Here is a 115343-nt window from a genome sequence, read left to right as displayed (position 1 = left end):
GCAGCAGGTCCAGGCTGGTGGACTTCCCGGCGCCGTTCGGCCCGAGCAGGGCGACGGTCTCACCCGGCCTCAGCACGAGGTCCAGTCCGTCCACGGCGCGCACCCGCCCGTAGCTCTTGCCCACGCCGCGGAAGGCGGCCACCTCGGTAACCATCGCCCTGTTCCTCTCCCCTGACGGTGTCGTGTCCGGTGCTGTTCGCACCACCTCAGAGTCCCGTGCGGGCGGGTCGTGGCGGCAGTGCCCGCCGTCGTGCCTTCGGCATGACGGATGTCATGCCGAAGGCCGGTACCCGGGTCACGACGGTGATCCGGGTACCGGCCGCGGAAGGGCTGGTCAGGGGGCGGGCGGGAGGGTCCGCGCGGGGCTCACACGCCCAGCGAGCGCTTCACGAAGTCGACCTGGAGCAGCAGCAGGTTCTCCGCGACCTCCTCCTGCGGGGTCATGTGGGTGACGCCGGACAGCGGCAGCACGGTGTGCGGGCGCCCGGCGGCGAGCAGCGCCGAGGACAGCCGCAGGGTGTGCGCGGCCACCACGTTGTCGTCCGCCAGCCCGTGGATGATCATCAGCGGGCGCTCCAGCCCGGCCGCGTACCCGTTCAGCGAGTTGGCGGCGTACACCTCGGGCCGCTCGGCCGGGTCGCCCAGGTAGCGCTCGGTGTAGTGGGTGTCGTAGAGCTCCCAGTCGGTCACCGGCGCCCCGGCCACCGCCGCGTGGAAGACGTCCGGGCGGCGCAGCACCGCGAGTGCGGAGAGGTAGCCGCCGTACGACCAGCCGCGGATGGCGACCCTGTCGAGGTCCAGCGGGAACTCCCCGGCGAGCGCCCGCAGCGCCTCCACCTGGTCGTCCAGGGTGGCCCCGGCGAAGTCGAAGGCGATCGACTTCTCCCAGGCCGGCCCGCGCCCGGGGGTGCCGCGCCCGTCGGCGACGATCACGGCGAAGCCCTGGTCGGCGAACCACTGCGACTGCAGGTGCGGGTTGTGCGCCTGGTAGACGCGCTGGCCGCCGGGGCCGCCGTACGGGTCCATCAGGACGGGCAGCAGGCCGTCCCGCTCGCGGTCGTAGCCGGTGGGAAGGAAGACGGCGGCCGGGATGCGGCGCTCGCCCGCGAAGCGGAAGACCGGCCGGGCGGTGATGACCGGGGTCTCGGCGTACGAGGCGACGGTGGCGACGTCGTCGACCGCCAGGCCCTCGGGCAGGTCCCGGGCGACCTGGACCAGGGTGCCGGGCAGGTCGGGCTCGGCGGTGGCCCGGACGGTGATCCCGCCGCCGTGCACCGCGGTGGTGACGGAGGTGAACGGCCGTCCGTTGGCGGACTCCCAGCCCAGCCGCTCGCCGTCGTGGCTGATCCGGCCGACGCCGATCCAGCCCGGCTCGGGGTCGGTCTCCTCGGCGCCGCCGGCGGCGCTGAAGAACACCTCCTCCTCGGTGACCGCGACGACCGACCGGACGTGCAGGTCGGCCCCGGTCACGGCGCGGTCGCCGATCACCAGCGCCCGGATCCCTCCCTCGTCCGAGATCCGCACCAGCTTGCCGTCCGGGGTCCAGGCCGGCGCGCCCGGGAACAGCTCCAGCCAGACGCCGTCCTTCTCCTCGTGCAGCACCTCGGTGGCGCCGGTGGCCACGTCCAGGCCGAGGATCCGCTGGCCGCGCTGGTCGCGGGTCTGGACCAGGAGCAGCGGCACGCCGCCCTTCGACCAGTGGACCCGGCCCAGGTAGGGGTGGGCCTCGCGGTCCCAGACCACCTCGGTGCGCCCGCCGTGCAGGTCGAACAGCCAGAGCCCGACCTCCGCGTTGGCGCTGCCGGCGGCCGGGTAGGCGACCTCGGCGGGCTCGCGGTCCGGGTTCGCCGGGTCGGCGATCCACCAGCGGCGCACCGGGCTGTCGTCGGCCCGCTCGACCAGCAGTCGGTCACCCTCCGGGGACCACCAGAAGCCGCGGTCGCGGTCCATCTCCTCCTGGGCGATGAACTCGGCCTGCCCCCAGGTGACGTTCGGGCCGTCCGGCGCGACGAGCACCCGGTCGCCGCTGCCGTCGGTGCGGGTCAGCCGCAGCTCGCCGGCGGTGTTGGCGTACGCGACGTGGGCGCCGTCCGGGGACGGTCGCGGGTCCAACAGCGGTCCCTCGGCGGGCAGTTCGACGGTGGTGCCGGTGGTCAGGTCGGCGGTGAACAGCCGGCCGGAGAGGGCGAAGGCGGCCAGGGTGCCGGCCGCGTCCAGGGCGTAGCCGACGATGCCGGCCGAGCCTTCGCGGCTGCGCTCGCGGCGGGCCTTCTCGGCCGGCGAGAGGTCCTCCTCGCCGCCGCCGAGCAGCGCGGCCGGGTCGGCGGCGACCCGCTCCTCGCCGGTGGCGGTGTCGAGGGTCCAGAGCAGGTTGGCCCGGTCGCGGCCCGAGCCCGAACGCAGGAAGACGACCCGCGAGCCGTCCGGCGCGACCGAGAAGGAACGGGGCGCGCCGACGGTGTAGCGCAGGGTCCGCGCGTACTGCCGCGGGAAGGTGTCGGCAGAGGTGTGGGAGGTCATGGCACCAGACCTTATGACGCCGGACCACCGCCCCCGGATGCGCGTTGATCACTCGTTCGGAGCATCCTCCCCAAGTACGCCCCAAAGAGGTCCAAACCGCCTCCGACCGGCCTATGCGCCCCCCGGACGCCACGATGCCCCGGCGCCCGCGGACTCACCGAGTGTAATGACCCCCTTACCCATCGGGTATGACTTGTCCGGCGAGTGATCGTCGGACCCCGTCCCGGACCACGGCCACCCGCAGCCCCCAGTCCCGCACTGTCCCTCGCCGCCCTCCCCGGGGGCGGCGTGCCCGAGAAGGGGTGAGAGCCGACATGGCCATGAACATCTCCGCCGCCGTGCTGATGCTGGTCATCGTGGTGATCCTGATCCGCCGGTCCGGCCTGAAGCTGGCGCACGCGATCATCTGCGCGCTGCTCGGCTTCTACCTGGCCTCCAGCTCGATCGCTCCGTCGATCAGCCAGGTCACCAGCAACCTCGCCGGAATGATCAACGGCCTGAAGCTCTGACCCCGTCGCCGCGGTCCCGGGGCCTGCCGCCGGGCTCCCGTCCGCGGGAGCCCGGCGGCAGGCCCTAGGCTTCCTCCCATGACCGCGACTACCGGCCGCCGCCTCCTCCTGGTACACGCGCACCCCGACGACGAGTCGATCGGCAACGGCGCCACCATGGCCCGGTACGCCGCCGAGGGCGCCCGGGTCACGCTGGTGACCTGCACCCTCGGCGAAGGCGGCGAGGTGATCCCCCCGGAGCTGACCCACCTGACCGCCGACCGGGACGACACCCTCGGCGCGTACCGGATCGGCGAGCTGACCGACGCGATGCGCGCCCTCGGTGTGACCGACTTCCGCTTCCTCGGCGGCCCGGGGCGCTACCGGGACTCCGGGATGATGGGCGTGCCCGAGAACGACGTGCCCGGCTGCTTCTGGCAGGCGGACGTCGAGGAGGCGGCGGGCCACCTGGTCGCGGTGATCCGCGAGGTGCGCCCGCAGGTGCTGGTCACGTACGACGCGAACGGCGGCTACGGGCACCCGGACCACATCCAGGCGCACCGGGTCGCGATGCGCGCGTACGAGCTGGCCGCCGACCCGGCGCACCGGCCGGAGCTGGGCCCGGCCTGGCGGACCGCCAAGGTGTACTGGAACCGGATGCCCCGTTCGGTGATCGAGGCCGGACTCGCCGAGGCCGCCGCCAAGGCGTCCTTCCCGGGCGTCGCGCAGCCCGCCGACATCCCCGGCGTGGTCGACGACGAGGCGGTCACCACCGTGCTGGACGGCTCCGCGTACGCGGGGCGCAAGGCCGCCGCGATGGCCGCGCACGCCACTCAGATCACCGTGGACGGCGCCTTCTTCGCGCTCTCCAACGACCTCGCCCAGCCACTGTTCGCCACCGAGTACTACCAGTTGGTGCACGGCCAGGCCGGGCCCGGCGAGCCGGAGGACGACCTGTTCGCCGGCCTCGCGCTCGACGCCGCGCACGCCGAGGAGGACGCCCGATGAGCAAGCCCGCCGCCCGGACGCCGCGCCGTCCGCTGGCCGCCGTCGTCCTCGGCACCCGCGAGGAGCGGCTGGCCGAGCCCCAGCCCCCGCGCGCCGCCCGGATCGGGGCCTATGCCCTGTTCTTCCTGCTCGGCGTCGCGGTGTCGATCTGCGGATCCTTCGTGCAGGCCTTGTGGCCGCCGGCGGGAGTCCTGTTGGCGCTCGCCGCGACCGCCGCCACGTTCTACGGCGGCCTGCGGGTCACCGGCACCCGGCTCGGCGCGGGCATGCCCGTGGCCGGCTGGTTCCTGGCGATGCTGCTGCTGATCGTGCCCCGGCCCGAGGGCGACACCGTGCTGTGGTCCAACGCCACCTCGCTGGCCTGGCTGTTCGCCGGCTCGGTACTGGGCGTGATCTGCGCCACTCTGCCCACCCGCACCAGCTGGTTCCCCGGGGTGCCCGGCCCCCCGCGCTGACCTGGGTCGTGCACGGCGTACGGTACCGCGTACGACGAGCAGTCAGGAGCGTACGGCCTTACTCTCATACCGGAGGAACCGGACGTATCAGGATCTGTCCGAAGCCGTTCGCCGCTCAGTTCTTCCCAGTATGGTGGTCCCGCAGAACGCCGTACCCGACCGCCGCCCGCCCCTGTCAAGGCCCGGCGACCACGAACCGCGGTCACGCCGCACGGCCCCCCGCGAACCCGGAGCAGAGCAGCATTGAGCAGCCGCGAATCTGACAACGCCCACCCGACGCCTCGGCGCACGGGTCCGGACGCCTATCCGTCGGGCACCCCGCCCTACGGCACGCCGGGGCTCCCCGGCGGCGACCGGGCCGACGCCGGACCGGGCACCGCGTCGGGCGGCGAGGATGACGGTCCGAAGACCGAGACCACCCTGACCACCCGGGTCCGGATCAACATCCCCGGCTCGCGTCCGATCCCGCCGGTCGTCGTCCGCAGCACCGTCAAGAACGAGGACGGCCCGGGCGATGACGCCCCGGCCGCCGCCGAGCCGGGCGGCCCGCGACACCGCTCCGCGCCGGCCTCGCCCGTCCTCGGCGTGATGGACGACGGCGGCCGCCAGGCCACCGCGCCGGCCCTGCCGCCGGAGTGGCAGATCCCGCCGATCCCGCCGGCCACCTCCGAATCGGAGTCCACCGGCGCCTGGTTCCGGCCTCGCCAGAAGAAGGCACCCGCCGCCGAGCCCGCCCCGGCCGCCGGTGCCAACGGTGCCCCGAACGGCCGTCCGGTGGCGGCCCAGGGCAAGCAGCCGAACCCGGCCGCGCCCGCCGCGCCGTACCGCGCCGAGGCCCCGGCGGAGGAGCCCGGCGTGTACGAGGCCGCCGCCCCCTTCGCGCCGGTCACCGACCCGTTCGCCACCACCGTTCCGGAGGCCGGCGCGCACGGCGGCCGCCCCCGGCGCGACGGCGGGCAGCAGGCCGGGCAGCAGAACCGTCAGCAGCGCAACGGCCGACCGCGCGGCCCGCAGGCCGGGCCGGCCGCCGAGCCGAGCCCGGAGGACACCTCGGTCGACGGCTTCAAGCCGATCCGCGACAACACCCCGCCGCCCGCCGCGATATCCGGCCCGCCCCTGAACGGCGCCCCGCGCGGCGCCGGCGGCCATCCGCAGCCGGGCCTGTTCGCCTCGGCCCCGACCGGCACCGACCCGTTCGCCACCCAGCGCCCGACCGCCCCCGGCCAGGACGTCCCCGCCACCCCGGCGGGCCCCGGCGCACTCTTCCCGGGCACGCCGGGCACCGCCCCGCAGCCCGGCGGCGACCCGGAGGCCACCGCGGTCACCCCGCTGCCGTCCCCGGCCCCCGACCCCCGGCCCGAAGGCGCCGAGGCCGCCAAGGGCGCCAAGGCCGCCCCCGCGCCGGCCCCCGCCAAGGCGAAGGCCGAGCCCGCCGCCCCCGCCAAGGCCAAGCGCGGAGGAGCCGGCAAGAAGCTGGTCAAGCTGGGCGTCTACGGCGTCGGCGCGGTGTTCTTCCTCGGCGCCGCCGCGTACGGCACCGGCCTGATGCTCAACCAGTCCGACGTCCCCAAGGGCACCGTGGTGCTCGGCGCCGAGATCGGCGGCAACAGCCGCGACCAGGCGATCCACCAGCTGGACGAGTCGGTCGGCAAGGCCGGCCAGCAGCCGCTCAAGCTGAAGATCGGCGACCAGACCGTGGACCTCGACCCGACGGTCGCCGGGCTGAGCTTCGACACCACCGCCACCGTGGACGGCCTGGCCCAGCACAGCTACAACCCGGTCGACGTCATCAAGTCGCTCAAGGGCGGCACCAAGGCCGTCGCCCCGGAGGTCAAGGTCGACAAGGCCAAGCTCAGGGCCGCCCTCGACGGCCTCGCGGCCGGCCCCGGCCAGGGCCTCCAGGAGGGCTACGTCAAGTTCGGCGACCCCAACGGCGAGCCGATCGTCGTCCCCGGCCGGGCCGGCCAGGCGGTGGACTCGGCGAGCGCCCTGGAGGTGATCGAGCAGGCCTACCGCGACCGCGCCGACGGCAAGCCCGACCAGCCGATCGCCCTCACCGTCACGGCCGCCCAGCCGAAGATCTCCACCCAGGCCCTCCAGGCGGCCGCCGACAGCCTCGGCAAGCAGGTGGCCGCCGGCAAGGTCCACGTCGTGGCCGGCGCCAAGTCCTGGGACTTCGGCCCGAAGACCGCCTCCAAGGCGCTCACGCTCGTCCCGGACGCCTCCGGCAAGATCGTGCCCAAGTGGGACCTCGACGCGCTCGCCGCCCAACTGGGCACCGCGTTCGACAAGGTGAAGGTCAAGAAGAACGGCCAGGTCGCCACGATCACCCCGCAGGACGTCGCCGACGGCATCACCTCGGTGCTGGACAAGACCAGCGACAAGGACCGCACCTTCAAGTTCGTGGTCTGACACGCTCGTGGTCTGACCCGTTCGCGGTCCGACCCGTTCGCGGTCCGACCGACCCGCGCCCGCGAGGGGCGGGCCCACCATCCGGGCCCGCCCCTCGACAACGCCCCCTCCCGGTCAGCAAGATGTGACGCCACACCATCCGCCACATCCACCCCGGGGAGCACGCCGATGCGCCGCCGCCTCCAGCACCACGGGACGGCCCTGCTCGCCGGTCTCACCGCCGTCACGCTCTCGCTGGCGCTCTGCTCCTGCACCGCCGGACAGGGCGGCGCCGGCGCCCTGCCGTCCGCCCCCGCGTCGCCCAAGCTCACCTCGATCGACATCAACCCGCACGACCGGGCCCAATTGCGCCAGGGCGGCACCCTGAACCTGGCGATCGCCCAGTTCTCCCGCCAGTGGTCGCCGATCCACACCGACGGCAGCGAGTCCTCGACCGTCACGGTCAGCAAACCGCTGCTGCCGACCTTCTTCCGCTCGGACGCGGCCGGCACCCAGACCCCCAACCCGGCCTACCTGCAGGAGGCTCACGCCGACCTCAAGGACGGCCGGCAGGTGGTCACCTGGACCCTCAACCCGAAGGCCCACTGGTCCGACGGCACCCCGATCACCTGGCGCGACATCGAGGCCAACTGGCGCGCCCTGAACGGGAAGGACCCGGCCTACAAGTCCTCCAGCAGCACCGGCTTCGAGCTGGTCTCCGCGGTCGAGCGCGGCAAGGACGACTTCCAGGCCGTGATGACCTTCGACCACCCGTTCTCCGAATGGCAGTCGATGTTCAACAGCGCCGGCAACGCCCCGCTGATGCCCGCCGGCCGGATCTCCACCCCGGACCTGTTCAACACCTCCTACCTCGACGCCATCCCGGTCACCGCCGGCCCGTTCAAGGTCGAGCAGCTGGACCGCGCCACCCAGACCGTCACGCTGGTCGCCGACCCCTCCTGGTGGGGCGACAAGCCGATGCTGGACCGGATCGTCTTCCACGCGATGCTGCCCGACGCGATGCCCGCCGCCTTCGCCAGGGGCGAGCTCGACCTCGTCAACAACGGTCCGGACGTGGCCGGTTACCAGGTCATCAAGAACACCAAGGGTGCGGTGGTGCGCCGGGCCGGCGGGCCGGACTTCCGTCAGTTCACCCTGAACGCCCGCACCCCCGCGCTCAGCGACGCAACCGTGCGCCAGGCCGTCTTCCAGGCGATCAACCGGGACGTGGTGATCCGCGGCGACCTCGGCGGCCTGGACTGGCCCGCCGTCCCGCTCAACAACCACCTGCTGGTCACCAACCAGAACGGCTACCGCGACAACTCCCTGGGCCTGGCCCGCTACGACCCCGCCGAGGCCGCCCGCAAGCTGGACTCGGCCGGCTGGAAGCTGGAGGGCGACGTGCGGAAGAAGGACGGCCGCGAGCTGAACCTGCGGATGGTCGTCCCGGCCGGCGTCACCCCGGCCCAGGCCGAGGCCGCCAACACCACCAGGATGCTCAAGGACGTCGGCATCAAGGTCACCACGGTGACCGCCCCCGCCAACGAGTTCTTCGACAAGTACGTCAACCGCAATGACTTCGACATCGCCGCCTACTCGCTGTTCGGCACCCCCTTCCCGGCCAGCGGCAACCGCGCCAACTTCGTCCAGAGCGGCGGCACCAACCACGTCGGCGCGGGCAGCCCGGCGGTGGACACCGCGCTCGACCGGGCCGCCGCCGCGACCGACGCGGCCACCGCCTCCGAGGCGATCAACCAGGCCGACGGCGAGCTCTGGAAGGTGGCCGGCGTCCTGCCGCTCTACCAGCGCCCGCAGCTGTTCGGGGCCCGCGCCGACCTCGCCAACATCGGCGCGCAGGGCCTGTCCGACATCGTCTGGGAGAACGTCGGTTTCGTGAAGTAGCCGCCGGCCCGGTGGGGCCTCAGCCGTGCAGCGTCTCGCGCCAGTAGTGGCAGGCGCTGCGCCGGCCCACCAGCTCCGCCCCGTCCTCGCTGGTCACCGGTGCCAGCGGCGGGAGTTCGGTGCGGCAGCGGTCCTGCGCGCGAGGGCAGCGCGGGTTGAAGGCGCAGCCCTCCGGGATCCGCAGCAGGCTCGGCGGCAGGCCCTTGATGGCGTGCAGGCCCTGGCCCTTCTGGTCCAGCCGGGGGATCGAGTCCAGCAGGCCCCGGGTGTACGGGTGGGCCGGGCGCGCGTACAGCTCGTGCACCGGGGCGGTCTCGACGATCCGGCCCGCGTACATCACGGCGATCTTGTCCGCGACGTCGGCGACCACGCCGAGGTCGTGGGTGATCAGGATCAGGCCCATGTTGTACTCGGCCTGGAGCTCGGCGAGCAGGTCCATCACCTGCGCCTGGACGGTGACGTCCAGAGCGGTGGTGGGCTCGTCGGCGATGATCAGGTCCGGCTCCATGGAGAGCGCCATCGCGATCATGATCCGCTGGCGCATACCGCCCGAGAACTGGTGCGGGAAGTCGCCCGCACGCTGCCGGGCGGCCGGGATGCGCACCCGCTCCATCAGCTCGATCGCCTTCTCCCGGGCCTCCTTGCGGGAGGCACCGCGGTGCACCCGGAACATCTCCCCCAGCTGGTGTCCCACGCTGAGCACCGGGTTCAGTGCGGACAGCGAGTCCTGGAAGATCATCGCGATGTGGTCGCCCCGGATCGACCGCCGGGCGTTGTCGCTCATGGTCAGCAGGTCCTCGCCGCGGAACAGGATCCGGCCCGAGGTGATCCGCCCCGGCGGCATGTCCAGGATGCCCATCACCGCCTGCGCCGTCACCGACTTGCCCGACCCGGACTCCCCCAGCACTGCCAGCGTCTCCCCGGCCGCGACGGAGTAGCTCACCCCGTTGACGGCCCTGGCGACGCCGTCCCGGGTGTGGAACTCCACGTGCAGGTCGTCGACCTCCAGCAGCGGCGTCCCGGGCTCCAGGCTCCCCCGACCACCGCCGATCACCTCCACCGCGTCCATCAGAGCAGCCCTCCTCGGCACCACGGCGTCCACTGCTGGGCGCAGAGCAACTATCAAGGAGCGGGCGGCACTTGGCGAGCCCACGGCAGATCTCTTTTCCGTCACGGGAAAGGGCGCGCCCCCGCCTGCGAGGACGCGCCCGGGTAGTGACCCCTCAGCCGGCGCCCGGCCCGTCGCTCCCGTCCCTCCCGTCCCTCCCGTCGCTCCCATCGCCCTGGTCGACCTCGCGCTCCGCGGCGCCCTGCTCGACCTCGCGCTCCGCCGCGCTCTGCTCGATCTCGCGCTCCGCCGCGCTCTGCTCGACCTCGCGCTCCGCCGCGAAGTGACACGCCGAGTCGTGCCGCGCCGCCCCGTCCAGCCAGGACGGCGCCGCCAGCAGCGGCACCTCGACCGCACACCGCTGCTGCGCCTTCCAGCAGCGGGTGCGGAAGCGGCAGCCGGACGGCGGGCTGGCCGGCGAGGGCACGTCGCCGGTGAGCACGATCCGGTCCCGGGTCTCCCGCGCCGTCGGGTCCGGCACCGGCACCGCGGAGAGCAGTGCCTGGGTGTACGGGTGGGTCGCGTGGTCGTAGATCTCCGCGTCGCTGCCGATCTCGACCAGCTTCCCCAGGTACATCACCCCGACCCGGTCCGAGATGTGCCGGACGATCGAGAGGTCGTGCGCGATGAACATGTACGACAGGTTGAACTCGCTCTGCAACTGCTCCAGCAGGTTGATCACCTGCGCCTGCACCGAGACGTCCAGCGCCGACACCGGCTCGTCGCAGATGATGACCTCCGGCTTGAGCGCCAGCCCCCGGGCGATGCCGATGCGCTGGCGCTGACCGCCGGAGAACTGGTGCGGATAGCGGTTGATGTACTCCGGGTTGAGCCCCACCACGTCCAGCAGGTCCTGGACGGCCCTGCGGCGGTCGCCCTTGGGTGCCACCCCGGGGTGGATCTCGAAGGGCTCACCGACGATGTCGCCGACCGTCATGCGCGGGTTGAGCGAGGTGTACGGGTCCTGGAACACCATCTGGATGTTCCGGCGGACGGCCTTCAGCGCCGAGCCGGAGAGCCGGGAGATCTCCTCCCCCTTGTAGCGGACCGAGCCCCTGGTGGCCGGTTCCAGGTTCATCAGCACCTTGGCCAGCGTGGACTTCCCGCAGCCGGACTCGCCGACGATGCCGAGCGTCTCGCCCTGCATCAGGTCGAAGCTGACCCCGTCGACGGCCTTGACCGCGCCGACCTGCTTCTTGAACAGGACGCCCTGGGTCAACGGGAAGTGCTTGACCAGGTCCCGGACTTCGAGGATCGGCTCGCCGCGCGGCACCTCCTGCTCGAAGGCGACCTCCTCCGGCACCACCGCGCCCAGTGCGCCGGCCCCGTCAACGGTCATGGAGGGTCTCCTTCCAGAAGAAGCAGGCGCTGCCGCGCCCCTCCAGCGGTGCCCCGTCGTCCTCGGTGACCGGGAAGAGCTCCGGCACCTCGGCCCGGCAGACGTCCTGCGCGCGAGGGCAGCGCGGGTTGAAGGCGCAGCCCTTGGGGATCCGCAGCAGGTTGGGCGGCAGGCCCTTGATCGCGTAGAGCTCCCGGCCCTTCTGGTCGAGCCGGGGAATGGAGTCCAGCAGGCCCCGGGTGTACGGGTGGGCCGGGCGCGCGTACAGCTCGTGCACCGGGGCCGTCTCGACGATCCGGCCCGCGTACATCACCGCGATCTTGTCCGCGACGTCGGCGACCACGCCCAGGTCATGGGTGATCAGGATCAGCCCCATGTGGAACTCGGCCTGGAGCTCGGCGAGCAGGTCCATCACCTGGGCCTGCACGGTCACGTCCAGCGCGGTGGTGGGCTCGTCCGCGATGATCAGGTCCGGCTCCAGGGCCAGCGCCATCGCGATCATGATCCGCTGGCGCATGCCGCCGGAGAACTGGTGCGGGTAGTCGTTCACCCGGTCCTTGGCCGCCGGGATGCGCACCCGCTCCATCAGCTCGACGGCCTTCGCCTTGGCCTCCGCGCGGGAGGCCCCCCGGTGGGAACGGAACATCTCGCCGAGCTGGAAGCCCACCGGCAGCACCGGGTTCAGCGCGGACAGCGCGTCCTGGAAGATCATCGCGATCCGCCCGCCGCGGATCCTCCGCCGCTCCTCCTTGCTCATCTTGAGCATGTCCCGGCCCCGGAAGCGGATCTCGCCGCGCGGGATCCGGGCCGGCGGCATGTCCAGGATGCCCATGATCGCCTGGGCGGTCACCGACTTGCCGGAACCTGACTCGCCCAGCACCGCCAGCGTCTCGCCGGCCGCGACGGAGTAGTCGACCCCGTTCACGGCCCTGGCGACGCCATCCCGGGTGACGAACTCGACGTGCAGGTCCCGCACGTCGAGCAGCGGCCCCTCGTACGGTGTCCCCCGCTCGCGCTCGACGGTGCCCGCCGCTGTACTCACGATGTGCTCCCCTCGCTCAGCGAAGCTTCGGATCGAGGGCGTCGCGCACCGCGTCGCCCATCATGATGAAGGCCAGCACGGTGATGGAGAGTGCCGCAGCCGGGAAGAACATCACGTACGGCGCGATCCGGATCACCTTCTGGGCGGAGGAGATGTCGATTCCCCAGGAGATGGTCGGCTCCTGCAGGCCGATGCCGAGGAAGCTCAGCGTGGCCTCGGTCGCGATGTAGCCGCCGAGCGCGATGGTCGCCACCACGATCACCGGCGCGACCGCGTTCGGCAGGATGTGCCGGAACATCAGCCGTCCGGTCCCGGCTCCCAGCGCCCGGCCCGCCACCACGTAGTCGGACTGCTTGACCGTCAGCACCGCGCCGCGCATGACGCGGGCGATCTGCGTCCAGCCGAGGACGGCCAGGGCGACCACCACGGTCCACACCGTGCGGATGGTGAAGGCGTTCAGCAGCACCAGGGCGCCGAGCAGCAGCGGGATGCCGAAGAAGATGTCGACGATCCGGGAGAGCACCGCGTCGACGGCCCCGCCGTAGTACCCGGCGACCATTCCGGTCAGCCCGCCGAGCAGGGTGACCGCGGCGGTCACGAAGATGCCGACGGTGATCGAGGCCCGGGCGCCGTAGACCACCCGGGCGTAGATGGAGCGGCCCTGCGCGTCGTAGCCGAACCAGCCGGCGCCGAAGAAGTCCGTCCAGTCCGGCCGCTTGAGGTAGTCGTGCACCAGGTCGGCCCTGCGCGGGTTGGCGTCGGTGAACGCCCAGGGGAAGATCGCCATGACCACCAGCAGCACGATCAGCACGATCGAGAGCAGGAAGATCGGCCGTCGGCGCAGGTCCCGCCAGGCGTCGCCCCAGAGGCTGCGGGCCTCCTCCCGCTTCTCCACGTCGGGTTCGACCAGGGTCTCCTGCTCCACCGCCATGCCCTGCTCCCCCGCGTAGTCGAGACGGGAGACGCCCGGCTTGGGGCGCGGTTCGTACGAGTCCTCGTCGTGGATGTCAGGCATAGCGGATCCTCGGGTCCAGGACCGCGTAGAGCAGGTCGACGAGCAGGCTGGCGACCAGGTAGATGATCACCAGGACGGTCACGATGCCGACCACGGTCGGGCCTTCCTTCTGGTTGATCGCCCGGTACAGGACGTTGCCGATGCCCTGCACGTTGAAGATGCCCTCGGTGACGATCGCCCCGCCCATCAGCGCGCCGAGGTCGGTGCCGAGGAAGGTGATCACCGGGATGAGCGAGTTGCGCAACAGGTGGCGGGAGATGATGGTCCGTCGGGGCAGCCCCTTGGCGGTCGCGGTCCGGATGTAGTCGGCCCGCAGGTTCTCGCCGATGGAGGTCCGGGTGAGCCGGGCGACGTACGCGAGCGAGAGCGAGCCCAGGACGATCGCCGGCAGGATCAGCTGGGAGAGGTCGTAGCTGTCCTGCACCGTCGGCGTGACCCAGCCCAGGTTGGTGGCGAACACGGTCTGCGCGATGTAGGCCAGCACGAAGACCGGGATCGAGATCACCACCAGGGTCAGGATCAGCACCAGGGTGTCCGCGACGCTGCCGCGCTTCAGCCCGGAGAGCACGCCGAGGGCGAGGCCCACGACCATCTCGAAGAGGAAGGCCAGCAGCGCCAGCCGGATGGTGACCGGGAAGGCGTCCGCCATGATGTCGGAGACCGGGCGACCGGTGAAGCTGGTGCCGAAGTCCCCCTGGAAGAGGTTCCCCATGTAGTGCAGGTACTGCTTCCAGAGCGGCTGGTCCAGGTAGTACGTGTGCTTGATGCTCGCGACCACGGACGGGTCGGCGGCCTTCTCGCCGAACAGCGCGACCACCGGGTCACCCGGCAGCGTGTAGACCATCACGAAGATCAGCAGCGTGGTGCCGAAGAACACCGGGATCATCTGCAGCACCCGCCGCAGCACGTAACTGCCCATCCGAGCCTCCTTCCTAGGTGCCCTGCCGGCCGGGCCGGCAGGCCGGGAGACCGCGCCCCGCTCTCCGCGCGGGGGAGAGCGGGGAGAGCGGGGCCGGCCGAGGGGATCAGAGCCCGGGGATTCAGCTCTTGACCTCGACCTGCGTCCAGGCCGGGTTGCCGAAGGAGTCGAACTTCACGTTCTGCACCTTGGTCGAGTAGCCCGAGTTGGTGCGGTAGTACCAGAGCGGGATGGCCGGCATGCCGCTCGGCAGCACCGCCTCGGCCTGCTGGTAGCCGGTCACCGTGTCGGCGACGCTGGGGGCCTCGTCGGCCCGGGTCGCCGCCTGGTCGAACTGCGGGCTGCTGTACCCGGTGTCGTTGGACGCGGCACCGGTGCGGTACACGTCGGCCAGGAAGTTGGCGTTCAGCGGGTAGTCCTGCACCCAGCCGGTCCGGAAGGCGCCGTTGAGCTGGTGCGCGGTGATGGCCTGCCGGGCGGTCTTGAAGTCGGGCTTCGGGTCGCCCAGGCAGTCGACGCCGGTGGTCTGCCGGATCGAGTTGCAGACCGCGTCGACCCACTCCTTGTGGCCGCCGTCCGCGTTGTAGGTGATCAGCACCTTGTTGCCCGGGACGCCGCCGCCCTGCTGGATCAGCTGCTTGGCCTTGGCGGGGTCGAAGTTGCAGAAGTCCCCGCAGGTGCCCGCCTTGTAGCCCTCGACGCCCTCGGCCACCCAGGCGCTGGCCGGCGCCCGGGAGCCCTGCAGCACCGTCTTGGTGATGGTCGGCCGGTCGATCGCCATCGACAGGCCCTGGCGCACCTGGGCCTTCTCCGGCGCGGCCCAGTCGGCCTGGTAGAGCGTGAAGCCGACGTTCTGGATGGCGCCCTGCGGGGCGTCCACCGCCCGGTCGCCGAGGTCGCTCTTGTACGTCGCCAGCGCGGACGGCGGCACCTGGTCCATCACGTCCAGGTTGTTGGACAGGAGGTCGGCGTAGGCGGCCTCGGACGTGGTGTACATCTTGAAGACGATGCCGCCGTTCTTCGGCTTGTCCACGCCCTGGTAGTCCGGGAAGGCCTTGGTGACCACCTGGGTGTTGTGCGACCAGCTGACGAACTGGTACGGGCCGTTGCCCACCGGCTTCTGCCCGTACCCGGCCGGGTCCTTGAAGAAGCCCTCGGGCAGCGGCGAGAAGGCGATGTAGCCGAGCTTGTACTCGAAGTACGAGACCTTGTGGTTCAGCTTGACGGTGAAGTGCAGGTCGTCGGTGACGGTCAGCCCGGACATCTTGTCCGTGGTGGGCTGGCCGGAGGCCGGGTGGACGTCCTGGTAGCCCGCGATGTCGGCGAACCAGGAGCTGTTGATCTGGTTGTTGGCGGGGTTGGCGCCCCAGTTCCAGGCGTCGACGAAGTTCTGGGCGTGCACCGGGGTGCCGTCGTGGAACTTCCAGCCGTCCTTCAGCGTGACGGTGTAGGTCTGGGAGTCGCTGGTGTCGATCTTGTCGGCGACCTGCATCCGGATCTTGGCGTTGCTCGGGTCGTAGTCGACCAGGCCCTTGAAGAGGTTCTGGATGATGCGACCGCCACCGACCTCGTTCGCGTTGGCGGGCTGCAGCGGGTTCTGCGGCTCGTTGCTCTGGTAGCTGAAGGTCTTGCCGGCGTCCGACGGGCTGCCGCCTCCTCCGCCGCTGTTGCTGCACCCGGTGGCCACCAGGGCCACGGACGTCGCAACGGCGAGGACCCAACGAGCACGGGCGACTACGGGCATGGAGGTCCCTCCTCATGGTGTGTGTCGCATCACACCCCATGAGAAGCGCGCTCCGACGACGGCGCGAGCCAGGTGCACCCGGACGTGTGCCGTGACCCCCTGCGGAGTTGACGCAGCGCCGGATCGGCCGAATGCCGGAAGGGCCCGCGGCGCGAACGCCACGGGCCCTTCCTGGGACCAGCAGGGGTCAGGCCGCGGCCTGCTCCCGGACCTCGGGGAAGTGGCAGGCCGACTCGTGCGCGGCCGGGCCCTCCAGCAGCGAGGGGACCGCGAGCAGCGGGACCTCCTCGGCGCACCGCTCCTCCGCCTTCCAGCAGCGGGTGCGGAAGCGGCAGCCGGACGGCGGGTTGGCCGGCGAGGGGATGTCCCCGTTGAGGATGATCCGCTCGCGGGTCTCGCGCGCCGTCGGGTCCGGCACCGGCACCGCGGAGAGCAGCGCCTGGGTGTACGGGTGCGTCGCGTTCTCGTAGATCTCCTCGTCCGAGCCGATCTCGATCATCTTGCCGAGGTACATCACGCCGACGCGGTCGGAGATGTGCCGGACGATGGAGAGGTCGTGCGCGATGAACATGTAGGAGAGGCCGAACTCGCCCTGCAGCTGCTCCAGCAGGTTGATCACCTGCGCCTGGACGGACACGTCCAGTGCGGAGACCGGCTCGTCGCAGATGATGATCTCGGGCTTGAGCGCGAGACCGCGGGCGATGCCGATGCGCTGGCGCTGACCGCCGGAGAACTGGTGCGGGTACCGGTTGATGTACTCCGGGTTCAGACCCACGACGTCCAGCAGGTCCTGGACGGCCTTGCGGCGGTCGCCCTTGGGCGCCACCTCCGGGTGGATCTCGAACGGCTCACCGATGATGTCGCCGACCGTCATGCGCGGGTTGAGCGAGGTGTAGGGGTCCTGGAACACCATCTGGATGTTCCGGCGGACGGCCTTGAGGGCCGCACCCTGCAGCTTGGAGATGTCCTCGCCCTTGAACAGCACCTGACCGGAGGTGGCCCGCTCCAGGTTCATCAGCACCTTGGCCAGCGTGGACTTGCCACAGCCGGACTCGCCGACGATGCCGAGCGTCTCCCCCTTCTTCAGCTCGAAGGAGATGCCGTCGACCGCCTTGACCGCGCCGACCTGCTTCTTGAAGAGGATGCCCTGGGTCAGCGGGTAGTGCTTGACCAGGTCCTTGACCTCCAGGATGTTCTCAGCCATGGAGGGTCTCCTTCCAGAGGTGGCACGCGCTGCGGCGGCCGGTGAGCTCCTTGCCGTCCTTGTCCGTCACGTGGTGCAGCGTCGGGATCTCGGTGCGGCACAGGTCGGTGGCGACATCGCAGCGGGGGTTGAACGCGCAGCCGGCCGGAACCTTCAGCAGGTTCGGGGGCAGGCCCTTGATCGCGTACAGCTCCTGGCCCTTCTGGTCCAGGCGCGGGATGGAGCGGAGCAGGCCCTTGGTGTACGGGTGCGCGGGGTTCGCGTACAGCTCGTGCACCGGGGCGGTCTCGACGATCCGGCCCGCGTACATCACGGCGATCTTGTCCGCGACGTCGGCGACCACGCCGAGGTCGTGGGTGATCAGGATCAGGCCCATGTTGTACTCGGCCTGGAGCTCGGCGAGCAGGTCCATCACCTGCGCCTGGACGGTGACGTCCAGGGCGGTGGTGGGCTCGTCGGCGATGATCAGGTCCGGCTCCATGGAGAGCGCCATGGCGATCATGATGCGCTGGCGCATACCGCCGGAGAACTGGTGCGGGTAGTCGCCCACACGCTGCCGGGCGGCCGGGATGCGCACCCGCTCCATCAGCTCGATCGCCTTGTCCCGGGCCTCCTTGCGGGAGGCACCGCGGTGCACCCGGAACATCTCGCCGAGCTGGGCGCCGACGGTCATCACCGGGTTCAGCGAGGAGAGCGCGTCCTGGAAGATCATGGCGATCTTCTGGCCGCGGATCTGCCGGCGCTGCTCCTCCTTCATGGCGAGCATGTCCTCGCCGCGGTAGAGGATCTGGCCCTGGCTGATCTTGCCGGGGGGCATGTCGAGGATGCCCATGATGGTCTGGGCGGTCACCGACTTGCCGGAGCCGGACTCGCCGAGCACCGCCAGGGTCTCACCGGCGGCGACGGAGTAGTTGACGCCGTTCACGGCCTTGGCGACGCCGTCCCGGGTGTGGAACTCCACGTGGAGGTCACGGACCTCCAGCAGCGGAGTGCCCACCTCGAGGCGAGTCTTCTGGTTCTTCTCGATCACGGTGGTCATCGGGTCGTCACCTCTTCTCTCAGCGGAGCTTCGGGTCGAGGGCGTCGCGCACCGCGTCGCCGAGCATGATGAACGCCAGCACCGTGACGCTCAGCACGGCGGCCGGGAAGAGCAGCACGTGCGGCGCGTTCAGGAAGCGGGGCTGGGCGTCGCTGATCATCAGACCCCAGGAGATCTCCGGGGACTGCACGCCGATGCCCAGGTAGGACAGGGCCGCCTCGGCGCCGATGTAGACACCCAGGCTGATCGCCGCGACGACGATGACCGGCGCGATGGCGTTCGGCAGGATGTGCCGGAAGGTGATCCGGCCGCTTCCGGCGCCCAGCGCGCGGGCAGCCATCACGTAGTCGTTGTTCTTGTTGGCCAGCACCGAGGCGCGCATGATGCGGAAGATCTGCGGCCAGCCGAGCACGGCCATCACCGCCGAGACGGTCCAGGCGTTGCCGACCTTGAGCATCGACATGATCAGCATGCCGCCGAGCAGCAGCGGGATCGAGAAGAAGATCTCGGTGAAGCGCGACAGGATGCTGTCGATGATGCCGCCCTTCCACCCGGCCACCAGGCCGAGCAGGGAGCCGACGAGGGTGACCAGCGTGGTGGTCAGGATGCCGACGATGATCGAGTTGCGGGCGCCCCACACCGTCCGGGTGTAGACGTCGCAGCCCTGGACGTCGAAGCCGAACCAGTGGTCCCCGTCCGGACGCTTCAGCGAGTCGGACAGCTGGCAGAAGCCGGCCGAGTTCGGGTTGGTGTCGGTGAACAGCTGCGGCACGGCCGCCACGATCATCAGGAAGACCACCAGCGCGGCACCGATGATGAAGACCGGGTTGCGGCGCAGGTCGGCCAGCGCGTCGGACCAGAGGCTGCGGACGCGCTCCGGCTTCTCCTTCGCGCCCGGCGCGGCCGCGGTGTCCTTGGCAATGGTGTCAGGCATAACGGATCCTCGGGTCGAGCACGGCGTAGAGCATGTCCACGAGCAGGGTGGTGACCAGGTAGATCAGCACCAGCAGCGTGACGACGCCGACGATGATCGTGCCCTGCTTCTGGTACACGGACGAGGCGAGCAGACCGCCGATGCCGTGGATGTTGAAGATCCTCTCGGTGATCACCGCACCGCCCATCAGGCCACCGAGGTCGGCGCCGAGGAAGGTGACGATCGGGATCAGCGCGTTGCGCAGGGCGTGCCGGCCGATCACCCGACGACGCTTCAGCCCCTTGGCGACCGCGGTGCGGACGTAGTCCGCGCGCATGGTCTCCATCAGGCTGGTGCGGGTCAGGCGGGCGACGTACGCCAGCGACATCGAGGCCAGCACGAAGGCCGGCAGCAGGTACGCGCGCAGCCCGTCGTCCTCGTTGAAGGAGACCGAGAAGAAGTCGATTCCGTAGTCGTTCTTCAGCTTGACGCCGAGGACCAGCTGCAACACGAAGCCGGTGACGAAGACCGGGATCGAGATGACGAACAGCGTGCTGATGAGCACCAGCTGGTCCAGGAACTTGCCCTTGCGCAGGGCCGCCATCACGCCGGCCAGCACACCGATGACCGCCTCGATGACGAAGGCGACGAGGGCGAGGTTCACGGTGTACGGGAAGGCGTCGCCGATCATGTCGCTCACCGAGCGACCGGTCAGGCTCTCACCGAGGTTGCCCTTGAACACACCCGTGATGTAGTTCCAGTACTGGAGCAGGAACGGGTCGTTCAGGTGGTACTTCTGACGGAGCATCTCCGCCACGATCGGGTCGGCGCGCTTCTCGCCGGCCAGCGCCTGCACCGGGTCGCCGGGCAGTTTGAAGACCAGCCAGTAGATCAGGAACGTCGCACCGATGAGGACAGGGATCGCCTGTAGCAGTCGGCGGATGACATAGCGGCCCATCAGACCTCCATACTTTCGGACAAGGAAGGGAGGCGGGAGGACTCGGACTGTGGTCCGGTCCACCCGCCCCCTGTCGTCTGATTACAGATCAGGCCAGCTCGACCTCGGCCAGGTTCATGTGCCCCTGAGCGTCGGTGTCGAAGTTCTTGATCTTCTTGCTGTAGGCGGCGGAGGACATGTAGGTGTACACCGGGATGTACGGCAGGTCCTGGACCAGGACGTCATCCGCCTGCTGGTAGAGCTTCAGGCCTTCCTCGGGGGTCTTGGCCTGGTCGGCCTGCGACAGCAGGGACTCGAACTGCTCGTTGACGTAACCGCCGTAGTTCGAGCCGCTGTCGATGGCGACCTTCGAGAAGATCGGGCGCAGGTAGTTCTCGATCGACGGGTAGTCCATCGACCACGCCATGCGGAAGGCGCCCGAGTACTCCTTCTTGCCCAGCGCGTCGAGGATCTTGCCGAACTTCTCGAACGGCTTGAAGGTGACCTCGACACCGAGGTTGGCCTTCAGCTGGTTGCCGACGGCCTCGATCCACTCCTTGTGGCCACCGTCGGCGTTGTAGCCCAGCTCGATGGTGTTGTTCGGGACACCGCCGGCCTGGTTGAAGAGCTCCTTGGCCTTGGCCGGGTCGTACTTGGCGGCGTCGCCCAGGGCGCCCTTGCGGTAGCCCTCGACCAGCGGGCTGACGAAGTCGTCGGCCGGGACGCGGGTGCCCGAGAAGATGGTCTTGGTGATGGCCTCGCGGTCGATCGCCATCGAGATCGCCTTGCGGATCTCCGGCTTGCCGTAGGCGGCCGGGTTGGTGGCGATCGGGAAGCCGATGTAGCCGACGCCGGACTCCGGCTTGTAGATGTAGCGGTCGCCGAACTCCTGGGCGACGGTGGACATCGCCGAGATCGGCAGCTTGTCGGTGGCCTGGATGTTGTCGGCGCGCAGGTCGTTGTACGCGGTGTCCAGGTTGTCGTAGATCTTGAAGGTCACACCCGCGAGCTTCGCCTTGGTGTCGAAGCTCGGGAAGTTCTCGTAGCGCTTGACCTTGATCTGCTTGTTGTGCTCCCAGGCGCCGTCCATCTCGAACGGGCCGTTGCCGATCGGCTTCTCGCCGAAGGCCTTCGGGTCGTTGAAGAACGCCTTCGGCAGCGGGTAGAAGGCGTTGTAGCCCAGCATGGTCTTGAACTGGGAGAACGGCGCGCTCAGGGTGACGGTGAAGGTCTTGTCGTCGACGACCTTCAGGCCCTTGAGCTCCTTGGCGGTCGGCTTCTTGTCCTTGCCCGGGGCCAGCTCGTCGGAGCCCTCGATCTTGTTGAAGAACGGCATGCCCTCGGCGGCGTTGTCCTGGTTGGCACCCCAGTTCCAGGCGTCGACGAAGGACTGGGCGGTGACCTTCTCACCGTTGTGGAAGGTGTAGCCGTCCTTGAGCTTGATCGTCCAGACCTTGCTGTCCGGGGACTCGATCGACTCGGCCACGCGCAGCTTCGGCGCGTTGGTCTTGCGGTCGTAGTCGACCAGGCCGGCGAAGACCGCGTTCAGGACCTCGGAACCCTCGGACTCCGCGGTGTTCTGCCCCACCAGGCCGTGCTGCGGCTCGCCGAGCTCGACGGAGATGGTGCCGCCGCCGGAAGCGGCCTTGCTGTCGCCGCTCTTCGAGCTGGTGCTGCACGCGGTCGCCGCGAGGGCGATCGCGGTAGCCGCAACGAGCCACTTGGTCTGGGTTGCACCACGCATGGGGGATGCCTCCTGAAATCGACTATCCAACGAGGAGAGCACGACAGGCGGTCGAGACCGTTCCCGCTGTGCCGTCCGCGCTCGTGGTTTCGGCGCGCACCCCTGCGCGTTCACCCTTGACCCGAGCCTGACTGCACCCACTATCCGTCACGCACGGACACGAAAGTGACCAGCCGCGATCTCAATTAGGTCACATGAACAGTCGGTAAGTTTCGAAAACCGGACATTTGAGACATAGCCAGACAGGCACCAAACGGACAGTCGTCACGGATGACGAACTGTCGCGTCCGCTCATCGGACACCCGGGTGTGATGAGCGCTATTCCGTTAATAGCGGCCCCGACAACTTGGAGTAGTTGAAAAAGTTCGCCCCCCTTCCCATGGGAAAGGGGGGCGAATCATTCCGGCCAATGGCCGTTCAGTGCGTCCGGATCACGCCTTCTTGGCGCGCGAGGCGGTGCGTCCGCGGTCCTTCTGGTCAAGGACGACCTTACGGATGCGAACCGTCTCCGGGGTCACCTCGATGCACTCGTCCTCGCGGCAGAACTCCAGCGACTGCTCCAGCGAGAGCTTGCGCGGCGGGACGATCGACTCGGCCACGTCGGCGGTCGAGGACCGCATGTTGGTGAGCTTCTTCTCCTTGGTGATGTTCACGTCCATGTCGTCGGAACGCGAGTTCTCACCGACGATCATGCCCTCGTACACCTCGGTGCCCGGCTCGCAGAAGAGCACGCCGCGCTCCTGGAGGTTGGTCATCGCGAAGGCGGTCACCACACCGGCCCGGTCGGCGACCAGCGAGCCGTTGTTGCGGGTGGTCAGGGTGCCGAACCACGGCTCGTGGCCCTCGTGGATCGAGTGGGCGATGCCGGTGCCGCGGGTGTTGGTGAGGAACTCGGTCCGGAAGCCGATCAGACCGCGGGACGGCACGACGAACTCCATCCGGACCCAGCCCGAACCGTGGTTGGACATGTTGTCCATCCGGCCCTTGCGGATGCCCATGAGCTGCGTGACCGCGCCCATGTGCTCCTCGGGCACGTCCACCGTGAGGCGCTCGACCGGCTCGTGGGTCTTGCCGTTGACCTCCTTGGTGACCACCTGCGGCTTGCCGACCGTCAGCTCGAAGCCCTCGCGGCGCATGGTCTCGATCAGGATGGCCAGCGCCAGCTCACCACGGCCCTGCACCTCCCAGGCGTCCGGGCGCTCGGTGTCCAGCACGCGCAGCGAGACGTTACCGATCAGCTCGCGGTCCAGGCGGTCCTTCACCTGGCGGGCGGTGACCTTGCGGTCCACCTTGGCGCCGGACTTGGCGTCCGCGCCCTTGCCGGAGCCGCCACGGCCGACCAGCGGCGAGGTGTTGGTGCCGATGGTCATCGAGATGGCCGGCTCGTCCACCGTGATCAGCGGCAGCGCGACCGGGTTCTCCGGGTCGGCCAGGGTCTCACCGATCATGATGTCGGAGATGCCGGCGACGGCGCAGATGTCACCGGGGCCCGCCACCTCGGCCGGCTTGCGGGTGAGCGCCTCGGTCATCAGCAGCTCGGAGATGCGGACGTTCGAGATGCTGCCGTCGCGCTTGATCCAGGCCACGGTCTGGCCCTTGCGCAGCTCGCCCTGCTCGACGCGCAGCAGCGCGATGCGGCCGAGGAAGTTGTCGGCGTCCAGGTTGGTGACGTGGGCCTGGAGCGGGGCGTCCTCGTCGTAGCTGGGGGCCGGGACGTGCTCCAGCAGGGTGGAGAAGAACGGCTCCAGGTTGGTGCTGTCGGCCGGGACGGTGCCGTTCTCCGGCTTGGTCAGCGAGGCGACGCCGTCACGGGCGCAGGCGTAGACGATCGGGAACTCGATCTGGTCCTCGTCCGCGTCCAGGTCCAGGAACAGGTCGTAGGTCTCGTTGATGACCTCGTCGATCCGGGAGTCCGGACGGTCGGTCTTGTTGATGCAGAGGATGACGGGCAGACGGGCCGACAGCGCCTTGCGGAGCACGAAGCGGGTCTGCGGCAGCGGACCCTCGGAGGCGTCGACCAGCAGGACGACCGCGTCCACCATCGACAGACCACGCTCGACCTCGCCACCGAAGTCGGCGTGGCCCGGGGTGTCGATGATGTTGATGGTGATCGGCGCGCCGCCGTCCTTGGGGTGGTACTTGACCGCGGTGTTCTTCGCGAGAATGGTGATGCCCTTCTCGCGCTCCAGGTCGTTGGAGTCCATCATCCGGTCGTCGAGCTGCTGGTGGGCGGCGAAGGCGCCGGCCTGCTTGAGCATGGCGTCGACCAGCGTGGTCTTGCCGTGGTCGACGTGGGCGACGATGGCGACGTTACGGATGTCGTTGCGCGTGGGCATGCCTTGCGGATTCTCCCGGAATCGTGGGTTGCGGCGCCCGGCTGCGTGACGCGCACTTGCGATCCCTGTCGATCGCCGCCGCCCGTTCCGCCTGCTACTACCGGTCCACCCGCCGGGCACATGGCCATGCCGCGGCTTCCTCCTATCGTACGGGGAAGGGCCGAGGTGGGCGGAAACGAGCCGGTCCGGCGGGATCAAGATCACAGGTGGGTCACACCCACTTCACCCGGCGGCCGGGTTCCGACACCCTTCCGTTCGTGATCCGACACGTCTGCTCCCGCCGGCCGGCCCTGGCCGGCCGTTCGCCCGCCGCCACCCTCATGTCCGACGGGCGCCCGGCCCGGGCCCGCGAGGAATGCCCCGAGCCGGCCAGGACCGCCGGCGCCGGACGCCTGCCGGAGCCGGTGCCCGCGGCGGTGGCCCGGTGAGCGTGCCGATCGTCCTGGTGCACGGCACCCGGTTCAGTGCGGGGCAGTGGAGCCCGCAGCTGGCCGCGCTGCGGGAGGAGTTCCCGGTGGTGGCCGTCGACCTGCCCGGGCACGGCGCCAGGCGCGGCGAACCGTGGAGCCTGACGGCCGCCTGCGCGGCCGTCGCGGCGGGGGTCGAGGAGCTGGACGGCGGGCCCGCCCTGGTGGTCGGGCACTCGCTGGGCGGGTACGTCGCACTGGAGTTCGCCCTCCGCATGCCCGAGCGGCTGCGCGGGCTGGTCCTCGCGGGCGCGAGCGCCGACACCCGGGGGCGCTGGGCGGTCCCCTACCGGGCGGTCGGCGCGCTGGTGCCGCGCGTCCCGGCCGAGCGGCTGTCCCGGTGGAACGACGGGCTGCTGCGCCGGCTCTACCCGCCGGAGGTGGTCGCGGCGACGATCCGCACCGGGTACGGCTTCGAGGCCCTGCCCGCCGCCTGGGCCTCGGTGCTCGGCCGCTTCGAACCGGTCGTCCTGCGCCGGGTCGAGGCCCCGGTGCTGATCCTGAACGGGGAGAAGGACACCGCCTTCCGCTCCGGAGAGCGGGCCTTCGCCGCCGCCCACCCGCACGGGCGGGCCCGGATCGAGCTGGTTCCCCGGGCCCGGCACCTCGCCAACTTCGACGCCCCGGAGGCCTTCACCGACGCCGTGCGCCGCTTCGCCCGGGAGCTCTAGCCGCTCCAGCCCACGTCCTGGAAGCGCGGCCACCCGAACCCGTACGCGCCCGCGCCGACCAACCCGGTCCGGACCCCGACCAGCTCCGGCCGCTGGTAGAGCGGCACCGAGTGCCCGAGCTGCCAGATCCGTACGTCCGCCTCCTGGAGCATGTCCAGCCGGGCCGCCGGGTCGAGCTCGGCGGACGCCCGGTCGAACAGCCGGTCGATCTCCTCGGTACCGCTGCGGCCGTAGTTGGTGCCGGGGTTGACGGTGCCGTCGGCGTTCGGCCGGGGCTTGGCGTACGCGGGACGCTGCTCGGACGCCGAGCCGGGGCTGGCCGGCCAGGAGAAGAGCGCGAGGTCGAAGTCCCCCGCCGCGAGGTGGTCCTTGACGAAGGTCTCGGCGGACGCGGTCACCGTCTGCACCGCGACGCCCTGCTCGGCGAGGTTCGCGGTGAGCGCGTCGGCGGTGCGCTTGGCGGTCGCGGAGCCGGCCGGGACCAGCAGACTCAGCGCCAGTTCCTTCCCCTCCTTCGCCCGGGTGCCGCCGCCGGCGGGCCGCTTCCAGCCGGCGTCGTCGAACAGCCCGGCGGCATCGGCGGGGCCGACGGACCCGCTGTTGTCGCGGTACCCGTCCTGGTCCCCGGCGAGCAGGTGGCTGCCGAGCGGGGCGGGCACGAGGCCGAGCGGGGTGAGGGCGGCGTCGGCGATCCGCCGCCGGTCGACGGCCCGGCCGAGCGCGAGCCGCAGCGCCGGGTCGGAGAGCGGGCCCCGCGCGGCGTTCACCGTGAGCTGGGTGAGCGAGGGCGCGGCAGCCCGGTGCACGGTGACGTTCGGCAGCGACTCGGCCCGCTTCAGGGCGAGCGCCGCCACCTCGGGCGCGGCGGCGGGCGGTGCCGCTGCCGCGGACGGGCTGCCGGACGGTGCGGAGGGGCTGCCGGACGGCGCGGCCTGCACCGCCTGGTCCACCGCCGCGGTGAGCGGGGCGATGTCCAGCTGGTCCTGGTCGAGGTCGTCGAGCCGCTGCTCGGGCGGCGTCGCGAGGAAGTCGATCCGGTCGATCTTCGGCCGGTCACCCCACCAGCGCGGGTTGCGTCCGACCGTCACCCGCCCGCCCTCGTCGTTGTACTGGGACACCGTGTACGGCCCCGCGGTCAGGTGCGCCCCGCCGACCAGCGGCTGGTTGAACGAGGCGGCCGTGGCGGTCTCGGCGGCCGGGTAGAGCGGCCCGAACAGGGACTGCCACTCGGCGTACGGCCGCCGGAAGGTGACCCGGATCTCGCGCGGGTCGGCGCCCTCGGCGATCGTGTCGATGGCGTCGTACCCGGCCGGGTGCTCGCCCCCGTAGGCCCGGTCCCGGCCGGCGAGGGCGGTCCGCTGGGCGGTGAAGTCGGCGACGGAGAGCGGGGTGCCGTCGCTCCAGACGGCTTGCGGGTTGAGCCGGTAGGTCACCACCTGCGGCTCCTGCCCGGGCGGGGTGGACTCCGCGCCGACCAGGTAGTCCGGGTCGGGGACGGGCCGCCCGCGCTCGTCGCGACGGAACAGCGACGGGTAGAGGGCGTGCGCGAGCAGTGCCGAATCGGCCGTCGCGGCGGGCTGATAGACGTTGAGCGTGGCGGGCACCCGGTCGACGGCCCACCGCAGCACCCCGCCGTCCTCGACGGCGTCACGGTCGGCGGGCTGGACGTCCCCGGTGGTGCTGGTGGGGTCGGCCGAGGCCGGTACGGGCTCTGGGGTACGGGCCGGGGCCGGGCTGTCGGAGCAGCCGCCGAGACCGGCGACGAGCAGCAGCACGGAGGCTGCGGCGGTGAGCTGGCGGACGCGCATGGCGGCCATCGAACGCCGCCGTGGGCACCCGGCACGGGCCGACACGGCGGGCGGCCGGGTGACTGCACCCGACCGGCCCACTGCGGAACGGCTACAGCGCCAGCTCGAACCAGACGATCTTGCCCTTGGGCGTGCGCCGACTGCCCCAGCGTTCGGCCAGCAGACTGACCAGTTGCAGGCCGCGCCCGCCCTCGTCGGTCTCCTGGGCGCGCCTCTGCCGGGGCTGCGCGTAGCCGTCGTCCCAGACCTCGCAGACCAGGCTGCGTTCGCGCAGCAGCCGCAGCCGGATCTCGCCCCGCCCGTGCTTGAGCGCGTTGGTGACCAGCTCGCTGACCAGCAGCTCGGTGGTGTCGACCAGCTCCTCCAGCCCTCGGGAGAGCAGCCAGCTGCACGCCAGCTCGCGGGCCTTGGCCACCGAGGTGGGCTCGGGCGGCAGGAACCAGTTGCCGACGGCGTCGTCGGGGAAGGCGTGCACCTTGGCCATCAGCAGGGCGATGTCGTCCTCGCCGTGGTGCGGGTTGAGCTCGCCGAGCACGTGGTCGCAGAGGTCCTCCAGCCCCTTGCCCCCGTCGGAGAGCGCGGAGCGGAAGGCCCGCAGGCCCTCGTCCAGCTGGTGCTTGCGGCTCTCCACCAGGCCATCGGTGTAGAGGGCGAGCACGGCGCCGTCCGGGAGGTCCATCTCGACCTCCTCGAAGGGCTCGCCGCCGACGCCGAGCGGCAGGCCGGGCGGCACGTCGAGCATCCGGGCGCCCTCGCCGGGGCTGAGCAGAACGGGTGGCAGGTGGCCGGCGTTGGCGAAGATGCAGCGGCGGGTGACGGCGTCGTAGACCGCGTAGACGCAGGTGGCCAGGTAGACCTCCCGGGCCTCCTCGTCGGCCGTCGAGGTGAGCCGCCCGTACGGGGTGGGCGGGCCGGCCGGCACCGAGTCGTCGCCGAGGCCGCGGGCGATCTCGTCCAGGGCGCCGAGCACCTCGGCGGGGTCGAGGTCGAGCATCGCCAGGGTGCGGACGGCGGTCCGCAGCTGGCCCATGGCGACGGCGGCGCGCAGGCCGCGGCCCATCACGTCGCCGATGACCAGCGCGGTGCGGTTGCCGGGCAGCGGGATGACGTCGAACCAGTCGCCGCCGACCTCGGTGTTGTTGTTGCTGGGCAGGTAGCGGCAGGCGATCTCCAGACCGCTGGCGGCCGGGTTGCCCGGGGGCAGCAGGCTGCGCTGGAGGATCAGCGCCCGCTCGTGCTCGCGCCGGTAGAGCCGGGCGTTGTCGATGCAGACGGCGGCGCGGGCGACCAGTTCCTCGGCGATCGCGACGTCGCGGGCGTCGAAGGGCTCGCTGCCGATCGCCCGGGAGAGCTGGACGAGGCCGAGCACCTGGTCGCGGGCGACCAGCGGGACGATCAGGGTGGAGCGCAGCAGTGGGTCGGGCCCGGGATCGGGAACGACGCTGCGGCCGGTGCGCAGCGCCCGGGCGTGCGGGGAGCGGCGCGGGTAGCAGAGGGTGCCGCCGGCCTCGGCGATCGGCAGGCCGGTGACCGAGCCGAGCACCGAGGAGGCGCCGCCGACCACGCTGGAGACGGCGACCCGGCGCAGTTCGCCGCTGCCGTCGGTGAGCACGGTGTCGCCGAGCCGGCCGGCGCTGGGCACGGTCTCGCCGGAGAGCAGCGCGGTGTAGAGGTCGACGGTGGCGAGGTCGCAGAACGGCGGGACGACGACGTCCAGCAGTTCCTTGGCGGTGGTCTCCAGGTCGAGCGTGGAGCCGATGTGCGCGCTGGCCTCGTTGAGCAGGGCCAGGTTGCGGCGCACGCCGTCGGCCTCGCGCTCGGCGACGTGCCGGCTGGTGACGTCGGAGACCTGCCCGGCCACGCCCATGGTCTGCCCGGCGGAGCCGTTCAGGCGGTACAGCGAGACGGCCCAGAGCCGGTTGCCCTCGCGGGTCGGTACGGCGCCGTGGAAGCGCAGGTCGAAGACGGGCTCGCCGGTGGCCAGGACCTTGCGCAGGGCGGCGGTGAGCCGGTCGGCCTCGGACGGCGGGAAGAGGTCGTACGGGGTGAGGCCCTCCAGGTCGGTGGGGACCAGGCCCATGCCGGAGGCGAAGGCGTCGTTGACCCGCTGCAGCCGCAGCCGGTCGTCGAACAGCACGAAGCCGGTGGGCGTCTGCCCGAACACGGCCTCGGAGGCGGCCAGGTCGGTCTCGATCCGGCGCAGCCGCCCGAGGTCGACGGCCAGGCAGGTGGCGCCCGCGGTGGGCAGGGCGCTGTCGGGCATCAGGTAGAGCTCGGCGAGGCCCTCGCCGCCGTCGGCGGCCCGGTACGGGGTGGTGCCGACCCACTCCTCGCCGGCCAGGGTGCGCTCCAGCCGGGCCCGGCCGCGCCGCCAGAGCTCGCGGGGGACGAAGGTGGTGATCGGGTCGGCGCCGACCGCCTCGGCGGCCGGGACGCCGAAGAACCCGGCGGCGCGCTCGCTCCACTGGCTGATCCGCCCGTCGGGGCCGATCGCGAAGGTGGCGACCCGGATGTAGTCGTAGATCGAGCCGGGGTCGCCGGCGCCCCACGCCCGGTCCCCGGGAACGGGGCGGTGGCCGCGGCCGGTGACCGCCCCGTCCGGTACGGGCGGGTGCACGGAGCCGGCCTGCCCGGGTACAGCGGCATGACGGCTGCTGCTCGGCGACGCGCTCCGCGCCGGAGTGCTGTTCAACGGACCGACCCCTCCAACCCGCGACCGTCCGGATGTCGAGAAGACCGAGTATTCATCATCGAGGGGTGCGTTCACACGCCCTCAACATCACAACATCAGATCGGGCGAAGGTTTTTGTCCTACCGCCCGCGCAACCACAATGCCACGCTCGCGCCCCCTTCCGGAGCGCGCGCTCCCCCTGAGCTCCCGATGGCACAGGCGGCACCGCTCCCCTGCTGTTCGCTCCGCTCACGATCCGTCGGGCTCACTACCCGGCAGAGCCTGCTCGAACCAGACCACCTTGCCGATGCCCTCGGCCCGGGCACCCCAGTGCAGTGCCAGCAGGTGGACCAGCTCCAGACCGCGCCCGCCCTCGTCGGCCTCGGCCGCGTGCCGCTCCCGGGGCGGGTCGGGCAGCGGGTCGGAGATCTCGACCAGCAGCGTCTCACCAAGCGTCAGCCGCACCCCGATGGGGGCGCTGGCGTACCGGACGGCGTTCGTGACCAGCTCGCTGACCAGCAGCTCGGCGGTGTCGGTGAGCTCCTCGACGCCCCACTCGACGAGCGTGGCGCGGACCAGCCGGCGGGCCCGGGAGACCGCGGTGGGCTCGGCCGGCAGGGTCCAGCCCGCCGTCGGGGTGCCGGCCTGGCCGTGGCCGAGCCGGGCCAGCAGCAGCGCGACGTCGTCCGGTTCCCGGCCCTGCTCCATGGTGTCCAGCACCGCCTCGCAGGCGGCCTGGATGGAGGCGTACGGCTCCTGGAGCACGGTGATCAGCCGGCCGAGGCCGACGTCCAGGTCCTTGTCCCGGGACTCGACCAGGCCGTCGGTGCACAGCGCCAGCAGGCTGCCCTCGGGGATCTTCAGTTCGACCGATTCGAACGGAACTCCGCCGACGCCGAGCGGGGCGCCGGAGGGCAGGTCGAGGATGCGGCCGGCGCCGCCGGGCAGCGGGCCGCCGTTGTGGGTCGGCTCCGCGACGTCCTCTCCCGGCACCACCAGCACCGGCGGGATGTGCCCGGCCTTGGCGACGGTGAGCCGGGCCGTCGCCGGGTCGAAGACCGCGTAGACGCAGGTGGCCAGCAACGCCTCGTCCGGGCCTTGGGCGAGGTCGTCGGCCAGCTCGTGGACGTGCCGCAGCAGGACGTCCGGCGGCAGGTCGAGGGCGGCCAGCACCCGGACGGCGGTGCGCAGCCGTCCCATGGTGGCGGCGGCCCGCAGGCCGTGGCCCATCACGTCGCCGACCACCAGCGCAGTGCGGTCGCCGGGCAGCGGGATGACGTCGAACCAGTCGCCGCCGACCTCGGTGCCGCTGCTGCCGGGCACGTACCGGTAGGCGACCTCGACGCCGGTGGGCTGCGGGACCTGCTGCGGGAGCAGGGTGCGCTGGAGGGTGAGCGCGGCGGTGCGCTCCCGGGCGTAGAGGCGGGCGTTGTCCAGCGAGCTGCCGGCCCGGTCGGCGAGCTCGACGGTGAAGGCCAGGTCGTCCCGGTCGAAGCCCTCGCGGTAGCCGGCCCGGCTGACCAGCAGCAGGCCGATCACGATGCCGCGGGCGCGCAGCGGCACGACCAGCATCGAGTGCACGCCGAGGTCCCGGGCGGCCTGCGTCTTCGGGTCACCGGGGTAGGTGACGTCGTCCAGCTGTTCGGCGCCGGACAGCAGCTCGGGCACGCCGGTGCGCAGCACCCGGCCGCAGACGGAGTCCTCGGCGAAGGTGATCCGGGCGCCGCGGCGCAGCATCACCTCCACCTCGGGGCCGTCCTGCACGGAGGCGGTGCCGAGCTGGAGCAGCGAGGTGCGCCGGTCGTGGCCGTGCCGGGGCAGGTCGTCGCCGTGCGCGACGGCCTGGAGCAGGATCACCGCCGAGTGGTCGGACAGCCGGGGGACGACCGAGCCGGCCAGCTCCTGGGCGATCCGGGAGGCGTCCAGCAGGTCGCCGACCCGGGAGCCGAACTCGTTGAGCAGCGAGAGCCGGCGCCGGGCGTGCTCGACCTTGGCGACCGCCCGGTAGCGCTCGGTCACGTCCATCACGGTGCCGGAGATGCCGAGCACCCGGCCGGAGCGGTCGGTCATCCGGCTGTAGGAGATCGAGCGGTAGCCGGCCCGGGTGGTGACCGGGGAGGCCAGGGTGACGTCGATGACCGGCTCTCCGGTGGCCAGCACCTGGCGCTGGATGGCGGTGATCTCGTCGGCGGTCCGCTCCGGCAGGGTCTCGCCGGTGGTGCGGCCGACGTGGTCGTCCAGGGTGATGCCGTTCATCTCGGCGAGGGTCTGGTTGACGGCGGTGTAGCGCAGGTCGGTGTCCATGATGGCGATGCCCAGCGGGGACTGCTCGAACAGCGCGTCGCGCACCGCGAGGTCCCGCTCGACGGCCCGGACGGCGGCTGCCTCGGCCATGTTGACCTGGAGGAACGGGGTGCCGTCGCCGTCCACCAGGAGGGAGATCCGGGCGTCCACGGCGACCGGTGCGCCGTCCCGGTCGCGCAGCTCGGCGTGGCCGGCCCAGCGGCCGTGCCGCAGGGTGTCCTGGATCGCGGCCCGGATCCGGGCGACCTGCTCGCGGTCGGGGATCAGCTCGTCGATCCGGCGGCCGACCAGCAGCTCGTTCGGCCAGCCGAGCAGTTCCTCGGCGGCCGGGCTCCAGAGCACCACCCGGCCCGCGGTGTCCAGGATCGCGATGGCGACCTTGAGCATGTTCAGCAGGCTGCCCTCTCCGGGCGCACCGCGGCCGCCCGGGGCGTCGGCCGGCCCGCCGGGGAACGGCAGGCCGGGGCGGCTGCGCAGGCCGGCCCGGACGCCCGGCTCGGCCACCGCCAGCGTCGGCGCCGGCTGGTCGGGCCGCGCGGCGGCGGGGGCCTCGACGGTGCCGCCGCGACGGCGGCCGGCCGGCGGTTGGGGGGCGGCCGGACGGGCGGCGCGGCGCAGTCGGGCGCGGGCGGCGGCGCTTCCCGCGGAGCCTGCCCGCCGCTCTCCCCCGCCGCCGTTCCCGGTACTCGACACCGACGGGGCCTCCGGCTCTGGTCGGGATCGGCGTCGCCTGCTGGGGACGACTCACCGATAGTGACGAATAGTGCCGAAAAGCGACATACCCAGCAGCGTCCAGGCTATCCCGGCCCCGGGGTCGTCTTGTCCGATTGACCTACCCGGCGGAGGGCGCGTCGCCCGCCGCCGACGCGCCGTCCGCGGCCGCCGTCCCGCCCTCCGCGAGCAGCCGGGCGACGTGCGGCAGCACGTCTCGGTCGTGGTCGATCCAGTCCACGGCGTCCAGCTCGTCCGGGCCCAGCCAGCGCAGCGCGTCGTGGTCCTTGAGTGCGCGCGGCTCGCCGGCCAGCAACTCCGCGGCCCAGAAGCGCAGCTCCAAGCCGGGGCGCACGGCCCACGCGCCCGGCAGCCGGGTCAGCGCGCGCGCCCGGACGCCGAGCTCCTCCAGCAGTTCCCGCTCCAGCGCCTGGGCCTCGGTCTCCCCGGGCTCGGTCTTCCCGCCGGGGAACTCCCACCGGCCGGCCACCGCCTCGGGCGCGCTGCGCCGGGCGGCGAGCACCCGGCCGCGGTGGACCAGCGCACCGCCGACCACGATCCGGGGGGCGGCGGGGGTGTCAGGTGCGTCGGGGGTGGGGCCGGCGTGGGTCGCGTCCATGGCCCGACCCTACGGCCTCAGGCGTTCCGGACCGTCCCGTCCACGGCTTCCGGCCGGGCCACCCCGTCCGCTTCGACCCAGTACATCTGCTTGTGCCCGCGGGCCTCGAACTCGGCGGCCAGCCGCCGGGCCCCGGCCCGGTCGAGGCCCTTGGCGACCAGGAAGCGGTTGCCGTTGTCGTCCTGCCGCATCACCCGGTAGGCGCCCATGGCGGGAGCGTATCGGGAGCTCCGGCGGCTGTCGCGCTCCGGGCCGGACGGGCTGGTCCCCGGCTCGCGTGGGGGTCGGGCCGGGGACGTGCCCACGACCGTACGGCCGGCGGGTTACCGGCAGGTACGGGCGCGGTCAACGGCCGGTAACCGGGTGCGCGGCCGCTCAGACCCGCAGATCGGGCGCCTGCTCACCGGTGGACAGGTCCAGCCCGCGGCGGATCTCCATGACCATCGGCGCCGTCCTGGCCACCAGGGCCCTGGCCCGGCGGACGTCACCCGCCACGTCGCTGCCGGAGGCCGCGGCGTCCCAGGCGGCGGCCGCCTGGGACTGGGCCTCGGCCAGCTTGGCGATCTTCGGCTGGACGTCGGCCGGCCAGGGCACCGACGGCACGCCCAGCACTGCCGCCTCGGTCCGGGAGGCGACGGCCATCCGCCGGGCCCAGGCCCGGTACTCGGCCTCGGCCCCGGAGACGTCCCCGTCCGGCGGGTCCAGGTAGACGTCGTTGAAGCTCCGGACGGCCTCCAGGTAGGCCAGCTGGGGTGCGGTCAGGCGGCTCCGGTCGGTGCGGACCGTTCCCCGGTGCCGGTCGTCGCGGTCCTCGAAGGCGCAGGTGACGTACCGTGCGCCGGACGCCCAGTTCTTCGCGGTCGGGTAGAGGTAGACGTCGTCCATGCCGTCCGGGACGGCCCACTGGTCGAGCGCGTAGCCGTCCAGCACCGTGCGGCAGAGCCGGTCGGCCGACTGGCGGACCTCGTTCTCGCCCGGGTAGGGGCCGTTGCCGTCCGGGAGTTCGGCGGTGCCCGCCACCTCGCCGTGGTGCGGCTCGGCGCAGGCCACCCGGTGCACCCAGTACACCGTCTCGTCGCCGTCCCCGCCCACGGTGGAACCGCCCTCGGGGGAGTCGTAGCAGTCGCCGGCCTTGAGGGCGGACCAGTGCACCGAGCCGGCCGGCGCCTTCGGGGCTTGGCCGTAGCGACCGGCCCGCGCCGAGCTGAAGTCGGCCGCGCCGAGCGCGAGCGACAGCAGCACCGTGCCGATCGTGCCGAGCACCAGGCCGGTCACCGCGATCCCGGAGCCGCGCTCCTTGCGGCGGTTGATCTGGACCAGCGCGAGGATGCCGAACACCAGGGCCACCGGGGCCACCAGAAGCAGGCCGGTGACCAGGGAGGCGACGGCGAAGCCGTTGGTGGGGGCGGGTCCGGGGACGAACCCGGGAACGAACCCGGGAACGAATCCGGGGGCGGCGGCCGGGGCCGGGGCGTACGGGTGGCCGGGCTGGAAGCCGGACTGGGCGGAGGGGGTGACGGAGGCCCAGCCGCCGGCGGGCAGCGGGTGCGGCGGCTGGGGCGGGGCGGCCGACGGCGGGACGGCCTGCGGGGCCGTGGCGGCGGGCGGACCGGCGGAGAGGTCGGGGGCGGCCCAGGGGTCGGCGGGGGTGGGCGGGGCGGGCTCGGCGGTGTCCTTGCGGAAGCCCACCCGGGGGTCCTGGCCGACCGCCGGCGTCTGCGCCGGGTCCGTACCCGTGTCCGCCTTCGTACCCGCGTCCGCCTCCGCGCCGACCCCCGCAGCCGCGGACGACTCCGGCCCCGGGGCGGGCAGCTCGGACTCAGGCTTGGACACGTGGACTCCCCCAACCCGCCGGAACGGGCATCGGCTCGGCGCTCGGCACCATGGCTCGGACCCGAACGGACCCGATCTGAACGGTCGCGCGACTTTACCCGATCTTTCCGAACACCTGCCCGCCCGGCCCGGCCCGCCCTCCGCCGGCTCAGCCGCGGGCCAGGACCTCGCCGTGCAGCATCGAGAACCAGCCGTCCCCGGCGGCGCTCCACTCCCGCCAGCCGTCCGCGATCCGCCCCAGCTCGCCCCGGTCCGCGAAGCCCAGCTCGACCGCCGTCCGGCCCAGCGCGGTGCCCGTGACCCGGTCCGCCCACATCCCGCCCCACCAGGCGCGCTGCTCGGGCGTCGCGTACGTCCAGGTGGTGGCGCTCGCGGTGACCTCGGTGAAGCCGGCCGCGCGGGCCCAGGACAGCAGCCGCCGTCCGGCGTCCGGCTCGCCGCCGTTGGCGCGGGCGGTCCGCCGGTACAGCTCCAGCCACCGGTCCAGCGCGGGCACCTCCGGGAACCAGGTCATCGAGGCGTAGTCGACGTCCCGGACCGCGACCACGCCGCCCGGCGCCGTCACCCGCCGCAGCTCGCGCAGCGCGGCCACCGGGTCGGCCACGTGCTGGAGCACCTGATGGGCGTGCACCACGTCGAACTCGCCGTCCCGGTACGGCAGTCGGTGCACGTCGGCGCGCTCGAACACGACATGGGACAGGCCCCGCCCGGCGGCGTACCCGGCGGCCTGCTCCAGCACCTCGGCCGAGGTGTCCACCGCGACCACCCGCCCCTGCGGGCCGACCAGCCCGGCCAGGTCCGCGGTGATCGTGCCGGGCCCGCAGCCGACGTCCAACAGGGCCTGCCCGGGCCTCAGTTCGGGCAGCAGGTAGCCGGCCGAGTCGGCGGCCGTGCGGGAGCGGTGCGAGCGCAGCACGGCCTCCTGATGGCCGTGGGTGTAGACGGCGGCGGGCTGCGGTCCGGTCATGAGGTCCCCCTGGGCGTGGTCGGCGCGGTGCTCCGCGATGCCCCCGACGCTACTCGCCGTCCCGTATCCCGAGAAGATACGTCTCACATTCCGACCAGAGCGGACCCGGGCCGCACCCGGCCGCCGTACCGTGGAGGCGCCCCCGACAGAACGGTCCCCGCCCATGCCCGGCCCGCGCCCCTACGTCCTGCTGAGCGCAGCCGTCTCGCTCGACGGCCACCTCGACGACGCTTCCCCCGACCGGCTGCTGCTCTCCAACGCCGCCGACTTCGACCGGGTCGACGAGGAGCGCGCCGCCGCCGACGCGATCCTGGTCGGCGGCAACACGCTGCGCGCCGACAACCCCCGGCTGCTGGTCAACGATCCCGGACGCCGCACCGCCCGGCTGGCGGCCGGCCGGCCCGAGTACCCACTGAAGGTGACGCTCAGCGCGAGCGGCGAACTCGACGCCGGCCTGCGGTTCTGGCACACCGGCGGCGAAAGACTCGCCTACACCACGGACGCCGGCGCGGCGGTGCTGCGCCCCCGGCTGGACGGGCTGGCCGAGGTGGTCGCACTGGGCGGCGCGGTGGACCTCGGGGCGGTGCTGGACGACCTGGGCGCCCGCGGGGTGCGCCGACTGATGGTCGAGGGCGGCGGGGGCGTGCACACCCAGTTCCTGGCCGGGGGCCTGGCGGACGAGCTCCACCTGGCCGTCGCCCCGCTGCTGGTCGGCCAGGCCGAGGCGCCCCGGTTCGTCCGCCCGGCCGCGTTCCCGGGCGGCCCGGCCCGGCGGATGCGGCTGCTGGAGGCACGTACCGTGGGCGACGTCGTCCTGCTCAGGTACGCCCCGAAGGAGCCCGCGCCGTGACTCAGCCCGCGTCCACCGACCTCGACCACCTGCGCCGGGCCGTCGAACTCTCCCGCCGCTGCCCGCCCTCCGAGACGGCCTTCTCGGTCGGCGCGGTGATCGTCGGCGCCGACGGCGCGGTGCTGGCGGAGGGCTACAGCCGGGAGGCGGACCCGCACGACCACGCCGAGGAGGCGGCCCTGGCCAAGCTCCCGGCGGGCGACCCGCGGCTGCGCGGGGCGACCGTCTACAGCTCGCTGGAGCCCTGCGGGCAGCGCGCCTCACGGCCGGTGCCGTGCGCCCGGCTGCTCGTCGCGGCGGGCGTGCCGCGGGTGGTGGTCGCCTGGCGCGAGCCGGACCTGTTCGTCACCGACTGCCAGGGCACCGCGCTGCTGGCGGCGGCCGGGGTCGAAGTGGTGGAGCTGTCGGAGCCGGCCGAGGAGGCCCGCGCGGTCAACGCCCACCTGCTCGGCTGATCTTTTGTATCATTAAGAAACAAAGAGCTCGCCTTCTCCGGCTCGCCCGCCGCCGCACTCACCGAGGAGCCGTCCCATGCCCGCTGCCCCCGTCCGGCTGACCGCCCGCGCCGTCCTCCTGGACATGGACGGCACCCTGGTCAACTCCGACGCCGTGATCGAGCGCTGGTGGAGCCACTGGGCCGAGCGGCACGGCCTCGACCCCGCCGAGGTGCTCGCCGTCGCGCACGGCCGCCAGGGCCATGCCACCATGGCCGCCCTGCTGCCCGAGCGCCCGGTCGAGCTCAACCTGGCCGACAACGCGCGGATGCTCGACAAGGAGCGCGCCGACACCGAGGGCGTCGTCCCGGTGCCCGGCGCCGCCGCCTTCCTCGCCTCGCTGGCCGGCCTCCCGTACGCCCTGGTCACCTCCGCCGACCAGGCGCTCGCCCGGGTCCGGATGGCCGCCGCCGGCCTCCCGCTGCCGCCCGTCCTGGTCACCGCCGAGTCGGTGGGCGCCAGCAAGCCCGACCCCGAGGGCTTCCTCAAGGGCGCCGCCGCCCTCGGCTTCGCCCCCACCGACTGCCTCGCCTTCGAGGACTCCGGCGCCGGCATCGCCGCCGCACGGGCCGCCGGCACCCGGGTCATCGGCATCGGCCCGCGCGCCCTCCCCCACCACCCGGACGCCCACGCCGACACCCTCACCGGTGTCACCGTCACCGCCGCCCCCGACGGTCTGCTCACCGTCACCATCGGCTGACCCCCGGAACACCGGACCGTCCGGGCCCGTACCGGTACGGGCCCGGACGGTCCGCGTACGCGCCCGGCCGTCGAGTCCGTCCACAGCGTCCGGGCGCACCCGGCCGGGGCCCGCAGCGGCAGAACGCAGCGGCCGAACGCGGCGGGCGTGCCCGGCCTGCCGGACGTCTCCGCTGTGCTGGAAGGAGATCACGGGGAGGGCGATGACCGAGGCCGCCGTGCCCACGGCGGAGGCCGACTCACCGAAGAACAACAGCCAGAACTACCAGCCCAGGCCCCGCTTCGGGTCGTGCGCCCGTGCTGTCGACGCCCCGATCATGTCATCATCCTCGCGAACTGCCGCTGGACGTCGGACATCGGATGCGCCGTCATGGTCGAGGGGACGGCCACCGCCAGAGCCGCGGCGACGGTCACGCCCACGGTCCAGGGGACGTCGAAGGCCGGCATCGCACCGGTGCCCAGGACCAGGGCCAGGGGGACCAGGCAGGCGATCGCCGTGACGGCGGCAAGGGCCACACCGACGACCGTCGCCCCCGCGGCCTCGTACACCACGCAGCGCAGCATCTGGAACCGGCCGAGGCCCAGGGCCCGCAGGTGCGCTCGCTGCGCCCGCCGGTCGCGCTGGGCGAGGGAGCTGGTGTTGGCGGCGGCCAGCAGCGCATAGCCCGCGACGACGGCCACGATGAGCCGGGAGGCCAGGTCGTCGGCGGCGTTGCGCTGGCTGAGGTCGGCGAGGTGGTCGGCGCGGGAGGCGACCTTCTGGCCCTGCGCGCGCGGCCAGCCGTCCGCCGAGCCGGTGAGCAGGATCCGGTCGGCGTAGGCGGACGGCGTGTGTTCCAGTGCCGTCGACCGCGGAATCACCAACTCCGGAAAGGCCAGGTCCCGTTCGTAGACGGCAGCCAGGGTCAGCGTCTGCGAGGAGCCGTCCGCCATGGCGAACCTCACCTCCTGGCCCAGGCGCCAGTGGTGTCCGTCGGCCTGCATGGCACCGGCGGCGAAGGTGCCCTGCCGCACGTCGGAGATGCGGCCTTCCCGCACCTTGAGGTCCAGGACCTCGGCCAGGGGGCCGCCGTCGACCCCCCACGCGCCGGTGGCCACCGGTTGGTTGTCGTACCAGGTGGGCGGAGCCGTGACCTCGGTCGCCACCAGCGGGACCGCCCTCCCGCCGGAGACCGCAGGCGCCTCGACCGGGAGCCGGGCCCCGGGTTCGGCCGTGACGACCGCCACCGCGCGCAGGCCCTCCTCGGCCTGCCGGTGCTTCGCCTGCCCCATGGTGGCCCCGGCCCCGAGCAGCGACACGGCGATGCCCACCGACAGGAGCACCGGCACCGCCATCGCCGTCGTCCGCGCGGGTGCGGCCCGCAGGCCCACGGCCGCGATGCGGCCCACCCGGCGGTCGAGCAGGCGCATCACCACGGTGGCCGGACGGACCAGCGGCGGCACGATCCAGGGGGCCAGCACGGCCAGTACGGGGATCACCACCAGCGCGACACCGGGGGCCATCGCGGCGCGGAGCGTCGCCGGCAGGTCCATGAACGCCATGACGAACAGCAGCGGGGCACACATGGTCACCAGCAGCACCAGGCCGGTCACCAGGCGCGCCGTGCTCCGGGAGGAGGCCACGGACAGCTCCGCGTCCCGCAACAGGGTGCCGGGGCTCACCCGTCCCGCGGCGAGCACGCTCGCCAGAGCCGCGAGCACCCCCACACCGGCCGTGGTGAGGCAGACGGCCACCGCCGTCCACACCGTCTGGTCCGCGGCAGGGAGCGAGGCCTCCGCCGGGAACAGCCGGTGGTCGAGGAGAACGCTCCGGCCGAGTTCCGCCAGCGGAACCATGCCCACGGCCGCGCCCACCGCCGCCGACACCAGGCCGAGCCGCGCGACGTCGAAGGCGACAAGACCACGCAACCGGTTCGCGGTGACTCCCAGGGCGCGCAGCACGGCGAACTGGGAGAGCCGTTGCCCCGTCCACAGGGAGACGGTGGATCCGATGACCATCACCGCGCACATCAGCAGCATGGACATCAGGAGCGACAGGAGGTTCCGCGCGTCCTGCGCGGCGGCCCAGGCCACGGAGTTCTTCTGGTACTCCGGGAGGCTGGCCCCGATGAAGAGCAGTGCGCCGGCGCCCAGTCCGGCGGCCGTCACGGCGCATGCCAGGGCCGCGCCCGCCACTCTGCCGGGGTAGGCCCGGACCTCGGCGGCGAACAGCCGCCGCATGCTCGTCGAGACGGCGAGAGGGCTGGAAGGCGCGGACACGTTTGCTGTCCTCCATCGGAGCGTAAGTCGGAAGGAGCCGGGGAGGCCGCACTGACCGCGGCCTCCCCGAACTCGCTTCTTTGGAACGGGTCTTGCTCAATTATCCGTGAGTCAGTGGCACACGACGACGCTCACGGTGCTGACCGGGGCCTCAACCACGATCTCCTCGTCCGGCTCCTGCAGAGCGAGAACGTTCGGCATGCGAAGTCACCCGGTCGAGTCCGGTCGGGTCACCGGTGGCGGTCCTTCCGGCCGGCGGCCATCCCTGGGTGGAGTGGCCGCCGGGGAGCAGGCAGCTACCGGGAGTCCGGGCGGCTTTCAGCGCGATGATCGCGCCGGCGGAGCCGGTCGCCAGGTCCGTCGAAAAACGGACCAGTTGATCTCCGTACAGCACCAGGGCGCCGTCGTGCGGCGCGACGTGGAGAGCCAGGGCCCGGAGGTGGTCGTCGAGCTCGCCTCGCCGGTCAGGTAGACGCAGGAGGGCATGGGAGAGCACGTATGCGAGTCCGGCACGACCACTGAACAGCCCTCCCTGGATGACGAGTCGAACCGCACCGGCGCTGGCGCCCGCCACGATCGCATCGGCGTCCACCGCCTCGGCCTGCGCCGCAAGCAGCGCCAGGGCCGCCAGGGCGACACCGCCGGAGCCCTCGGCCAGGTAGGGCAGCAGGCGGTTGGAGCTGTGCATCTGGAGCATGCCGTCCAGGTCGCGGGCGAAGCGCAGATCGCATCGCACCGCCTGTTCGGCGGCCTGTGCCCATTCGACGTCACCGGTGGCCTCGGCGCAGCGCGCGAAGAGCACGGCGGGGCCCGACCAGCCGTTCATCAGCCCGGGGCGGTCCAACAACCCCGGCCTGCCGACCAGTTCACGGACACGCTCGGCCAGGCGGAGGCCTTCGTCCTTCAGGTTCGCGTCCAGGAACAGGTGCGCGATGCCCGTCAGCCCGCCGAACAGGCCGGGTGACGCCGGGAACGGTCCGGCCAGGATCCGGTCGATGAGGTTCGCCGCCTCCGCGTGGCCCTGCCTGTGCAGGAGCCACGCGGAACCGGCGAGTCCGTCGTAGAGCCCGCGGGGGCCGTCGGACGGAGCACGGCTCGCACTCCTCGCCGGCCACTCCACGTACTCGGCGGACGGCTCGGCGCCGGCAGCCAGTTGGGCCAGGAGGACTCCCGGTGCGCCGTACGCGAGACCGAGCGAGGCGCCCGGGCGGTGTCCGGCGACGTCACCGGGAAAGAGCCGGTCGGTACGGCCGGGGTCGGCCGCGGCGCAGATGCCGCGGAGCAACGCGGCCGTGGACGGCGCGGTCGGCGCCGCCACCCCGGCCGGAGCCGATCCGGCGGCCGGCAGATGCGGCCGCAGGGCGGGCGACAACGCGAACCGCTCCGGCATCCGTCGCACGAACTCGGCACCGAGCCGGCACGGAAGAGAAAACGGGGCTCGCCCCCACGAGAGGCGAGCCCCGTCCGGCCTGCGCATTCGGCAGATCGATCTAGCTCAAGGCGGTCAAGGCTCAGACGTTGAAGCGGAACTCCACCACGTCGCCGTCCTGCATGACGTACTCCTTGCCCTCGATGCGGGCCTTGCCCTTGGCCCGGGCGTCGGCGATGGAGCCGGTCTCGACCAGGTCGGCGAAGGAGATCACCTCGGCCTTGATGAAGCCCTTCTGGAAGTCGGTGTGGATGACTCCGGCGGCCTCGGGGGCGGTGGCGCCCTTCTTGATGGTCCAGGCGCGGGCTTCCTTGGGGCCGGCCGTCAGGTAGGTCTGGAGGCCGAGGGTGTCGAAGCCGACCCGGGCGAGGGTGGCGAGGCCGGGCTCTTCCTGGCCCATGGACTGGAGGAGCTCCAGGGCCTCGGCGTCGTCCAGCTCGATCAGCTCGGACTCGATCTTGGCGTTCAGGAAGATCGCCTCGGCCGGGGCGACCAGCTCGCGCTGGGCGTCCTTGAAGTCCTCGTCGGCCAGCTCGGCCTCGTCCACGTTGAAGACGTAGAGGAAGGGCTTGGCGGTCAACAGGTGGAGGTCGCGGATCGGGGTGGTGTCGAAGCCGGCCTCGAAGAGGGTCTTGCCGGTCTCCAGGATCGCCTGCGCGGCCTCGGCGGCGGCCAGCACGGGGGCGGTGTCCTTCTTGAGGCGCGCCTCCTTCTGGAGCCGCGGCAGGACCTTCTCGATGGTCTGGAGGTCGGCCAGGATCAGCTCGGTGTGGATGGTCTCGATGTCGTCCTTGGGCGACACCTTGCCGTCCACGTGCACCACGTCCGGGTCGGTGAAGGCGCGCACGACCTGGCAGATCGCGTCCGACTCGCGGATGTTGGCGAGGAACTTGTTGCCCAGGCCCTCGCCCTCGCTGGCGCCGCGCACGATGCCGGCGATGTCGACGAAGTCGACGGTGGCCGGGAGGATCCGCTGGGAGCCGAAGATCTCGGCGAGCTTGGCCAGCCGCTCGTCCGGGACACCGACCACGCCGACGTTCGGCTCGATGGTGGCGAACGGGTAGTTGGCCGCCAGCACGTCGTTCTTGGTCAGGGCGTTGAACAGGGTCGACTTGCCGACGTTCGGCAGGCCGACGATTCCGATCGTGAGCGACATGAAGCGCAGTCCCGTGGGCTTGGAGGAGTTGGGTCGGCACCGTACGGGCCGACCCCCAAGTCTACGGGCAGCCCCCGCACTGCCTCACGGCACCGGCGGCTTCGCCGGATCGGCCGTACCGAGCACGCCGGACCGGAACGCGCGGCCCTCGTCCCCGGCGCCGGCCGGGATGTCGAGCCGGACGTGGTCGAGGCGTTCGAACGTGAAATCGGTCATGCTGTTCCCCTGTGAAGAGACCCGTGGACGGATCCGGTGATCACCGCGCGCCGGCCCGGCCGCGCAGGTCGGCGCACCTGAGTGACGATCACATCACTGCTCCGTCCGAAGACACGGGGCAAGACCTGAACGGTCCATTACACAGTGTGGCGATGATCGGACCGTACGTTGGGCGGGTGGAGCAGAGCATCCGTACCCAGCCGCCAGGGCCCAGACGCCGTCCGCCGACCGGCGCGGCCGCAGCCACCGTCCCCGGTCCAGGCCGGCCTCCCGAGAGCGCCGGAGCCCCAGGCTCCCGGCAGCGCCCGGTGGCCCGCCCGCCCGCCACCTCCCGCCCCGCCGGCCCCCGGCTGCGCCTGCGTCTGCCGCTGCGCGGGCGCGGCGACGAGCAGCTGTACGGGCGGCGGCGCACCGGTCGGCCGACCCGGCTGACGGCCGTCGGCACCGGGGTGGTCGCCGTCCTGGCGACGCTCGCGGTGGCGGGCGTGGACCGGCTGCTCTTCGGCGGCCTGGGCTGGCTGTTCGGCCTCGGCTACCTGGTGGTCTGCTTCCAGCTGGCCGTCCGGGTGCGCTACGCGGACCTGCTGGCCGCACCGATCAGCGGGCCGATCGCCTTCGCCCTCGCACTGCTGCTGCTGGAACCGGTGAACTCCTCGGGCGTCGCCGCCCAGCTGGTGTCGCTGGCGACCGGGCTGGCGCTGCGGGCCGGCTGGCTGTTCTCCGGCACCGGGTTGGCGGCGCTGATCGTGCTCGCCCGGTTCGTCGCCCAGCGCCGGATCCACCGCTCCCGCTGAGGCCGCTCCCGCCGAGGCCGGCCCTCAGCCCTCCGTCCGAGCCGCCGCCATGGCGGCTCCGACGATTCCCGCGTCGTTGCGCAGCTCCGCCGGCACCACCCGTGCCTCGCGGTGCTTCAACAGCGGCAGGAACCTCTCGTGCTTGCGGCTCACCCCGCCGCCGATCACGACCAGCTGCGGCGAGAACAGCATCTCCACCAGGTCCAGGTACTCGTCGACCCGCCCGGCCCACTGCTCCCAGTTCAGCCCGTGTCGCTCCTTGGCGGCCGAGGATGCCCGGCGCTCGGCGTCCTTGCCGCGCAGCTCCAGGTGGCCCAGCTCGGTGTTGGGCATCAGCGTGCCGTCCACGAACAGGGCGCTGCCGATGCCGGTGCCGAAGGTGAGCACCAGGACCACGCCCGACTCGCCCCGCCCGGCGCCGTGCGTCAGCTCGGCCAGCCCGGCCGCGTCCGCGTCGTTCAGGACGGTCGCGGGCATCCCCAGTGCCTGGCGGAAGAGGCCCGCCGCGTCCAGCCCGATCCAGCCCTTGTCCACGTTGGCCGCCGTTCTGGTACGGCCCTCGACCACCACGCCGGGGAAGGTCAGCCCGACCGGGCCCTGGTGGTCGAAGTGCCGGACCACCTCGCAGACGGCGGCGACCACGGCCTCGGGGGCGGACGGCTGCGGGGTGAGCACCTTGTGGCGCTCCTCGGCGAGCACGCCCCGGGCGAGGTCGACGGGCGCGCCCTTGATCCCCGAGCCGCCGATGTCCACGCCGAATACCGCAGTCATCTCGTCCGCCCTCCGCCGTCGGCCGTGGACCCCTCGTCCACGGCCGGTGATTGTCCACAGCCTGTGCACAAAACTACGAGAGTGCGCCCGGGCGCGCACAGCAGGCAGCCGCACGGCAGAAGGCCCGGCACCCCCACGGGGTACCGGGCCTTCCGGGCGGCGTCAGAGCTTGCCCGCCGCCTCGGCGCGCAGGTCGCGGCGCAGCTCCTTGGGCAGCGAGAAGGTCAGGTGCTCCTCGGCGGTCTTGACCGTCTCGACCGTGTCGTAACCGCGTGCGGCCAGGAACTCCAGCACGCCGTCGACCAGGATCTCCGGCACCGAGGCGCCGCTCGTCAGGCCGACCGTGGTGACGCCCTCCAGCCACTCCTCGCGGATCTCCTCGGCGAAGTCCACCAGGTGGGCGGCCTTCGCTCCGTACTCCAGGCCGACCTCGACCAGGCGGACGGAGTTGGAGGAGTTCTTGGAGCCGACCACGATCAGCAGGTCGGTCTCCGGAGCCAGCTGCTTGACCGCGACCTGGCGGTTCTGGGTGGCGTAGCAGATGTCGTCGCTGGGCGGGCTGACCAGCTCCGGGAAGCGCTTCTTCAGCTCGCCGACGGTGGCCATGGTCTCGTCCACGGACAGGGTGGTCTGGGACAGCCAGACGACCTTGGACTCGTCCCGGACCTGCACGTTGGCGACGTCCTCGGCACCGTCCACCAGGTGGATCCGGTCCGGGGCCTCGCCCATGGTGCCGATGACCTCCTCGTGGCCCTCGTGGCCCACCAGCAGGATGTCGAAGCCCTCGTCGGCGAAGCGCACGGCCTCCTTGTGCACCTTGGTGACCAGCGGGCAGGTGGCGTCGACGGTGGCGAGCTTGCCGGCCCGCGCCTCGTCGTGGACGGCCGGGGCGACGCCGTGCGCGGAGAAGACGACGATCGAGCCCTCGGGCACCTCCTCCGTCTCGTCGACGAAGATCGCGCCCTTCTTCTCCAGGGTCTGCACCACGTACTTGTTGTGGACGATCTGCTTGCGGACGTAGATGGGTGCCCCGTACTGCTCCAGGGCCTTCTCCACGGCGATTACGGCGCGGTCGACTCCCGCACAGTAGCCCCGGGGGGCGGCGAGCAGGACACGGCGCTGCGCGGTCTTGGACATGGCTCCATCGTACGGGCGGCCGCAGCCGTCGCCCGCCCTGTCGGCGCCTCCCGACGGAAGCCCCCTGACGGCGGACACTTTCCGTGCAGACCAGGTCGACAGCGCTCAAAATATGGTGTCTATGAGCTCTGTGAGCGAGCAGGCGACGCCGAGCGGTCTGCGCCGCAGCCTGGGCGTCCGCGATCTGATGGTCTACGGGCTGCTGTTCATCGCCCCGATGGCCCCGGTCGGCGTGTTCGGCGTGCTGGACGCCAAGAGCCACGGCGCCGTCGCCACGGTGTACCTGGCCGCGACGGTGGCGATGGGCTTCACCGCCTTCTCGTACGCCCAGATGGTGCGCGCGGTGCCGCAGACCGGCTCGGTGTTCGCCTACGCGCGGGCCGGGCTGGGCGAGGGCCCGGGCTTCGTCGCCGGGTGGATGGCGATGCTCGACTACCTGCTGATCCCCGCGGTGGCCTACCTGTTCTCCGGGATCGCGCTGAACTCCCTGGTGCCCGACGTCTCGCGCTGGGTCTGGACGGCGCTCGCGGTGATCGTGACCACCGGGCTCAACCTGGCCGGGGTGCGGACGGCGGCGGCGGTCGGCTTCGCGGTGCTCGCGATGGAGATCGTGGTGCTGGTGGTGTTCGTGGCCGCGGCCGTGGTGGCACTGGTCCAGGGCGGCGCCCGGCGCGGCTGGGACACCCCGTTCACCGCCGTCGGGGACTTCTCGCTGACCGCGGTGGTCTCGGCGGTGTCCGTCGCGGTGCTCTCCTACCTGGGCTTCGACGCGATCGCCACCTTCGTGGAGGAGGCGGTCGGCGCCTCGGCGGCGGTGGCCCGGGCGGTGCTCTGGTGCCTGGCCCTGGCCGGCGTGCTGTTCGTCGTCCAGACCTACCTGGCGGCCCTGCTGGAGCCGACGGCCCCGCAGCAGTTGGCCGCCGACCCGGCGGCGCAGGGCTCGGCCTTCTACGACACCGTGGAGAGCGGCGTCGGGCACTGGTTGCACGTGCTGGTGGCGGCCGGCAAGGCGATCGGCGCGGCCTTCGCGGCCCTGGCCGGGCAGGCGGCGGCCGGGCGGCTGGTCTTCGCGATGGGCCGGGCCGGGCGGCTGCCGCGCTTCCTCGGCTCGGTCGACCCGGCCAGCGCGGTGCCGCGCCGGGCGCTGCTGACGGCCGCGGTGATCACGATGGTGACGGCGGTCTGGGCGGCCGACCGGGACAACGGGCTGGACCAGCTCACCTCGGTGGTGAACGTGGGCGCTCTGACCGCCTTCGCGCTGCTGCACGCCTCGGTGATCGGCTGGTACGTGGTGCGGCACGGTTCGCGGCGGTGGCTCCGGCACCTGGTCGTGCCGGTGCTGGGCATCGCGGTGATCGGGGCGGTGGTGTACGAGGCCGCGGCCACCGCGCAGCTCGTCGGGCTGGTCTGGCTGGTGGTCGGCCTGGTGGTGCTCGCCGTCCAGGGCGACGCCCGCGGCGGTCTCGGCCGTGTCGGCGGGCGCCGCTAGCCTCGTACGCATGGCCAACACCAGCTCACCCGAATCGCCGCTCCCGGTCGGCAAGGTCTCCGCGCTGATCGGCGGCTGGATCGACCGGCTCGGCGCGGTCTGGGTGGAGGGGCAGATCACCCAGCTCAGCCGCCGCCCCGGCGCGGGCGTGGTGTTCCTGACCCTGCGCGACCCGCAGGCCGACGTGTCGCTCACGGTGACCTGCTTCCGCTCGGTGTTCGACCAGGTCGCGGACGTGGTGCAGGAGGGCGCGCGGGTCGTCGTGCACGCCAAGCCGGAGTGGTACGCGGCCCGCGGACAGCTGTCGATGCGCGCCTCGGAGATCCGCCCGGTGGGCCTCGGCGAGCTGCTGGCCCGGCTGGAGCAGCTGAAGCGGCGGCTCGCCGGGGAGGGCCTGTTCGCGGCCGAGCGCAAGAAGCCGCTGCCGTTCCTGCCGCAGTGCGTCGGGCTGGTGACCGGACGCGGCTCGGCGGCCGAACGGGACGTGCTGGAGAACGCCCGGCGGCGCTGGCCGGCCGTCCGCTTCGAGGTGCGCAACGTCCCGGTGCAGGGGGTCAGCGCGGTGGAGCGGGTGAGCGCGGCCGTGCGGGAGCTGGACGAGCACCCCGAGGTGGACGTGATCGTCGTGGCCCGCGGCGGCGGCAGCGTGGAGGACCTGCTGCCGTTCTCGGACGAGGGCCTGGTGCGGCTGGTCGCGGCCGCCCGTACGCCGGTGGTGAGCGCGATCGGGCACGAGCCGGACCAGCCGCTGCTGGACTTCGTGGCCGACCTGCGCGCTTCCACCCCGACCGACGCGGCCAAACGGGTGGTTCCGGACGTCGGCGAGGAGCTGGCCAGGATCCGCCAGCTGCGCGACCGCGCCCGCCGGCACGTGCTGTCCCGGATCGAGCGCGAGCAGCACGGGCTGGACGGGGTGCGCAGCCGCCCGGCGCTGGCCGCCCCGCACCGGATGCTGGACGGGCGCGGACAGGAGGTGGACGGCCTGCTGGAGCGGGTCCGGCGCACCCTGCGGCAGCGGCTGGACCACGCGCAGAGCGACCTCGGGCACACCCTGGCCCGGGTGGTGGCCCTCTCCCCGGCGGCCACCCTGGAGCGCGGCTACGCGGTGCTCCGGCGGACGGACGGCACGGTGGTGACCGACCCGGCGCAGGTCGCGCCCGGCGAGGGGCTGCACGCCCGGGTGGCGGGCGGCGGCTTCGACGTCACGGTGGCCGACGGGCGATAGCGGCCGCGGGGACGGCGCCGGCGGGGGTGGCGCTGTCCGTCCCACCCCCTACGCTGGCACGCATGGCAGAGCAGCAGGAACAGCAGGACGCGGCGGCGGCAGCGGCGGCGCCGAACCCGGACGACGCGCTGGGCTACGAGCACGCCCGGGACGCGCTGCTGGAGGTCGTCCGGCAGCTGGAGAACGGCGGGACGTCGCTGGAGGAGTCGCTGGCCCTGTGGGAGCGCGGCGAGCAGCTGGCGAAGGTGTGCCAGCGCTGGCTGGACGGCGCCCGGGCCCGGCTGGACGCCGCGCTGGCCGCCGAGGAGGGCGCGACCCCGGGCGGAGAGTGACACGGGTCACATGCACTTGGGGAATCGTTGAATCTTCACCTATGTTGGAGGAAGTGACCGGCCGCGGCCGGCCATACCGACGAACCCCCTTCCGCATGAGGTGCAGAAGCATGACCACCGACGCCCTGGTACTCGACGCCGCCGCTCAGGACCTGCTGTTCCGTGAGGCCCGCACCGCGAACACCTTCACCGAGGAGCCCGTCTCCGAGGAGCAGGTCCAGGCCATCTACGAGCTGGTGAAGTTCGGCCCGACCGCCTTCAACCAGCAGCCGCTGCGCGTCGTCCTGGTCCGCTCGGCCGAGGGCCGCGAGCGCCTCGTCCAGCACATGGCGGACGGCAACAAGGCCAAGACCGCCGCCGCCCCGCTGGTCGCCATCCTCGCCGCGGACAACGAGTTCCACGAGGAGCTGCCGGCCCAGCTCCCGCACTTCCCGCAGGCCAAGGACATGTTCTTCTCGGAGCGCAGCGTCCGCGAGCAGTCCGCCACGCTGAACGGCGCCCTGCAGGCCGCCTACTTCATCATCGGCGTGCGCGCGGCCGGCCTGGCCGCCGGCCCGATGACCGGCTACGACGCCGACGGCCTCAACAAGGAGTTCTTCGGCGACGGCGAGCACTCGGTACTGGCCGTGGTCAACATCGGCAAGCCGGGCGAGGACGCCTGGTTCCCGCGTTCGCCGCGCCTGGCCTACGACGAGGTCGTCACCACGGTCTGATCCGCCCCGCGTGAAAGGGCCCCGACCGGTTCGTCCGGTGCGGGGCCCTTCGGCGTGCGCGGGGGCGGGACGGGCTACTTGAGCGCCTGCGCCAGCTCGGCCAGCTCCTCGTAGGAGGCGGTGCCGGTGAGCAGGGCGGTTCCGGGGCCGGTCTGTACGGCCAGCGCGCGGTCCTTCTCGCCCTGCACCCGGTCCCAGGTACGGCCGGCCACCTCGGAGGTGCCGTCCGGCTTGGCGCCCTTCACGTAGTCGGCCAGCAGGGAGTCGCGCGGCACGTCGCTCTGCTCGACCGCCGCGTACTGGCCGGAGGGGGTCACGAAGCCCAGGTGCCAGGCGTTGCCCTTGCCGTTGTTCTGGCCGGCCGGCCGGTAGGCGACCGAGGTGGCCCGCCACTCCCCCGGCAGCCCCTCCGGGGACAGCAGCGGGTACGGCGCGGCGCGCTTGGCGGAGGCCGCCTCCACCCTGTACCCGACCGCGCGCACCGGGTCGCCGCCGGAGCCGTGCGGGAGGAACAGGTACCCGACCCCGACGACGAAACCGACCGCCAGCATCGACAGGACCATGTCCCGTACGGTCTGCCGGCCCCTCATGCCCTTGCTGTCTGCTGCCACCCCCACATGGTGACCCATCCACATTTCCGGGCGTCCACCAGGGGTGTCCACGTCCGGGTGAAAGGGGACGAACCGGCGGTTTCCGCCACAGAGCAGCGACCCGCGCCACAGACAGTCATCTCGTGGGCAGATACGATCGCAGAACCCTCACCACGGCGTTCGACCAGGCAGTAGTCGGGCGCTCACTGGCCGTCGCGTACAGAGAGGTAACGACGATGACCACGCAGTACCCTCACCACCTTCCCAGTGCCCTGGAGGTCGCGCCCGAGGCTCCCGACCGGAACCTCGCGCTCGAACTCGTCCGGGTCACCGAGGCGGCCGCGATGGCCGCCGGCCGGTGGGTCGGACGTGGCGACAAGAACGGCGCGGACGGCGCCGCCGTCAAGGCGATGCGCACCCTCGTCTCGACCGTCTCGATGAACGGCGTCGTCGTCATCGGCGAGGGCGAGAAGGACGAAGCCCCGATGCTCTACAACGGCGAGCGGGTCGGCGACGGCACCGGCGCCGAGTGCGACGTCGCGGTCGACCCGGTGGACGGCACCACGCTGACCGCCAAGGGCATGAACAACGCGGTGGCCGTGCTGGCCGTCGCCGACCGCGGCACCATGTTCGACCCCAGCGCCGTGTTCTACATGGACAAGCTGGTGGCCGGCCCCGAGGCGGCCGAGTTCGTCGACATCACCGCCCCGGCGGCGGTCAACATCCGCCGGGTCGCCAAGGCCAAGGGCAGCGCCGTCGAGGACGTCACCGTCGTCGTGCTCGACCGCCCGCGCCACGACGGCCTGGTCCGGGAGATCCGCGAGGCGGGCGCCCGGATCAAGTTCATCTCGGACGGCGACGTGGCCGGCGCCATCATGGCCGCCCGCGAGGGCACCGGCGTCGACCTGCTGATGGGCATCGGCGGCACCCCGGAGGGCATCATCGCGGCCTGCGCGATGAAGTGCATGGGCGGCGTGATCCAGGGCCGGCTGTGGCCCAAGGACGACGCCGAGCGGCAGAAGGCGCTGGACGCCGGCCACGACCTGAACCGGGTGCTCACCACGGACGACCTGGTCAGCGGCGAGAACGTGTTCTTCGTCGCCACCGGCATCACCGACGGCGAGCTGCTGCGCGGCGTGCACTACCGCTCGGAGACCGCCACCACCAGCTCCCTGGTGATGCGCTCCAAGAGCGGCACCATCCGCGAGATCAACTCCACCCACAAGCTCTCGAAGCTGCGGGCGTACAGCGCGATCGACTTCGACCGCGCCAACTGAGCTCCACGAGAGCGCACTTCGCGGCCCCGGCGGGATCCCCCTCCGCCGGGGCCGCGGTGCACCGCCCTCCCGCTCCCGGACCCGCCGTCACCCGGCTATCCGGCGCCGCGCGGCCGCCGTCACCCGGGCCGCCTCGCGCAGCTCCGCCTCCCGGCGGCGACGCCGGGCCAGCACCACCCGCCGCTCGGCGGCCGTCAGCCCGCCCCAGACCCCGTACGGCTCCGGCTGGGCCAGCGCGTGCTCGCGACACTCCAGCAGCACCGGGCAGCGGGCGCACACCTGCTTGGCCTGCTCCTCGCGCGACAACCGGGCCGCCGTCGGCTCCTTGGAGGGCGCGAAGAACAGCCCCGCCTCGTCCCGCCGACACGCAGCACCGGTGTGCCAGGGATTGTCCTCACCCGCGGGGGAGCCCGCCGGGCCGCCCGGGGACTGCGACTGCGGCCGGACGCCGGGACGGCGCTCCAGGACCTGCGCAGCGGCGACTGGCGAGGTGGTGCGGGACTCGATCGGATGCAGCACGGCCGTACTCCTGACGAGGCTCTGGACACGGGGAACCCTCGCTCCCCCGCCGACTGCGAGCCCCCGCTGTCCAACCCCGGCACGGCCGCTCGGCCGCCTCCGGTGCGCAGCCGTCCAAGAAGCGATGTGCGGAAGGAACTACCCCGCCCGGCCGCGATTCATGCACACTGCACGCAATCGACTACGCAGTGCACCGGCCGCAACGCCGAGCGCCCGACCGGGAGTTGATCCCAGGCCGGGCGCTGCGCAGGTCAACGACGGTCAGTCGGCACCGAGTTGGCGGCGCACCCACTCCTTCAGCTTCTTGCCCCGGCGCGGCTTGGCCTCGCAACCGCCGAACAGCGCAAGGCCCTTGACCCGGACAACCGGAGCGTACGGGTCCGCCGCGGTCTGCTCCCGGACGTCGAAACCGCCGAAGATGCCGACGCCGGATCCCTGCAGGCTCACGTTCTCCGGGACCCGGACCTCGACCCCGCCGAAGATCGCCGTCACCGTGATCTCCACCTCGGGAGACTCGAACACGGCGTCGGTCAGGTCGATCTCCACCCCGCCGAACGCGGCGAAGGCGCTCAGGTGCGAGCCCACCCGCCAGCGGCCCTTGCGGGACGCGCCGCCGAAGACCGCCACCACCGTCGGGGACTCCTGGCGCGCGGGCGGCTGCGGCGGCCGCGTCGCCTGCGGGGCGTCCAACGGCTGCTTCTCGAAGGACAGCGGACGGGCCGGCAGGTCCCGGGTCAGCGGCACGAGGTCGCCGAAGGTCTTCGCGGCGTAGGCGGCCTCGATGCGTTCCGCGTGCTCGTCCGCGTCCAGGCGGCCCTCGGCGTAGGCGTCCCGCAACAGTTCCGCGACCTTCTCGCGGTCGGCGTCGGAGACGCGCAGTTCCGCCTCCGCGACCGGCGCGTGCGGCCGCGGCGCGGTCTCGGCCTTGGCGTCGGGTTTGGTCATCGGTACGGGCGCCGGCACCGGCGGCTGCCCCGGGTCGTCGTGCAACGGCGAGTTCTCCACGGGGCCAGCCTAGTGGGTCGCACTCCTGCACGAGTGAGCCCGGTCACGCAAGGCGGACCTGTCCGCATGCCGACTTCCACCGGGTCCTACCCTGGATGGTGCTTCGCCGACGCAGCCGGACCAACTGGACAGCTAAGGACCGCCCCCATGGCTCCCACGCCAGACTTCGAGTACAGCGACCTGCTCCCCCTGGGCGCTGACCCGACCCCGTACCGCAAGCTCACCTCCGAGGGTGTCTCCACCTTCGAGGCGGGCGGTCGCACCTTCCTCCAGGTCGAGCCCGAGGCGCTTCGGCTGCTGACGGCCGAGGCGATGCACGACATCTCGCACTACCTGCGCCCCGCCCACCTCGCCCAGCTGCGCCGCATCCTGGACGACCCGGAGGCCAGCCCCAACGACCGCTTCGTCGCGCTCGACCTGCTGAAGAACGTCAACATCTCGGCCGGCGGCATCCTCCCGATGTGCCAGGACACCGGCACCGCGATCGTCATGGGCAAGCGCGGCCAGAACGTGCTGACCGAGGGCGGCGACGAGTCCGCCATCGCGCGCGGCGTGTACGACGCGTACACCAAGCTCAACCTGCGCTACTCCCAGATGGCCCCGGTGACCATGTGGGACGAGAAGAACACCGGCAACAACCTGCCGGCCCAGATCGAGCTGTACGCCACCGACGGCGACGCGTACAAGTTCCTGTTCATGGCCAAGGGCGGCGGCTCCGCCAACAAGTCGTACCTGTACCAGGAGACCAAGGCCATCCTGAACGAGGCGAGCATGCTCTCGTTCCTGGAGCAGAAGATCCGCTCGCTGGGCACCGCGGCCTGCCCGCCGTACCACCTGGCCATCGTGATCGGCGGCACCAGCGCCGAGTTCGCGCTGAAGACCGCCAAGTACGCCTCGGCGCACTACCTGGACAACCTGCCGACCTCCGGCAACGCCAAGACCGGTCACGGCTTCCGCGACCTGGAGCTGGAGGCCAAGGTCACCGAGCTGACCCAGAAGATCGGCATCGGCGCCCAGTTCGGCGGCAAGTACTTCTGCCACGACGTGCGCGTGGTGCGCCTGCCGCGCCACGGCGCCTCGCTGCCGGTCGCGATGGCCGTCTCCTGCTCCGCCGACCGCCAGGCGCTCGGCAAGATCACCGCCGAGGGCGTGTTCCTGGAGCAGTTGGAGACCGACCCGGCGAAGTACCTGCCGGACACCACCGACGAAGCCCTGCTGGTAAGCGGCTCCGCCGCGGGCGACGCCGGCGTGGTGCGGGTCGACCTCAACCAGCCGATGTCCGCGATCCGCGCCGAGCTGTCCAAGTACCCGGTGAAGACCCGGCTCTCGCTCACCGGCACCCTGGTGGTCGCCCGTGACATCGCCCACGCCAAGATCAAGGAGCGCCTGGACGCCGGCGAGGGCATGCCCAAGTACCTCCAGGACCACCCGGTCTACTACGCGGGCCCGGCCAAGACCCCCGAGGGCTACGCCTCCGGCTCCTTCGGCCCGACCACGGCCGGCCGGATGGACTCCTACGTCGACCAGTTCCAGGCGGCCGGCGGCTCGATGGTCATGCTCGCCAAGGGCAACCGCAGCAAGCAGGTCACCGACGCCTGCGCCGCGCACGGTGGCTTCTACCTCGGCTCGATCGGCGGCCCGGCCGCCCGTCTCGCCCAGGACTGCATCAAGAAGGTCGAGGTGCTGGAGTACGCCGAGCTCGGCATGGAGGCGGTCTGGCGCATCGAGGTCGAGGACTTCCCGGCCTTCATCGTCGTGGACGACAAGGGCAACGACTTCTTCCGCGAGACCACCGAGGGCCCGCTGATCACCAGCCTGCGCGTCCGCTCCAAGGAGTAGTCCCCCCGCGTTCCTCCACCGCCCCGGCCGCCCCTGCGGCCGGGGCGGTTCCCGTGTCGGCGCGGCCTCCGGGTCACGCGTCGAAGTCGTACTCCAGGACGTAGGAGGCGGCGTCCAGGATCATCTCGTTGAGCTCGACGACCTGGCCCTCGTCGGCGAAGGCGGTGCGGCAGATCAGGATGACCGGGGTGCCGGCGGACAGTTCCAGGCGGGCCGCCTCCTCCGCGCCGGGCATCCGGGAGCGGACCTCCTCGCGGAAGTGCACCGGCTTGGCGCCGATCTCGGCGAGCCGGGCGTAGGTGCCGCCGGGGCCGGTGTCCTCACGGGTGATGGCGGTACCCGCGACCAGGACGGCGGGCAGGTAGGAGGTCGAGAGCAGCACCGGCTTGCCGTCCAGGACGAAGCGGCGGTGCCGTACGCACATCGGGGCGCCCGGGTCGACCCCGAGCACCCGGGCCACGTGCTCGGGCGCGCCCTGCTCGGCGACGGACACCTGGTCGACGACCAGGCTGCGGTTGTCGATGTCCGCCGACCATATCGACCGGCCGGACCCCCACTGCCCCTGTGCCAGCCGCTGTATGCCGCGCCGGCGCAGCGGCCGGAAGTCCCGGACGAACACCCCGGCGCCGCGGCGCGCCTCGGCGATGCCCTCGCTCTGAAGCACGCCCAGCGCCTGACGGGCGGTCATCCGGGCCACGCCGTACTCGTCCATGAGGTCGTTCTCGCCGGGCAGGCGGTCGCCCGCGCGGTACCGGCCGGTGTCGATGGCCGCCTTCAGGGCTTCGGCGATCCGTTGGTACTTGGGCTGCTTGTCGCCACTGCTGCCGGTCATCGCCGCTCCCTCTGCCTCGGACAAATCGTAGGCGCGCCCGCGGTCGCCGGTAAGGAGATACGACCGTTGACATCTCTAGAGATATTAGCTTCTCTAGAGATGCTGGCCAGTCGCCGACCAGAGCGAGGAGCAGCACGGTGAGCACCCGACAGCGAAACGCCCCGGCCTACCGGCCGCACGTGGGTGAACTCGTCCTCGACCGGAGGACCGGACGTACCGGCATCTACATGGACACCATCGGCGGCGAGCACTACCTGCGCCCCGAGAGCGGCGGCCGGGAATGGACCACCGACCCGCACCAGGTCGGCCCGACCTCCGGGCCCCGCGATTCGGCTGATTGAGATCAGCACCGGGAATTTGCGGAAAAATCCACGCAAACCGTAACGCTCGGACCCGGGCAATCGTCCCGATGAATCCGGAATTCCGGAACGCCCGGCGCCCACCGCCGGGCACGTTACGGATAACACCGGTCACCATGCGTGCACCGCGTGCGGGAATCGGCCACCGCTATCCACCCGCAAACGAATTGGCGCGCGCATAACCACCAGCGCCCCCGTGCCCGGACGGGGGCACGGGGGCGCTCGGCCGGCGCTGCTTACGGGTTGCCGCCGACGAGGGTCTCCGGCTCGTACGGACCGCCCGGCTTGCCGCCGGCCGGCCGGGCGGGCTCCTCGATGTACTGCCCCTCGTCTCCGAACGGGGCGTTCTCGAACGCGTTCTTCTCCGCGTCGGTCGGCGCGGTGTACTCGGCCGGGTTCGAGGACGCGGCCACCGCGCCCTCGACAGCCTCGCCCGCCTCCACAGCGGCGGCCGGGGTGCCGATCTGCGCCACGTTCTGGGGCGCCGACGGCTCCGGGGTCTCGCTCTGGTCGTTGGCCATTGGGCGGCCGCCTTTCGGTCATCAATTGTCTTCAGCCCGACCTCTGTGGCGCGGGCGCGCGGACAGTATCGTAGAGTTGATTAAATGTCCGATAAACACCGTGCGACGTGCGGCGCCGTCCGGCAGAGTCGGGCGTCCGCCTAGGCTGAACCACCGCGGCGGACCGCCGAGCGCCCTTTCACGGAATCGACACCACAGGCCATCGGGGGACTTCATGGAGTTTCTGGAGACGCCGCAGGACCCTGCGCTGCGCTTCCAAGTCCTCGGTCCGGTCCAGGCCTGGCTCGACGGCAAGCCGCTCTCCCTCGGATCGCCACAGCAGCAGGCCGTTCTGACGACCCTTCTGCTGCATTCCGGACGTCCGGTCACCACGCAGGACCTGGTCGACGCGCTCTGGGGCGAGCGCCCTCCGGCCCAGGCGGTGGCGGCGCTGCGCACGTACATCTCCCGCCTGCGCTCCGTCATCGAGCCCCGGCGCGAGGTGCGCCGACCCGCCGAGCTGCTGGTCTCGGTCGCCGACGGCTACGCGCTGCGCATCCCGGGCGAGGCCCTCGACCTGACGCTCTTCGAACGGCTCTCCGCCGAGGCCACCGCCGCGCGCACCTCGGGCGACCGGCACCAGGCACACCGACTGCTGGTGGAGGCGCTGGACCTGTTCAGCGGCCGTCCGCTCACCGGCGTCCCCGGCCCCTACGCCGACGCCCAGCGGCTGCGGCTGGCCGAACGCCAGGTGGCCGCCGCGGAGGAGCTGTGCGCCGCCGCCCTCGACATCGGCCTGCACGCCGAGATCGTCGGCGAGCTCAACAGCCTGACCGCCGAGCACCCGCTGCGCGAGCGGCTGCGCGAACTGCTGATGCTGGCGCTGTACCGCTGCGGCCGCCAGGCCGAGGCACTCGGCGTCTACACCGACACCCGCAAGCTGCTGATCGAGGAGCTCGGCGTCGAACCGGGCGCGGGCCTGTCCGCGATGCACACCCGCATCCTCGCCGCCGATCCCGACCTGGCACCCCCCGCCACGGCTGCCCCCGCCGCCCGCAAGGAAGGTCCGGCCGCGCCGCCCGCCCCGGCCCAACTCCCGGCGGATGTATCGGACTTCAGCGGCCGCACCGAGCTGGTGGGCGACCTCTCGACGGCCCTGATGAACGCCACCGGCCAGGCCGTCGTGGTGACCTCGCTGGCCGGCATCGGCGGAGTCGGCAAGACCACTCTCGCCGTGCACGTCGCCCACCGCGTCCGCGCCGAGTTCCCGGACGGGCAGCTGTACGTCGACCTGCGCGGAGCCGGCGCCTCACCCGCCGACCCGGTGGCCGTCCTGGGCGACTTCCTGCATGCGCTCGGCGTCGCCGAGAGCCCCGACTCGCTGGAACAGCGCGCCGCCCTCTACCGCTCGCTGCTCGCCAGCCGGCGGATGCTGATCCTGCTCGACAACGCGCGCGACGCCGATCAGATCCGGCCGCTGATCCCGGGCGTCTCCGGCTGCGCGGTGCTCGCCACCAGCCGCTCCCGGCTCGCCGGCATTCCCGGCGCCCAGCTGTTCGACGTCGAGGAGCTGACCCCGGACGAGGCGCTGGCGTTGTTCTCGGCCATCGTCGGCGAGCAGCGGGTCGCCGCCGAGCCCGAGGCGGCCATGAAGGTGATCACCGCCTGCGGCTTCCTGCCGCTGGCCGTCCGCATCGCCGCCGCCCGGCTGGCCAGCCGCCCGCGCTGGAGCGTCTCCGACCTGGCCCGTCGGTTAGCGGACCAGCGTCGGCGGCTGGACGAACTCCAACTCGGCAACCTCGCCGTGGAGACCACCATCGGACTCGGCTACGGACAGCTGTCCGGGCCCGAATCCCGCGCCTTTCGGCTGCTCGCCCTGATCGACTCCCCCGATATCCCGCTGGCGGCCGCCGCGGCGCTGCTCGGCGTGGACGAGTACACCGCTGAGGACCTCGCCGAGGCGCTGGTCGAGGCGAACATGCTGGAGTGCTTCACCCCCGGCCGCTACCGCTACCACGACCTGCTCCGGCTCTACGCCCAGCGGCAGAACGAGCGGATCGGAGACACCGGGGAGCAGGAGCGGGCGGTGCTGCGGCTGCTCGACCTGCTGATCCCGACCGTCCACAACGCGACCCAGGTCATCGAGCCGGACGACCCGCTGCCCGAGCTGCTCACCACACCCTCCTCGGCCGGGATCAGCCTGCCGACCAGCGGCTCCGCCCAGGACTGGCTCCGAACCGAGGGCGCCCTGCTGCTCAGCGCCACGGCCGCGGCGGCGGCCGGTCCGCGCGCCTTGCAGCACGCGGCGATCGACCTGCTGATCCTGGTGTACGGCCTCGGCCCGGACCCCACCCACGGCCCCCAGGGGCGGCAGATCCTGGAGACCATCGGAAACGAGGCGGAGCGCCGCGGCGACCGCGCCGCACTCGCCCGGGTCCACGTCGCCCTGGGCACCCTGCAGTCCGTCACCAGTGACTTCCAGGGATCCGAACAGTCGTTCCGCCGGAGTCTGGAGAACCAGGCCCCGGACGAGCCGACCTTCCTGCTCCTCGCCACGGCCAACATGCTGGGCGTGATGCTGAACGTCGGCAACCGTCCGGCCGAGGCTCTGTTGTTCTACGAACAGGCCCGTGCCACCAGCCAGGCCGTCGGCGCCCCCTTCCTTGAGGCGCGGGTGGTCAGCAACATAGCCCGGGCGCAGCACCGGCTCGGCATGACGGAGACGGCGATCCGGTCGGCCGGCGAAGGCGTTGCCGCCGCGCGCGAGTCCAAGAACGACACACTGCTCGCCCAGACCCTCTACCAGCTGGGCGTGGTGCTCTCCGGCATCGAGGCCGTCCCGCACCTGCGGGAGGCGCACGGGCTGTACCAGTCGCAGCAGAACCCCCTATGGGAGGGCTACACCCTGGCCCGTCTCGCCTCCGCCCTGCTCGTCGCCGGGCAGCACGCCGAGGCCGCCGAGGCGGCCGGTGCGTCGCTGGCGATCGGCCAGGAGTTGGGCTCCGCCTACTGCCAGGGCCTGGCCAACGCCGCTCTGGGCGAGGCGTTGCTCGCCCTCGCGCAGCCGGCCCGCGGACTCGCCTGCCTCCAGGAGGCGCACGCGATCTTCACGCGGCTCGGTGTGCCGGAGGCCTCCCCCGTGGCGGACCTCATCTCCCAGCAGCACACCGAGCCCCTCTCTCCCCCCGCGCCGTAAGGCCTCCGATCCCCCGCGGAGAACCTCCCCCCGTTCCGCGCGTCGGCGCTCCCGCAGCCCCCCGGCTGCGGGAGCGCCCTCAACGCTTCCCCGGCGCTGGACTCCACTGTGCACCGGACCGATTGACGTTCAATAAACGTCGGATAGTCAGCCCGCGGAGCGGCAAAACCGCAGGTCATCGACGTCACCCTGGCGCGCCGTCCGGCGTGCAGGGTCTCGCGCACAACCCTGCCCGCACCCTCGTGCTTCCACAACCCCGGCCACAACGGCCCAAGAACGGCGAGTTGGCCGGAAAGGGACCCCATGGCACAGTGATCACGCATATTCTCAGATGCCAGTACGCACGAGTGTCTGCCGGAACGCATCGGGGTGCAGTCCGTCCGTGTGGTGCGGAGAGCGTGACGTACCGCCACCGGCAGCGGCCCGCGGGGCCGCGGAGGAGCCACCGGAGGCCACGGGTGGAAGGGTGCCTCGCAACGTGACGACCGGACAGATATCCGACCCGTTCCCCGTCGGCGAGGACGCCGGCGACGACGACCCCGAGGTACGGCGGCGGCGGGCGGCCCGGGCACTGCAGGCGGTCGCCTTCGACACCATCGGCGCCGGGTACGGCGAGGCCTTCCCCGCCAAGGACGGACAGCTGGCCTGCGGCCGGCTGCTGCTCGCCCGGCTCGAACCCGGCGCCCCGGTGCTGGACGTGGGCTGCGGCACCGGTGACCCGACCGTCCGGCAGCTGGCCGCGGGCGGTCTCCGGGTGACCGGAGCGGACCTCTCCGACGGAATGCTCGCGCTGGCCCGGCGGACCGCCTTCCCGGGCGTGTTCCCGCCGGTCTTCCATCGGATCGACCTGTACGATCTGGCCACCGAGCGCGCGGACCGGGTCTGGAACGCCCCCGAACTTGGGCCGGACGGCCGGGGCCGCTTCGCCGCGGTCACCGCGTTCTTCTCGCTGATCCTGCTGCCGCAGGACGAGATCCCGACCGTGCTCGGGCAGCTGCACGAACTCCTGCGGCCCGGCGGACTGCTGGCGCTCGGTATGGTCGAGGCGGACCTGGATCACGTTCCGCTTCCGTTCCTTGGCAGAGAGCTGCGGATCAGTGGGTATCTGAGGGAGGATCTGGAGCGGGTTCTGGTCTCGGCCGGCTTCGCCGTCGAGGAGTGCTCGGGGCATCCGTACGCACCGGCCAGTACCTCGCTGCCGCCGGAGGAACAGCTGTTCCTGTGCTGTCGACGCGTCGGCTGATCGAACCGGGACAGGACCGGCCGCACCCGCGGCCGGCGCAACAGAACAGCTCACCGACCACACCGAATCCAGGACAGGCAGCCGTGCGCGACCAGCTCAAGACCGAGGCGGAGCAGCCGCCCGCCGTCCCGGGCCAGCGCCGTCAGGTCCCGGCCCCGACCTCGGCCCCGACGGCGTCGAGCCCGGCTTCGCCCTCGGCTCCGGCCCTGACGACGGCCCCGGCTCCGGCGAAGCGGGCCGGCGCACGGCCGGAGCGCACCGAGATGGCGGACCGCCTGGCGTACCTCGACTCGGCGACCCGGCGGATCAACAGCGCCCTCGACCTCGCCGCGACGCTGCGCAACATCGGCCGGGTACTGGTCCCGACGCTCGCCGACGCCGCCGTCGTCCACCTGCGCGACCCGCTGCCCAACGTCGAACGCGAACCCGGCTTCCCGGAGGAGCTGCGGATACACCACAGCACCGGCACCCGGATCGGCCGACGCGGCCGCCCGAGCGGCCTGGACGACCGGCGCCGCTCCCGCTACGGCGCCCGTTCGACCGCCGACGGCGGCCCGGCCACCCCGGTGACCCGCGGCGGCGCGCTCGCCCACGCCCTGCTGAGCCGCCGCCCCGCCGAGCCGGCCGTCCTCGGCACGCCCTCCGCCGAGCGCGCCGAGACACTGCTGCGCGAGCTGTACGGCACCCGCGGGGTGGCCCGGCTGGCCGCCGGCACCTCCGTCCTCGCCCTGCCGCTGCGCGGCCGCAAGGCCGTCCTCGGGCTGCTGATACTGATCCGCCGCCCTCCCGAACGCACCGGCCGCCCGGTCTTCGACGCCGCGGACACCGCGACCGCGGCGCACCTCGCCACCCAGGCCGGGCTGGCCGTGGACACCGCGCTGCGCTACGCCCGCGAGTGGGAGATCGCCAACGAGCTCCAGCGCAGCATGCTGCCGCTGCGCCTGCCGCAGTCGCACGGCGTCCGGATCGCCCAGCGCTACCTGCCGGGTGAGCGCGGCGCGCAGGTCGGCGGGGACTGGTACGACGCCGTCCCGCTGCCCGGCAACCGGGTCGCCCTGATCGTGGGCGACGTGATGGGCCACTCGCTCACCTCGGCCGCCATCATGGGCCAGCTGCGCACCAGCGCCCAGACCCTGGCCGCCCTCGACCTGCCGCCGCACGAGGTGCTCTACCACCTGGACGAACAGGCCCAGCGGCTCGGCCGTGAACAGCACCTGGCCACCTGCGTCTACGCGGTGTACGACCCGATCGCCAACCGGGTGGTGATGGCCAACGCCGGGCACGTCCCGCCGGTGCTGGTCCGCCCGGACGGGACCGCCGAGCTGGTCGAGCTGGACTCCGGGGCGCCGATCGGCGTCGGCGGGGTGGACTTCAACTCCGTCGAGCTGCCCGCACCGCCCGGCTCGGCGCTGCTGTTGTTCACCGACGGCCTGGTGGAGACCCGCACCCGCCCGATCAGCGACGGCCTGGAGGTGCTGCGCGCCCGGATCGCCGCCGCCCGCTGGCAGTCCCCCGAGCAGTTGTGCCAGGAGGCGCTGCGGATCCTGCCGCCCGGCGACCGTGGCGACGACATCGCGCTGCTCGGCGCCTGCTTCGACGGCATCCCGGCCGGGGACGTCGCGCACTGGTACCTCCAGCCGCGCAACGAGACACCGGGCCGGGCCCGTCGGCTGGCCGCGCACACGCTGCGCCGCTGGGGGCTGGACGAGCTCAGCGAGGGGACCGAGCTGATGGTCAGCGAGCTGGTGACCAACGCCGTCCAGCACGCGACCCGGCCGGTCACCCTGAGCCTGGTGCGCACCACCCGGCTGCGCTGCGAGGTCGGCGACGACAGCCCGCTGCTGCCGCGCCCGCGCCGCACCGGGCCGGAGGACGAACGCGGGCGCGGGCTGCAGATAGTCGCCCGGTGCGCGGACCGCTGGGGCGCGACCAGGCTGGGCACCGGCAAGGTGGTCTGGTTCGAGCAGCGGCTGCCCGCGCCGATGTGAACGTCGGGGCGTGAACACAGGTGCGCCCGGCGGGAACGGTCCCGCCGGGCGCCTCGTACGGGCCGTCAGACCCGGGTCGGCTCCTTCGCCGGTTCCCCGGCCGGCTGCTCCGCCAGCCGGGCGATCAGCTGCTCGCCCTCCATGTCCACCCGCGGCACGACCTTCTCCAGCCGCTTCGGGAACCACCAGGCGGCCTTGCCGAACAGCGCCATCGCAGCCGGCACCAGCGCCATCCGCACCACGAAGGCGTCCACCAGCACACCCACCGCGAGGGCGAAGCCGATCGGCTGGACGATCGGGTCGTGGCCGAAGACGAACGAGCCGAACACCGCCACCATGATCAGCGCGGCCGCGGTGACCACCCGGGCCCCGTTCCGCACGCCGGCCACCACGGCCTCGCGCGGCGCCGCGCCGTGGACGTGCTGCTCCTTCATCCCGGAGACCAGGAACAGCTCGTAGTCCATCGCCAGCCCGAACAGCACGCCGATCAGCAGGATCGGCACGAAGCTCACCACCGGCCCGACCTTGGGCACGTCGATCAACCCGTCCAGCCAGCCCCACTGGTAGACCGCGACCACCGCGCCGAGCGAGGCGGTGATGCTGAGCAGGAACCCGGCCACCGCCTTGAGCGGGACGAGCACCGAGCGGAACGCCAGTGCCAGCAGGACCACCGCGATCCCGACGATCACCGCGAGGAAGGGCGGCAGCGCCTGGCCGAGCTTGGTGGAGACGTCGATGTTGGCGGCCGTGGTGCCGGTGACGGCGATGTCCGCGCCGGTCGCCGCCTTCAGCTCCGCCTTCTGGCCGCGGATCTCGTTGACCAGCGCCTTGGTGTCCGCGTGGTCCGGGCCGGTCCGCGGGATGACGGTCACCAGCGCGGTGCGGCTCGCCTGGTCGACGGTCGGCGGCAGCAGCGTGCCGACGCCGTCGAGGGTCTGGAGCTTCGCGGCCACGCCCTGCACCGCCTGCTCGGGCTGCGGCGCGCCGTGGGCGTCCACCACGACCACCAGCGGAGCGTTGAAGCCAGGCCCGAAGCTCTCGCCGACCAGGTCGTACGCCTTGCGGGCGTCCGTCCCGGTGGCCTGCGAACCGCCGCTCGGCAGGCCGAGGTCCAGGCTCGCGGCGGGCACCGCCAGGGTGCCCAGCCCGGCCAGTGCGACCAGCAGGACGGGCAGCGGACGGCGGACCACGAAGCGGCCCCAGCGCTCGCCCAGGGTGGTGCGGCCGTTGGCGGTCAGGGCCCGCTTCCAGATCGGCAGCCGGTCGATGGCCCGGCCGGTGAAGCCCAGCACGGCGGGCAGCAGCGTGATCGCGACCAGGACGGCCACCACCACGGCCCCGGAGGCGGCCAGACCCATCACGGTGAGGAAGGGGACGCCCGCGACGGCGAGTCCGGCGAGCGCGACGACCACGGTCAGGCCGGCGAAGACGACGGCGCTGCCGGCGGTCGCGGTGGCCCGGGCGGCGGCCTCCTCCGGCTCCAGGCCCTCGTCCAGGTGGCGGCGGTGCCGGAAGAGGATGAACAGCGCGTAGTCGATGCCGACCGCGAGGCCGACCATCAGGGCCAGCACCGGCGCGGTGGTGATGATCTCGAAGGAACCGGTGAGCGCCAGCAGACCGGCCATCGTCACGCCGACGCCGGCCAGCGCGGTCAGCAGCGGCAGCCCGGCGGCGACCAGCGTGCCGAGGGTCACCACCAGCACCAGCCCGGCCACCACCAGGCCGATCGCCTCGCTGCCGCCCTCGATCCGGGCCATCGTGTTGTACGCGTCGCCGCCGAAGGCCACGTCCAGCCCGGCCGCGCGGGCCGGCTCGGCGGCGGCCTTCACGGCGTCGCGCTGCTGGTCGGTGACGTCGGCGAGCTTGTGGTCGAACGAGACCAGCGCGAGCGCGACCTTCCCGTCCGGCGAGAGCGCGCCGGTGGCGTACGGGTCCGGCACCGCGGCCACGCCCGGCACCTGGGCGATCCGGGCGACGGCCTCGCCGACCGCCCTGCCCGCCTCGGGCGTCCCGATGCCGCCGGGCGCACCGGCGGCGAAGACGACCTGCGCGGAGCCGTGGCCCTGCGCCGGGAAGGTGTCCTTGATCCGGTCCAGGGTGGCCTGCGCCTCGGTGCCCGGGACCTTGAACTCGTCGGTGGTCTTGCCGGCGAAGGCGCCCGCGGCCCCGCCGATGGCGATGAGCAGGGCGATCCAGACGGCGACGACGGCCCGTCGTCGCCGGAAGCAGTAGCGGCCCAGTCGGTACAGGTACGTAGCCATCGGCGGTCCCTCGGGTCGGTCAGGGCAGGTCGCGTCCCACCGTAGACCGAACTTTGTCGAGTGACAAAGTTGACCGACAAGATCGTGCGACGCAGTTGCCCGCTCGTGGCGCTACCCTGGCTGAATGGCTCACGTCCCCGCCTCCGAACGCCGACCGCAACTGGTCCAGGCCGCGATCGACCTGATGACCAGGGAGGGAATCGCGGCCGGCAGCACCCGCGCGATCGCGGCCGAGCTGGGCGTGGCACAGGCGACGGTGCACTACACCTTCGGCACCAAGAAGGACCTCTACCGGGCGGTCGTCCAGCAGCTGAAGTCCGACTTCGTCGGCGAGGTGCGCGCCGCCTCCCCCGGCGACGGCGCGTTCGGTGAACAGGTCCGCACCCTGGTGCACGCGCTCTGGGAGGCCGCCACCGGCGAGCACGGGCGCTGCGTGCTGCTGAGCGAGTTCGGGGCGCTGGCCATGCGCGACCCGGACATGCAGGAGATCATGCTCGGGCTCCAGCACGACATCGAGGGCACCGCCGCCGAGATGCTCGGCGCCCTCGCGGCCGCCCACGGCCTGACCCTGGCGCTGCCCGCCCGCCGGGTCGCCGTCCACTTCCTCAGCGGCTTCGACGGCCTGACGGCCCGCCACCTCACCCTGCACCGGCCCGGCGACCGCCCCGACCAGGACACCCTGGAGGCGCTGGAGCTCCTGGTCGCGACGACGGTCGGGCTCTGCCTGGGCACCCCGGCAGCAGAACTCCGCTAGGAGGCGATCCGGACCGGCAGCTCGGCCAGCACCTCGCGCAGCGCGGCCGCGAAGCGCTCGTACTCGGCGCTGCGGGCCGAGCCCGGCCGGACGGCCAGCCCGATCCGGCGGCCGGGCGCCGGGGCGGCGAAGCGGACGGCAGCCAGCCGATCGGTGCGCCCGGCCTCGACGTCCAGCGCGGTGGCGGGCAGCAGGGTCACCCCGAGGCCCCCGGCGACCAGCTGGACCAGGGTGGACAGGCCGGCCGCGCGGGTGGTCGAGCCCACCGGGTCGGCGCCGACCTCGCGGCAGATGTCCAGCGCCTGGTCGCGCAGGCAGTGGCCCTCCTCCAGCAGCAGCACGTCCAGGTCGAGCAGCACGTCGCGCGGCACGTCGATCCGCCCGGCGAGCGGGTGGCCGGGCGGGGTGAGCAGGACGAAGTCCTCGTCGAACAACGGGATGTCCCTGGTCGGCGAGACCCCGCCGGCCGGCAGCGCGAGCAGCAGGACGTCCAGCCGCCCGGCGGCCAGGCCCTCCAGCAGCGAGGAGGTGCGCTCCTCGTGGACGTGCAGCTCCAGGTCCGGGAAGCGGTCGCGGACCAGCCGCAGCACGGTGGGCAGCAGGTAGGGCGCGACGGTCGGGATGACGCCCAGGTGCAACGGCCCGGTGAACGGGCGGCGGGCGGCCTCGACCTCCTCGGTGAGGGCCTGGAGCGAGGCGAGCACCCGACGGGCGTGCTGGTGCACGCGCTCCCCCAGCGGGGTGACAATCACCTTGCGCGTCGTACGCTCGACCAACTGCACGCCCAGCGACTCCTCCAGCGCCGCGACCGCCCCGGACAGTGCGGGCTGACTGGTCCCGGTCGCGGCGGCGGCCTCCCGGAAGTGCCGATGCTCGGCCACCGCGACGAAGGCCCGCAGCTGGGCGACGGTCGGCGTGCGCGGGCTGCGGACTGTGGCGCTCGCCACAGTCTGGTCGCCCTTGATGCCGGTGTTCCTGCGGGGACCCGGCCGCGACGTGGGGGATTCGGTACTGATAACAATCTCCGATCAGACACATCCAGTGTAGCTATTTCCCTGATCAGTCCACGATGTGGAATGGTGAGTGATGTCCGGATTCCGGACAAAGCTCCCCTCATCTCACTTCAGGAGAAGCGAACGTGCTCACGATCGGTGACAAGTTCCCCGAGTTCGACCTCAAGGCCTGTGTCGACCTGGACGCCGCGAACGCCTTCGCCGACATCAACCACAAGTCCTACGAGGGCAAGTGGAAGGTCGTCTTCTTCTGGCCGATGGACTTCACCTTCGTCTGCCCGACCGAGATCGCCGCGTTCGGCAAGCTGAACGACGAGTTCGCCGACCGCGACGCCCAGATCCTCGGCGTCTCCGGCGACTCCGAGTTCGTGCACCACGCCTGGCGCAAGGACCACAAGGACCTGCGCGACCTGCCCTTCCCGATGCTGGCCGACATCAAGCACGACCTGATGCGCGACTGCGGCGTCGAGAACGAGGACGGCACCGCCCAGCGCGCCGTCTTCATCGTCGACCCGAACAACGAGATCCAGTTCGTCATGGTGACCGCCGGCTCCGTCGGCCGTAACCCCAAGGAGGTCCTGCGGGTGCTGGACGCCCTGCAGACCGACGAGCTGTGCCCGTGCAACTGGAACAAGGGCGAGGACACCCTCGACGCCCAGGCCCTGCTGGCGGGCTGACCCATGGCTCTCGACGACCTGAAGGCCGCCCTCCCGGACTACGCCAAGGACCTCAAGCTCAACCTGGGCTCGGTCATCGGCAACTCCGACCTCCCGGCCCAGCAGCTCTGGGGCACCGTGCTGTCCTGCGCGATGGCCACCCGCAGCCCCGGTCTGCTGCGCGAGCTGGAGCCCGAGGCCAAGGCCAACCTCTCCCCGGAGGCGTACACCGCCGCCAAGGGCGCGGCCGCGATCATGGGGATGAACAACGTCTACTACCGGACCCTGCACCTGCTCTCCGACAAGGAGTACAGCACGATGCGGGCCGGTCTGCGGATGAACATCATCGGCACCCCGGGCGTCGAGAAGGTCGACTTCGAGCTCTGGTGCTTCGCGGTCTCGGCCATCAACGGCTGCGGGCAGTGCCTCGACTCGCACGAGGCCGTCCTGCGCAAGGCCGGCGTCGAGCGCGAGGTCATCCAGGCCTCGATGAAGATCGCCGCCGTTCTCCAGGCCGTGGCCGGCGTCCTCGACTCCGAGGCCGCCCTGGCCGCCGTCGACGCCTGACGCACCCCGGCACCCCGACGGGCCCCTCCCGGACACCACGTCCGCGAGGGGCCCGTCGTCGTTCCCCCGGACCGGCGGGGCCGGTACGGCGGGGCCGACCGGTGGCGGGGTCAGTCGGTGGCGGGTGCGGCCGACGGGGCGGGGTGGGTGGCCGCGGTGCGCTCGGCCGTGCGCTCGGCCGTGCGCTCGGCGGCCTCGCGGGCGGCTTCGAGCGCGGTGAAGACGGCCTGGCCCGCCTCGTTGCGGCGGCGCAGGTGGGTCACCACGGTGTTGGTGACGGCGATCAGCGGGACGGCGACCACCGCGCCACCGATGCCGCCGATGATGCCGCCGGCCGCGACGCCGAGCACGACACCGAGCGGGTGGACCCGGACGGCCCGGCCGAGGATCAGCGGCTGGAGGATGTGGCTCTCGACCTGCATCACCACCACCAGCACCACCAGCACCATCAGCGCCGTCCACGGCCCCTGGGTGACCAGCGCGATCAGCACCGCGACGGTGCCGGTGACCAGCGCGCCGACCAGCGGGACGAAGGCGCCCAGGAAGATGATCACGGCCAGCGGCAGGGCCAGCGGCACGCCCAGCAGGTCGACGCCGATGCCGATGCAGAGCGCGTCGATGAAGGCCACGCAGACCGTGCCGCGCACGTAGGCGGTGAGCGTCGCCCAGGCCTTCGGGCCGGCCCCGGCCATCGCGAAGCGGGAGTGCCGGGGCAGGCCGCGCAGCGCCCAGTTCCAGATCTTCGCGCCGTCGTAGAGGAAGAAGAAGGTGGTGAAGAAGGTCATCAGCAGCGCAGTCAGCACCTCGACGGCGATCTGCGCGCCGGTGATCGAGGCCGAGGTGAGCTGATCGGTGTTGGTGGTGATGGCCTTGGTGATCTGGTTGGCGAAGTCGGTGATCTGCTGCTGGGTCAGGTGCAGCGGCCCGGTGACCAGCCAGTCCCGCAGCTGGTTGACGCCGGTCTTCACCTGGGTGGTGACGTCCGAGAGGTTGGTCGACACCTGCCAGACCACGAACCAGCCGACCAGCCCGATCCCGGCCAGACCACTGAGGAACACCCCGCCCGCCGCCAGCGAGCGCGGCACCCCGCGCCGGCGCAGCCAGGAGACCGAGGGCTCCAGCAGCGCGGTGATCAGCAATGAGGCCAGCACCGAGAAGGCGACCAGCCGCAGCATGTCGACCACGTAGAAGACGACGTAGAGCGCGGCGCCGAGCAGCAGCAGCCGCCAGGTCGACTCGGCGGCCACCCGCAGCCCCCACGGCACCGCCTCGGCGGGCGTGGCCGGGCGGCCGGGGTGGTACTCCCGCCCGAGCCCGGTGTGCGCGACCGGTACGGCCTGGGCGGCCGGGGCCGCCACGGCGGACGGCCGGACCGCGTCGGCCGCCGAGGCCGCCTGCACCGGCGGGGCCGGGTCGGCCCGCGGGACCGGGACCGGACCGGGCGCCTCGTCGAGTGCCGGGGCGCCCCCGTCCACGAGCGCCGGCACGGGCCCGACGGCCGCCGCCGGGAGGGCCGGCTCGTCGGGGTCGGCCGCCATCGCGGCACGCCGACGCCGTTCGATCACGGCGGCCGCGCTCGCCACCACGGCCATGCCCTTGGCCACGGCCTTGAAGGCCTTTCCGCCCCGCGCCATCCTCGCTACCACCGCTCCCCTGCCGAACCCGCCGTGCCCGGCGGTACGCCGCGGGTCCTGCCGCGGCCGTCAGGGATGACGCTACCCGGCGAGGACGCGGCCAGTCCGACCGCCGGTCCGTTCGACTGGAACCACCCATCCCGATGAACCGGACAAAACGCCAGGTTCCATCTGGTTTCGGACATGGTTCGCTGGGGAGGAGTCGGGACGAGACCCCGGAGCCGAACCGCCGAGGTCGCCCACCGGCCAACTGCCGGCGGACCGGCCGGTGCGGGAAGCAACCAGGACCCCTTTCCGCGCCCCGCGTCCGCAACCGGGACCGCACCGCCCGAGGGCGCACTGGTCAGCGCAGCCCGGGCGGCGCGGTCCGCCCGTCCCACCGAACCGGAGAACGCCACAGCCGGAGAACGCCCGGGCCGGAGAACGCCACGGCCCCCGGCCGCGCGTCCTGGACGGACGAGCGGCCGGGGGCCGTGCGGAACCGAGCCGCCACAGCGGCAGCCGTTCCTAGTACCAGCTGTGGGCCTGCCAGAACGACCACGCGCCACAGGGGCTGCCGTAGCGGCTGTTCATGTAGCCGAGGCCCCACTTGATCTGGGTGGCCGGGTTGGTGCGCCAGTCGGCACCGGCCGAGGCCATCTTGGTGCCGGGCAGTGCCTGGACCAGACCGTACGCGCCGGAGCTCTTGTTGGTCGCGGTGTAGTCCCAGCCGCTCTCGCGCTTCACGATCTGGCTGAAGCACTGGAACTGCGCGTCGTTGCCGACGATCTGCCGGGCCAGGTCCTGGACCGAGCCGGGGCTGACCGAGACGGGCGGCGCACTGTCCTCGACCGCGGTCATCGCCGAGCGGGCCTTGGAGCGGTTGGCGGCGGCGTCGGCGGCCTTGCGCGCGTCGTCGGCGGCCTTGGCCGCCTTGTCCGCGTCGGCCTTGGCCTGGGCGTCGGCCTTCGCCTGGGCGTCCGCGGCGGCCTTCTGGCGCGCGGCCTCCTCGGCGGCCTTCTGCTCCGCGGCAGCCTTGGCGGCGGCGTCGGCGGAGGCCTGCTGGGCGGATGCCTGCTGGCCGATGTTGTCACTGATGGTCTGCGCCTGGGCGCCAGAGGGGACTTCGGCAAGCAGGGTCGCGCCGGCGACGTCGACCGTCTGCGTGGTCTTGCCCTCGCTGCCCGAGGCCATGCCCACGACGGCACCGACAGCGGTGACGGCGGTGGCGGAGGCCACAGCAACTCCCCGGACCGAGATCCGAGTCACATGGATTCCTTCCAGCATCGCCCACGCGTGACCGTGCGGGCGCAACATACCCCTTGACACGGACCTCCGCACGGTGCTCTGGTCACGGGAGGTGCTGGCCCGGCGTCCGGCCGAGGTGAGGCGACCGGGCGTTGGAATCGGGCGGCGTACGGCTCAACGGTCTTCAATTGTGTGTCCACCGACCGGAGTTGGCGGACCTTCCGGGGCCTGACTCCCGGAGTCCGGGAGCCCTGCCGCGCCGTACGCGGGGCCTGACAGAACCCTCACCATGCCGCACCGGGCACTGTCGACGCAATTCCCGCCCGCGTGGCGCATGTCACATTCACCGCGCGGCAGTTTCCTGGACGGAAAGCACTCGATGTGATGAACCGGACGGAGCCCGCTCCGTCAGGAGCGGGCTCCAGGGCACCAGTTGACCGCATTGTCCGGCTATGCCCCTATCTGGGGCGGATCACGGGTGGATGTCCTCCAGCATCTCCGTGACCAGCGCCGCGATCGGCGAACGCTCCGAGCGGGTGAGCGTGATGTGGGCGAAGAGCGGATGGCCCTTCAACTTCTCCACCACCGCCACCACACCGTCGTAGCGGCCAACCCGGAGGTTGTCCCGCTGCGCCACGTCGTGGGTGAGCACCACCCGCGAGCCCTGGCCGATCCGGGACAGCACCGTCAGCAGGACGTTCCGCTCCAGCGACTGCGCCTCGTCCACGATCACGAACGCGTCGTGCAGCGAGCGCCCCCGGATGTGGGTCAGCGGCAGCACCTCCAGCATCCCGCGGGAGATGACCTCCTCGATCACGTCCGGGGTGGTGACGGCGGAGAGGGTGTCGAAGACCGCCTGCGCCCAGGGGCCCATCTTCTCCGCCTCGGTGCCGGGCAGGTAGCCCAGCTCCTGCCCGCCGACCGCGTACAGCGGCCGGAAGACCATCACCTTGCGGTGCTGCCTCCGCTCCAGCACTGCTTCCAGCCCCGCGCACAGCGCCAGCGCCGACTTCCCGGTGCCGGCCCGACCGCCCATCGAGACGATGCCGATCTCCGGGTCGAGCAGCAGGTCCAGCGCCACCCGCTGCTCGGCGCTGCGCCCGCGCAGCCCGAACGCCTCGCGCTCGCCGCGCACCAGCCGCACCCGGCCGTCGCCGGTGACCCGGCCGAGCGCGCGGCCGCGCTCCGAGGTGAGCACCAGTCCGGTGTGGACGGGCAGCTCGGTGGCCCCGTCGACGTCCACCCCGGCGTCGTGGCCGGCCGAGAACAGCGCGTCCACCTGGTCGGCCGGGACGTGCAGCTCGGACATGCCCGTCCACCCCGAGGTGATCGCGAGCTCGGCCCGGTACTCCTCGGCGAGCAGGCCCACCGAGCTGGCCTTGATCCGCAGCGGCAGGTCCTTGGACACGACGGTGACGTCGTAGCCCTCGGCCTGGAGGTTGCGGGCGACCGCGAGGATCCGGGTGTCCGCCTCACCGCCGCCGGCCCGGTAGCCGACCGGCAGTATCGACACGTCGGAGTGGTTGAGCTCGACCCGGATGGTGCCGCCGAGTTCGCCGACCGGGATCGGCTCGTCGAGCCGGCCGTGGCGGATGCGGTAGTCGTCGAGCAGCCGCAGCGCCTGGCGGGCGAAGTAGCCCAGCTCCGGGTGGTGCCGCTTGGCCTCCAACTCGGTGACGACCACCACCGGGAGGACGACCTCGTGCTCCTCGAAGCGGGTCATGGCGAGCGGGTCCGCCAGGAGCACGCTGGTGTCGAGAACGTACGTGCGCCGGTCTGGTGTCCGGCGGCTCTTGGAACTGACCACTAGGCCTCCAGAGCGGATGACCCTGCGTCATCCGCGGCAAGCCGGCCCCCGCTGCCCCGGTGGCCTCGGGGCCGGACTGACTGGAGTATTCCCAGGCGGGGAACGGTGCATTCGCGTGCCCGGCGAACTGACGGATCATTGCCGGTGAACGTTTGGCCTCGCGCAGGCGCCGGGTAGGCCAGGCCTACGGCGGTCATTTCCTCCGGGCGGCCGGAGCCCGGGGCCGCCGGCCCGGGACTACAGCCCCATCCGCCGGTGGCGCTGCTCGTACGCGCGCAGCGCGCGCAGGAAGTCGACCTTGCGGAAGGCCGGCCAGTACGCCTCGCAGAAGTAGAACTCGCTGTGCGCGCTCTGCCAGAGCAGGAAGCCGGACAGCCGCTGCTCGCCCGAGGTGCGGATGATCAGGTCGGGGTCGGGCTGGTTGCGGGTGTACAGGTGCTCGGCGATGTGCTCGACGGTCAGGATCTCGGCCAGTTCCTCGATCGAGGTGCCGCGGCCGGCCTGCTCCTGGAGCAGCGAGCGGACGGCGTCGGCGATCTCGTGCCGGCCGCCGTAGCCGACCGCGACGTTGACCGTGATGCCGTCGATCTCGGCGGTCTGGTCGGCGGCCCGCTTGAGCACGTCGGCGGTGTGCTGCGGCAGCAGGTCCAGCGCGCCGACCGGGTTGACCCGCCAGCGGCGGGCGGCGGCCAGGCCGGTGACGGCGTCCTCGATGATGCCGAGCAGCGGGACGAGCTCGTCGGCCGGGCGGTCCAGGTTGTCGGTGGAGAGCATCCAGAGGGTGACGACCTTGACGTGGGTCTCGTCGCACCAGCCGAGGAACTCGCTGATCTTGTCGGCGCCGCGCTGGTGGCCGTACGCGGTGGAGCCGCCGGCCGCCTTGGCCCAGCGGCGGTTGCCGTCCAGGATCACGCCGATGTGGCGCGGGGTGCTCGCGAGGTGGACCTCGACCCGTCGGCCGTAGAGCCCGTACATCCCGCTGAGCAGGGTGCGAAGCCCCGGCGTCCGTTCGGCGACATCGCGCAGACCCATGTTTCCCGGCCCCTCCGTGCTCGTTGCAACTGGTGCGTCCCCGCCCCCGGCGCAGCCTACTCCGGCACGCAGGTGCACGGTAAAGCCGCAGGTAGCGGTCTGGTCACGGTCCTGTACGAAGTCTGTCGTGACCGGCGTGTCGGGAGACGTCCGGGCGAGCGGCGGGGTCGTTCCGGGGCCCTCGGGACGGGGACACGGAACGGTCTCCGAATCCTTAACGGAACCGTAAGCCGTTCGTCCGATGCTTGACGACCAGCAATGGTCTAGTCCAGCTTTTGATCCGGGACGGAACGATCCTCCTCCTCCGCCCCGCAGGCTCACCTCGGACCTCCCCTCCCCCACACGCGGCCGCCGCGCCCCCCACCGCGGCGGCCGCTCCTCCCCCAGGAGCGTCACCCCATGGCCCGTACGCTGAACCAGCCTTCGCACAAGCGCCGGCGCAGCCCCCTCCCGGCCGTCGCGGCCGGTGCCACCGCCCTCGCCCTGGCCGGCAGCGGCCTCGCCCTCTTCGCCGGCGGCGCCAGCGCGGCGGTCGGCAACCTGGTCGGCAACGGCGGCTTCGACGGCGGGCTCGCGGGCTGGACCTGCACCGGCGCCGCGACCACGGTCTCCTCCCCGGTCCACTCCGGCACCGGCGCCCTCCAGGCCACCCCGGGCGCCGGAGACACCGCCGAGTGCACCCAGACCATCAGCGTGCTGCCCAACACCAGCTACACGCTGAGCGCGTGGGTCCAGGGTCCGTACGTCTACCTCGGTGCGCGCGGCACCGGCGGCACCGACCCGTCCGCCTGGTCGAACCAGAACAGCTGGAACCAGCTGTCCACCACCTTCACCACGGGAGCGAACGCCACCAGCGTCACCGTCTACCTGCACGGCTGGTACGGCCAGAGCGCCTACCTGGCCGACGACGTCGCACTGATCGGCCCCGGCGGCACCGGCACCCCGTCGCCGACCGCGACCCCCACCCCCACGCCGACGGCCACCGCCTCCCCCACGGCCACCGCGACGCCGACCGGGACGACGACCCCGACCCCCACCGCGACGCCCACCCAGACCGCGACCGCGACCCCCACCGCCACGCCGACCAGCACCACCCCGCCGGCCACCGGCCTGCCCGCCCACCTGGTCACCGGCTACTGGCAGAACTTCGACAACAACTCGACCGTGCAGCGGCTGAGCGACGTCCAGAGCGCGTACGACATCATCGCGGTCTCCTTCGCCGACGCCGTGCCGACCCGGACCGGCGCGATCAGCTTCACCCTGGACCCGGGCCTGTCCAAGGCGCTCGGCGGCTACACCGACGCCCAGTTCCGCGCCGACATCAAGGCCAAGCAAGCGGCCGGCAAGAAGGTCATCCTCTCCATCGGCGGCCAGAACGGCGCGATCACCGTCGGGGACGCCACCGCCGGCGCCAACTTCGTCAACAGCGCCTACGCGATCATCAAGGACTACGGCTTCGACGGCATCGACGTCGACCTGGAGAACGGCGTCCAGGCCGGCCCGCTCGGCGACGCGCTGCACGCCCTCCAGGCCAAGGTCGGCCCCGGCTTCGTGCTGACCATGGCCCCCGAGACCATCGGGATGTACAGCACCTCCGGCGCCTACTTCCAGCTGGCGCTGAAGACCAAGGACATCCTCACCGTCGTCAACACCCAGTTCTACAACTCGGGCGGCATGAACGGCTGCGACGGCAAGGTCTACAACCAGGGCACCATCGACTTCATCACCTCTCAGGTCTGCACCCACATCCAGGGCGGCCTGCGGCCGGACCAGGTGGGCATCGGCGTCCCGGCCTCCACCAAGGCGGCGGGCGGCGGCTACGTCTCGCCGGCCGTGGTGAACAACGCGCTGGACTGCCTGGCCACCGGCAACAACTGCGGCAGCTTCGTGCCGCCGGCCAAGTGGCCGACCATCCGCGGCGCGATGACCTGGTCGACCAACTGGGACGCCAACAACGGGAACGCGTTCTCCAACGCGGTCGGCCCGTTCGTCCACAAGATGCCGTAATGGCGAGGCCGCAGCCGTCACGGGCGGCTGCGGCACTCGGCCGCGGCGGCCACCGACCGCGGTCACCAGAGCTCAACTCCCCCGGCGCGCCGCTCCTTGAGGGTGGGGCCTGCGCGTCGGCGGCGGGGCCCGTCGTACCGACCGGTGCGGCGGGCCCTTCCGTGCCGCTCCCCTTATTACTGCCGAGAGCGCGCGATCACCGCCGAGAGCGCGCGATTGCTGCCGTGAGCCCGTGCTCACCGCGCCAGGACCGCGGTGAGCGCGCCGAGCAGCAGGAACGGGCCGACCGGGAGGTCGAGCCCGCGCACCGGGCGACGGCGGGCCAGCGCGGCGGCGGCCCGCAGGGTGGCCCACAGCCCGGCGAGCACCATCGCGGCGAACAGCCCGCCGAGCGCCACCGACCAGCCGTACCAGCCGAGCAGCCCGCCCAGGGCGAGCCCGAGCGGGGAGTCACCGGGGCCCAACGCACCCAGCCAGACGGCCAGTTCGAGCACACCCCCGACCGCGAGCGCGGCCAGCAGGCAGCGCAGCAGCGCGCCGGGGTCGTGCTCGGCCGGCCCCGCGATCAGCAACAGCGCGGCCACCCCGCCGAGCAGCGGCAGGGTGAGCCGGTACGGGAGTCGGCGCACCCGCGCGTCGACGAAGCCGAGCGCGACCCCGACCGCCGCCGCCCAGGCCAGCGCCAGGGTCGGCACCAGCAGCCCGTCCGCCGCGTACGCCACCGCGACGGCGACCGCCACCGCGACCGGCTCCACCGTCCAGGGGCCGGCGCCCAGTCGCTCCCGGCAGCCCGGGCAGCGCCCGCTCGGCGGCAGCAGCCGCACCGCGCGCCCGCACGACGGGCACTCGTCGCACCAGGGCCGACCCTCCGGCACCGCGAACCGGGCGATCTGCCCGCGCAGCGGCGGAGCCGCCAGGAGACCGACCAGCACCGCCACGACCACGACCGGAGCCACCGGCGCACCCCCTCCTCGATCGACGCACCGGCCACATCCTCCCGCGCCGGATGGCGAGCCGTCCGTCTCGTTGCGCACGCCAGCGTGCGCTCCTCGCACCCAGGAGCCTTCCGGACATTCGACTACCGGTTCGGAAGGCCGCCCGCCACCGCCGCCTGCCGATCCAAGGGAGCCGCTCGGGCCCTCGGAAGCACCCCTCCGGAGAGTCCTCCCACGGCCCCTCCGTACCCCTAAAGTAAGCGGACATGCAGGTCATCCAGTCCAGCAAGCTCGCCAATGTCTGCTACGACATCCGCGGCCCGGTGCTCGACGAGGCGATGCGGCTGGAGGAACAGGGCCACCGCATCCTCAAGCTCAACACCGGCAACCCGGCCACCTTCGGTTTCGAGGCGCCCCCGGAGATCCTCCAGGACGTCCTGCGCAACCTCGCCAACGCACACGGCTACGGCGACTCCAAGGGCCTGCTCTCCGCCCGCCGCGCAGTGGTCATGCACTACGAGGACCGCGGGCTGCACGGCCTCTCCGTCGAGGACGTCTTCCTCGGCAACGGCGTCTCCGAACTGATCCAGCTGGCCATGACCGCGCTGCTGGACGACGGCGACGAGGTGCTCGTCCCGGCCCCGGACTACCCGCTGTGGACCGCCTCGGTCTCGCTGGCCGGCGGCACCGCGGTGCACTACCGCTGCGACGAGCAGTCCGAGTGGTACCCGGACCTCGCCGACATCGAGGCCAAGGTCACCGACCGGACCAGGGCCATCGTGGTGATCAACCCGAACAACCCGACCGGCGCGGTCTACCCGCGCGAGGTGCTGGAGGGCATCACGGAGATCGCCCGCCGGCACGACCTGGTGGTCTACGCGGACGAGATCTACGACAAGATCCTCTACGACGACGCCGAGCACGTCCCGCTGGCCACCCTGGCCCCGGACCTCTTCTGCGTCACCTTCAACGGACTGTCCAAGGCGTACCGGGTCGCGGGCTTCCGCTCCGGCTGGATGGTGCTGTCCGGCGACCGGCACCGGGCCCGCAGCTACATCGAGGGCCTGACCGTGCTCGCCTCGATGCGGCTGTGCGCCAACATGCCCGCGCAGCACGCGGTGGCCGCCGCCCTCGGCGGACGGCAGTCGATCCGCGACCTGGTGCTGCCCGGCGGTCGGCTGCACGCCTCGCGCGACGCCGCGTACGAGCTGCTGAACCGGATCCCGGGGGTCAGCTGCGTCAAGCCCAAGGGCGCGCTGTACGCCTTCCCCCGGCTGGACCCCAAGGTCCACAAGATCAAGGACGACGCCCGGATGGTGCTCGACCTGCTGCGCTCCCAGCGCATCCTGCTGGTCCAGGGCACCGGCTTCAACTGGCCCGAGCCGGACCACTTCCGGCTGGTCACGCTGCCCCGGGCGGAGGAGATCACCGACGCGGTGACCCGGATCGGCGACTTCCTCGGCGGCTACGTGCAGCCGTGAGGAGCCGGCCGTCCCGAGGGGGCGGAAAAAAACACTACGGCCGGAGTCCCGGCCCGGGCGATCTCCTTGGTCGGGGGAAAATCGCCCGGCGGAACTCCGGCCGTCCTGTCGCTCGGCGGGGCGCGCGGTTCGTGCCGCGCGCCCGCCTCTCTCCCGGCTGAGGCTCAGGCTCAGCCGAGGCGCGCGACGAGGCTCCGGTACTCGTCCCACAGCTCCTTCGGGGTGTGGTCGCCGAAGGTCTCCAGGTGGGCCGGCACGAGGGCGGCCTCCTGGCGCCAGATGTCGGCGTCCACGGTGAAGAGCAGGTCGAGGTCCTCCTTGGAGAGGTCCAGGTCGCCGAGGTCGAAGCCCTCGACGGTCGGCAGCACGCCGATCGGGGTCTCGACGCCCTCGCCGGTGCCCTCCAGGCGCTCGACGATCCACTTGAGCACGCGACTGTTCTCGCCGTAGCCGGGCCAGACGAACTTGCCCTCGGCGTCCTTGCGGAACCAGTTGACGTAGTAGATCTTCGGCAGCTTGGCGGCGTCCGCCTGGGCGCCGACCTTCAGCCAGTGGGCGAAGTAGTCACCCATGTTGTAGCCGCAGAACGGCAGCATCGCGAACGGGTCGCGACGCAGCTCGCCGACGGTGCCCTCGGCGGCGGCGGTCTTCTCAGAGGCGATGTTGGCGCCGAGGAAGACGCCGTGCTGCCAGTCGAAGGACTCGGTCACCAGCGGGACGGCGGTGGCGCGGCGGCCGCCGAACAGGATCGCCGAGATCGGCACGCCCGCCTGGTCCTCCCACTCCGGGGCGATGGTCGGGCACTGCGCGGCCGGGACGGCGAAGCGGGCGTTCGGGTGGGCGGCCGGGGTGCCGGACTCGGGGGTCCAGTCGTTGCCGCGCCAGTCGGTCAGGTGCGCCGGGGGCTCCTCGGTGAGGCCCTCCCACCACACGTCACCGTCGTCGGTGAGGGCGACGTTGGTGAAGACGGTGTTGCCCCACAGGGTTTCGATGGCGTTGGCGTTGGTGTCCACGCCGGTACCGGGGGCGACGCCGAAGAAGCCGGCCTCGGGGTTGATGGCGTACAGGCGGCCGTCGGCGCCGAAGCGCATCCAGGCGATGTCGTCGCCGATCGTCTCGACCTTCCAGCCCGGGACCGTCGGCTGGAGCATGGCCAGGTTGGTCTTGCCGCAGGCCGAGGGGAAGGCGGCCGCGACGTACTTGGCCTCGCCGCTCGGCGGGGTGAGCTTCAGGATGAGCATGTGCTCGGCCAGCCAGCCCTCGTCGCGGGCCATGGTCGAGGCGATGCGCAGCGCGTAGCACTTCTTGCCGAGCAGGGCGTTGCCGCCGTAGCCCGAACCGAAGGACCAGATCTCCTTGGTCTCCGGGAAGTGCGAGATGTACTTGGTGCTGTTGCACGGCCACGGCACGTCCGCCTCGCCCTCGGCGAGCGGGGCGCCGACGGTGTGCACGGCCTTGACGAAGTCGCCGTCCTCGCCGAGCTGGTCCAGCACGGCCTGGCCCATGCGGGTCATCACGCGCATGGAGACGGCAACGTAGGCGGAGTCGGTGATCTCGACGCCGTACGCGGCCAGCGGGGAGCCGACCGGGCCCATCGAGAAGGGCACGACGTACATCGTGCGGCCCTTCATCGCACCGCGGAAGAGGCCCTGCTCGCCCTGGAAGACCTCGCGCATCTCGGCGGGGGCCTTCCAGTTGTTGGTCGGTCCGGCGTCCTTCTCCTGCTCGGAGCAGATGAAGGTGCGGTCCTCCACGCGTGCCACGTCCGTGGGGTCCGAGGCGGCGTAGTAGGAGTTCGGGCGCTTCTCCTCGTTGAGCTTCTTGAAGGTGCCCTGAGCCACCAGCAGGTCCGCGAGGCGCTGGTACTCCTCGTCGGAACCGTCGCACCACTCGATGCGGTCCGGCCGGGTGAGCTCGGCGATCTCGCTCACCCAAGCGAGCAGCTGCTTGTGGCGGGTGGGCGCGGATGCGCTGAGAGCAGAGATCTCGTACGACACGATCGCTCCGTTTCACGCCATCTCGGCGAGGAGATGGCGTCGCGGGGGTCTGAGGGTGCTTGCAGCGTAGCTCCGGACTCAAGGCCGGAACGCAGCGAAGCGTCGAAATTGACGCATCTTTTACTACAACAAGTATGATTACCGTGCAGTAATAAGCCAGTCGCACCCCCGACGGAGTGCGCGGCGCCACACTCCAAATACTCCAAAACGTCCAACAGTGACGATCGCCACTTCCTACGCGCGAGTAACCTACGGATCCGTAGGTAACGGGTAGCATGCTGCGCATGACTGCTGCTGCGCTCGCGGAGAGTGCACTCACGGAGAGCAAGCCGAAGTGGCGCGGCTGGCTGCACGCCGGGATGTTCCCCGCCACGGTGGCCGCCGGCATCGTGCTGATCTGCCTGGCCGACTCCACGCCCGCCAAGATCGCCTGCGCGATCTACTCGGTCAGCGCCTGGCTGCTGTTCGGGGTCAGCGCGGTGTACCACCGCTTCGACTGGGGCCCGCGCGGGGACGCCGTGCTGCGCCGGCTGGACCACGCGAACATCTTCCTGATCATCGCGGGCACCTACACGCCGTTCACGATGCTGCTGCTCAAGGGCGCCGACCAGCAGCTGCTGCTCTGGGCGGTCTGGGGCGGCGCGCTGGCCGGGATCGCGTTCCGGGTGTTCTGGGTCGGCGCGCCGCGCTGGCTGTACACGCCGGTGTACCTCGCGCTGGGCTGGGCGGCCGCCTTCTTCCTGCCGGACTTCCTGCGCACCGGCGGGGTCGCCGTCCTGGTGCTGATGATCGTCGGCGGGGTGCTCTACAGCATCGGCGGCGTAGTGTACGGGCTCAAGCGGCCCAACCCCTCACCGCGCTGGTTCGGGTTCCACGAGGTGTTCCACGCCTTCACCCTGGGGGCGTTCATCGTCCAGTACGTCGGCGTCTCACTGGTGGCGTACAGCACGGCCGGCTGATCCCGGCGCACCCCGACGGGCGGTCGAACGGTCCACGGACCGGGCGGCCGCCCGTTCCGCCGTCCAGGGCCGCTCGTACGGGGCCCGGATCTGCGGGCGGCGCGGGTAGGCCGGGTGGTCGGCGGCGCCGGGCTCCGAGTGCGGGGCCGGGTCCTGCGGCAGCCCGTGCGCGTGGTGATGCTCGCCGTACGCGTGGTGCCGCTCCCCGTGCGACTCCCGACAGGACTCGTCCGACCCCGGGTACGGCTCGCGCGGCGACCCGGCAGCCGTCGGGAGCACCACAGCCCCGGGCCGCCGCACCGCACCGGCCGAGCGGGCCCGCTCCTGCCGGGCGTCCAGCGCCTCGCGGGCCCGGCGGCAGCGCTCGCAGTGCGCGGCGTCCGGGATGCCCCGGCGCAGGCGGTGCCGGACCGGGGCCGGACCGCCGTGCAGCGCGCGCCAGCGGCGGGCGACGTAGACCATGAGCAGCAGGGTCTCGACCCCGGCGACCGCCAGGACCAGCGGGGCGCCGTTGATCAGATAGGCCGCGACCACGGCCAGCGCAGAGCCCACCACCACCGCCGAACCCCACACCTGGGTGCTCGCCTGCTTGTCGTCCGCGTCGGCCACTTCGGTCCCCTTTCCCGGTGCCGGGCTCGTGGTCGGCTCCTGCCGCCCCACCCCTTCTCCGCTCTCGGCACGCGTCGGCCAGCACTGACCGATTGCCACATCGTATCTACCGACAGTCATGGCCAACTGCCCCGGGGCGGCGAACGACAGATCAACGTTGCGTCAATTCCTTGTGCGGAAGCAGCACTTCCAGGACACATTACGGAGCGTAGCCATTCGATCGCACCGACGGATTGACGGCGCGGGTTCGACGGCGCGGATTGGCGTCGCGGGTTGGCGTCGCGGGTTGGCGGCACGCTGGCCGGCTCACTGCTCGCCCTCACCGCGCTGGTGCTGCGCAGCCGCCGGCAGCGCGACCCGATGCTCGACCTCGGGCTGCTCGCCGACCGCACCTTCCGCTGGTCCTCCGTCGCCGCCACGCTGATCTCGCTCGTCCTGTTCGGCGCCTTCTTCGTCCTGCCGCTCTACTTCCAGAGCGTGCTCGGCGCGGACGCCCTGGGCAGCGGGCTGCGGCTGATGCCGATGATGCTCGGGCTGCTGGTCGCCGCCAAGGCCACCGAGCGCCTGGTCGACCGGCTCGGCGCCCGTACGGTGATCACCCTCGGCCTGGCCCTGCTCGCCGCCGCGCTGCTGTTCGGCAGCCGTACCGGCGTCGGCGACGGCTACGGGCGGGCCGCGGTCTGGCTCAGCGTGCTCGGCGTCGGCATGGGGCTGTCGCTGATCACCGCGCAGTCCTCCGCCCTGGTCACGCTGCCGCCGGCCCGGGCCGGGGTCGGCTCGGGACTGCTGCAGACCCTGCGGCAGGTCGGCGGTGCGATCGGGATCGCCGCCTTCGGAAGCCTGCTGTCCGGGGCGTACCGCGGTGCGCTGGACACCGGCGGGCTGCCGGCCGAGGCGGCGCACCTGGCCGGCGAGTCGGTGGTCGCCGCCGACGCCGTCGCCCGGGCCGGCGGCGGGCCGGCGCTCAGCGCCTCCGCGCACGCCGCGTACGTGCACGGGATGGGGGTGGTGCTGCTGGTCTCCGGGCTGGTCGCGGTGGTCTCGGCGGTGCTGGTCGCGGCCCGGATGCCCGCGGACACCCCGGCCGGCGCCGGAGATCACGGATAATCGGGGCATGACTCCCCCGCAGCCGACCGCGCCCCTCCCGGACGCCCCGACCAACCCGGTCCAGGCGAAACTGGAGGCGCCGCTGTCGCTGCGCGAGCGCAAGAAGCTGAAGACCCGCCAGACCATCCGCCGCGAGGCGTACCGGCTGATCTCCGAGCAGGGCTACGACAACACCACGGTGGAGCAGATCGCCGCCGCCGCCGAGGTCTCGCCGTCCACCTTCTTCCGCTACTTCGCCACCAAGGAGGACCTGGTCCTCTCCGACGAGTACGACCCGGCGGTGATCGCCGCCCTGCTGGAGCGGCCCGCCGACGAGCCCTTCCTGGAGTCCTGCCGGGAAGCCATGGCCGGCCTGATCCACGAGCTGCTCCAGCACGAGCGCGAGGAACTGTTCACCCGGATGCGGCTGATCACCGAGGTCCCCGCGCTGCGCGCCGCACTGCACCGGAGCGACAACAACCCGCAGGAGCTCTTCCTCACCGTGCTCACCCGGCGGGCCGGCATCGAGGAGCCCACGTACGAGATGAGAGTGACCGCGGCCGCCATCGCCGCGGCCACCGCCGAAGCCCTCCTCCAATGGGCCGCGGGCGGGGGGCGGGAGGACATCGCTTCCCTGATCGATCAGACCTTCGCGCTGTTGGGGAGCGGCTTCGCCGGGGTGTGAGGTCCGCTCCGTGCGGAAGCGGGATTTCCTCCCCCGGGGTGGGATTCGCTCCCCCGGGGGTGGGCTCCCGTCATGACGCGTGCGGGCAGCGGGGCCCGGCCGGGCCCCGCCCGCCGTCAGCCGCGGCGGACACCCGACCTGCGCCGCAGCACGGCACCCGCGCCCGCCAGCGCGGTGGCCCCCAGGGCGGCCGCCGCCGTCACCGCCGGCAGCGCCGAACCGCCGCCCGCGGCCTCCGCCACGGCTGCGGAGCGCGGCGCGGCGTCCACCTGGTAGCCGCCGCCCTCGCCCGCCCGGTCGTACGCCGAGCCGGGCAGCTTGTCCCCGTACCGCTGGTGCACCAGCTGCTGGTACGCGGCCAGCGTGACCCCGCCCGCGCCCACCGAGCGCCGGGCCTCCTCGTCCAACGGCAGCACCCGGCCGTCGCGCAGCACGTACCAGGCGTTGACCTGCGGCTCGCGGAAGGCGGTGCCACCGCCGCTGCCCGCCGCCTTCGCCGCGTAGTCGCTCTCGTCACCGCCCGAGGCGATGTTGACCACCTTCCAGGCCCCGCCCTGCCGGACTGTCCAGACCGAGGCGGTCTGCCCGTCCGCCGCGACCACGGTGCTGGCGGTGAACTCGGCCTTCGCCACCGGTGCGCCCGGGGTGCCGGCCACGAAGCCCGGATCCAGCAGGTACACCGGCACGGTGTCGCCGGCCAGCCGCGGTCCGGCCGCGCTCGCCGCCCGTGCCTCCTCGGCGGCGCCGATGGTCAGCTGCTGGGTCGGCGGGACACCCTTGCGGGCGAAGAAGTGGCCGACCTTGTCCAGGACGGCCGGGTCCTGGACCGCGCTGCGGGCCTGCGCCAGCTCAGCGGCGGGCACCGGGGCCGGGGCGGCGCCCGCCGGGGCAGCCGCGGCCGGCTCGGCGGCGTGCGCGCCCGGGGCGAGCGCCAGCGCGAGACCGGCGGTGAACAGGGCGGCGGCGGCCCGACGGCGGCTCTTGATCTCGGTCATGGCCGCCCTCACGCGCCGATCCGGTACAGGGAGTGGGTCCACGAGAACGTGTCGTTGTTCACGTAGTACCAGTAGTCCGCCCAGTTGTAGCGGTAGTTGGAGGGCCACGGGTCGCCCCAGTAGACCCAGTTGCTCCCGGTGTCGTAGCCGTACAGGACGTGCATGTGGCCGCCGCCCGAGCTCCACTGGATGCGCGTCTCGATCGGGCGGTTGGCGTTCACCTCGGACTGCACGGTGCCGTAGGCGAGGTACCCGTTGACGTACGAGCCCGGGCTGATGCCGACCCAGTTCAGCCCGTTCTGCACATCGCCCAGTGTGGCCTGGCTGTTGGGGCAGCTGGAGTTGACGGCGCGGCCGAACGCGGCGTTGCAGAACTGGTTCTGGCTGTAGTTGTAGCCGAACCAGGTGGCGATGGTGTTCCCGCTCGCCGCCCAGCACCAGTTGGTCTGCTGTTGCTGCTGCATGGTGATGTTGAGCTTCTTGTAGGTGCCGGCCAGATCGGCCGTGCTGCCGGGCGCGGCGGCCTGGCGGACCTGGTGCGCGGCCCGGTCCTGGGTCTGGGACTGGACCTGGATCGGGGCCGGGGCTGCGATCGCGGGCGCGGCCACCGCGGCGGTGAGCGCCGGGCCCAGCACGCCGAGGGCGAGCAGTGAGACCGCGCGGCGCAGCCGTATCCGTGGAACTGGCATGGGGGAATGCCTCCTTGCACGACGAGTGGAGCGGAGTGCCGGGTGGGGGCGCGGTCCGGATCGCGCCCCGAGCATCGCGCCTCGTCAGGGACAGGTCAACGGCCATCGGCAGGGCCGGGACCGAGGTGTGAACGGGCCGACGCGGATGTGAACGCCGCCCGGGAAACTCCCGCGCAGCGGGCCCGGACCGTGACAAACCGCCGCACCGATGTGAATATTCACGGTCAAATGCCGGTCCGTCCGAGCCCACCGCGAGCCGGACCGCCCACCCCCGGGACCGCCCGCCCCCAGGAGGCCGCCATCCACAAGAGCGACCCAGCCGACCTCGCCGCCGCCCTGCGCACCGGCCCCTTCCACCTCGCCCTGCGCACCGCGATCTCCGTCCGGGGCCTCGCCCTGCACCGCATCCGCCGCCACCTCGCGCTGCGCGGCGTCAACGTCGGCCTCACCAGCCTCAGTTACTGGCAACAGGGCCGCCGCCGTCCCGAACGCGCCGAGTCACTGCGCGCCGTCGCCGCCCTGGAAGAGGTCCTCGACCTGCCCGAACACTCCCTTACCCGGCTGCTCGGCCCCCGCCGCGCCGCCGGCCCCACCCCGGCCGGCCCGGCCGTCCGCCCCTACCGCGACCTCATCTCCCCGGCCGTGGCCGTCGACGGCCTGCTCGCCCACCTCGCCGGCCCGCGCGACACCGGGCTGCACACCATCACCCACATCGAACGCATCCGGGTCGGCCCCGACCGCCGGCTCACCCGCCGCGACTCCCAGCACGCCCTGCGTGCCCACCACGACGGCATCGACCGCTACCTCGCCCTCTACCAGGGCGACCCCGGCAGCGACATCACCCGCGTCGGCGTCCGCGCCGAGGAGAACTGCCGCCCCGGCCGCATCCGCCGCGACCAGGCCCACCACCTGCTCGCCGCCGAACTCCTCCTCGACCGCCGGTTACGCACCGGCGACACCCACCTGCTCGGCTACGGCTTCGACGACGCACCCTCCGCCGACCCCAGCTGCGAATACGTCCGCGGCTTCAACGCCGGCGCCGGCCAGTACGTCCTCCAGATCGCCTTCCACCCCGCCACCCTCCCCGTCCGCTGCCACCGCTTCGCCCTCCACTCCCCCGGCGACGCCCCGTACGAGACCGAGGAACTCACCCTCGACGGCCACCACTGCGTCCACCTGGTCGCCACGGCCCTGCGGCCGTGCCTCCTGGGGATCCGCTGGGACTGGGAGTGACGGCCGGCCCCGTCAGTGCGACCAGTACGGGTCGTCGACGTCGGGGGCGGGCTCGTGTCCGGTCAGCGGCGGGGTGACCGAGGCGACGCCGTAGTCCTTCTCCGGCTGATACCGGACCGGGGTCGCCTTCGCTCGCAGATACACGTCGACGGCCGGATCGGTTGTCGAGCTGACCACCGACAGCGTGAACAGCGCTCCACCACTCCCGGAACACCACAGATCCGTGTAGTGCTTCGCCTGATGTTCGACGGTGTTGTCGTCGCGCCGGCATCCCGCGCCCCAGAGCCGCGTCATCTGGTCCACCAGGACCGGGACCCGCGCCGGGGCAATCCTCGTCCGAACCCTCGCCCGCGTCCTGACGTTGGACAGCAGGCTCGGCTCCCCGTCGGCGTGCTCCGGATCGCGTTCCACGTCGTAGGTGCTGCCGAAGTAGACCAGCGGCGGATCGATCGCGGCCACCGCGGCCCGCAGGGTGTCGTCGAGGTGCTCCTTCGCCTCACGAGGGCTCAGCTGAGGGGTGTTCCGGTCCTTCAGCGCCATCGGCCCGTACCCGTTGCAGAACAGCCCCACCCCGGTGACCAGCGTGGCCACCACCGCCACGGAGCAACCCAGTGCCCTGCGGGGGCGCTTCACCGCCCGCCCTGGAGCTTGACGTCCCCGCTGCCGGTGACGATGGCCGCGATGTTGTCCAGCGAGGGACCTCCTCTGCTCGTCAGGTACTTGGTGTGCGCGTCGATGGGGTTACCCCTGCTCCACTCGTCGACGGTGAAGCGGTTCGCGCCGAAGCGCTTGCCCGCCGGGTCCCGTCCGTACCAACGCTCGTCCGGATCGATGCTGAACTTCGACGGAGCATGCGTGACCACGTCGTTCTCGGCCGCACCGGCCCAGACGCGTCCGGGCGGCAGCTTGAGGTCTGACGCCTTGTCCACCCCGACGCCCGGGCTGCCGATGAAGACCACGTCGTCCGGGGGCGCGTAGGGCGACCCGGGGGCGGTGGAAAGCTTGACCGCCTGGCCCACCAGGTACGAACCGTAGCTGTGCCCCACCGCGGTGACGTGCGGCGGACTTCCCTCGTGACTCGCCCTCACCCCACTGAGGAACTTCGCGTAGGCCGGTGCTCCGTCCTTGCCCGCACTCGTCGAGGCAGCTCCGAGGTCCATCCCAGGAGGGTCGTAGCCGAGCCACACGATCGAGGCGACCGAATGGCCGGCCGGCGCCTTCTTGCCGGCAGCCCGGTAGAGGCTCAGGGCGTTCTCGGCTTCGTTGGTGCCGTCGTGGACATCGCCCGCCGTCCCGAGGCTGTGGGTGTCGGTGGTGATTCCCGGCACGTAGGCGGAGATGTCGGTGGCGGTGTCCGGATTCCCGTAGGAGAGGATCGCCCGGCCCTTGCCCTCGGTGCCGAGACCGAGCAGGTAGATCGGCAGGTCGCCCTTGTTCTCGGAGAGGCGCGCGTCGATGGGACCGTAGAGGTCCAGGAGTTTCTTCTCTCCGGAGGTGAGTTCGCTCGGTTTCTTGTTCCTGAGGGGATCCATCAGGTCGTCCAACTGCTTGCGGTTCACCTGGTCCCGGACCTCCGCCGGAATGCCGTCGAGGTTCCCGAGCACGTCCGGATGGCGGCTGAGGAACCACTGCTGGCCCTGCGGCCCGAGACCCTTCCACCAGGAGTTGACCTCCGTCGGGGCGGCGTCCTTGGCAGGCATGTACCGCTTCCACCACGGGTTGGCCCCGTCGGCCCACGTCTCCATGTACGCGTCGGCGCTCGCCGTCTTCTCGTCCAGGCCGGACTTGTCCCTGGCGTGGCCCGCGTACAGGTTGAGCGCACTGGTCAGGCTGCTGTCGGCCTCGGCGGCGTCGGACAGCGCCTTGCCGATCTGCTTGCTGATCTCCTCGGCGGCCGCCTTCTGCTTGGCCTGCCAGTCGGTGGCCTGGAACGGGCTGGTCGAATCGGGCCGGCTCACCGCACCGGTGGCACTGACCGAGAAACCCTTCGCCTGCGCGTTGGACAGCGCCTGGGTGAGTCTGCCCTGGGCGAGCATGATGGCGTCGGCGGAGTCGCGGATGTCCTTGCCGATGCAACTGAGCTCGGTCATCGCCGCGCGCATCTTGGTGGTGAGACCGTCCAGCACGGGGGTCGCGGCGTTGGCCGACGGACCGGTCCACTGGGATCCGTGGATCCGGTCCGTCGTCCCGCTCGTCCAGTCGTCAACGTGCTGGTGGAACGTCCTGGCCAACGCGTCGTACGCGTCCGCCGCCGTGTACAAGTCCGCCGGCTTGGCGTTCCGCAGGCTCGCCAGATCCATTCTCGACCCCCCTGTGCGCCCCTGTGTCCCCCGTGGCACTCACAGCTACCATAGCGTCCGCAGTCGACACCGGGGCGGGGGAACACGATGGGCCAGGATCCGGGATTCACCGTAAAACCAGGCGAGTTGACAGCTGCCGGGAACAACGCGCTGACGGTGGCCGGCAAGGTTCCGGACGAGACGGCGAAGCTCGCGGAGCCGGGCGACAAGGCCGCGGGGAGCCTGCCGGGGTGGCAGAGCGGGCCGGCGTTGCAGGGGTGCGGCACCGCCTGGAAGTCGCTGCTGGACGGACTCGCCAACGACATGAAGTCGGCCGGCGGCAACCTGATCACCTGCGCACAGACGTACCAGAACGCCGATCACCTGCCGGCGCCGGCCACGGCCGCCGCCACCGACCCCTTCGGGACGAAGGTGGCCGGTGTGCATCCGGTCAAGGACGCTTGACGGCCCCGCGGCTCCGCTAGCGGGTACGGAAGTCCACGATCAGGGAGTCCTCCACCGGCAGGTAGCCGATCTGCTGGTAGATGGAGTTGCTGGTCGGGTTGGCGAGGTTGGTGTAGAGCAGGACCTCGGTGGCGCCGCGGGCGAGGACGTGGGCCGAGGCGGCGGCGGTGACGGCGGTGCCGTAGCCGTGCCCGCGGCTCCCGGCGGGGGTGTAGACCGGGCCGATGCGGGACATGCCGACGAGGATCGGGCTGCTGCCCGCCAGGGCGACCGGCCGGCCGTCGTCCTCCCACAGGTGCAGGCAGCCGTTCGCGATCCGCTCGTCCACCGCCCGCGGGACGTCGGGGAGTTCGACCTCGGCCTCGACCAGGAACTCCTCGTACCAGCGGATCGCCAGTTCGCGGTCGGCCGGTCCGGCCAGCCGGTGACGGCCTGCGGGCGGGCGCGGCGGGTCGGCCAACTCGCCGAGCCGGTAGAGCCGTTCGTCGAAGCGGACGGACTGCTCGGTACCGGTGGCCGCCGTCCAGGCGTCGGCGAAGGCGCGGACCGCTTCGGATCCGCCGCCGACCCCGGTCACCGTGGTGAACCCGGTTCCGGCGGCGGCCAGGCCGACCGCCAGCTCGGCAGCCGCGGCCGGCGGCATGAAGGAGAGCCGGGGGTCGAACGGCGGTGTCCGGAGGAAGGCGCCCGCGACCGGTCCGCCCTCCTCGGCCCGCCACCAGCCGAAGACCGGCGGTTCGCCGAACACGGTCGGGCCGGACTCGGTCAGCCGGTGCGTGATGGTGAGCAGGACGGTGTTCTCGGCGGGGCGGGCGGCCAGGAAGGCCCCCGCCTCGTCCCGGAACTCGTCGAGCGAGGTGCTGAAAGTCCAGGTCATGGCCCATGGTGGACCGGCACCGGACGCGTCCGCCAACGATTATCCGGCCGCCGCCGGGACGCCCGCTATGCGACCGCCACGCCCAGCTTCTCGGCCAGTGCCGCCGGGTCGGTGGTCGGTGCGTCGCAGGCGAAGTGCCGGCAGACGTACGCCGCGGGCGCCCCGCCGACCAGCGGCCGGTCGGCCAGCAGCGGCACCTCGGTCCCTCCGGGCGTGCCGACCGCGACCACCGTCCCGGGCGCCGTCCCGAGCAGCGCGGCCCGCCGCAGCGCCGCGGTGGCCGGGTCGCCGTCCGGGCCGACCACGGCGACCTCGCGCGGCCCGTCGAGCAGCGCCTCGGCGACGGCGAGGCCCCAGCCGATGAACCGCGGCGCCCGGCCGGCGAGCGCGCCGACCACGCCGAGGGCCCGCTCGGCGGCCGTGCGGTGCCGGTCGGAACCGGTGTACGCGGCGTACGTGAGCAGGGCGCCGGCGGCGGCCGTCCAGCCGGACGGGGTGGCGTTGTCGGTCGGGTCCTGCGGGCGGCGGATCAGTTCCTCGGCGTCATCGGCGGTGTCGTAGAGCGCGCCGGAGGCCTCGTCGGTGAAGTGCTTGAGCACGGTGTCGAGCAGGCCGCCCGCCAGCTGGAGCCAGGAGGCCTCGCCGGTGACGGCGTACAGCGCGAGGAAGCCCTCGGCGGTGTCCGCGTAGTCCTCCAGCACACCGGCGTTGGTTCCGGCCCGGCCGTCCCGGGAGGTGCGCAGCAGCCGGCCGTCCGCAGTGAGGTGGACGGCGAGCAGCAGGTCGGCTGCGCGTTCGGCGGCCTCGACCAGGTCGGGGCGGTCCAGCAGCGCACCGGTCTCGGCGAGCGCGGCGACGGCGAGGCCGTTCCAGGCGGCGACCACCTTGTCGTCCCGGGCCGGGGCGGGGCGGGCCGCCCGGGCCTCGGCCATCCGCGCCCGGATCGTCTCGTACTCGGCGAAGTCCTCGGGTTCGGCGAGGAGTTGGAGCACCGAGGTGCCGTGTTCGAAGGTGCCCTCGGCAGTGACGGTGAACAGCCGGGCGGCGGTGGCCGCGTCGGCGGGGCCGAGCAGGTCGACCAACTGCCCGGGCTCCCACACGTAGTGGGCACCCTCGGCAGACTGCCCGGTCTCCTCGTCCAGGCTGTCGGCGTCCAGCGCCGAGGCGAACGCGCCCTCGGGCGTGCGGAGTTCGCGCAGCAGGAAGTCCGCCGTGGACAGTGCGACCCGGCGGGCCAGGTCCGATCCGGTGGACCGCCACAGGTGCAGGTAGGCCCGCAGCAGCAGGGCGTTGTCGTACAGCATCTTCTCGAAGTGCGGCACCACCCAGCCGGCGTCCACCGCGTACCGGGCGAAGCCGCCGCCGAGCTGGTCGTGGATGCCGCCGCGGGCCATCGCCTCACCGGTGCGGACGGCCATCTCCAGCGCCGCCTCCGAGCCGGTCCGGGCGTGGTGGCGCAGCAGGAACTCCAGCACCATGGCCGGCGGGAACTTGGGCGCACCGCCGAAGCCGCCGCGGCTCTGGTCGAAGTCCCGGCTGAGCGTCACCAGCGCCTGGTGCAGATCCGCCTCTCCGGGCGGGTTGTGGGCACCGGCCGAGTAGACGGCGGCCCGTTCCGCCAGGTCGGCCCGGATCCGTCCGGCGACCTGGCCGACCTCCTCCCGCCGGTCCCGCCAGGCGGCGTCGACGCCCTCCAGCACCTGCCGGAAGGACGGCATCCCGTGCCGGGGCTGCGGCGGGAAGTAGGTGCCGAAGTAGAACGGCTCCTTGTCGGGGGTGAGGAACACCGTCATCGGCCACCCGCCCTGCCCGGTCGCGGCCTGCACCGCCTCCATGTACACGGCGTCGACGTCCGGCCGCTCCTCCCGGTCCACCTTGACGGCGACGAACCGCTCGTTGAGGTACTCGGCGAGCCCGGCGTCCTCGAAGCTCTCGTGCGCCATGACGTGGCACCAGTGGCAAGCCGAGTAGCCGACCGACAGCAGCACCGGCACGCCCCGCCGCCGAGCCTCGTCGAAGGCCTCCACCCCCCACGGCCACCAGTCCACGGGGTTGTCGGCGTGCTGGAGCAGGTACGGCGAGGTCGCGTCCGCGAGACGGTTCGGCATGCTCCCATCCTCGCGCATCCGGCGGTCGGCGCGCGGCAGGTCAGGCCGGTCGGGACCGGTAGCCGGCCCCGGGGTCGGACCGAGGAGGCCGTCGGCGGTGCGGCCGGAGCCTGGTGGTCACCGCGGGCGGGGCCGGCGGCTCACTCCTTCGGGGCCTCCGGCTGCTCGACGAAGTCGACCTTCTTGAACTGCCGGTTCATCGACTTGGCCAGGAACCAGGTCGCGACGCCGAGGGCGGCGAAGACGACGAAGCCGAGGAGGCCGGGGGTGACCTTGGCGTCGTCGACGGCGAGGTCAGCGGCGAGGTGGACGAGGTTCACGGAGGCACTCATATCTCTATGGTGGCCCGGCTCACGGGGAGCCGGGCCATCGGGGGGTGGTTCAGTCGCGCGTGTCGGCGGCCTCGACCGCCAGGGTGGGGGTGCGCAGGCCGGCGAACAGGTCGTCCTCCGGCAGGTCCACGTCGACCAGGGTACGGGCGAGCTCGTAGTCCTCGGTGGGCCAGACCTCCCGCTGGACGTCCAGCGGGACGCGGAACCACGGGCCGTCCGGGTCGATCTGGGTCGCGTGGGCGATCAGCGCGCGGTCACGGGTCTCGAACCAGTCGCCGCAGCGGACCCGGGTGGTGATCTCGCGCTCCTTGCGGCCGCTCTTCTCCCAGCCCTCGATCCACTCGCCGTACGGCGACTCGTGGCCGTGCTCGGTGAGGTACTCGTGCAGGGCCCGGATGCGGCCCATCGGGAAGCCGTGGTTGTAGTAGAGCTTGAGCGGCTGCCAGGGCTCGCCGGCCTCCGGGTAGGCGTCCGGGTCGCCCGCGGCGTCGAAGGCCAGCATGGTGATCTTGTGGGTCATGATGTGGTCCGGGTGCGGGTAGCCGCCGTTCTCGTCGTAGGTCGTGATGACCTGCGGCTTGAACTCGCGGATCAGCCGGACCAGCGGCTCCGCCGCCTCCTTGACGTCCTGGAGGGCGAAGCAGCCCTCGGGCAGCGGGGGCAGCGGGTCCCCCTCGGGCAGGCCGGAGTCCACGAAGCCCAGCCAGGCCTGCTCGACGCCGAGGATCGCCCGCGCCTCGTCCATCTCCTTGCGGCGCACCTCGTGGATGTTCTCCTCGATGTACGGGTCCCCCTGGAGCTTGGGGTTGAGGACCGACCCGCGCTCGCCCCCCGTGCAGGTGGCCACCAGCACGTCCACGCCCTGCTCGACGTACATGGCCATGGTGGCCGCGCCCTTGCTGGACTCGTCGTCCGGGTGGGCGTGCACCGCCATCAGTCGCAACTGCTCAGTCAACGCCTTGCGTTCCTTCCACACTCGTCGGGCGTTCCGCGAAGTCCGGGTCTGCCCACCGTACGAACCGCTCACTTCGGGACCGCGTCGCCGCGGGGCCGGGCCGCGGAACGTCGCCGGCGCGGCCGAGCCCTGCCCCCGCCGGACCGGCCGCGGGCGTGCCCCTCCTATAGTGACGGACTGGAGGAGCGTCGCATTCCCCCGCACCACCCGCGCGGCCCCTCCCCCAGGAGAGGACGGAGTCCGATGAGTGCAGACACCACCGCCACCGGTCTGCCCGAGGGGCGCTACGGCCGCGGCGGCGACCGCGACTCGGACCGCCGCCTGAAGGTGATCGGCGCGGTCTGCGGCGTGCTCGGCCTGGGCCTGATCGCCTGGCTGGGCGGCTCCTACCTGCTGCGCGAGTCGAAGATCAACGGCTCGGTGCCGACCTTCCAGGTGCTCTCCGACTCCGAGGTCCAGCTGCACCTCACCGTGCGCAAGAGCGACGGGCAGGCCGGCACCTGCACGGTCCGCTCGCAGGGCGACGACCACGGGACGGTCGGGGTGGCCGACTTCCCGGTCCCGGCGGCCGGCTCCAGCTACGACGCGGTGGTCACCCTGCGCACCACCTCGCGCGGCACCACCGCCGAGCTGCTCGGCTGCACCCCGGCCAAGTAGCGCGCACCCGAACAGCGCGCACCCTCGCTGGGCCGCGTGCGCCCCGAGCGGCGCACCCGTCTCCCGTAGCGCGCATATTCGATCCGGAGAGCGGGCATCCGTAGAGGGTCCCGCACTCCGTTGCCGTACACCCCGGCGTCACGCCACCGTCAATGGCGCGCCAACGCCTCTCCCGCTTGTCAGCAGGACTTGTTAGGCTCGTGGTTTCGCCCCTTCCGCACCGGATGGTACGGGAGCGGGCGTTGCTTTGTAGTTGAGACCGATATCACCACCACCCCCTGCTGACGACTCACACCCTCAGCACAGCCCCAGCACCTACGAGGAGCACCCGTGACCCAGACCAGCGAGAACGTGACCTGGCTCACTCAGGCCGGCTACGACCAGCTCAAGGCCGAGCTGGACCACCTGACCGGGCCCTGGCGCATCGAGATCGCCCAGAAGATCGAGGCGGCGCGCGAGGAGGGCGACCTCAAGGAGAACGCCGGCTATCACGCGGCGAAGGAGGAGCAGGGCAAGTACGAGCTGCGCATCCGCCAGCTGACCCAGCTGCTGGAGCGGGCCAAGGTCGGCGAGGCGCCGGCCGACTCGGGCGTGGTGGCCCCGGGCATGGTCGTCACGGTCGCCTTCGACGGCGACGAGGACGACCTCATGGAGTTCCTGCTCGCCTCCCGCGAGGTCGCGGGCGACGACCTGGACGTCTACTCGCCGCAGTCCCCGCTGGGCCGCGCGATCGACGGCAAGCAGATCGGCGACGAGGCCACCTACGAGCTGCCGAACGGCAAGCCGGCCATGGTGAAGATCGTCAAGGTCGTGCCGCACGCCGGCTGATCCGGTCGCACGACACGAGGGCGGCCGCGGAGGTCCAGGACTTCCGCGGCCGCCCTCCGGTGTTCCGGGGGTGCCCGGTCAGGCGCTGGAGGAGCGGTACTTGCGCACCGCCAGCCACGAGAACACCGCGGTGATCACCACCGACCACATCACCGACACCAGCGCCGCGTGCTGCATCGGCCAGGCGCTGTCCACCGGCCCGACCTGGTTGCCGAACAGCACCCGGCAGCCCTGCACGGTGGCGCTGAACGGGTTCCAGTACGCGACCCCCTGGAGCCACTCCGGCATCGAGGAGACCGGCACGAAGGCGTTGGAGACGAAGGTCAGCGGGAAGAGCCAGATCAGACCGGCCGAGGTGGCCGCCTCGGGGCTGCGCACCGACAGGCCGATCAGCGCCCCGATCCAGGAGAAGGCGTAGCCCAGCAGGAGCAGCAGGCCGAAGGCGCCGAGCGCGTTGAGCACGCCGTCGTGGATCCGCCAGCCGACCAGCAGCGCGACCAGCGCCAGCACGACCAGGATGAACGCGGTCTGGCACAGGTCCGCGAGGGTACGGCCGACGAGCACCGCCGAACGGGCCATCGGCAGCGAGCGGAACCGGTCCACCAGCCCCTTGCTCATGTCCTCCGCGATGCCCGCCGAGGCACCGGCGACGGCGAAGGTGACGGTCTGGGCGAAGATGCCGGCCATCAGGAACTGGATGTACGTGTCCGAGCTGGAGTCCGTGCCGGGGATCCTGATCGCCCCGCCCATCACGTACGAGAACAGCAGCACGAACATGACCGGCTGCATCAGCCCGAAGACCACGATCTCCGGGATGCGGGTCATCCGGCGCAGGTTGCGCTTGGCGACCACCCAGGAGTCGTGCAGGGAGGCGGCGATCCCCCGGCGCTGCCTGGGTACCGCTCCGCCGATGGCGTGCTCGGTGGCGGTGCTCATCTCAGCTCTCCTTCCCGGCCGCGACGGCCTGCCTGTCCGGCCCCGGGCCGTCCGCGCCCTCCTTGCCCTTGTCCCTGCCCCGGCCGCGCGCCCCGGGGTCGGCGCCGTCCTCCTCCGGCTGCTCCTCGGCGACGCGGCCGGTGAGGGTGAGGAAGACGTCGTCCAGGGTCGGGCGGCGCAGCCCGATGTCGTCTATCTCGATCCCGCGGGAGTCCAGTTCACGGATCGCGTCGGCGAGCACCCGGGCGCCGCCGCTGATCGGCACGGTGATCCGGCGGGTGTTCTTCTCCACCGTCGGTTCGTTCAGCGCGTAGCCGGAGAGCGCGGCGACCGCGTCGCCGATCAGGCCGCGCTCGTGCACCACGACCTCGATCCGCTCGCCGCCGATCTGTGCCTTGAGCTGGTCGGCGGTGCCGCGGGCGATCACCCGGCCGTGGTCGACCACCGCGATGTCGTGGGCGAGCCGGTCGGCCTCCTCCAGGTACTGGGTGGTGAGCAGCAGTGTGGTGCCCTGCTCGACCAGCGTCTCGATGACCTCCCAGAGCGCGAGCCGGTTGCGTGGGTCGAGGCCGGTGGTCGGCTCGTCCAGGAACATCACCGGCGGCCGGACGACCAGCGCGGCGGCGAGGTCCAGGCGGCGGCGCATGCCGCCGGAGTAGGTCTTGGCGGTGCGGTCCTTGGCCTCGGTGAGGCTGAACCACTCCAGCAGCTCCAGCGCGCGGGCCTTCGCCACGCGGTTGCTCATCTGGTAGAGCTCGCCGACCATGGTGAGGTTCTCGAAGCCGGTCAGGTACTCGTCGACCGCCGCGTACTGGCCGGACAGGCCGATCAGGCTGCGGACCTTGTTCGGGTGCTTGAGCACGTCGACCCCGGCGACCACGGCGTGGCCGGAGTCGGGACGGAGCAGGGTGGTGAGCACCCGCACGGTGGTGGTCTTCCCGGCGCCGTTCGGACCGAGCAGCCCGAGCACCGTGCCCTCCGGGACGTCGAGACTGACACCGTCCAGAGCTCGTACGTCGCCGAAGGTCTTCACCAGGTTCTCGGCTTGGATGGCTGGCGCCATGGCCTTGCCTCATCTCCTCGAACGTATGGGGCGATCCGTCCCACTCTGCCCTGTTTTCGGGCACGCCCGCCCTGATGCCGGGCACGCGAGCGACTCGCTTCTCGACGCGTGGGAACGCGAACGCGATGTATCGCGAGTCTCCCAGTACGCGATATATCGCGTCAAGGGACAGGGGTCAGCCGGAAACCACGTAGCCCGCGTCCCGCAACTCCCCGACCACCAGCGCGCAGTGCTCCGGCCCCTTGGTCTCCAGGTGCAGGTCCACCTCGACCTCGGTCAGCCCCAGCCGCGGGTCGATCCGCACGTGCGCCACGTCCAGCACGTTGGCGTCCACCCTGGTCAGCACGCCCAGCAGGTCCGCCAGCGCACCCGGCTTGTCCGCCAGCCGCACCCGCAGCGACAGGTAGCGCCCGGCCGCCGCCAGCCCGTGCCGCAGCACCCGCTGCATCAGCTGCGGGTCGATGTTGCCGCCGGACAGCACCGCCACCACCGGCCCCTCGAAGGAGTCCGGCTGTTCCAGCAGCGCCGCGATCGGGGCCGCCCCGGCCGGCTCGACCACCAGCTTCAGCCGCTCCAGCCCGAGCAGCAGCGCCCGCGACAGCGCGTCCTCGGAGACCGTGCGGATGCCGTCCGCCAGCACGTTGACCACCTCGAACGGGATGTCACCGGGGCGCCCGACCATGATCCCGTCCGCCATGGTGGCGAAGCGCTCCAGCGACACCGGCCGCCCGGCCGCCAGCGAGGGCGGGTACGCGGCCGCGCCGACCGCCTGCACCCCGACCACCCGCACGTCCGGCCGCAGCGGCTTGACCGCCGCCGCGATCCCGGCCAGCAGCCCGCCGCCGCCCACCGCGACCAGGATGGTCCGCACCTCGGGGCACTGCTCCAGGATCTCCAGCCCGACGGTCGCCTGACCGGTGACCACGTCCCAGTGGTCGAAGGGGTGGATGAACACCGCGCCGGTCGCCTCCGCGTACCGCTGAGCGGCCTGGAGCGCCTCGTCCACGGTGGCGCCGTGCAGCCGCACCTCGGCGCCGTACTCACGGGTGGCCGCGACCTTCGGCAGCGGCGCCGAGAGCGGCATGAACACCGTGGAGTGCACGCCCAGCAGCGCGGCCGCCAACGCCACTCCCTGGGCGTGGTTCCCGGCGCTCGCCGCCACCACCCCGGCGGCCCGCTGCACCGGCGAGAGTCCCGCGATCCGCACGTACGCCCCGCGCAGCTTGAAGGACCCGGTGCGCTGGAGGTTCTCGCACTTCAGGTGGACCGGCGCACCGATCAGCCCGGAGAGGTGCCGGCTGCCCTCCATCGGGGTCACCCGGGCGACCCCGGCGAGCATCTTCTGTGCGCCGCGGACGTCGTCGAGGGTGATCGGCCAGTTGTGCATGGCGTCAGACTACGGGCGCGGGCAGCGGCAATCCGGGATGCCGGGCCTGTTCCCGGGCCCGCCCGGCCCGCGTACGCTGCTGCTTCTGAGCCTCCCTCACCGCACGACGATCGTGAGCCGCGATGACGACGACCTCGCCCCTGGCCACCGACCGCACCGACCCCGTGCACACCCAACTCCAGTACCAGCTAGCGGTGTTCGCACGCCGCATGGAGCAGGTCCGGACCTCCGGCGGCGGGGTCGGGGCGCTGGACCGGGCCGCCTACCTGCTGCTCGACCGGCTGGAGCGGCACGGGCCGGCCAACGTCAAGGCGCTGGCCGAGGCCCTGGGCGTGGACTCCTCCACGGTGACCCGCCAGGTCGCCCCGCTGGTCGCGGCCGGGCTGGTCGGCCGGGTGCAGGACCCGGCCGACCGCCGCGCCGTACGGCTCGCGCTGACCTCGCACGGCGCCGGCCGGCTCACCGAAGTCCGGGACGGCCGGGCCGAGTTGACCCGCCGCCTGGTGGCCGGCTGGCCACCGGAGGAGCAGCGCGCGTTCTGCGCCCTGCTGGCCCGCTTCAACCACGCGATGGAGTCGTACACGGCGGACCAGCAGGGGCAGTGAGGGGCCGCGGGCCCCAACGGCCTCAGCCCAGCGCCTGCTTGAGGTCGGCCAGCAGGTCGTCGATCGACTCGATGCCGACCGAGACGCGCACCAGGTCGGACGGCACCTCCAGCGGCGAGCCGGCCGCCGAGGCGTGGGTCATCCGGCCCGGGTGCTCGATCAGCGACTCGACACCGCCGAGCGACTCGCCGAGGGTGAACAGCTGCGCGCGGTTGCAGACCTCGACGGCCGCCTCCTCGCCGCCGGCGACCCGGAACGAGACCATGCCGCCGAAGGCCTTCATCTGCTTGGCCGCGATGTCGTGGCCGGGGTGCTCGGGCAGGCCCGGGTAGAGCACCTGGCTGACCTTCGGGTGGCTCGCCAGCAGCTCGGCGACCTTCTCCGCGTTGGCGCTGTGCCGGTCCATCCGGACACCCAGCGTCTTGATGCCGCGCAGCACCAGCCAGGCGTCGAACGGGCCTGAGACGGCACCCATCGCGTTCTGGTGGTACGCGACCTCCTCGCCGAGGCCCGCGTCGGCCAGCACCAGCGCACCGCCGACCACGTCCGAGTGGCCGCCCATGTACTTGGTGGTGGAGTGCACGACCGCGTCCGCGCCGAGCGAGATCGGCTGCTGGAGGTACGGGCTGGCGAAGGTGTTGTCGACCACCAGCAGCGCGCCGGCGCCGTGCGCGAGCTCGGCCAGCGCGGCCAGGTCGGTGATGCCCAGCAGCGGGTTGGACGGAGTCTCCACCCACACCGCACGGGTGTTGGGGCGCAGCGCCTCGCGGACGGTGGCCAGGTCCTGGGTGTTGGCGACGGAGAACTCGACGCCCCAGCGGGTCAGCACCTTGGCGAACAGCCGGAAGGTGCCGCCGTAGGCGTCGTTGGGGATCACGATGTGGTCACCCGGCTTGAGGATGGTGCGCAGCAGGGTGTCCTCGGCTGCCAGGCCGGAGGCGAAGGCGAGGCCGCGGGCGCCGCCCTCCAGCGCCGCGAGGCACTCCTCCAGCGCGGTGCGGGTCGGGTTGGCGCTGCGGCTGTACTCGTAGCCGCCCCGCAGGCCCCCCACCCCGTCCTGCTTGTAGGTGGACACCTGGTAGATCGGCGTGACGACGGCCCCGGTCTGGGGGTCTGCTTCCTGACCCGCGTGGATGGCGAGGGTCTCGAAGCCCTGAGGAAGCTGGTGCTGGGTCATGGGTCCGAGCCTAGTGTGCGAATGCCGTCAAGCCCGCACGAACCGGAAACCGGGACGAACCCGCAGGTGGGAGCGGGGGTGCGGCGGGCCGAAACCGCGGTGCGCCGAGTCCGTGGCGACCGCTACGATCTCCACCCGTCGTACACATGTTCACCATGCAACAGTCGCGCGCCGCCCTGCCGTCGCGCCCCGGGGAGGATCACCGCATGGGCGCGCCCCAGCGTTCCAATGGCATGAGCACATCCATCCGAGCCGTCACGGCCGTGGCCCTGCTCGCCGGCTTCTACCTGCTCGCCCTCGGCATCGTCGTGGGCCTGCTCGCCCTCGACATCGCCCTGTACCAGGCGTCGGACCACATGCGCCCGGGTCTGTTCAAGATCTGGGCGCTGACCGCCGTCATCGCCTACCCGGTGGTCCGGGTGGTGTTCCTGACCCGCCGCCGCAAGGGCGACGGCGAGGTGCCCGGCGTGCTCCTCACCCGCGAGCAGCAGCCCGCCCTCTGGGCCGTGGTCGACCGGATCTCCGAGCGCACCGGCGTCCGCGGACCGGCCGAGATCCGGCTCGTGCCCGAGGTCAACGCGGGCGTGTACGAGGAGACCAGGCTGCTCGGCCTGGTCCCCGGCACGCGGCACCTGGTCATCGGCGCCCCGCTGCTGATCGGCCTCACCGAGGGCGAGCTGGAGTCCGTGCTGGCGCACGAGTTCGGCCACTACAGCAACCGGGACGTCCGGCTCGCCGCCGTCACGGTGGCCGGCCGCCGCGCCATCCTGCACACCGTCGGCGGGCTCCACCAGCGCGCCGACCAGCACCAGGCCGAGGAGGCCGCCAAGCTGGCCGCCAAGGCCGAGAAGCGGCTGGCCAAGGGCCGCAAGCCGTCCGGCGAGCAGGCCTCCGGCGGCGTCGACCGGGTGCTCGCCAAGCTCTTCACCCTCTACGCCAAGCTCTACTTCCGGGTCTCCGAGGCGGTCGGCCGCCGCCAGGAGTACGCGGCCGACCAGGTCGCCGCCCAGATCGCGGGCCGGGACGCCACCGCCGCGGCGCTGCGCAAGATTCCGGTGCTGGACTCCGCGCAGGACTTCTACCTCGGCCGGTACGCCACCCTCGGCTGGGACGTGGGCCTGCTCCCGCCGCCCGGCCAGGTCTACGGAGGCCTGGCCCACCTGCTGAGCGACCCGAAGCGCCGGCAGGAACTCGCCGAGTACGCGCTCGAACTGCCCCAGGAGCAGCCCGACCCGTACGACTCGCACCCGCCGATCGACCGCCGGGTCGCCGCGATCGAGGCGCTGCCCGACGACGGACGCGGCCCCGGTGCCGCCGGCCCGGCCCTCACCCTGCTGCACGACGCCGAGCGGGTGCTGACCGAACTGGAGGTCGTCTCCCTGATCCCCGAGGCGGCCCGCAAGCAGCGGGTCGAATGGCCCGAGCTGGTCCGCGGGGCGATGCTGTCGCACGCCCGCGAGGCGGCCGCCCCGGCGTACCGGGCGCTGACCGAACTGGGCCTGCGGCCCACCGTCCACGGCCTGCTCGACGCCGTCGACGCCGGCCGGGCCTGGGAGTTCACCGACCGGCTGCCGAAGAGCGAGGAGGCCGCCGCCGCCACCGGCCGGGCCGCCCGCGAGTTCGCCCGCCCGGTGCTGCGCGAGGAACTGGCGCACGCCGCCGTCGTCGCGCTGGCCGACGCCGGCCTGGCCCGCTGGGAGCTCTCCTGGTCCGGACCGGCCGAGCTCCACCTGCCGGACGGCTTCGAGGACGGCTTCGAGGCGGCCCTCGACGCCGCCTGCGCGGACACCGCGGACACCGCGCCGCTGCACGCGCTGCTCGCCGGGGCCGGCCTCCCGGCCGCCTGACCGCCCCACCCCATCCACGCGCGGAAGGAGCTCCCTTGATCGGCATCGTCGTGCTCGTCGTCGTCGGCCTCGCCCTGCTGTTCCCGGTCGTCATGCTCCGGCTGGCCAAGCGCAAGCTGGCGCAGCTGGAACGGGCCAAGGCAACCATCGCCCGCCACGAGGCGCGGCTCGCCGAGGAGAGGCAGGCGGCGAACACCATCACCCCGGCCGACCACGGGCTGCTGCTCGGCAGCGAGCTGGTCCCGTTCGGCGAGCCCGGCCCCGAGGAGACGAACGCCCTGGCCGCCGCGAAGGCCGGCGACTGGCGGCCGGTCGCCGCCCACCTCGCCGCTGACGGCACCCCCGATGTCCGCTGGCGGCGGCTGTACGGACCGGCCGACCTGGCGGCCGAGGACGACGCCTGGCTGCGCGCCTGGCGCGCGGAACGCCCGCAGGACCCGACCGCCGCGCTGCTGCACGCGAACGCGCTGATCGGCCTGGCATGGAACATCCGGAGCAGCGCCCGGGCCAGCGAGGTCACCCGCGAACAGTTCGAGGGCTTCCGCCGGGTCCTGCTGGAGGCCGACGAGGCGTGCGCGAAGGCGGCCGAGCTCGCCCCCGACGATCCCAACCCGTGGGCCGCCCGGATCGGCGTCGCCATGGGCCACAACTGGTCCAACGACCGGTTCCGGGAGCTCTGGGCCGAGCTGACCGCGCGCGATCCGCACCACTGGGGCGCGCACAACCGGGCGCTGCAGTACTGGTGCGCGAAGTGGCACGGCAGCCACGAGCTGATGCACGCCTTCATCGACGAAGCGATCGCCGCCGCGCCGCCCGGCAGTCTGCTCGCGCCGATCAAGCTGGAGGCGTACTGGGAGCAGTTCGCCCGGGACGGGGAGAAGCTCTCCGCCTGGCAGCGCCCGGAGGTCGGCGCCGCCCTGGACGCCGCACTCGCCGACCTCGCGGCCGCCGACCCCGACCACATCCGCATCACGTACACCCGCGGCTGGCTCGCGTACGCCCTGACCCGGGCCGGCCGGATGACCGAGGCGCTGGAGCAGTACCAGGCACTCGGCCGGTTCATCCCGCCGCCGTTCACCAACTTCAACGATCCCCGGCAGTCCTTCATCGCCCTGCGGATCGACGCGGTCCAAGGCGCCGTCGAGGCGGCCCGCTAGGAAGACCGGTCCGTACGGCCGCTCCCGGAATCCGGGGGCGGCCGTTCGCGTTGGACACTGCGCCAGGATTCCCGACCCGCTGGAGCAGGCCGTGCTGTTCAACCGCCACAAGACCTCGCTCGTCCCCGCCGACCAGGCGCTGCCCGGTCGGCCGACCCCGGCCTTCACCCTGACCGAGCCGCACACCGTGCTCGGGCACCCGCTGACCGGTCCGTACCCGGAGGGCCTGGAGGTGGCCGACTTCGGACTGGGCTGCTTCTGGGGCGCCGAGCGCACCTTCTGGCGGCTGCCCGGCGTCTGGACGACGCTGGTCGGCTACCAGGGCGGCCACACCCCCAACCCGACGTACGAGGAGGTGTGCAGCGGGCTGACCGGGCACACCGAGGCGGTCCGGGTGGTGTTCGACCCGGCGGTGATCTCCTACGAGCGCCTGCTGAAGACCTTCTGGGAGGCGCACGACCCGACCCAGGGCAACCGCCAGGGCAACGACGTGGGCACCCAGTACCGCTCCGCCGTCTACACCCACGCCCCCGCCCAGGCCGAGGCCGCGGCGGCCACGCGGGACGCCTTCCAGCCGTCCCTGACCGCGCTCGGGTACGGCCCGATCACCACCGAGATCGCCCCGGCGGGCCCGTTCTTCCCGGCCGAGCCGTACCACCAGCAGTACCTGTCGGAGGCCAGGAACCCCAACGGGTACTGCGGTCTCGGCGGCACCGGCGCCTCCTGCCCGATCGGCGTGGCCCGCACCCAGGACTGACCTCCCTCCACGTGAAGCCGATCGCCAGGACCGACGGCGGCCAGGCCGCCCACACCGGGTACGTGGTCTCCGCCCGGACACGACGCCTGGACGGTGGGCCCGGAGCCCTGTGCGATCGTCGAGTGGCAGGGCTTCGCGGACTACAAGCGGCGGTGAGCCGGGCCGCTCAGAACACGGCGGGCGGCTGCTCCTTGAGGCCGTTCGCCGTGTGGCCGGCGCTACCGGCCAGCAGCCTGCCGTCGGCGTCGTAGGCCCCGACGGCGGGAACCATGGTCCCCGGCCGGGGGTCGCCGGGCGGCAGGGCCGCGTAGTAGCCGACCCAGCGCTCCATGCCCGGCGTGGTGAGCAGGGTGGCGAGGGTGGGCCTGCCGCCCACGAAGAGCACGATCCGGGCCGGGGTCGGGCCCCGGTAGTAGCTGTACACGATGATGCCGCCGGACGTGTCGTTGAACTGCATGGAGATGCCGGGCCGGTCCTGCGGCATGTCGGGGGCGGCAGGAACGTTGGTGCACGCCTTGCCCGAGTAGGCGCCGGTCGTCGGGTTGATGGTGTCCTGGCAGCTCTCGGTCGGGGTCACCGACACCCGGACGTTGGGGGCCAGCTCGACCTTCTCCCCGGCGGCGACCTGCTTCACCGGTGAGCGCTGCAACGGGGCCGGGGTCGGAAACCGGTCGGTGGGGTAGACGGGGGTGGCAGTCGGGGTGAGCGGGGCGGCGGTCGGGGTGATGCGCGCCGACCCTGCCGAGGGGGTCATCGCCGCCCCCGCGTCGCCCGCGACCTGCCCGACGTGCCGGGCGTTGCCGGCCGTCACCGCCGTCGCCCCGCAGACCAGGGCCACCGCGACCACGGCCGCCCCGGTCCCCGCTCTGCGCCTGGCCCGGCGGCGCCGGGCGGCGGCGATGATCGGCACCGGGTCCGGCCCGCTCGCGTACGGGTCCTCGTCCTTGAGCAGCTGGCCCAGCCGGTTCTCGAAGCTCATACCGTCACCTCGATGTGCGTCGTGGAACCCGCCACCCCGCCGGAGCGGTCGGCGAGTTGGGGCAGTGCGCGCAGCTTCGACATCGCCCGGTGCAGCGTGCTCTTCACCGTGCCCTGGGCGATGCCCAGTTCGGCCGCGACGGCGGCCTCGGTGAGGTCGCCGTAGTACCGCAGCACGACGACCGTCCGCTCCCGGCGGGTGAGGGTGCCCAGCGCCTGGTGCAGCAGGGCCCGTTCGGCCTGCCGTTCGGCGAGGTCCTCGGCGAGCGGCCGGTCGGGGGTGTGCTCGGTGGGCAGCTCGTGGTTGCGCAGCCGGCGCCACCAGTCGCGGTGCTGGTTGACCACGATCCGGCGGACGTACGCGCTCGGGTCGTCCCCGGTGATCCGGTGCCAGTTCAGGTAGGCCCGCTCCAGCGCGGACTGCACGATGTCCTTCGCCCGGTCCGGGTCGCCGGTCAGCAGCTCGGCCAGCCTCAGCAGTTGGCGACCGCTCCCGGCGACGAACGCGCTGAACTCGGCGTCCTGGCGCTGTCTCTGCTCGCGTTTCACACCCGTCCTACTCCTCGGGCGGACCGCGAGGTTCGGTCCGCCCGGAAAGTTTTCCGGCAGGGGTGCGGAGCCGGGTCAGATGGCGCTGCCGGCCTTCCAGGCGGCCCAGCCCATGTTCCAGCCGTTCAGGCCGTTGTCCGGGGCGACCGTCTTGTCGCCGGAGTTCGCGACCTCGACCACGTCGCCGACCATCGAGGACTTGTAGAACTTGTAGCCGTCCGCGCCGGCGTCCTGGGCGCCCTTGGTGTCCTGGAGGCCGATGCAGCCGTGGCTGGTGTTCTGGCTGCCGAAGATCGACGACGAGGACCAGTAGTTGCCGTGGATGAAGGTGCCCGAGGTGCTGAGGCGCTGGGCGTGCGGCACGTCCGCGATGTCGTACTCGCTGCCCAGGTTGACGGTCTGCGAGTTCATCCGGGTCTGGGTGTACTGCTCGGAGATCACCATCTTGCCGCCCCAGGTGGTGTGCTCGGGCGAGCCGCCGGAGATCTTGTAGACGGCGCTGACCTGGCCGTCCGTGGTGACGGTGAGCTTCTTGGTGGCGAGGTCGGCGACGCTGGTCTGGGCGCGGCCGATGGTGAAGCTCACGTCCTTGGACTGGGTGCCGTACACGCCCTTGGCGCCCTCGACGTCCTTGAGCCGGAGCTTGAGGGTGACCTTGGTGCCCTTGGCCCAGTATTCCTGCGGCCGGAAGTCGAGGCGGGTGCTGGAGAACCAGTGGCCGACGATCTCGACGCCCGGCTCGGCTATCACCGTGATCGCCTGCTGGACGGTCTTGCGGTCGGTGATCGGCTTGCTGAAGTTGATCGAGACCGGCATGCCGACGCCGACCGTCGTGCCGTCCTCGGGGGTGAAGTAGCCGACGAAGGTGTTGGCCGGGGTCGCCGTGGTGAAGACGGCGTTGGAGTCCGCCTCCAGCTTGTCCTTGTCGAACGCGGTGGCGGCGACGGTGTACTTGGTACCGCTGGCGGGGGCGGCGGCCGAGGTCCAGCCGGTGCCGTCGGCGGAGAGCTGGCCGGCCAGCTCCTTGCCGGTGGTGTCGGTGACCTTGACACTGCTCAGGGTGCCGTTGGCGACGGTGACCTTGACCGGCTCGCTGAAGCTCGCCGAGGCGGTGCCGTCGGCCGGGACCACCGTGATGACCGCGGCCGAGGTCTTCGGGGCGCTGCTGCTCGCACCGCCGGAGCCCGGGGTGCCGCTCGCGCCGCCGGCGCCGCTGCCACCGGTGCCGGTGCCGCTGGCGCTGCTGTTGTCGTTGCAGGCCGCCAGCAGCAGGACGGGCGCTCCGATCAGCCCCGCGAGGACCCCGCGCCGGCTCCAGCTGCCTCCGGCCGCCCGCCCCTGACCGTCCCGTGCCGTCACGTCGCGTCTCCCTGTAGATCATCCCGGGCATTACGGATACAGAAACGCAATCCGCCCGTTCACGGTTCCATCACCGAAGGGTAAGCGATCGTATGAGATGACCCAACTTCCCGACGAACAGGGACGAAACGCCCGGTCCGCAGGGCGGACCGGGCGTTCACGGGCGGTGACGGCGGACGCCGTCACCCGGTGGTTCCGTCCTACTCGGCGGAGTCTTCCACCTGGTACTCGTCCCACTCCTCGTCGTCCGGGTCGAACTCGGTCTGCGCCGACTCCCAGGTCGCCGAGGCGAGCTCCACCCCGGGCACCTCGCCGAGCAGCGCGACGGGGTCGATGAAGTGGGCGAGCGAACCCGACGGGTCCACCTCGATGGCCTCGACGGACTGGGCGCGCTCCTCGTCGTCGAGGTACTCGTCCGCGGTGACGGCCTCCAGGGCGGCCGCCTTGAGCGCGCCCTCGTCGGTGATCTCCGCGATGAGCTCGATCTTGACCCGGACGTAGCGCGGGGCGTCCTGGTCGGTCGTTTCAGTGCTGGTCATGCGTGCGAGCGTACGGGACGGCCACGCCCGGCGTGTCGCACGGGCGGCCGCCCGGAGCACACCCCCGTGCGCCCGGCGCGAACACGCCCGGACGGCGCGAACGGAAGGGGCCGGTCCCTCGGAGAAGGACCGGCCCCACCGTTCCCCACGCGGCTCCCCCACCCGGGAGCCGCAGGGACACGCGCCGTGCGGCGCGGTGCTGCCGCGGGAGCCGCCGCACCCTGTCAGCCGGCCGGGGCCGGGCAGGGGCGGGACGACGGCGCCTCCCACGGCGGGAGGACACAGCGGCCGGGTCAGGGCCGCCCGACGTGTCCGGAGCCGACCGCGGTCGCCGGGGAGCCGCTCCCGGACGGTTGCCGTCGCCTCATTCGGCGTCCTGCCGTTGACGACCACGATGCCCGAGCCTTGTTAACCACGTGCTGCGGACAGGTGACGCCGGTGTACCACTTCCCCCGTGGACGAATCCTCCGCATCCACCCGCGGAAGTGCGGCAGCGCCGGTGACGCCGCGTCAGTGCTGGCCGCGGCCGGTCAGGAAGCCCAGCAGGTCCTGCCGGGTGACGATGCCCTGGGGCTTGCCCTCGACCAGCACGACGGCCGCGTCGGCCTTCTCCAGCACGGTCATCAGGTTGGTGACGGTCTCGCCCGAGCCGACCACCGGCAGCGGCTTGGACATCACCTTGTCCAGCGTGTCGGTGAGCTCGATCTCCTTGGCGAAGATGCCCTCCAGCAGCAGCTTCTCCACCACCGAGCCGATCACCTCGCCGGCCATGATGTCCGGGTGGCCGGCGCCCGGGGAGACCACCGGCATCTGCGAGACGCCGTACTCGCGCAGCACCCGGACCGCCTCGGCGACCGTCTCGTTCGGGTGCATGTGGACGAACTGCGGGACGCCGCCCTGCTCGATGGACTCCTTGCGGGCCAGCACCTCGCCGATGTGCGCCTCGTCGGTGGAGGAGGGCAGGAAGCCGTAGTCGGCCATCCAGTCGTCGTTGAAGATCTTCGACAGGTAGCCGCGGCCGCCGTCCGGCAGCAGCACCACCACGACGTCGTCCGGCCCGAGGTCCTTGGCGACCTCCAGCGCGGCCACCACGGCCATGCCGCAGGAGCCGCCGACCAGCAGGCCCTCCTCCTTGGCCAGGCGCCGGGTCATCTGGAACGAGTCCTTGTCGGAGACGGCGACGATCTCGTCCGCGACGTTGCGGTCGTAGGCGGTCGGCCAGAAGTCCTCACCGACGCCCTCGACCAGGTACGGCCGGCCGGTGCCGCCCGAGTAGACCGAGCCCTCCGGGTCGGCGCCGATCACCTTGACCTTGCCGCCGGAGGCCTCCTTCAGGTAGTTGCCGGTACCGGAGATGGTGCCGCCGGTGCCGACGCCGGCCACGAAGTGGGTGATCCGCCCCTCGGTCTGCTCCCACAGCTCCGGGCCGGTGGAGTGGTAGTGCGAGGCCGGGTTCTCCGGGTTGGAGTACTGGTCCGGCTTCCAGGCGTTCGGGGTCTCCCGGACCAGGCGGTCGGAGACGTTGTAGTACGAGTCCGGGTGCTCCGGAGCGACGGCGGTCGGGCAGACGACCACCTCGGCGCCGTACGCGCGCAGGGTGTTGATCTTGTCGGTCGAGACCTTGTCAGGACAGACGAAGATGCACTTGTAGCCCTTCTGCTGGGCCACGATCGCCAGGCCGACACCGGTGTTGCCGGAGGTCGGCTCGACGATGGTGCCGCCCGGCTTGAGGGCGCCCGAGGCCTCGGCGGCCTCGATCATGCGCATCGCGATGCGGTCCTTCACCGAGCCGCCGGGGTTGAAGTACTCGACCTTCGCCAGCACTGTCGCGCTGATGCCCTCGGTGACCTTGTTCAGCTTGACCAGCGGCGTGTTGCCGACCAGGTCGATGATCGAGTTGTGGTACCGCACGGGGGTCCTCCCGGTCTGTGGGCATGCGAGTGCTTTCGGTACTGCAAAGCGTAGGGCGTGGCACCCGCCCCGCGACTCCCCTCTTGCCCACCTCCCCCAATGGCGCACCCTGCCGGCGCCTCCGGTACTCCCGCCCCGCGCGGGGGTAAGACCGCTGTGCAGGCATTGCCGTGGCCCCGGAGGGCCGGCAGGAGCACGTGAAGGGGGCACCGGATGCCAGGGGCACGGGACTCGCGGGCCCGGGTGGCCCGCCGGATCGCCACTGCGGCGGCGTACGGCGGCGGCGGGCTCGGCCTGCTCGGGGTGGGCCTGGTCGGTCTGCTGCTGACCGAGAGCAAACTCGCCATCCAGGCCATCGGCGCCCTGGAGACCCTCCCGCCCAGGGCGGACGGCATCTACGGCGAGGCCTTCGCCGACGGCTCCGCGACCGCGCAGGCCCCACTCGTGCTGGCCGTCCTCGGCGACTCCACCGGCGCCGGCCTCGGCGTCGCCCGGGCCGGCGAGACCCCGGGCGCGCTGCTGGCCGCCGGCCTCGCCTCGGTGGCCGAGCGCCCGGTCCGGCTGGTCAACGTGGCCCGCTCCGGCGGCCGCTCGGCCGACCTCTCCGGCCAGCTGGAGCAGGCGCTGCCACACCACCCGGACATCGCCGTGATCATGGTCGGCGCCAACGACGTGACCCGGCACAGCCCGGCCCAACTGGCCGTCCGCCAGCTCGGCGAGGCCGTCGCCGCCCTGCACGCCAACGGCTGCGAGGTGGTCGTGGGAACCTGCCCGGACCTCGGGACGATCAAGCCGGTGCGGCCGCCGCTGCGCTGGGTGGCCCGCCGGCTGAGCCGGCAGCTGGCCGCCGCGCAGACCATCGCGGTGGTGGAGGCGGGCGGCCGGACGGTCTCGCTGGGCTCGCTGCTGGGCCCGGAGTTCGCCGCCCGCCCGGAGATGTTCGCCGCCGACCGCTACCACCCCTCCGCCCAGGGCTACGCGACCGCCGCGATGGCCGTGCTGCCCTCGGTCTGTGCCGCGCTCGGACTCTGGCCGCAGGAGGAGCGCCCGGCCACGGCCGTCCCGGGCGGCACGGTGCTGCCGGTCGCGATGGCCGCCGCCGCGGCGGCCGGGCGGGCGGGCACCGAGGTGGCGGCCGTACCGGCGGAGGGCGCCGGGCGCCGCTGGGCCCAGTTGCGGAACCGGCTGCGGACAGGCCTGCCCGGCCCGGAGAACGGGAAGAAAGCCGGTACGGCCCCCGGCGGGGCCTCCGGGAACACGTCGGCCAGCTCACACCCTGCGGCGGATGACGCCTGACCTACCAGGCGGTAACTTTCCTCCCGGACGCCAGGTCCGCCGTCACCGAGCGAGGAGCCCGCCATGCCCGAAGCCGTCATCGTCAGCGCCGCCCGTTCGCCGATCGGCCGGGCCTTCAAGGGCTCGCTCAAGGACGTCCGCCCGGACGACCTGACCGCCCACATCATCCAGGCCGCCCTGGCCAAGGTGCCGCAGCTCGACCCGCGCGAGATCGACGACCTGATGCTGGGCTGCGGCCTGCCCGGCGGCGAGCAGGGCCACAACCTGGCCCGCATCGTGGCCGTCCAGATGGGCATGGACTACCTGCCCGGCGCCACCATCACCCGCTACTGCTCCTCCTCTCTCCAGACCACGCGGATGGCGCTGCACGCGATCAAGGCAGGCGAGGGCGACGTCTTCGTCTCGGCCGGCGTGGAGACCGTCTCGCGCAGCGTGAACGGCACCTCGGACGGCCTGCCGGGCACCATGAACCCGATCTTCGACGAGGCCCAGGCGCGCACCAGGAAGCGCGCGGAGGAGGGTGGCGGCGAGTGGCACGACCCGCGCGAGGACGGCCTGCTGCCGGACGCCTACATCGCGATGGGCCAGACCGCCGAGAACCTGGCCGCGCTCAAGGGCATCACCCGCGCCGAGCAGGACGAGTTCGGCGTCCGCTCGCAGAACCTCGCCGAGGCCGCCATCAAGGCCGGCTTCTGGGAGCGCGAGATCACCCCGGTGACGCTTCCGGACGGCACCGTGGTCAGCACGGACGACGGCCCGCGCGCCGGCGTCACCCTGGAGGGCGTGGCCGGCCTGAAGCCGGTGTTCCGTCCCGACGGCACCGTGACCGCGGGTAACTGCTGCCCGCTGAACGACGGCGCGGCCGCGCTGGTCATCATGTCCGACACCAAGGCCCGCGAGCTCGGCATCACCCCGCTCGCCCGGGTGGTTTCCACCGGTGTCAGCGCGCTCTCCCCCGAGATCATGGGCTACGGCCCGGTCGAGGCCTCCAAGCAGGCGCTCAGGCGGGCCGGCCTGACCATCGACGACATCGACCTGGTCGAGATCAACGAGGCCTTCGCGGCCCAGGTGATCCCGTCCTACCGCGACCTCGGCGTCGACCTGGACAAGCTGAACGTCAACGGCGGCGCGATCGCGGTCGGCCACCCCTTCGGCATGACCGGCGCCCGGATCACCACCACCCTGATCAACTCCCTGCAGTGGCACGACAAGCAGTTCGGCCTGGAGACCATGTGCGTCGGCGGCGGCCAGGGCATGGCGATGGTCATCGAGCGGCTCAGCTGACCCTCCGGTCACCCTCCGAAGGGTCTGGACCACCCATTTGGAGTGACGCTGCGTAATTGAGGGCCGAATCACACCGCGAGGTCGATCCGGCCCTCTTTTCTGTCGTTTTCGACCCGGAAATCGACACTGCGGAGCGGATCAACTCCACTGCGTAGAACGGTGTTACCTAACAATTTGGGGACAAGAGCGAAAGTTACGGACGAATTGGACATTCGCCACTGCGGTAACAGCCCCGCATGCGGCAGTGTGGACACGTAACCCCGTTCCGCTCCTCGCTAGGAGTACGTTCCGTGAGCGCCGTCTACACCATCCTGCTGCTGATCCTGATCACCGTGTCGACCGCCGTGCTGCTCCACCTCCGGGGACTCTCCCGCCGGCTGGACGCGCAGGCCGCGGCCCAGGCCGCGCCCGCGCCGGTGGACGAGGCCGCGATACGCCGGGCCGTCACCGAGGCGCTCGCCGCCGACCGCGAGCGGGAGATCACCGAGGCCCGGGCGTTCTGGGCCGAGCAGGAGGCCCGCGCGGCCGAGGACGCGCCGCTGTTCGACTCCCCGTTCTCCGGCACGTTCTCCGGCACCGACGAGTGGCCGCTCTTCTTCCCCCGCCCCACCGGCCCGCAGGACGCCGCCGACAACGCCGGGACGATGGACCCGGAGTTCGGCGAGGCGCTGCGCTCCGCGCTTGAGGACCTGATCAACGAGGGCGGCACCGCCTCCGCCGAGCCCGGCACCGAGGGCGGCGTGCCGCTGCGCCCCGGCCACCCGGTCGGCGAGACCGCCAAGGACGCCCGGGCCCGCCGCGAGGCCGACCTGCTGGCCACCGGCCTGGAGGCCGGGCTGCTGGACGCCGACCCGGCCGTCGAGGAGGCCCCGGTCGCCGCGCCCGACCCGCGCCGCCACCCCTCGCACCCCGACTTCGTGCCCAGCCAGGCGCCGTCCCGGGAGTGGACCGACGGCCGGCTGGCCACCCTCGCCGAGGAGGCCGTCGCCCTGGTCGACGTCCGCCCGGGCCCGCTGGGCACCCTGGACGTGTACGCCTTCGCCGACGGCACCACCCTCTGCGTGGCCCCGGGCGACCGGGAGGCCGCCTACCGGCTGATCGACGCCGTCCGTGCCGGTGAACACGTCCGGCTGCTCGGCGGCTCGCGCTTCTCCGGCTCGTACTCGCTGACCTTCTCCACCGACGAGGAGGCCGTCTACGTGCTCGCCGACCGGGTGGTCGCCAGCATCTGACACCAGCTCACCGCCGCGCAGCACGCCGAAGGCCGGCCGGGTCCAGGGGTTACCGACCCGGCCGGCCTTCGGCGTTCCCGGACTCCGTGAGCCCGTTCCACCCGCTCAGCCGCAGAGCGCCGCCGTCTCCCGCACCGCGGCCACCGCTCCGGTCAGCACCTCGGCCGCCGCCACCGGCCCGTCCGGCAGCGCCACCTCCGCGCCCTCCGGCAGCGCCGCGAGCGCGGCCGCCAGGTCGTGCCCGGCGACGGCCAGCTGGTCCCCCGCCGCGAAGGCCCCGGCATCCGGGAACTCCCGCTGCGGCCCGCCCTCCGTCGCCAGCGCCAGCCCGGCCAGCCGACGGGCCAGCTCCAGCGCGGCCGCCGCCCGCGAGGCGTACCCGGGCACGGCGCCCAGCAGCTTGCTCTGCGGCAGCGAGCGGAAACGATCCGCCAGGGACTCGACGGCTTCGACCAGGGGCTCTACGTCATGCATGGGTAGGAGCGTAAGCGAGAAAGCCGCCGGGCTCCGGAGCGAGTGGCTCCGGGGCCCGGCGGCAGTGGTTCACGGCAGGACGGACCGTCAGTCGTCGCCGCGCAGGATCGCGATCAGCCGCAGCATCTCCATGTAGATCCAGACCAGCGACAGGGTCAGCCCGAAGGCGGCCCGCCACGACTCGCGCTGCGGGGCACCCTGGGCGATGGCCTCCTCGATCGCCGCGAAGTCCAGCGACAGGAAGAAGGCCCCCAGACCGATGCCGACCAGGCCGACCACGATGCCCAGCGGGCCGGAGCGCAGCCCCATGTCGGCGCCGAAGGCCATGGCGACCAGGTTGACCAGCATGAGCAGCACGAAGCCCATGGCGATCGCGATGCCGATCCGCTGGTAGCGCGCGGTGACCCGGATGCGACCACTCTTGTAGGCGAACAGCATCGCCGCGAAGACCGCCGCCGTACCCAGCACCGCCTGGATCACGATGCCGTTCAGCGCGGTGTTGTAGAGGTGCGAGACGGCGCCCATCGCGAAGCCCTGGAGGGCCGCGTACGTCAGGATCAGCGGCGGGCTCACGCTGCGCTTGAAGGCGATGACCAGGTAGACGACGAAGGCGACGATCGAGGCGCCGAGGGCGTAGCCGTAGTTCTCGAACGGCAGCGCGAACCAGGCCACCGCACCGGCGGCGACCAGCGTCAGCAGCGTCATCGCGGTGCGGGCGACCACGTCGTCCAGCGTCATCCGCCCGGTGGCCGCCGGGCCGGCCGACGGCCCGTTGTACAGCTCGTAGAGCTGTTCGTCGGTCATCGGGGCCTGGCCCTGCGGCTGCTGGGCGTAAGGCGTGCCCGCGTAGGGGTTCTGGCCGTAGTGGTTCTGGCCGTTCGGGCTCCCGGCCTGCGCGGTGGTACCGAACCCCGCGTAGCCGGCGTCGCGGGTGAAGGACCCCTCCCGCGAGAAGACCGGGTTGCTGCTTCTCATTGCTCATTCCCTCCGTGGCGGCACTGCACCGCCCGTGCACAAGGGTAATGGCATGGCAAAAATTCCGGGATACGCCGCGAGGAGGATCCAGTGAACAACGTCCGGCGGGGACGCCGTCGCGCCCCCGCCGGACGATCGGTGCCCGGAGCCGGACTCGAACCGGCACGGCCTCGCGGCCAAGCAGTTTTAAGCTGCCCGTGTCTGCGTTCCACCATCCGGGCGTCTGCGAAACCACCCTGAGCCTAGTCGCCCGGCTCGCCCTTTCGCATGTCCCAAGCCCCGGAAGTTGTCATGTTTCCTTGCGATCTGACGAACTGTTCGGGATTCGGCCACGAAGGATATCCGTTCCGGCCATCCTCCTGCCTCAGGGTTCACGTCATACCGCAGGAGGAGGGGTCCATCCCTCCCGTACGCCCAGCGGTGGTAGGGCCAACCGTCCGGCGGAGCGACGCAAGACCATGATCACGTCGCGGAACATGGAGGTACAAGTCCACGAGCACAAAAGGAGCCCCCCGTGACCACGTCGACCGCAACCGCCGTCCACACCGGCCTGGCGGCCGCCCGAGCCACCGGCCTGAACAAGGTCTACGGGGAGGGGGAGACCCGCGTCGTCGCCCTCGAC

The 115343-nt window shown here is 72.4% G+C and carries 98 protein-coding genes, 1 tRNA gene and 2 pseudogenes (1 of these 101 running past the window's edge); 40 read left to right on the top strand and 61 right to left on the bottom strand.

Features of this window, described 5'->3' with window-relative positions; genetic code table 11:
- Positions 1-154: the 5' portion of an ABC transporter ATP-binding protein gene (locus AB0O11_RS06190; RefSeq protein ID WP_363382306.1), read on the bottom strand. 800 nt of this gene lie to the left of the window's left edge; only the first 154 of its 954 coding nucleotides appear in the window; its start codon is at positions 152-154; its stop codon lies beyond the left edge, outside the window.
- Positions 155-366: 212 nt separating this feature from the next.
- Complete coding sequence (locus tag AB0O11_RS06185) at positions 367-2520, bottom strand: alpha/beta fold hydrolase (RefSeq protein ID WP_363382303.1); 2154 nt, start codon at positions 2518-2520, stop codon at positions 367-369.
- A 314-nt stretch (positions 2521-2834) separates the two neighbouring features.
- On the opposite strand from AB0O11_RS06185, the gene AB0O11_RS06180 reads away from it, so the two are divergent.
- From AB0O11_RS06180 to AB0O11_RS06160, 5 genes are all read left to right on the top strand, one after another.
- Positions 2835-3029 carry a DUF2304 domain-containing protein gene (locus tag AB0O11_RS06180; RefSeq protein WP_224280869.1) on the top strand — a complete coding sequence of 65 codons (195 nt, stop codon included), beginning with the start codon at positions 2835-2837 and terminating at the stop codon, positions 3027-3029.
- Positions 3030-3107: 78 nt separating this feature from the next.
- Positions 3108-4016, top strand: a complete 909-nt coding sequence (gene mshB / locus AB0O11_RS06175) for an N-acetyl-1-D-myo-inositol-2-amino-2-deoxy-alpha-D-glucopyranoside deacetylase (RefSeq protein WP_363382300.1) — start codon at positions 3108-3110, stop codon at positions 4014-4016.
- Positions 4013-4471: a DUF6113 family protein gene (locus tag AB0O11_RS06170; RefSeq protein ID WP_363382298.1), complete on the top strand. Its 459-nt coding sequence runs from the start codon at positions 4013-4015 to the stop codon at positions 4469-4471. The genes mshB and AB0O11_RS06170 overlap by 4 nt, the downstream gene beginning before the upstream one ends.
- A 243-nt stretch (positions 4472-4714) precedes the next feature.
- Positions 4715-6883 (top strand): hypothetical protein, encoded by a 2169-nt coding sequence (locus AB0O11_RS06165; RefSeq protein WP_363382295.1) that lies wholly within the window; start codon positions 4715-4717, stop codon positions 6881-6883.
- A 168-nt stretch (positions 6884-7051) separates the two neighbouring features.
- Complete coding sequence (locus AB0O11_RS06160) at positions 7052-8764, top strand: ABC transporter family substrate-binding protein (RefSeq protein WP_363382293.1); 1713 nt, start codon at positions 7052-7054, stop codon at positions 8762-8764.
- A gap of 19 nt (positions 8765-8783) precedes the next feature.
- On the opposite strand, the gene AB0O11_RS06155 is transcribed toward AB0O11_RS06160, so the two are convergent.
- The 12 genes from AB0O11_RS06155 to typA form a co-directional block, all read right to left on the bottom strand.
- Positions 8784-9833, bottom strand: a complete 1050-nt coding sequence (locus AB0O11_RS06155; RefSeq protein ID WP_363382290.1) for an ABC transporter ATP-binding protein — start codon at positions 9831-9833, stop codon at positions 8784-8786.
- A 154-nt stretch (positions 9834-9987) separates the two neighbouring features.
- Complete coding sequence (locus AB0O11_RS06150; protein WP_363382289.1) at positions 9988-11211, bottom strand: dipeptide ABC transporter ATP-binding protein; 1224 nt, start codon at positions 11209-11211, stop codon at positions 9988-9990.
- On the bottom strand, positions 11201-12253 hold the full coding sequence (locus AB0O11_RS06145) for an ABC transporter ATP-binding protein (protein ID WP_363382286.1): 1053 nt from the start codon (positions 12251-12253) through the stop codon (positions 11201-11203). The genes AB0O11_RS06150 and AB0O11_RS06145 overlap by 11 nt, the downstream gene beginning before the upstream one ends.
- A 16-nt stretch (positions 12254-12269) precedes the next feature.
- Positions 12270-13184: an ABC transporter permease gene (locus tag AB0O11_RS06140; RefSeq protein ID WP_363382954.1), complete on the bottom strand. Its 915-nt coding sequence runs from the start codon at positions 13182-13184 to the stop codon at positions 12270-12272.
- Between the two features lie 76 nt (positions 13185-13260).
- A complete protein-coding gene (locus AB0O11_RS06135) occupies positions 13261-14187 on the bottom strand; it encodes an ABC transporter permease (RefSeq protein WP_363382285.1) in 927 nt (308 codons plus the stop codon).
- A 121-nt stretch (positions 14188-14308) separates the two neighbouring features.
- Positions 14309-15931 carry an ABC transporter substrate-binding protein gene (locus AB0O11_RS06130; RefSeq protein ID WP_363382283.1) on the bottom strand — a complete coding sequence of 541 codons (1623 nt, stop codon included), beginning with the start codon at positions 15929-15931 and terminating at the stop codon, positions 14309-14311.
- 187 nt (positions 15932-16118) lie between these two features.
- A complete protein-coding gene (locus AB0O11_RS06125) occupies positions 16119-17135 on the bottom strand; it encodes a dipeptide ABC transporter ATP-binding protein (RefSeq protein WP_363382280.1) in 1017 nt (338 codons plus the stop codon).
- Positions 17128-18174, bottom strand: a complete 1047-nt coding sequence (locus AB0O11_RS06120; RefSeq protein ID WP_363382279.1) for an ABC transporter ATP-binding protein — start codon at positions 18172-18174, stop codon at positions 17128-17130. Before AB0O11_RS06120 ends, AB0O11_RS06125 begins: the two co-directional genes overlap by 8 nt.
- Before the next feature lie 19 nt (positions 18175-18193).
- Entirely contained in the window at positions 18194-19108 is a 915-nt protein-coding gene (locus AB0O11_RS06115) for an ABC transporter permease (RefSeq protein WP_363382277.1), read from the bottom strand.
- Positions 19101-20045 carry an ABC transporter permease gene (locus AB0O11_RS06110; protein WP_363382273.1) on the bottom strand — a complete coding sequence of 315 codons (945 nt, stop codon included), beginning with the start codon at positions 20043-20045 and terminating at the stop codon, positions 19101-19103. Before AB0O11_RS06110 ends, AB0O11_RS06115 begins: the two co-directional genes overlap by 8 nt.
- Positions 20046-20133: 88 nt before the next feature.
- Entirely contained in the window at positions 20134-21768 is a 1635-nt protein-coding gene (locus AB0O11_RS06105; RefSeq protein ID WP_363382270.1) for an ABC transporter substrate-binding protein, read from the bottom strand.
- Positions 21769-22199: 431 nt separating this feature from the next.
- Entirely contained in the window at positions 22200-24104 is a 1905-nt protein-coding gene (gene typA / locus AB0O11_RS06100) for a translational GTPase TypA (RefSeq protein WP_224279967.1), read from the bottom strand.
- Positions 24105-24361: 257 nt separating this feature from the next.
- Between typA and AB0O11_RS06095 the strand changes: the two genes are divergently transcribed.
- Both AB0O11_RS06095 and AB0O11_RS06090 read left to right on the top strand, forming a co-directional pair.
- Positions 24362-24532 carry a hypothetical protein gene (locus AB0O11_RS06095; protein WP_363382267.1) on the top strand — a complete coding sequence of 57 codons (171 nt, stop codon included), beginning with the start codon at positions 24362-24364 and terminating at the stop codon, positions 24530-24532.
- Positions 24529-25242, top strand: a complete 714-nt coding sequence (locus tag AB0O11_RS06090; RefSeq protein WP_363382264.1) for an alpha/beta hydrolase — start codon at positions 24529-24531, stop codon at positions 25240-25242. Before AB0O11_RS06095 ends, AB0O11_RS06090 begins: the two co-directional genes overlap by 4 nt.
- On the opposite strand, the gene AB0O11_RS06085 is transcribed toward AB0O11_RS06090, so the two are convergent.
- The 7 genes from AB0O11_RS06085 to AB0O11_RS06055 all read right to left on the bottom strand — a co-directional run bounded on the left by AB0O11_RS06085 (position 25239) and on the right by AB0O11_RS06055 (position 36155).
- Entirely contained in the window at positions 25239-27050 is a 1812-nt protein-coding gene (locus AB0O11_RS06085; RefSeq protein ID WP_363382261.1) for an ABC transporter family substrate-binding protein, read from the bottom strand. The genes AB0O11_RS06090 and AB0O11_RS06085 overlap by 4 nt on opposite strands.
- Before the next feature lie 91 nt (positions 27051-27141).
- Positions 27142-29574 carry a SpoIIE family protein phosphatase gene (locus AB0O11_RS06080; protein WP_363382953.1) on the bottom strand — a complete coding sequence of 811 codons (2433 nt, stop codon included), beginning with the start codon at positions 29572-29574 and terminating at the stop codon, positions 27142-27144.
- 396 nt (positions 29575-29970) lie between these two features.
- Entirely contained in the window at positions 29971-32718 is a 2748-nt protein-coding gene (locus AB0O11_RS06075) for a SpoIIE family protein phosphatase (protein WP_363382258.1), read from the bottom strand.
- A gap of 139 nt (positions 32719-32857) precedes the next feature.
- Complete coding sequence (locus tag AB0O11_RS06070; RefSeq protein ID WP_363382256.1) at positions 32858-33355, bottom strand: NUDIX domain-containing protein; 498 nt, start codon at positions 33353-33355, stop codon at positions 32858-32860.
- A gap of 17 nt (positions 33356-33372) precedes the next feature.
- The gene (locus AB0O11_RS06065; RefSeq protein ID WP_363382253.1) at positions 33373-33564 is read right to left on the bottom strand and encodes an SPOR domain-containing protein; all 192 of its coding nucleotides are present in this window, start codon (positions 33562-33564) and stop codon (positions 33373-33375) included.
- Between the two features lie 166 nt (positions 33565-33730).
- Positions 33731-35188, bottom strand: a complete 1458-nt coding sequence (locus tag AB0O11_RS06060) for a DUF4190 domain-containing protein (RefSeq protein WP_363382251.1) — start codon at positions 35186-35188, stop codon at positions 33731-33733.
- Between the two features lie 148 nt (positions 35189-35336).
- On the bottom strand, positions 35337-36155 hold the full coding sequence (locus tag AB0O11_RS06055; RefSeq protein ID WP_363382248.1) for a methyltransferase domain-containing protein: 819 nt from the start codon (positions 36153-36155) through the stop codon (positions 35337-35339).
- A 163-nt stretch (positions 36156-36318) separates the two neighbouring features.
- On the opposite strand from AB0O11_RS06055, the pseudogene AB0O11_RS06050 reads away from it, so the two are divergent.
- Both AB0O11_RS06050 and AB0O11_RS06045 read left to right on the top strand, forming a co-directional pair.
- A pseudogene (locus AB0O11_RS06050) lies at positions 36319-37460 on the top strand (dihydrofolate reductase family protein).
- Between the two features lie 76 nt (positions 37461-37536).
- Positions 37537-38199, top strand: coding sequence for an HAD-IA family hydrolase (locus tag AB0O11_RS06045; protein ID WP_363382246.1), 663 nt, complete (start codon positions 37537-37539; stop codon positions 38197-38199).
- 314 nt (positions 38200-38513) lie between these two features.
- Here AB0O11_RS06045 and AB0O11_RS06040 read toward each other — a convergent pair whose 3' ends face one another.
- From AB0O11_RS06040 to AB0O11_RS06025, 4 genes are all read right to left on the bottom strand, one after another.
- Positions 38514-40457, bottom strand: coding sequence for an FtsX-like permease family protein (locus AB0O11_RS06040; protein WP_363382243.1), 1944 nt, complete (start codon positions 40455-40457; stop codon positions 38514-38516).
- Between the two features lie 151 nt (positions 40458-40608).
- Complete coding sequence (locus AB0O11_RS06035) at positions 40609-41577, bottom strand: lanthionine synthetase C family protein (RefSeq protein ID WP_363382241.1); 969 nt, start codon at positions 41575-41577, stop codon at positions 40609-40611.
- Positions 41578-41968: 391 nt separating this feature from the next.
- Positions 41969-43042 (bottom strand): redox-regulated ATPase YchF, encoded by a 1074-nt coding sequence (gene ychF / locus AB0O11_RS06030; RefSeq protein WP_363382238.1) that lies wholly within the window; start codon positions 43040-43042, stop codon positions 41969-41971.
- An 84-nt stretch (positions 43043-43126) separates the two neighbouring features.
- Complete coding sequence (locus AB0O11_RS06025; protein WP_363382235.1) at positions 43127-43258, bottom strand: hypothetical protein; 132 nt, start codon at positions 43256-43258, stop codon at positions 43127-43129.
- 308 nt (positions 43259-43566) lie between these two features.
- Between AB0O11_RS06025 and AB0O11_RS06020 the strand changes: the two genes are divergently transcribed.
- The gene (locus tag AB0O11_RS06020; RefSeq protein WP_363382233.1) at positions 43567-44052 is read left to right on the top strand and encodes a DUF6542 domain-containing protein; all 486 of its coding nucleotides are present in this window, start codon (positions 43567-43569) and stop codon (positions 44050-44052) included.
- Between the two features lie 24 nt (positions 44053-44076).
- Here AB0O11_RS06020 and ppgK read toward each other — a convergent pair whose 3' ends face one another.
- Both ppgK and AB0O11_RS06010 read right to left on the bottom strand, forming a co-directional pair.
- A complete protein-coding gene (ppgK, locus tag AB0O11_RS06015; RefSeq protein WP_363382230.1) occupies positions 44077-44823 on the bottom strand; it encodes a polyphosphate--glucose phosphotransferase in 747 nt (248 codons plus the stop codon).
- A gap of 162 nt (positions 44824-44985) precedes the next feature.
- Positions 44986-45960 carry a 4-hydroxy-3-methylbut-2-enyl diphosphate reductase gene (locus AB0O11_RS06010; protein WP_363382228.1) on the bottom strand — a complete coding sequence of 325 codons (975 nt, stop codon included), beginning with the start codon at positions 45958-45960 and terminating at the stop codon, positions 44986-44988.
- Between the two features lie 121 nt (positions 45961-46081).
- Between AB0O11_RS06010 and AB0O11_RS06005 the strand changes: the two genes are divergently transcribed.
- The 4 genes from AB0O11_RS06005 (at position 46082) to AB0O11_RS05990 (ending at position 49719) form a co-directional block, all read left to right on the top strand.
- Positions 46082-47449, top strand: a complete 1368-nt coding sequence (locus AB0O11_RS06005; RefSeq protein ID WP_363382224.1) for an APC family permease — start codon at positions 46082-46084, stop codon at positions 47447-47449.
- Positions 47450-47459: 10 nt separating this feature from the next.
- On the top strand, positions 47460-48674 hold the full coding sequence (xseA, locus tag AB0O11_RS06000) for an exodeoxyribonuclease VII large subunit (RefSeq protein ID WP_363382222.1): 1215 nt from the start codon (positions 47460-47462) through the stop codon (positions 48672-48674).
- Positions 48675-48736: 62 nt separating this feature from the next.
- Positions 48737-49006, top strand: a complete 270-nt coding sequence (locus AB0O11_RS05995; protein WP_363382220.1) for an exodeoxyribonuclease VII small subunit — start codon at positions 48737-48739, stop codon at positions 49004-49006.
- A 110-nt stretch (positions 49007-49116) separates the two neighbouring features.
- Positions 49117-49719 (top strand): malonic semialdehyde reductase, encoded by a 603-nt coding sequence (locus AB0O11_RS05990; RefSeq protein WP_363382217.1) that lies wholly within the window; start codon positions 49117-49119, stop codon positions 49717-49719.
- A gap of 74 nt (positions 49720-49793) precedes the next feature.
- On the opposite strand, the gene AB0O11_RS05985 is transcribed toward AB0O11_RS05990, so the two are convergent.
- Complete coding sequence (locus AB0O11_RS05985; protein ID WP_363382215.1) at positions 49794-50330, bottom strand: DUF4245 domain-containing protein; 537 nt, start codon at positions 50328-50330, stop codon at positions 49794-49796.
- A gap of 215 nt (positions 50331-50545) precedes the next feature.
- Between AB0O11_RS05985 and glpX the strand changes: the two genes are divergently transcribed.
- Positions 50546-51586 (top strand): class II fructose-bisphosphatase, encoded by a 1041-nt coding sequence (glpX, locus tag AB0O11_RS05980; protein ID WP_363382212.1) that lies wholly within the window; start codon positions 50546-50548, stop codon positions 51584-51586.
- An 87-nt stretch (positions 51587-51673) separates the two neighbouring features.
- On the opposite strand, the gene AB0O11_RS05975 is transcribed toward glpX, so the two are convergent.
- Positions 51674-52105: a WhiB family transcriptional regulator gene (locus AB0O11_RS05975; protein ID WP_363382210.1), complete on the bottom strand. Its 432-nt coding sequence runs from the start codon at positions 52103-52105 to the stop codon at positions 51674-51676.
- Positions 52106-52366: 261 nt separating this feature from the next.
- Positions 52367-53050 carry a DUF1707 domain-containing protein gene (locus AB0O11_RS05970; RefSeq protein WP_363382950.1) on the bottom strand — a complete coding sequence of 228 codons (684 nt, stop codon included), beginning with the start codon at positions 53048-53050 and terminating at the stop codon, positions 52367-52369.
- A 207-nt stretch (positions 53051-53257) separates the two neighbouring features.
- Here AB0O11_RS05970 and AB0O11_RS05965 point away from each other — a divergent pair, with 207 nt between their 5' ends.
- A complete protein-coding gene (locus AB0O11_RS05965) occupies positions 53258-54949 on the top strand; it encodes a fumarate hydratase (RefSeq protein WP_363382207.1) in 1692 nt (563 codons plus the stop codon).
- Positions 54950-55022: 73 nt separating this feature from the next.
- Here the strand turns inward: AB0O11_RS05965 and AB0O11_RS05960 are convergent, their stop codons facing one another.
- Positions 55023-55781, bottom strand: coding sequence for a GntR family transcriptional regulator (locus tag AB0O11_RS05960; RefSeq protein WP_363382204.1), 759 nt, complete (start codon positions 55779-55781; stop codon positions 55023-55025).
- 137 nt (positions 55782-55918) lie between these two features.
- Between AB0O11_RS05960 and AB0O11_RS05955 the strand changes: the two genes are divergently transcribed.
- Positions 55919-56122 carry a hypothetical protein gene (locus AB0O11_RS05955; protein ID WP_363382201.1) on the top strand — a complete coding sequence of 68 codons (204 nt, stop codon included), beginning with the start codon at positions 55919-55921 and terminating at the stop codon, positions 56120-56122.
- A gap of 254 nt (positions 56123-56376) precedes the next feature.
- Here AB0O11_RS05955 and AB0O11_RS05950 read toward each other — a convergent pair whose 3' ends face one another.
- Positions 56377-56661 (bottom strand): hypothetical protein, encoded by a 285-nt coding sequence (locus AB0O11_RS05950; RefSeq protein WP_363382199.1) that lies wholly within the window; start codon positions 56659-56661, stop codon positions 56377-56379.
- Positions 56662-56875: 214 nt separating this feature from the next.
- On the opposite strand from AB0O11_RS05950, the gene AB0O11_RS05945 reads away from it, so the two are divergent.
- The 3 genes from AB0O11_RS05945 to AB0O11_RS05935 all read left to right on the top strand — a co-directional run bounded on the left by AB0O11_RS05945 (position 56876) and on the right by AB0O11_RS05935 (position 63067).
- Positions 56876-59836: a BTAD domain-containing putative transcriptional regulator gene (locus AB0O11_RS05945; RefSeq protein ID WP_363382196.1), complete on the top strand. Its 2961-nt coding sequence runs from the start codon at positions 56876-56878 to the stop codon at positions 59834-59836.
- A gap of 478 nt (positions 59837-60314) precedes the next feature.
- The gene (locus AB0O11_RS05940) at positions 60315-61079 is read left to right on the top strand and encodes a class I SAM-dependent methyltransferase (protein ID WP_363382194.1); all 765 of its coding nucleotides are present in this window, start codon (positions 60315-60317) and stop codon (positions 61077-61079) included.
- Between the two features lie 83 nt (positions 61080-61162).
- Complete coding sequence (locus AB0O11_RS05935) at positions 61163-63067, top strand: ATP-binding SpoIIE family protein phosphatase (protein WP_363382191.1); 1905 nt, start codon at positions 61163-61165, stop codon at positions 63065-63067.
- A gap of 65 nt (positions 63068-63132) precedes the next feature.
- Here AB0O11_RS05935 and AB0O11_RS05930 read toward each other — a convergent pair whose 3' ends face one another.
- Complete coding sequence (locus AB0O11_RS05930; RefSeq protein WP_363382188.1) at positions 63133-65328, bottom strand: MMPL family transporter; 2196 nt, start codon at positions 65326-65328, stop codon at positions 63133-63135.
- 124 nt (positions 65329-65452) lie between these two features.
- Between AB0O11_RS05930 and AB0O11_RS05925 the strand changes: the two genes are divergently transcribed.
- Entirely contained in the window at positions 65453-66082 is a 630-nt protein-coding gene (locus tag AB0O11_RS05925; RefSeq protein WP_363382186.1) for a TetR/AcrR family transcriptional regulator, read from the top strand.
- Here AB0O11_RS05925 and AB0O11_RS05920 read toward each other — a convergent pair.
- Positions 66079-67029: a LysR substrate-binding domain-containing protein gene (locus AB0O11_RS05920; RefSeq protein WP_363382184.1), complete on the bottom strand. Its 951-nt coding sequence runs from the start codon at positions 67027-67029 to the stop codon at positions 66079-66081. The genes AB0O11_RS05925 and AB0O11_RS05920 overlap by 4 nt on opposite strands.
- A gap of 191 nt (positions 67030-67220) precedes the next feature.
- Between AB0O11_RS05920 and AB0O11_RS05915 the strand changes: the two genes are divergently transcribed.
- Both AB0O11_RS05915 and AB0O11_RS05910 read left to right on the top strand, forming a co-directional pair.
- Positions 67221-67772 carry a peroxiredoxin gene (locus AB0O11_RS05915; RefSeq protein WP_363382182.1) on the top strand — a complete coding sequence of 184 codons (552 nt, stop codon included), beginning with the start codon at positions 67221-67223 and terminating at the stop codon, positions 67770-67772.
- Positions 67773-67775: 3 nt separating this feature from the next.
- Positions 67776-68318, top strand: coding sequence for an alkyl hydroperoxide reductase (locus tag AB0O11_RS05910; protein WP_363382179.1), 543 nt, complete (start codon positions 67776-67778; stop codon positions 68316-68318).
- 110 nt (positions 68319-68428) lie between these two features.
- Here AB0O11_RS05910 and AB0O11_RS05905 read toward each other — a convergent pair whose 3' ends face one another.
- From AB0O11_RS05905 to AB0O11_RS05890, 4 genes are all read right to left on the bottom strand, one after another.
- Positions 68429-69952, bottom strand: coding sequence for an AI-2E family transporter (locus AB0O11_RS05905; protein ID WP_363382176.1), 1524 nt, complete (start codon positions 69950-69952; stop codon positions 68429-68431).
- 507 nt (positions 69953-70459) lie between these two features.
- The gene (locus AB0O11_RS05900; protein WP_363382174.1) at positions 70460-71218 is read right to left on the bottom strand and encodes a transglycosylase SLT domain-containing protein; all 759 of its coding nucleotides are present in this window, start codon (positions 71216-71218) and stop codon (positions 70460-70462) included.
- Positions 71219-71651: 433 nt separating this feature from the next.
- Positions 71652-72986 (bottom strand): PhoH family protein, encoded by a 1335-nt coding sequence (locus tag AB0O11_RS05895; protein WP_363382171.1) that lies wholly within the window; start codon positions 72984-72986, stop codon positions 71652-71654.
- Positions 72987-73223: 237 nt separating this feature from the next.
- On the bottom strand, positions 73224-74018 hold the full coding sequence (locus tag AB0O11_RS05890) for an isoprenyl transferase (protein WP_363382168.1): 795 nt from the start codon (positions 74016-74018) through the stop codon (positions 73224-73226).
- A gap of 399 nt (positions 74019-74417) precedes the next feature.
- On the opposite strand from AB0O11_RS05890, the gene AB0O11_RS05885 reads away from it, so the two are divergent.
- Complete coding sequence (locus AB0O11_RS05885; protein ID WP_363382166.1) at positions 74418-76025, top strand: glycosyl hydrolase family 18 protein; 1608 nt, start codon at positions 74418-74420, stop codon at positions 76023-76025.
- A 236-nt stretch (positions 76026-76261) separates the two neighbouring features.
- On the opposite strand, the gene AB0O11_RS05880 is transcribed toward AB0O11_RS05885, so the two are convergent.
- Positions 76262-76981, bottom strand: coding sequence for a prepilin peptidase (locus AB0O11_RS05880; protein ID WP_363382163.1), 720 nt, complete (start codon positions 76979-76981; stop codon positions 76262-76264).
- Between the two features lie 245 nt (positions 76982-77226).
- On the opposite strand from AB0O11_RS05880, the gene AB0O11_RS05875 reads away from it, so the two are divergent.
- Complete coding sequence (locus AB0O11_RS05875; protein WP_363382160.1) at positions 77227-78441, top strand: pyridoxal phosphate-dependent aminotransferase; 1215 nt, start codon at positions 77227-77229, stop codon at positions 78439-78441.
- Positions 78442-78611: 170 nt separating this feature from the next.
- On the opposite strand, the gene AB0O11_RS05870 is transcribed toward AB0O11_RS05875, so the two are convergent.
- Complete coding sequence (locus tag AB0O11_RS05870; RefSeq protein WP_363382158.1) at positions 78612-80438, bottom strand: phosphoenolpyruvate carboxykinase (GTP); 1827 nt, start codon at positions 80436-80438, stop codon at positions 78612-78614.
- Between the two features lie 275 nt (positions 80439-80713).
- Here AB0O11_RS05870 and AB0O11_RS05865 point away from each other — a divergent pair, with 275 nt between their 5' ends.
- Positions 80714-81397, top strand: a complete 684-nt coding sequence (locus AB0O11_RS05865) for a hemolysin III family protein (RefSeq protein WP_363382156.1) — start codon at positions 80714-80716, stop codon at positions 81395-81397.
- Here AB0O11_RS05865 and AB0O11_RS05860 read toward each other — a convergent pair.
- Positions 81368-82006: a hypothetical protein gene (locus AB0O11_RS05860; protein WP_363382153.1), complete on the bottom strand. Its 639-nt coding sequence runs from the start codon at positions 82004-82006 to the stop codon at positions 81368-81370. The genes AB0O11_RS05865 and AB0O11_RS05860 overlap by 30 nt on opposite strands.
- Before the next feature lie 273 nt (positions 82007-82279).
- Here AB0O11_RS05860 and AB0O11_RS05855 point away from each other — a divergent pair, with 273 nt between their 5' ends.
- Entirely contained in the window at positions 82280-83113 is an 834-nt protein-coding gene (locus AB0O11_RS05855; RefSeq protein WP_363382150.1) for an MFS transporter, read from the top strand.
- 7 nt (positions 83114-83120) lie between these two features.
- Complete coding sequence (locus AB0O11_RS05850) at positions 83121-83777, top strand: TetR family transcriptional regulator (protein WP_363382146.1); 657 nt, start codon at positions 83121-83123, stop codon at positions 83775-83777.
- Between the two features lie 116 nt (positions 83778-83893).
- On the opposite strand, the gene AB0O11_RS05845 is transcribed toward AB0O11_RS05850, so the two are convergent.
- Positions 83894-84772, bottom strand: coding sequence for a hypothetical protein (locus AB0O11_RS05845; protein ID WP_363382144.1), 879 nt, complete (start codon positions 84770-84772; stop codon positions 83894-83896).
- 8 nt (positions 84773-84780) lie between these two features.
- Positions 84781-85461, bottom strand: a complete 681-nt coding sequence (locus AB0O11_RS05840) for a papain-like cysteine protease family protein (protein WP_363382141.1) — start codon at positions 85459-85461, stop codon at positions 84781-84783.
- A 228-nt stretch (positions 85462-85689) separates the two neighbouring features.
- Between AB0O11_RS05840 and AB0O11_RS05835 the strand changes: the two genes are divergently transcribed.
- Positions 85690-86694 (top strand): hypothetical protein, encoded by a 1005-nt coding sequence (locus AB0O11_RS05835; RefSeq protein WP_363382138.1) that lies wholly within the window; start codon positions 85690-85692, stop codon positions 86692-86694.
- Between the two features lie 12 nt (positions 86695-86706).
- On the opposite strand, the gene AB0O11_RS05830 is transcribed toward AB0O11_RS05835, so the two are convergent.
- Together AB0O11_RS05830 and AB0O11_RS05825 are read right to left on the bottom strand one after the other, a co-directional pair.
- A complete protein-coding gene (locus tag AB0O11_RS05830; protein WP_363382135.1) occupies positions 86707-87285 on the bottom strand; it encodes a hypothetical protein in 579 nt (192 codons plus the stop codon).
- A gap of 38 nt (positions 87286-87323) precedes the next feature.
- Positions 87324-88994 carry an alpha/beta hydrolase gene (locus tag AB0O11_RS05825; RefSeq protein ID WP_363382133.1) on the bottom strand — a complete coding sequence of 557 codons (1671 nt, stop codon included), beginning with the start codon at positions 88992-88994 and terminating at the stop codon, positions 87324-87326.
- Between the two features lie 126 nt (positions 88995-89120).
- On the opposite strand from AB0O11_RS05825, the gene AB0O11_RS05820 reads away from it, so the two are divergent.
- Entirely contained in the window at positions 89121-89438 is a 318-nt protein-coding gene (locus AB0O11_RS05820) for a hypothetical protein (protein ID WP_363382130.1), read from the top strand.
- Positions 89439-89454: 16 nt separating this feature from the next.
- Here AB0O11_RS05820 and AB0O11_RS05815 read toward each other — a convergent pair whose 3' ends face one another.
- The 4 genes from AB0O11_RS05815 to mca form a co-directional block, all read right to left on the bottom strand.
- The gene (locus AB0O11_RS05815) at positions 89455-90315 is read right to left on the bottom strand and encodes a GNAT family N-acetyltransferase (protein WP_363382127.1); all 861 of its coding nucleotides are present in this window, start codon (positions 90313-90315) and stop codon (positions 89455-89457) included.
- A 65-nt stretch (positions 90316-90380) separates the two neighbouring features.
- On the bottom strand, positions 90381-92423 hold the full coding sequence (locus AB0O11_RS05810; protein WP_363382124.1) for a thioredoxin domain-containing protein: 2043 nt from the start codon (positions 92421-92423) through the stop codon (positions 90381-90383).
- Between the two features lie 140 nt (positions 92424-92563).
- A complete protein-coding gene (locus AB0O11_RS05805; protein ID WP_355255494.1) occupies positions 92564-92755 on the bottom strand; it encodes a hypothetical protein in 192 nt (63 codons plus the stop codon).
- Positions 92756-92804: 49 nt separating this feature from the next.
- Positions 92805-93710 (bottom strand): mycothiol conjugate amidase Mca, encoded by a 906-nt coding sequence (gene mca / locus AB0O11_RS05800; protein WP_363382121.1) that lies wholly within the window; start codon positions 93708-93710, stop codon positions 92805-92807.
- 243 nt (positions 93711-93953) lie between these two features.
- Between mca and AB0O11_RS05795 the strand changes: the two genes are divergently transcribed.
- Positions 93954-94367, top strand: coding sequence for a DUF4307 domain-containing protein (locus tag AB0O11_RS05795; protein WP_363382118.1), 414 nt, complete (start codon positions 93954-93956; stop codon positions 94365-94367).
- Positions 94368-94697: 330 nt separating this feature from the next.
- On the top strand, positions 94698-95195 hold the full coding sequence (gene greA / locus AB0O11_RS05790; protein ID WP_363382116.1) for a transcription elongation factor GreA: 498 nt from the start codon (positions 94698-94700) through the stop codon (positions 95193-95195).
- 78 nt (positions 95196-95273) lie between these two features.
- Here greA and AB0O11_RS05785 read toward each other — a convergent pair whose 3' ends face one another.
- From AB0O11_RS05785 to ilvA, 3 genes are all read right to left on the bottom strand, one after another.
- On the bottom strand, positions 95274-96131 hold the full coding sequence (locus AB0O11_RS05785; RefSeq protein WP_363382112.1) for an ABC transporter permease: 858 nt from the start codon (positions 96129-96131) through the stop codon (positions 95274-95276).
- Position 96132: 1 nt separating this feature from the next.
- Positions 96133-97194 (bottom strand): ATP-binding cassette domain-containing protein, encoded by a 1062-nt coding sequence (locus AB0O11_RS05780; protein WP_363382109.1) that lies wholly within the window; start codon positions 97192-97194, stop codon positions 96133-96135.
- 175 nt (positions 97195-97369) lie between these two features.
- Entirely contained in the window at positions 97370-98581 is a 1212-nt protein-coding gene (ilvA, locus tag AB0O11_RS05775) for a threonine ammonia-lyase (RefSeq protein WP_363382106.1), read from the bottom strand.
- A gap of 122 nt (positions 98582-98703) precedes the next feature.
- Here ilvA and AB0O11_RS05770 point away from each other — a divergent pair, with 122 nt between their 5' ends.
- On the top strand, positions 98704-99186 hold the full coding sequence (locus AB0O11_RS05770) for a MarR family transcriptional regulator (RefSeq protein ID WP_363382103.1): 483 nt from the start codon (positions 98704-98706) through the stop codon (positions 99184-99186).
- A 22-nt stretch (positions 99187-99208) separates the two neighbouring features.
- Here the strand turns inward: AB0O11_RS05770 and AB0O11_RS05765 are convergent, their stop codons facing one another.
- On the bottom strand, positions 99209-100363 hold the full coding sequence (locus AB0O11_RS05765; RefSeq protein WP_224279810.1) for a cystathionine gamma-synthase: 1155 nt from the start codon (positions 100361-100363) through the stop codon (positions 99209-99211).
- A 233-nt stretch (positions 100364-100596) separates the two neighbouring features.
- Here AB0O11_RS05765 and AB0O11_RS05760 point away from each other — a divergent pair, with 233 nt between their 5' ends.
- From AB0O11_RS05760 to msrA, 3 genes are all read left to right on the top strand, one after another.
- Positions 100597-102210: a M48 family metalloprotease gene (locus AB0O11_RS05760; RefSeq protein ID WP_363382099.1), complete on the top strand. Its 1614-nt coding sequence runs from the start codon at positions 100597-100599 to the stop codon at positions 102208-102210.
- A gap of 35 nt (positions 102211-102245) precedes the next feature.
- A complete protein-coding gene (locus AB0O11_RS05755) occupies positions 102246-103367 on the top strand; it encodes a hypothetical protein (RefSeq protein ID WP_363382096.1) in 1122 nt (373 codons plus the stop codon).
- Between the two features lie 91 nt (positions 103368-103458).
- A complete protein-coding gene (msrA, locus tag AB0O11_RS05750; RefSeq protein ID WP_363382093.1) occupies positions 103459-104124 on the top strand; it encodes a peptide-methionine (S)-S-oxide reductase MsrA in 666 nt (221 codons plus the stop codon).
- Between the two features lie 166 nt (positions 104125-104290).
- Here the strand turns inward: msrA and AB0O11_RS05745 are convergent, their stop codons facing one another.
- From AB0O11_RS05745 to AB0O11_RS05725, 5 genes are all read right to left on the bottom strand, one after another.
- Positions 104291-105103: a hypothetical protein gene (locus AB0O11_RS05745; RefSeq protein ID WP_363382090.1), complete on the bottom strand. Its 813-nt coding sequence runs from the start codon at positions 105101-105103 to the stop codon at positions 104291-104293.
- Positions 105100-105651, bottom strand: a complete 552-nt coding sequence (locus tag AB0O11_RS05740) for a SigE family RNA polymerase sigma factor (RefSeq protein ID WP_224279788.1) — start codon at positions 105649-105651, stop codon at positions 105100-105102. The genes AB0O11_RS05745 and AB0O11_RS05740 overlap by 4 nt, the downstream gene beginning before the upstream one ends.
- A 75-nt stretch (positions 105652-105726) precedes the next feature.
- Complete coding sequence (locus tag AB0O11_RS05735) at positions 105727-107010, bottom strand: Ig-like domain-containing protein (protein ID WP_363382086.1); 1284 nt, start codon at positions 107008-107010, stop codon at positions 105727-105729.
- Between the two features lie 200 nt (positions 107011-107210).
- Positions 107211-107549: a hypothetical protein gene (locus AB0O11_RS05730; RefSeq protein ID WP_363382084.1), complete on the bottom strand. Its 339-nt coding sequence runs from the start codon at positions 107547-107549 to the stop codon at positions 107211-107213.
- Between the two features lie 510 nt (positions 107550-108059).
- Entirely contained in the window at positions 108060-109460 is a 1401-nt protein-coding gene (locus AB0O11_RS05725; protein WP_363382081.1) for a cystathionine beta-synthase, read from the bottom strand.
- Between the two features lie 213 nt (positions 109461-109673).
- Here AB0O11_RS05725 and AB0O11_RS05720 point away from each other — a divergent pair, with 213 nt between their 5' ends.
- The 3 genes from AB0O11_RS05720 to AB0O11_RS05710 all read left to right on the top strand — a co-directional run bounded on the left by AB0O11_RS05720 (position 109674) and on the right by AB0O11_RS05710 (position 113272).
- On the top strand, positions 109674-110756 hold the full coding sequence (locus AB0O11_RS05720; protein WP_363382078.1) for an SGNH/GDSL hydrolase family protein: 1083 nt from the start codon (positions 109674-109676) through the stop codon (positions 110754-110756).
- A 63-nt stretch (positions 110757-110819) separates the two neighbouring features.
- On the top strand, positions 110820-112040 hold the full coding sequence (locus AB0O11_RS05715) for an acetyl-CoA C-acetyltransferase (RefSeq protein ID WP_363382075.1): 1221 nt from the start codon (positions 110820-110822) through the stop codon (positions 112038-112040).
- 290 nt (positions 112041-112330) lie between these two features.
- A complete protein-coding gene (locus AB0O11_RS05710) occupies positions 112331-113272 on the top strand; it encodes a hypothetical protein (RefSeq protein ID WP_363382073.1) in 942 nt (313 codons plus the stop codon).
- 105 nt (positions 113273-113377) lie between these two features.
- On the opposite strand, the gene AB0O11_RS05705 is transcribed toward AB0O11_RS05710, so the two are convergent.
- The 3 genes from AB0O11_RS05705 to AB0O11_RS05695 all read right to left on the bottom strand — a co-directional run bounded on the left by AB0O11_RS05705 (position 113378) and on the right by AB0O11_RS05695 (position 114942).
- Complete coding sequence (locus AB0O11_RS05705; protein ID WP_363382070.1) at positions 113378-113746, bottom strand: hypothetical protein; 369 nt, start codon at positions 113744-113746, stop codon at positions 113378-113380.
- 87 nt (positions 113747-113833) lie between these two features.
- Entirely contained in the window at positions 113834-114721 is an 888-nt protein-coding gene (locus AB0O11_RS05700) for a Bax inhibitor-1/YccA family protein (protein WP_363382067.1), read from the bottom strand.
- A 139-nt stretch (positions 114722-114860) separates the two neighbouring features.
- Positions 114861-114942: transfer RNA gene (locus AB0O11_RS05695), tRNA-Leu, on the bottom strand.
- A gap of 293 nt (positions 114943-115235) precedes the next feature.
- On the opposite strand from AB0O11_RS05695, the pseudogene AB0O11_RS05690 reads away from it, so the two are divergent.
- A pseudogene (locus tag AB0O11_RS05690) lies at positions 115236-115343 on the top strand (ABC transporter ATP-binding protein); the annotation flags it as partial.

This window comes from Kitasatospora sp. NPDC093102 (genome assembly GCF_040683915.1).
Classification (GTDB): domain Bacteria; phylum Actinomycetota; class Actinomycetes; order Streptomycetales; family Streptomycetaceae; genus Kitasatospora.
Note: the sequence above shows the minus strand (reverse complement) of the source record. Positions and strands in the feature narration are given on the sequence as shown.

Excerpts from the sequence above, each read along its gene's own strand:
- AB0O11_RS05845 (WP_363382144.1), bottom strand. The coding sequence starts at position 84,772 with ATGACCGAGATCAAGAGCCGCCGTCGGGCCGCCGCCGCCCTGTTCACC.
- AB0O11_RS05840 (WP_363382141.1), bottom strand. The coding sequence starts at position 85,461 with ATGCCAGTTCCACGGATACGGCTGCGCCGCGCGGTCTCACTGCTCGCC.
- AB0O11_RS05910 (WP_363382179.1), top strand. The coding sequence starts at position 67,776 with ATGGCTCTCGACGACCTGAAGGCCGCCCTCCCGGACTACGCCAAGGAC.
- AB0O11_RS05785 (WP_363382112.1), bottom strand. The coding sequence starts at position 96,131 with ATGAGCACCGCCACCGAGCACGCCATCGGCGGAGCGGTACCCAGGCAG.
- AB0O11_RS05810 (WP_363382124.1), bottom strand. The coding sequence starts at position 92,423 with ATGCCGAACCGTCTCGCGGACGCGACCTCGCCGTACCTGCTCCAGCAC.
- AB0O11_RS06180 (WP_224280869.1), top strand. The coding sequence starts at position 2,835 with ATGGCCATGAACATCTCCGCCGCCGTGCTGATGCTGGTCATCGTGGTG.
- AB0O11_RS06160 (WP_363382293.1), top strand. The coding sequence starts at position 7,052 with ATGCGCCGCCGCCTCCAGCACCACGGGACGGCCCTGCTCGCCGGTCTC.
- AB0O11_RS05835 (WP_363382138.1), top strand. The coding sequence starts at position 85,690 with ATGCCGGTCCGTCCGAGCCCACCGCGAGCCGGACCGCCCACCCCCGGG.
- AB0O11_RS05890 (WP_363382168.1), bottom strand. The coding sequence starts at position 74,018 with ATGGGTCTGCGCGATGTCGCCGAACGGACGCCGGGGCTTCGCACCCTG.
- AB0O11_RS05705 (WP_363382070.1), bottom strand. The coding sequence starts at position 113,746 with ATGCATGACGTAGAGCCCCTGGTCGAAGCCGTCGAGTCCCTGGCGGAT.
- AB0O11_RS06120 (WP_363382279.1), bottom strand. The coding sequence starts at position 18,174 with ATGACCACCGTGATCGAGAAGAACCAGAAGACTCGCCTCGAGGTGGGC.
- ppgK (WP_363382230.1), bottom strand. The coding sequence starts at position 44,823 with ATGACTGCGGTATTCGGCGTGGACATCGGCGGCTCGGGGATCAAGGGC.
- AB0O11_RS05780 (WP_363382109.1), bottom strand. The coding sequence starts at position 97,194 with ATGGCGCCAGCCATCCAAGCCGAGAACCTGGTGAAGACCTTCGGCGAC.
- AB0O11_RS05865 (WP_363382156.1), top strand. The coding sequence starts at position 80,714 with ATGCTGCGCATGACTGCTGCTGCGCTCGCGGAGAGTGCACTCACGGAG.
- AB0O11_RS05765 (WP_224279810.1), bottom strand. The coding sequence starts at position 100,363 with ATGACCCAGCACCAGCTTCCTCAGGGCTTCGAGACCCTCGCCATCCAC.
- AB0O11_RS06110 (WP_363382273.1), bottom strand. The coding sequence starts at position 20,045 with ATGGGCCGCTATGTCATCCGCCGACTGCTACAGGCGATCCCTGTCCTC.
- AB0O11_RS05700 (WP_363382067.1), bottom strand. The coding sequence starts at position 114,721 with ATGAGAAGCAGCAACCCGGTCTTCTCGCGGGAGGGGTCCTTCACCCGC.
- AB0O11_RS06005 (WP_363382224.1), top strand. The coding sequence starts at position 46,082 with ATGAGCTCTGTGAGCGAGCAGGCGACGCCGAGCGGTCTGCGCCGCAGC.
- AB0O11_RS05945 (WP_363382196.1), top strand. The coding sequence starts at position 56,876 with ATGGAGTTTCTGGAGACGCCGCAGGACCCTGCGCTGCGCTTCCAAGTC.
- AB0O11_RS06085 (WP_363382261.1), bottom strand. The coding sequence starts at position 27,050 with ATGCGCGTCCGCCAGCTCACCGCCGCAGCCTCCGTGCTGCTGCTCGTC.
- AB0O11_RS06045 (WP_363382246.1), top strand. The coding sequence starts at position 37,537 with ATGCCCGCTGCCCCCGTCCGGCTGACCGCCCGCGCCGTCCTCCTGGAC.
- AB0O11_RS05805 (WP_355255494.1), bottom strand. The coding sequence starts at position 92,755 with ATGAGTGCCTCCGTGAACCTCGTCCACCTCGCCGCTGACCTCGCCGTC.
- AB0O11_RS05905 (WP_363382176.1), bottom strand. The coding sequence starts at position 69,952 with ATGGCGCGGGGCGGAAAGGCCTTCAAGGCCGTGGCCAAGGGCATGGCC.
- AB0O11_RS05730 (WP_363382084.1), bottom strand. The coding sequence starts at position 107,549 with ATGACCAGCACTGAAACGACCGACCAGGACGCCCCGCGCTACGTCCGG.
- AB0O11_RS05960 (WP_363382204.1), bottom strand. The coding sequence starts at position 55,781 with ATGACCGGCAGCAGTGGCGACAAGCAGCCCAAGTACCAACGGATCGCC.
- AB0O11_RS05795 (WP_363382118.1), top strand. The coding sequence starts at position 93,954 with ATGAGTGCAGACACCACCGCCACCGGTCTGCCCGAGGGGCGCTACGGC.
- AB0O11_RS05995 (WP_363382220.1), top strand. The coding sequence starts at position 48,737 with ATGGCAGAGCAGCAGGAACAGCAGGACGCGGCGGCGGCAGCGGCGGCG.
- AB0O11_RS05770 (WP_363382103.1), top strand. The coding sequence starts at position 98,704 with ATGACGACGACCTCGCCCCTGGCCACCGACCGCACCGACCCCGTGCAC.
- AB0O11_RS06070 (WP_363382256.1), bottom strand. The coding sequence starts at position 33,355 with ATGGACGCGACCCACGCCGGCCCCACCCCCGACGCACCTGACACCCCC.
- glpX (WP_363382212.1), top strand. The coding sequence starts at position 50,546 with ATGACCACGCAGTACCCTCACCACCTTCCCAGTGCCCTGGAGGTCGCG.
- ilvA (WP_363382106.1), bottom strand. The coding sequence starts at position 98,581 with ATGCACAACTGGCCGATCACCCTCGACGACGTCCGCGGCGCACAGAAG.
- ychF (WP_363382238.1), bottom strand. The coding sequence starts at position 43,042 with ATGTCGCTCACGATCGGAATCGTCGGCCTGCCGAACGTCGGCAAGTCG.
- mshB (WP_363382300.1), top strand. The coding sequence starts at position 3,108 with ATGACCGCGACTACCGGCCGCCGCCTCCTCCTGGTACACGCGCACCCC.
- AB0O11_RS06170 (WP_363382298.1), top strand. The coding sequence starts at position 4,013 with ATGAGCAAGCCCGCCGCCCGGACGCCGCGCCGTCCGCTGGCCGCCGTC.
- AB0O11_RS05965 (WP_363382207.1), top strand. The coding sequence starts at position 53,258 with ATGGCTCCCACGCCAGACTTCGAGTACAGCGACCTGCTCCCCCTGGGC.
- AB0O11_RS05720 (WP_363382078.1), top strand. The coding sequence starts at position 109,674 with ATGCCAGGGGCACGGGACTCGCGGGCCCGGGTGGCCCGCCGGATCGCC.
- AB0O11_RS05990 (WP_363382217.1), top strand. The coding sequence starts at position 49,117 with ATGACCACCGACGCCCTGGTACTCGACGCCGCCGCTCAGGACCTGCTG.
- AB0O11_RS05825 (WP_363382133.1), bottom strand. The coding sequence starts at position 88,994 with ATGGATCTGGCGAGCCTGCGGAACGCCAAGCCGGCGGACTTGTACACG.
- AB0O11_RS06010 (WP_363382228.1), bottom strand. The coding sequence starts at position 45,960 with ATGTCCAAGACCGCGCAGCGCCGTGTCCTGCTCGCCGCCCCCCGGGGC.
- AB0O11_RS05970 (WP_363382950.1), bottom strand. The coding sequence starts at position 53,050 with ATGACCAAACCCGACGCCAAGGCCGAGACCGCGCCGCGGCCGCACGCG.
- AB0O11_RS05930 (WP_363382188.1), bottom strand. The coding sequence starts at position 65,328 with ATGGCTACGTACCTGTACCGACTGGGCCGCTACTGCTTCCGGCGACGA.
- AB0O11_RS05815 (WP_363382127.1), bottom strand. The coding sequence starts at position 90,315 with ATGACCTGGACTTTCAGCACCTCGCTCGACGAGTTCCGGGACGAGGCG.
- AB0O11_RS05760 (WP_363382099.1), top strand. The coding sequence starts at position 100,597 with ATGAGCACATCCATCCGAGCCGTCACGGCCGTGGCCCTGCTCGCCGGC.
- AB0O11_RS05885 (WP_363382166.1), top strand. The coding sequence starts at position 74,418 with ATGGCCCGTACGCTGAACCAGCCTTCGCACAAGCGCCGGCGCAGCCCC.
- AB0O11_RS06055 (WP_363382248.1), bottom strand. The coding sequence starts at position 36,155 with ATGACCGGACCGCAGCCCGCCGCCGTCTACACCCACGGCCATCAGGAG.
- AB0O11_RS06105 (WP_363382270.1), bottom strand. The coding sequence starts at position 21,768 with ATGCGTGGTGCAACCCAGACCAAGTGGCTCGTTGCGGCTACCGCGATC.
- AB0O11_RS06135 (WP_363382285.1), bottom strand. The coding sequence starts at position 14,187 with ATGGGCAGTTACGTGCTGCGGCGGGTGCTGCAGATGATCCCGGTGTTC.
- typA (WP_224279967.1), bottom strand. The coding sequence starts at position 24,104 with ATGCCCACGCGCAACGACATCCGTAACGTCGCCATCGTCGCCCACGTC.
- AB0O11_RS05850 (WP_363382146.1), top strand. The coding sequence starts at position 83,121 with ATGACTCCCCCGCAGCCGACCGCGCCCCTCCCGGACGCCCCGACCAAC.
- AB0O11_RS06115 (WP_363382277.1), bottom strand. The coding sequence starts at position 19,108 with ATGCCTGACACCATTGCCAAGGACACCGCGGCCGCGCCGGGCGCGAAG.
- AB0O11_RS06150 (WP_363382289.1), bottom strand. The coding sequence starts at position 11,211 with ATGACCGTTGACGGGGCCGGCGCACTGGGCGCGGTGGTGCCGGAGGAG.
- AB0O11_RS05900 (WP_363382174.1), bottom strand. The coding sequence starts at position 71,218 with ATGCTGGAAGGAATCCATGTGACTCGGATCTCGGTCCGGGGAGTTGCT.
- AB0O11_RS05950 (WP_363382199.1), bottom strand. The coding sequence starts at position 56,661 with ATGGCCAACGACCAGAGCGAGACCCCGGAGCCGTCGGCGCCCCAGAAC.
- AB0O11_RS06125 (WP_363382280.1), bottom strand. The coding sequence starts at position 17,135 with ATGGCTGAGAACATCCTGGAGGTCAAGGACCTGGTCAAGCACTACCCG.
- AB0O11_RS06025 (WP_363382235.1), bottom strand. The coding sequence starts at position 43,258 with ATGACCGATTTCACGTTCGAACGCCTCGACCACGTCCGGCTCGACATC.
- AB0O11_RS06140 (WP_363382954.1), bottom strand. The coding sequence starts at position 13,184 with ATGGCGGTGGAGCAGGAGACCCTGGTCGAACCCGACGTGGAGAAGCGG.
- xseA (WP_363382222.1), top strand. The coding sequence starts at position 47,460 with ATGGCCAACACCAGCTCACCCGAATCGCCGCTCCCGGTCGGCAAGGTC.
- AB0O11_RS06155 (WP_363382290.1), bottom strand. The coding sequence starts at position 9,833 with ATGGACGCGGTGGAGGTGATCGGCGGTGGTCGGGGGAGCCTGGAGCCC.
- AB0O11_RS06065 (WP_363382253.1), bottom strand. The coding sequence starts at position 33,564 with ATGGGCGCCTACCGGGTGATGCGGCAGGACGACAACGGCAACCGCTTC.
- AB0O11_RS05925 (WP_363382186.1), top strand. The coding sequence starts at position 65,453 with ATGGCTCACGTCCCCGCCTCCGAACGCCGACCGCAACTGGTCCAGGCC.
- AB0O11_RS06130 (WP_363382283.1), bottom strand. The coding sequence starts at position 15,931 with ATGCCCGTAGTCGCCCGTGCTCGTTGGGTCCTCGCCGTTGCGACGTCC.
- AB0O11_RS06185 (WP_363382303.1), bottom strand. The coding sequence starts at position 2,520 with ATGACCTCCCACACCTCTGCCGACACCTTCCCGCGGCAGTACGCGCGG.
- AB0O11_RS05745 (WP_363382090.1), bottom strand. The coding sequence starts at position 105,103 with ATGAGCTTCGAGAACCGGCTGGGCCAGCTGCTCAAGGACGAGGACCCG.
- AB0O11_RS05715 (WP_363382075.1), top strand. The coding sequence starts at position 110,820 with ATGCCCGAAGCCGTCATCGTCAGCGCCGCCCGTTCGCCGATCGGCCGG.
- AB0O11_RS05875 (WP_363382160.1), top strand. The coding sequence starts at position 77,227 with ATGCAGGTCATCCAGTCCAGCAAGCTCGCCAATGTCTGCTACGACATC.